Annotated in this window: 103 protein-coding genes (2 of these 103 only partly in view); 37 read left to right on the top strand and 66 right to left on the bottom strand. The window is 70.8% G+C overall.

Features of this window, described 5'->3' with window-relative positions:
• The 3 genes in view from ACYVIH_RS01390 to ilvD are tightly spaced (at most 48 nt apart) and all read right to left on the bottom strand, a layout consistent with a single transcriptional unit that may run on beyond the window.
• On the bottom strand, positions 1-655 hold the 5' portion of the coding sequence (locus tag ACYVIH_RS01390) for a hypothetical protein (protein WP_460865106.1). The gene continues 299 nt to the left of window position 1, outside the view; only the first 655 of its 954 coding nucleotides appear in the window; it begins with the start codon at positions 653-655; its stop codon lies off the left edge, out of view.
• 48 nt (positions 656-703) lie between these two features.
• On the bottom strand, positions 704-1,279 hold the full coding sequence (locus tag ACYVIH_RS01385; protein WP_460865104.1) for a pyridoxamine 5'-phosphate oxidase family protein: 576 nt from the start codon (positions 1,277-1,279) through the stop codon (positions 704-706).
• Complete coding sequence (gene ilvD / locus ACYVIH_RS01380) at positions 1,272-2,975, bottom strand: dihydroxy-acid dehydratase (RefSeq protein WP_460865101.1); 1,704 nt, start codon at positions 2,973-2,975, stop codon at positions 1,272-1,274. The genes ACYVIH_RS01385 and ilvD overlap by 8 nt, the downstream gene beginning before the upstream one ends.
• 73 nt (positions 2,976-3,048) lie before the next feature.
• Between ilvD and ACYVIH_RS01375 the strand changes: the two genes are divergently transcribed.
• Entirely contained in the window at positions 3,049-3,945 is an 897-nt protein-coding gene (locus ACYVIH_RS01375; protein WP_460865099.1) for an EamA family transporter, read from the top strand.
• A 19-nt stretch (positions 3,946-3,964) separates the two neighbouring features.
• Here the strand turns inward: ACYVIH_RS01375 and ACYVIH_RS01370 are convergent, their stop codons facing one another.
• Positions 3,965-5,056 carry a WD40/YVTN/BNR-like repeat-containing protein gene (locus ACYVIH_RS01370; RefSeq protein WP_460865096.1) on the bottom strand — a complete coding sequence of 364 codons (1,092 nt, stop codon included), beginning with the start codon at positions 5,054-5,056 and terminating at the stop codon, positions 3,965-3,967.
• Between the two features lie 102 nt (positions 5,057-5,158).
• Positions 5,159-6,085: a 2-hydroxyacid dehydrogenase gene (locus tag ACYVIH_RS01365; protein ID WP_460865093.1), complete on the bottom strand. Its 927-nt coding sequence runs from the start codon at positions 6,083-6,085 to the stop codon at positions 5,159-5,161.
• 143 nt (positions 6,086-6,228) lie between these two features.
• On the opposite strand from ACYVIH_RS01365, the gene ACYVIH_RS01360 reads away from it, so the two are divergent.
• The 4 genes from ACYVIH_RS01360 to ACYVIH_RS01345 all read left to right on the top strand — a co-directional run bounded on the left by ACYVIH_RS01360 (position 6,229) and on the right by ACYVIH_RS01345 (position 9,218).
• A complete protein-coding gene (locus ACYVIH_RS01360) occupies positions 6,229-6,471 on the top strand; it encodes a hypothetical protein (protein WP_460865089.1) in 243 nt (80 codons plus the stop codon).
• Positions 6,472-6,558: 87 nt separating this feature from the next.
• The gene (locus tag ACYVIH_RS01355) at positions 6,559-7,461 is read left to right on the top strand and encodes an alpha/beta fold hydrolase (protein WP_460865088.1); all 903 of its coding nucleotides are present in this window, start codon (positions 6,559-6,561) and stop codon (positions 7,459-7,461) included.
• A gap of 11 nt (positions 7,462-7,472) precedes the next feature.
• A complete protein-coding gene (locus ACYVIH_RS01350; protein WP_460865086.1) occupies positions 7,473-8,639 on the top strand; it encodes a PQQ-dependent sugar dehydrogenase in 1,167 nt (388 codons plus the stop codon).
• Between the two features lie 99 nt (positions 8,640-8,738).
• Positions 8,739-9,218 (top strand): flavodoxin family protein, encoded by a 480-nt coding sequence (locus ACYVIH_RS01345; RefSeq protein ID WP_460865084.1) that lies wholly within the window; start codon positions 8,739-8,741, stop codon positions 9,216-9,218.
• Between the two features lie 3 nt (positions 9,219-9,221).
• Here ACYVIH_RS01345 and gatB read toward each other — a convergent pair whose 3' ends face one another.
• Genes gatB through gatC form a run of 3 tightly spaced genes read right to left on the bottom strand, consistent with a single transcriptional unit; the run spans position 9,222 to position 12,570 of the window.
• Positions 9,222-10,718 carry an Asp-tRNA(Asn)/Glu-tRNA(Gln) amidotransferase subunit GatB gene (gene gatB, locus ACYVIH_RS01340; RefSeq protein ID WP_460865080.1) on the bottom strand — a complete coding sequence of 499 codons (1,497 nt, stop codon included), beginning with the start codon at positions 10,716-10,718 and terminating at the stop codon, positions 9,222-9,224.
• Positions 10,715-12,253, bottom strand: coding sequence for an Asp-tRNA(Asn)/Glu-tRNA(Gln) amidotransferase subunit GatA (gene gatA, locus ACYVIH_RS01335; RefSeq protein WP_460865078.1), 1,539 nt, complete (start codon positions 12,251-12,253; stop codon positions 10,715-10,717). Before gatA ends, gatB begins: the two co-directional genes overlap by 4 nt.
• A gap of 2 nt (positions 12,254-12,255) precedes the next feature.
• Complete coding sequence (gene gatC, locus ACYVIH_RS01330; RefSeq protein WP_460865076.1) at positions 12,256-12,570, bottom strand: Asp-tRNA(Asn)/Glu-tRNA(Gln) amidotransferase subunit GatC; 315 nt, start codon at positions 12,568-12,570, stop codon at positions 12,256-12,258.
• A 156-nt stretch (positions 12,571-12,726) separates the two neighbouring features.
• Between gatC and ACYVIH_RS01325 the strand changes: the two genes are divergently transcribed.
• Together ACYVIH_RS01325 and ACYVIH_RS01320 are read left to right on the top strand one after the other, a co-directional pair.
• Positions 12,727-14,061, top strand: coding sequence for a PP2C family protein-serine/threonine phosphatase (locus tag ACYVIH_RS01325; protein WP_460865074.1), 1,335 nt, complete (start codon positions 12,727-12,729; stop codon positions 14,059-14,061).
• Positions 14,058-15,059 (top strand): cobalamin B12-binding domain-containing protein, encoded by a 1,002-nt coding sequence (locus ACYVIH_RS01320; RefSeq protein WP_460865070.1) that lies wholly within the window; start codon positions 14,058-14,060, stop codon positions 15,057-15,059. Before ACYVIH_RS01325 ends, ACYVIH_RS01320 begins: the two co-directional genes overlap by 4 nt.
• 313 nt (positions 15,060-15,372) lie before the next feature.
• On the opposite strand, the gene ACYVIH_RS01315 is transcribed toward ACYVIH_RS01320, so the two are convergent.
• Positions 15,373-16,422 (bottom strand): hypothetical protein, encoded by a 1,050-nt coding sequence (locus ACYVIH_RS01315; protein ID WP_460865068.1) that lies wholly within the window; start codon positions 16,420-16,422, stop codon positions 15,373-15,375.
• A 47-nt stretch (positions 16,423-16,469) separates the two neighbouring features.
• Positions 16,470-18,626 carry an NAD-dependent DNA ligase LigA gene (gene ligA, locus ACYVIH_RS01310; RefSeq protein WP_460865065.1) on the bottom strand — a complete coding sequence of 719 codons (2,157 nt, stop codon included), beginning with the start codon at positions 18,624-18,626 and terminating at the stop codon, positions 16,470-16,472.
• A 104-nt stretch (positions 18,627-18,730) separates the two neighbouring features.
• On the opposite strand from ligA, the gene ACYVIH_RS01305 reads away from it, so the two are divergent.
• Positions 18,731-19,357, top strand: coding sequence for an alpha/beta hydrolase (locus ACYVIH_RS01305; protein WP_460865063.1), 627 nt, complete (start codon positions 18,731-18,733; stop codon positions 19,355-19,357).
• Between the two features lie 6 nt (positions 19,358-19,363).
• Here the strand turns inward: ACYVIH_RS01305 and ACYVIH_RS01300 are convergent, their stop codons facing one another.
• Positions 19,364-19,846, bottom strand: coding sequence for an Lrp/AsnC family transcriptional regulator (locus ACYVIH_RS01300; protein ID WP_460865059.1), 483 nt, complete (start codon positions 19,844-19,846; stop codon positions 19,364-19,366).
• Positions 19,847-19,955: 109 nt separating this feature from the next.
• Here ACYVIH_RS01300 and ACYVIH_RS01295 point away from each other — a divergent pair, with 109 nt between their 5' ends.
• Positions 19,956-21,167: a trans-sulfuration enzyme family protein gene (locus tag ACYVIH_RS01295; protein ID WP_460865056.1), complete on the top strand. Its 1,212-nt coding sequence runs from the start codon at positions 19,956-19,958 to the stop codon at positions 21,165-21,167.
• On the opposite strand, the gene ACYVIH_RS01290 is transcribed toward ACYVIH_RS01295, so the two are convergent.
• From ACYVIH_RS01290 to nagA, 4 genes are all read right to left on the bottom strand, one after another.
• On the bottom strand, positions 21,130-22,131 hold the full coding sequence (locus ACYVIH_RS01290; protein ID WP_460865053.1) for a methionine synthase: 1,002 nt from the start codon (positions 22,129-22,131) through the stop codon (positions 21,130-21,132). The genes ACYVIH_RS01295 and ACYVIH_RS01290 overlap by 38 nt on opposite strands.
• Positions 22,128-23,237, bottom strand: a complete 1,110-nt coding sequence (gene mnmA, locus ACYVIH_RS01285; RefSeq protein ID WP_460865050.1) for a tRNA 2-thiouridine(34) synthase MnmA — start codon at positions 23,235-23,237, stop codon at positions 22,128-22,130. The genes ACYVIH_RS01290 and mnmA overlap by 4 nt, the downstream gene beginning before the upstream one ends.
• Before the next feature lie 2 nt (positions 23,238-23,239).
• Complete coding sequence (locus ACYVIH_RS01280; RefSeq protein WP_460865046.1) at positions 23,240-24,484, bottom strand: cysteine desulfurase family protein; 1,245 nt, start codon at positions 24,482-24,484, stop codon at positions 23,240-23,242.
• Positions 24,485-24,743: 259 nt separating this feature from the next.
• On the bottom strand, positions 24,744-25,919 hold the full coding sequence (gene nagA / locus ACYVIH_RS01275) for an N-acetylglucosamine-6-phosphate deacetylase (RefSeq protein WP_460865043.1): 1,176 nt from the start codon (positions 25,917-25,919) through the stop codon (positions 24,744-24,746).
• Between the two features lie 177 nt (positions 25,920-26,096).
• Here nagA and ACYVIH_RS01270 point away from each other — a divergent pair, with 177 nt between their 5' ends.
• From ACYVIH_RS01270 to ACYVIH_RS01240, 7 genes are all read left to right on the top strand, one after another.
• Complete coding sequence (locus tag ACYVIH_RS01270; protein ID WP_460865040.1) at positions 26,097-27,698, top strand: ABC-F family ATP-binding cassette domain-containing protein; 1,602 nt, start codon at positions 26,097-26,099, stop codon at positions 27,696-27,698.
• Between the two features lie 107 nt (positions 27,699-27,805).
• Positions 27,806-28,462 (top strand): SipW-dependent-type signal peptide-containing protein, encoded by a 657-nt coding sequence (locus ACYVIH_RS01265; protein WP_460865039.1) that lies wholly within the window; start codon positions 27,806-27,808, stop codon positions 28,460-28,462.
• Positions 28,463-28,588: 126 nt separating this feature from the next.
• A complete protein-coding gene (locus ACYVIH_RS01260; RefSeq protein ID WP_460865037.1) occupies positions 28,589-29,071 on the top strand; it encodes a signal peptidase I in 483 nt (160 codons plus the stop codon).
• Positions 29,068-29,934 (top strand): calcium-binding protein, encoded by an 867-nt coding sequence (locus tag ACYVIH_RS01255; RefSeq protein WP_460865036.1) that lies wholly within the window; start codon positions 29,068-29,070, stop codon positions 29,932-29,934. Before ACYVIH_RS01260 ends, ACYVIH_RS01255 begins: the two co-directional genes overlap by 4 nt.
• Positions 29,935-30,003: 69 nt before the next feature.
• Entirely contained in the window at positions 30,004-30,876 is an 873-nt protein-coding gene (locus ACYVIH_RS01250) for a PT domain-containing protein (RefSeq protein ID WP_460865034.1), read from the top strand.
• Between the two features lie 200 nt (positions 30,877-31,076).
• Positions 31,077-32,510 carry a histidine kinase gene (locus tag ACYVIH_RS01245; protein ID WP_460865032.1) on the top strand — a complete coding sequence of 478 codons (1,434 nt, stop codon included), beginning with the start codon at positions 31,077-31,079 and terminating at the stop codon, positions 32,508-32,510.
• Positions 32,507-33,283, top strand: a complete 777-nt coding sequence (locus tag ACYVIH_RS01240) for a response regulator (RefSeq protein ID WP_460865030.1) — start codon at positions 32,507-32,509, stop codon at positions 33,281-33,283. The genes ACYVIH_RS01245 and ACYVIH_RS01240 overlap by 4 nt, the downstream gene beginning before the upstream one ends.
• Before the next feature lie 191 nt (positions 33,284-33,474).
• Here ACYVIH_RS01240 and ACYVIH_RS01235 read toward each other — a convergent pair whose 3' ends face one another.
• The 4 genes from ACYVIH_RS01235 to ACYVIH_RS01220 all read right to left on the bottom strand — a co-directional run bounded on the left by ACYVIH_RS01235 (position 33,475) and on the right by ACYVIH_RS01220 (position 36,645).
• Complete coding sequence (locus ACYVIH_RS01235) at positions 33,475-34,422, bottom strand: electron transfer flavoprotein subunit alpha/FixB family protein (protein WP_460865028.1); 948 nt, start codon at positions 34,420-34,422, stop codon at positions 33,475-33,477.
• Between the two features lie 19 nt (positions 34,423-34,441).
• The gene (locus tag ACYVIH_RS01230) at positions 34,442-35,206 is read right to left on the bottom strand and encodes an electron transfer flavoprotein subunit beta/FixA family protein (RefSeq protein ID WP_460865026.1); all 765 of its coding nucleotides are present in this window, start codon (positions 35,204-35,206) and stop codon (positions 34,442-34,444) included.
• A 179-nt stretch (positions 35,207-35,385) separates the two neighbouring features.
• On the bottom strand, positions 35,386-35,790 hold the full coding sequence (locus ACYVIH_RS01225) for a hypothetical protein (protein WP_460865024.1): 405 nt from the start codon (positions 35,788-35,790) through the stop codon (positions 35,386-35,388).
• A gap of 75 nt (positions 35,791-35,865) precedes the next feature.
• Positions 35,866-36,645, bottom strand: a complete 780-nt coding sequence (locus ACYVIH_RS01220; RefSeq protein ID WP_460865023.1) for an enoyl-CoA hydratase/isomerase family protein — start codon at positions 36,643-36,645, stop codon at positions 35,866-35,868.
• 151 nt (positions 36,646-36,796) lie between these two features.
• On the opposite strand from ACYVIH_RS01220, the gene glgX reads away from it, so the two are divergent.
• Positions 36,797-38,986 (top strand): glycogen debranching protein GlgX, encoded by a 2,190-nt coding sequence (gene glgX / locus ACYVIH_RS01215; RefSeq protein ID WP_460865022.1) that lies wholly within the window; start codon positions 36,797-36,799, stop codon positions 38,984-38,986.
• Between the two features lie 158 nt (positions 38,987-39,144).
• Here the strand turns inward: glgX and glgP are convergent, their stop codons facing one another.
• Positions 39,145-41,715, bottom strand: coding sequence for an alpha-glucan family phosphorylase (gene glgP, locus ACYVIH_RS01210; RefSeq protein WP_460865020.1), 2,571 nt, complete (start codon positions 41,713-41,715; stop codon positions 39,145-39,147).
• 149 nt (positions 41,716-41,864) lie between these two features.
• Between glgP and ACYVIH_RS01205 the strand changes: the two genes are divergently transcribed.
• The 6 genes from ACYVIH_RS01205 to ACYVIH_RS01180 all read left to right on the top strand — a co-directional run bounded on the left by ACYVIH_RS01205 (position 41,865) and on the right by ACYVIH_RS01180 (position 54,097).
• Positions 41,865-45,347: a M36 family metallopeptidase gene (locus ACYVIH_RS01205; RefSeq protein ID WP_460865018.1), complete on the top strand. Its 3,483-nt coding sequence runs from the start codon at positions 41,865-41,867 to the stop codon at positions 45,345-45,347.
• A 187-nt stretch (positions 45,348-45,534) separates the two neighbouring features.
• Entirely contained in the window at positions 45,535-47,547 is a 2,013-nt protein-coding gene (locus ACYVIH_RS01200; protein WP_460865016.1) for an alpha-1,4-glucan--maltose-1-phosphate maltosyltransferase, read from the top strand.
• Between the two features lie 50 nt (positions 47,548-47,597).
• Complete coding sequence (treS, locus tag ACYVIH_RS01195) at positions 47,598-49,307, top strand: maltose alpha-D-glucosyltransferase (protein WP_460865014.1); 1,710 nt, start codon at positions 47,598-47,600, stop codon at positions 49,305-49,307.
• Entirely contained in the window at positions 49,304-50,788 is a 1,485-nt protein-coding gene (locus tag ACYVIH_RS01190) for a maltokinase N-terminal cap-like domain-containing protein (protein WP_460865013.1), read from the top strand. The genes treS and ACYVIH_RS01190 overlap by 4 nt, the downstream gene beginning before the upstream one ends.
• Complete coding sequence (gene glgB / locus ACYVIH_RS01185; protein ID WP_460865011.1) at positions 50,785-53,097, top strand: 1,4-alpha-glucan branching protein GlgB; 2,313 nt, start codon at positions 50,785-50,787, stop codon at positions 53,095-53,097. Before ACYVIH_RS01190 ends, glgB begins: the two co-directional genes overlap by 4 nt.
• Positions 53,098-53,197: 100 nt before the next feature.
• A complete protein-coding gene (locus tag ACYVIH_RS01180; RefSeq protein WP_460865008.1) occupies positions 53,198-54,097 on the top strand; it encodes an NUDIX hydrolase in 900 nt (299 codons plus the stop codon).
• Positions 54,098-54,198: 101 nt separating this feature from the next.
• Here the strand turns inward: ACYVIH_RS01180 and ACYVIH_RS01175 are convergent, their stop codons facing one another.
• Positions 54,199-55,368: an ROK family transcriptional regulator gene (locus ACYVIH_RS01175; RefSeq protein ID WP_460865005.1), complete on the bottom strand. Its 1,170-nt coding sequence runs from the start codon at positions 55,366-55,368 to the stop codon at positions 54,199-54,201.
• Between the two features lie 194 nt (positions 55,369-55,562).
• On the opposite strand from ACYVIH_RS01175, the gene ACYVIH_RS01170 reads away from it, so the two are divergent.
• The 4 genes from ACYVIH_RS01170 to ACYVIH_RS01155 all read left to right on the top strand — a co-directional run bounded on the left by ACYVIH_RS01170 (position 55,563) and on the right by ACYVIH_RS01155 (position 59,777).
• Complete coding sequence (locus tag ACYVIH_RS01170; RefSeq protein WP_460865002.1) at positions 55,563-56,621, top strand: class I mannose-6-phosphate isomerase; 1,059 nt, start codon at positions 55,563-55,565, stop codon at positions 56,619-56,621.
• A complete protein-coding gene (locus ACYVIH_RS01165) occupies positions 56,618-57,901 on the top strand; it encodes an ABC transporter substrate-binding protein (protein WP_460865000.1) in 1,284 nt (427 codons plus the stop codon). Before ACYVIH_RS01170 ends, ACYVIH_RS01165 begins: the two co-directional genes overlap by 4 nt.
• Before the next feature lie 107 nt (positions 57,902-58,008).
• On the top strand, positions 58,009-58,893 hold the full coding sequence (locus ACYVIH_RS01160) for a carbohydrate ABC transporter permease (RefSeq protein ID WP_460864998.1): 885 nt from the start codon (positions 58,009-58,011) through the stop codon (positions 58,891-58,893).
• Positions 58,890-59,777 (top strand): carbohydrate ABC transporter permease, encoded by an 888-nt coding sequence (locus ACYVIH_RS01155; protein WP_460864996.1) that lies wholly within the window; start codon positions 58,890-58,892, stop codon positions 59,775-59,777. The genes ACYVIH_RS01160 and ACYVIH_RS01155 overlap by 4 nt, the downstream gene beginning before the upstream one ends.
• A 16-nt stretch (positions 59,778-59,793) precedes the next feature.
• Here the strand turns inward: ACYVIH_RS01155 and ACYVIH_RS01150 are convergent, their stop codons facing one another.
• The 13 genes from ACYVIH_RS01150 to ACYVIH_RS01090 form a co-directional block, all read right to left on the bottom strand.
• Positions 59,794-60,738, bottom strand: a complete 945-nt coding sequence (locus ACYVIH_RS01150) for a co-chaperone YbbN (RefSeq protein WP_460864993.1) — start codon at positions 60,736-60,738, stop codon at positions 59,794-59,796.
• Between the two features lie 45 nt (positions 60,739-60,783).
• On the bottom strand, positions 60,784-61,806 hold the full coding sequence (locus ACYVIH_RS01145; RefSeq protein WP_460864991.1) for an iron-siderophore ABC transporter substrate-binding protein: 1,023 nt from the start codon (positions 61,804-61,806) through the stop codon (positions 60,784-60,786).
• Between the two features lie 61 nt (positions 61,807-61,867).
• The gene (locus ACYVIH_RS01140; protein WP_460864989.1) at positions 61,868-62,683 is read right to left on the bottom strand and encodes an ABC transporter ATP-binding protein; all 816 of its coding nucleotides are present in this window, start codon (positions 62,681-62,683) and stop codon (positions 61,868-61,870) included.
• A complete protein-coding gene (locus tag ACYVIH_RS01135) occupies positions 62,683-63,747 on the bottom strand; it encodes a FecCD family ABC transporter permease (protein WP_460864987.1) in 1,065 nt (354 codons plus the stop codon). Before ACYVIH_RS01135 ends, ACYVIH_RS01140 begins: the two co-directional genes overlap by 1 nt.
• Positions 63,744-64,775 carry a FecCD family ABC transporter permease gene (locus ACYVIH_RS01130; protein WP_460864985.1) on the bottom strand — a complete coding sequence of 344 codons (1,032 nt, stop codon included), beginning with the start codon at positions 64,773-64,775 and terminating at the stop codon, positions 63,744-63,746. Before ACYVIH_RS01130 ends, ACYVIH_RS01135 begins: the two co-directional genes overlap by 4 nt.
• A gap of 46 nt (positions 64,776-64,821) precedes the next feature.
• A complete protein-coding gene (locus ACYVIH_RS01125; RefSeq protein ID WP_460864982.1) occupies positions 64,822-66,033 on the bottom strand; it encodes an acetyl-CoA hydrolase/transferase family protein in 1,212 nt (403 codons plus the stop codon).
• Positions 66,034-66,104: 71 nt separating this feature from the next.
• Positions 66,105-66,959 carry a hypothetical protein gene (locus ACYVIH_RS01120; RefSeq protein WP_460864980.1) on the bottom strand — a complete coding sequence of 285 codons (855 nt, stop codon included), beginning with the start codon at positions 66,957-66,959 and terminating at the stop codon, positions 66,105-66,107.
• Between the two features lie 7 nt (positions 66,960-66,966).
• Positions 66,967-68,718 carry an acyl-CoA mutase large subunit family protein gene (locus ACYVIH_RS01115; RefSeq protein ID WP_460864977.1) on the bottom strand — a complete coding sequence of 584 codons (1,752 nt, stop codon included), beginning with the start codon at positions 68,716-68,718 and terminating at the stop codon, positions 66,967-66,969.
• 60 nt (positions 68,719-68,778) lie between these two features.
• Positions 68,779-69,291: a MarR family winged helix-turn-helix transcriptional regulator gene (locus ACYVIH_RS01110; protein ID WP_460864973.1), complete on the bottom strand. Its 513-nt coding sequence runs from the start codon at positions 69,289-69,291 to the stop codon at positions 68,779-68,781.
• Between the two features lie 10 nt (positions 69,292-69,301).
• Positions 69,302-69,847, bottom strand: coding sequence for a PH domain-containing protein (locus tag ACYVIH_RS01105; RefSeq protein WP_460864971.1), 546 nt, complete (start codon positions 69,845-69,847; stop codon positions 69,302-69,304).
• Position 69,848: 1 nt separating this feature from the next.
• Positions 69,849-70,040, bottom strand: a complete 192-nt coding sequence (locus tag ACYVIH_RS01100) for a hypothetical protein (protein ID WP_460864970.1) — start codon at positions 70,038-70,040, stop codon at positions 69,849-69,851.
• Between the two features lie 97 nt (positions 70,041-70,137).
• Positions 70,138-71,130, bottom strand: a complete 993-nt coding sequence (gene meaB, locus ACYVIH_RS01095) for a methylmalonyl Co-A mutase-associated GTPase MeaB (protein WP_460864967.1) — start codon at positions 71,128-71,130, stop codon at positions 70,138-70,140.
• Positions 71,127-72,317 (bottom strand): acetyl-CoA C-acetyltransferase, encoded by a 1,191-nt coding sequence (locus ACYVIH_RS01090; RefSeq protein ID WP_460864965.1) that lies wholly within the window; start codon positions 72,315-72,317, stop codon positions 71,127-71,129. Before ACYVIH_RS01090 ends, meaB begins: the two co-directional genes overlap by 4 nt.
• Before the next feature lie 146 nt (positions 72,318-72,463).
• On the opposite strand from ACYVIH_RS01090, the gene mce reads away from it, so the two are divergent.
• From mce to ACYVIH_RS01070, 4 genes are all read left to right on the top strand, one after another.
• Positions 72,464-72,913, top strand: a complete 450-nt coding sequence (gene mce, locus ACYVIH_RS01085) for a methylmalonyl-CoA epimerase (protein ID WP_460864963.1) — start codon at positions 72,464-72,466, stop codon at positions 72,911-72,913.
• 153 nt (positions 72,914-73,066) lie between these two features.
• Positions 73,067-74,404: a crotonyl-CoA carboxylase/reductase gene (gene ccrA, locus ACYVIH_RS01080; protein ID WP_460864961.1), complete on the top strand. Its 1,338-nt coding sequence runs from the start codon at positions 73,067-73,069 to the stop codon at positions 74,402-74,404.
• A gap of 161 nt (positions 74,405-74,565) precedes the next feature.
• Complete coding sequence (locus ACYVIH_RS01075) at positions 74,566-75,741, top strand: hypothetical protein (RefSeq protein WP_460864959.1); 1,176 nt, start codon at positions 74,566-74,568, stop codon at positions 75,739-75,741.
• The gene (locus ACYVIH_RS01070) at positions 75,738-77,045 is read left to right on the top strand and encodes an AI-2E family transporter (RefSeq protein WP_460864957.1); all 1,308 of its coding nucleotides are present in this window, start codon (positions 75,738-75,740) and stop codon (positions 77,043-77,045) included. Before ACYVIH_RS01075 ends, ACYVIH_RS01070 begins: the two co-directional genes overlap by 4 nt.
• Positions 77,046-77,063: 18 nt before the next feature.
• On the opposite strand, the gene ACYVIH_RS01065 is transcribed toward ACYVIH_RS01070, so the two are convergent.
• The 4 genes from ACYVIH_RS01065 to ACYVIH_RS01050 all read right to left on the bottom strand — a co-directional run bounded on the left by ACYVIH_RS01065 (position 77,064) and on the right by ACYVIH_RS01050 (position 81,341).
• Positions 77,064-77,861: an alpha/beta hydrolase gene (locus ACYVIH_RS01065; protein ID WP_460864955.1), complete on the bottom strand. Its 798-nt coding sequence runs from the start codon at positions 77,859-77,861 to the stop codon at positions 77,064-77,066.
• Between the two features lie 81 nt (positions 77,862-77,942).
• Positions 77,943-79,001: a hypothetical protein gene (locus tag ACYVIH_RS01060; RefSeq protein WP_460864953.1), complete on the bottom strand. Its 1,059-nt coding sequence runs from the start codon at positions 78,999-79,001 to the stop codon at positions 77,943-77,945.
• Between the two features lie 245 nt (positions 79,002-79,246).
• Positions 79,247-79,474, bottom strand: a complete 228-nt coding sequence (locus ACYVIH_RS01055; protein ID WP_460864951.1) for a hypothetical protein — start codon at positions 79,472-79,474, stop codon at positions 79,247-79,249.
• Between the two features lie 79 nt (positions 79,475-79,553).
• Positions 79,554-81,341: a 3-hydroxyacyl-CoA dehydrogenase family protein gene (locus ACYVIH_RS01050; protein ID WP_460864949.1), complete on the bottom strand. Its 1,788-nt coding sequence runs from the start codon at positions 81,339-81,341 to the stop codon at positions 79,554-79,556.
• A 77-nt stretch (positions 81,342-81,418) separates the two neighbouring features.
• Between ACYVIH_RS01050 and nucS the strand changes: the two genes are divergently transcribed.
• Positions 81,419-82,093: an endonuclease NucS gene (gene nucS / locus ACYVIH_RS01045; protein WP_460864947.1), complete on the top strand. Its 675-nt coding sequence runs from the start codon at positions 81,419-81,421 to the stop codon at positions 82,091-82,093.
• Between the two features lie 85 nt (positions 82,094-82,178).
• Here nucS and ACYVIH_RS01040 read toward each other — a convergent pair whose 3' ends face one another.
• Together ACYVIH_RS01040 and ACYVIH_RS01035 are read right to left on the bottom strand one after the other, a co-directional pair.
• The gene (locus ACYVIH_RS01040) at positions 82,179-83,111 is read right to left on the bottom strand and encodes an FAD-dependent oxidoreductase (protein WP_460864944.1); all 933 of its coding nucleotides are present in this window, start codon (positions 83,109-83,111) and stop codon (positions 82,179-82,181) included.
• A 35-nt stretch (positions 83,112-83,146) separates the two neighbouring features.
• On the bottom strand, positions 83,147-83,713 hold the full coding sequence (locus ACYVIH_RS01035) for a hypothetical protein (protein WP_460864942.1): 567 nt from the start codon (positions 83,711-83,713) through the stop codon (positions 83,147-83,149).
• Between the two features lie 100 nt (positions 83,714-83,813).
• Here ACYVIH_RS01035 and ACYVIH_RS01030 point away from each other — a divergent pair, with 100 nt between their 5' ends.
• Positions 83,814-85,703: a right-handed parallel beta-helix repeat-containing protein gene (locus tag ACYVIH_RS01030; RefSeq protein WP_460864941.1), complete on the top strand. Its 1,890-nt coding sequence runs from the start codon at positions 83,814-83,816 to the stop codon at positions 85,701-85,703.
• A 2-nt stretch (positions 85,704-85,705) separates the two neighbouring features.
• Entirely contained in the window at positions 85,706-86,260 is a 555-nt protein-coding gene (locus ACYVIH_RS01025; protein ID WP_460864939.1) for a hypothetical protein, read from the top strand.
• Positions 86,261-86,273: 13 nt separating this feature from the next.
• On the opposite strand, the gene ACYVIH_RS01020 is transcribed toward ACYVIH_RS01025, so the two are convergent.
• The 5 genes from ACYVIH_RS01020 to ACYVIH_RS01000 all read right to left on the bottom strand — a co-directional run bounded on the left by ACYVIH_RS01020 (position 86,274) and on the right by ACYVIH_RS01000 (position 91,091).
• Entirely contained in the window at positions 86,274-86,624 is a 351-nt protein-coding gene (locus tag ACYVIH_RS01020) for a hypothetical protein (RefSeq protein WP_460864937.1), read from the bottom strand.
• A 9-nt stretch (positions 86,625-86,633) separates the two neighbouring features.
• On the bottom strand, positions 86,634-88,691 hold the full coding sequence (locus ACYVIH_RS01015) for a protein meaA (RefSeq protein WP_460864935.1): 2,058 nt from the start codon (positions 88,689-88,691) through the stop codon (positions 86,634-86,636).
• 77 nt (positions 88,692-88,768) lie between these two features.
• Positions 88,769-89,074 carry an STAS domain-containing protein gene (locus tag ACYVIH_RS01010; RefSeq protein ID WP_460864933.1) on the bottom strand — a complete coding sequence of 102 codons (306 nt, stop codon included), beginning with the start codon at positions 89,072-89,074 and terminating at the stop codon, positions 88,769-88,771.
• Positions 89,075-89,184: 110 nt separating this feature from the next.
• Positions 89,185-90,471, bottom strand: coding sequence for a UDP-N-acetylglucosamine 1-carboxyvinyltransferase (gene murA, locus ACYVIH_RS01005; protein WP_460864931.1), 1,287 nt, complete (start codon positions 90,469-90,471; stop codon positions 89,185-89,187).
• Positions 90,471-91,091 carry a P-loop NTPase family protein gene (locus tag ACYVIH_RS01000; protein ID WP_460864929.1) on the bottom strand — a complete coding sequence of 207 codons (621 nt, stop codon included), beginning with the start codon at positions 91,089-91,091 and terminating at the stop codon, positions 90,471-90,473. The genes murA and ACYVIH_RS01000 overlap by 1 nt, the downstream gene beginning before the upstream one ends.
• Before the next feature lie 75 nt (positions 91,092-91,166).
• Between ACYVIH_RS01000 and ACYVIH_RS00995 the strand changes: the two genes are divergently transcribed.
• The 3 genes from ACYVIH_RS00995 (at position 91,167) to ACYVIH_RS00985 (ending at position 94,576) form a co-directional block, all read left to right on the top strand.
• Positions 91,167-91,739, top strand: a complete 573-nt coding sequence (locus tag ACYVIH_RS00995; RefSeq protein ID WP_460864927.1) for a cob(I)yrinic acid a,c-diamide adenosyltransferase — start codon at positions 91,167-91,169, stop codon at positions 91,737-91,739.
• 459 nt (positions 91,740-92,198) lie between these two features.
• Positions 92,199-92,810 carry a TadE family protein gene (locus ACYVIH_RS00990; RefSeq protein ID WP_460864924.1) on the top strand — a complete coding sequence of 204 codons (612 nt, stop codon included), beginning with the start codon at positions 92,199-92,201 and terminating at the stop codon, positions 92,808-92,810.
• Positions 92,807-94,576, top strand: a complete 1,770-nt coding sequence (locus tag ACYVIH_RS00985; protein ID WP_460864922.1) for a pilus assembly protein TadG-related protein — start codon at positions 92,807-92,809, stop codon at positions 94,574-94,576. The genes ACYVIH_RS00990 and ACYVIH_RS00985 overlap by 4 nt, the downstream gene beginning before the upstream one ends.
• Before the next feature lies 1 nt (position 94,577).
• Here ACYVIH_RS00985 and ACYVIH_RS00980 read toward each other — a convergent pair whose 3' ends face one another.
• From ACYVIH_RS00980 to thrB, 21 genes are all read right to left on the bottom strand, one after another.
• Positions 94,578-95,021: a DUF2550 domain-containing protein gene (locus tag ACYVIH_RS00980; protein ID WP_460864919.1), complete on the bottom strand. Its 444-nt coding sequence runs from the start codon at positions 95,019-95,021 to the stop codon at positions 94,578-94,580.
• Positions 95,022-95,080: 59 nt separating this feature from the next.
• A complete protein-coding gene (locus ACYVIH_RS00975) occupies positions 95,081-95,482 on the bottom strand; it encodes a F0F1 ATP synthase subunit epsilon (RefSeq protein ID WP_460864917.1) in 402 nt (133 codons plus the stop codon).
• 117 nt (positions 95,483-95,599) lie between these two features.
• Entirely contained in the window at positions 95,600-97,057 is a 1,458-nt protein-coding gene (gene atpD / locus ACYVIH_RS00970) for a F0F1 ATP synthase subunit beta (RefSeq protein WP_460864915.1), read from the bottom strand.
• 5 nt (positions 97,058-97,062) lie between these two features.
• Positions 97,063-97,998 carry a F0F1 ATP synthase subunit gamma gene (locus ACYVIH_RS00965; RefSeq protein WP_460864913.1) on the bottom strand — a complete coding sequence of 312 codons (936 nt, stop codon included), beginning with the start codon at positions 97,996-97,998 and terminating at the stop codon, positions 97,063-97,065.
• A gap of 3 nt (positions 97,999-98,001) precedes the next feature.
• Positions 98,002-99,642, bottom strand: a complete 1,641-nt coding sequence (gene atpA / locus ACYVIH_RS00960; RefSeq protein WP_460864911.1) for a F0F1 ATP synthase subunit alpha — start codon at positions 99,640-99,642, stop codon at positions 98,002-98,004.
• A gap of 54 nt (positions 99,643-99,696) precedes the next feature.
• Positions 99,697-100,506: a F0F1 ATP synthase subunit delta gene (locus ACYVIH_RS00955; RefSeq protein ID WP_460864909.1), complete on the bottom strand. Its 810-nt coding sequence runs from the start codon at positions 100,504-100,506 to the stop codon at positions 99,697-99,699.
• The gene (locus ACYVIH_RS00950; protein ID WP_460864907.1) at positions 100,506-101,060 is read right to left on the bottom strand and encodes a F0F1 ATP synthase subunit B; all 555 of its coding nucleotides are present in this window, start codon (positions 101,058-101,060) and stop codon (positions 100,506-100,508) included. The genes ACYVIH_RS00955 and ACYVIH_RS00950 overlap by 1 nt, the downstream gene beginning before the upstream one ends.
• Positions 101,061-101,094: 34 nt before the next feature.
• The gene (locus ACYVIH_RS00945; protein WP_460865129.1) at positions 101,095-101,280 is read right to left on the bottom strand and encodes a F0F1 ATP synthase subunit C; all 186 of its coding nucleotides are present in this window, start codon (positions 101,278-101,280) and stop codon (positions 101,095-101,097) included.
• A gap of 61 nt (positions 101,281-101,341) precedes the next feature.
• Positions 101,342-102,160 (bottom strand): F0F1 ATP synthase subunit A, encoded by an 819-nt coding sequence (gene atpB / locus ACYVIH_RS00940; protein ID WP_460864905.1) that lies wholly within the window; start codon positions 102,158-102,160, stop codon positions 101,342-101,344.
• A complete protein-coding gene (locus tag ACYVIH_RS00935; RefSeq protein WP_460864903.1) occupies positions 102,157-102,408 on the bottom strand; it encodes an AtpZ/AtpI family protein in 252 nt (83 codons plus the stop codon). Before ACYVIH_RS00935 ends, atpB begins: the two co-directional genes overlap by 4 nt.
• Before the next feature lie 30 nt (positions 102,409-102,438).
• Positions 102,439-102,873, bottom strand: coding sequence for a hypothetical protein (locus ACYVIH_RS00930; RefSeq protein ID WP_460864901.1), 435 nt, complete (start codon positions 102,871-102,873; stop codon positions 102,439-102,441).
• A gap of 122 nt (positions 102,874-102,995) precedes the next feature.
• Positions 102,996-104,135: a glycosyltransferase family 4 protein gene (locus ACYVIH_RS00925; RefSeq protein WP_460864899.1), complete on the bottom strand. Its 1,140-nt coding sequence runs from the start codon at positions 104,133-104,135 to the stop codon at positions 102,996-102,998.
• Between the two features lie 9 nt (positions 104,136-104,144).
• A complete protein-coding gene (locus tag ACYVIH_RS00920; protein ID WP_460864897.1) occupies positions 104,145-104,816 on the bottom strand; it encodes an L-threonylcarbamoyladenylate synthase in 672 nt (223 codons plus the stop codon).
• A 4-nt stretch (positions 104,817-104,820) separates the two neighbouring features.
• Positions 104,821-105,675 carry a peptide chain release factor N(5)-glutamine methyltransferase gene (gene prmC / locus ACYVIH_RS00915; protein WP_460864895.1) on the bottom strand — a complete coding sequence of 285 codons (855 nt, stop codon included), beginning with the start codon at positions 105,673-105,675 and terminating at the stop codon, positions 104,821-104,823.
• Positions 105,672-106,745 (bottom strand): peptide chain release factor 1, encoded by a 1,074-nt coding sequence (gene prfA / locus ACYVIH_RS00910; protein WP_460864893.1) that lies wholly within the window; start codon positions 106,743-106,745, stop codon positions 105,672-105,674. Before prfA ends, prmC begins: the two co-directional genes overlap by 4 nt.
• A gap of 87 nt (positions 106,746-106,832) precedes the next feature.
• A complete protein-coding gene (rpmE, locus tag ACYVIH_RS00905; protein WP_460864891.1) occupies positions 106,833-107,054 on the bottom strand; it encodes a 50S ribosomal protein L31 in 222 nt (73 codons plus the stop codon).
• Between the two features lie 135 nt (positions 107,055-107,189).
• Positions 107,190-108,461, bottom strand: coding sequence for a multidrug effflux MFS transporter (locus ACYVIH_RS00900; RefSeq protein WP_460864889.1), 1,272 nt, complete (start codon positions 108,459-108,461; stop codon positions 107,190-107,192).
• Positions 108,458-109,999, bottom strand: a complete 1,542-nt coding sequence (locus ACYVIH_RS00895; protein ID WP_460864886.1) for an ATP-binding protein — start codon at positions 109,997-109,999, stop codon at positions 108,458-108,460. Before ACYVIH_RS00895 ends, ACYVIH_RS00900 begins: the two co-directional genes overlap by 4 nt.
• Positions 110,000-110,054: 55 nt before the next feature.
• Positions 110,055-110,429 (bottom strand): response regulator transcription factor, encoded by a 375-nt coding sequence (locus ACYVIH_RS00890; protein ID WP_460864884.1) that lies wholly within the window; start codon positions 110,427-110,429, stop codon positions 110,055-110,057.
• A 164-nt stretch (positions 110,430-110,593) separates the two neighbouring features.
• Positions 110,594-112,498 (bottom strand): transcription termination factor Rho, encoded by a 1,905-nt coding sequence (rho, locus tag ACYVIH_RS00885; RefSeq protein WP_460864882.1) that lies wholly within the window; start codon positions 112,496-112,498, stop codon positions 110,594-110,596.
• A 282-nt stretch (positions 112,499-112,780) separates the two neighbouring features.
• Positions 112,781-113,535: the 3' portion of a homoserine kinase gene (gene thrB / locus ACYVIH_RS00880; RefSeq protein ID WP_460864880.1), read on the bottom strand. It continues 157 nt past the right edge of the window; only the last 755 of its 912 coding nucleotides appear in the window; its start codon lies beyond the right edge, outside the window; it ends in the stop codon at positions 112,781-112,783.

Genomic DNA, 113,535 nt, shown 5'->3' with positions numbered 1-113,535 from the left:
ACTGCGAGACCCGGTTGACCTCGGCGGCCCGCACCTGGCCGATCGTCTCCCCCGGCACCTGGCCGCGGTCCATCCGCCACTCCGGGTCCAGCGCCAGGCCCACCCACGACTTCTCCAGCGCCCAGCGCCAGCGCTTGGCCACCTTCAGGAAGCCCGAGCGGCCCGGCTGGAGGTCCAGCACGAGCAGGGCACGGTTGCGCCGCGCCGCCCGGATGTAGCGCTGCACGTGCTCGCGTGCGATGTCGTGGCTGTAGTCACCGTCCGCCCCTGGCGTCCGGTCGGCGATGGTGACGATCAGCTCGTAGGCGATCTGCACCTTGTGGCCGCGGCGCTCGAACGGCTTCGCGGCCTCGCGCAGCCTGCGGGTGATCCGGTCCGGGGTGTCCTCACCCAGCACGCCCATCACCGGCGTGGTCGCCGTGCCGTAGTAGGCCACGACCACGTGCCCGGGGAACAGCCGGCGGCCGCCCTGCGGCAGCTGCGGTCGCCGGTCGGTCCCGGCTCGCGCGGTCCGGTCCGCCGCCGGCGCGACGAGGGCGGTGGACGTCGTACCGGTCCCTCCGGCTGCCGCTCCGGGCACGGCGCCGAGGCCGACCACGAGCGCAGCGGCCAGAGTGGAGGTGAGGAGGGCGCCGACCCGGCGCTGCGAGCTCATGGGACCCACGCTAGAGCCGTGGCGCGCGAGGCAGCGGCAGCGACATGGTCAGCCGCGGCTCAGGGTCTCCGGGGCCGGGTCGTCGTCGAACCCGGGCAGCCCGTCGATGCTCTGCAGGTTCTTCGTGCGGCGGTACTCGACCAGCCCGTCGGCGCCCTTGCGATCCATGTGCCCCGGCAGCAGGTCCCGCTCCCCGACGTACTCCAGCAGCGGCACGCCGAACCCGCACGTGTCGGAGACCCGCTCGACGTCGACGACGATCACCGCGCGGGCGCCACGCAGCTCGGAGAACCGCGGCGCCCACGCGGCGTACTCGTCGTCGTAGATCGTCACCACCCGGCCCCGCCCGTGCAGGCGTACGACGTTCGGCGGGCCGCTGAACGCGCAGAACATCAGCGTGATCCGGCCGTTCTCGCGCAGGTGCGCGATCGTCTCGACGCCGCTGGCGGTGATGTCGAGGTAGGCCACCTGGTGCTCGTCGACCACGGTGAACGTGCCGCCGACGCCCTTGGGCGAGACGTTGACGTGCCCGCCCTCGAGCGGGGCGGTGGCGACGAAGAAGACCGGCTGCTGCTCGATGAACGCGCGCAGCCGGCCGTCGATCCCGTCGTGGACCTTACCCACAGACGGCCCCGTGGGCGGCCGACTGCACCACCTTGGCGTACTTGCCGAGGACACCCTTGGTGTACTTCGGCGCGTGCGGTGCCCAACCGTCCTTGCGGGCCTCGAGCTCGGCGGGGTCGATGGTCACCTCGAGCAGCCGGTTGGACACGTCGAGCCGGATCGGGTCGCCGTCACGCACGAACGCGATCGGGCCGCCGTCCACGGCCTCCGGAGCGACGTGGCCGACGCAGAGCCCGGTCGTCCCGCCGGAGAACCGACCGTCGGTGAGCAGCAGCACGTCCTTGCCCAGGCCGGCGCCCTTGATCGCGCCGGTGATCGCGAGCATCTCGCGCATGCCCGGCCCGCCCTTGGGCCCCTCGTAGCGGATCACCACGACGTCGCCGGCCACGATCTGGCCCGCCTCGAGAGCGTCCATGGCGGCGCGCTCGCCGTCGAAGACCCGGGCGGTGCCCTCGAAGACCTCGTCGTCGAAGCCGGCGGTCTTCACGACCGCACCCTCGGGAGCCAGCGTGCCCTTGAGGATGGTCAGGCCGCCGGTCTTGTGGATCGGTTCGGACAGCTTGCGGATGATCTCGCCGTCGAGCTCGCGCGGGGCGAGTGCCTCGAGGTTCTCGGCCATCGTCTTGCCCGTGACGGTCAACGTGTCGCCGTGCAGCAGGCCGGCGTCGAGCAGCGCCTTCATCACGACCGGGATGCCGCCGACCTTGTCGACGTCGTTCATCACGAACCGGCCGAACGGCTTGAGGTCGCCGAGGTGCGGCACCTTGTCGCCGATCCGGTTGAAGTCGTCGAGGGTCAGGTCGACCTCGGCCTCGCGCGCGATCGCGAGCAGGTGGAGCACGGCGTTGGTGGAGCCGCCGAGCGCCATGGTGACCGCGATGGCGTTCTCGAACGCCTCCTTGGTCATGATCTGCCGGGCGGTGATCCCCTGGCGCAGCAGGTTGACCACGGCCTCGCCGGAGCGGTGCGCGAACCCGTCGCGGCGGCGGTCGACGGCCGGCGGCGCGGCCGAGCCGGGCAGCGACATGCCGAGCGCCTCGGCGATCGAGGCCATCGTGTTGGCGGTGTACATGCCGCCGCAGGCGCCCTCGCCGGGGCAGATCGCGCGCTCGATCCGGTCGACCTCCTCGCGGCTGATCTTGCCGGCGATGCAGGCTCCGACCGCCTCGAAGGCGTCGATGATCGTGACGTCCTTGCCGTCGACCTGGCCGGGCATCGTGGACCCGGCGTAGAGGAACACCGAGGCCAGGTCGAGCCGTGCGGCGGCCATCAGCATGCCGGGCAGGGACTTGTCGCAGCCGGCGAGCAGCACCGAGCCGTCGAGGCGCTCGGCCATCATCACGGTCTCGACGCTGTCGGCGATCACCTCGCGGGAGACCAGCGAGAAGTGCATCCCCTCGTGGCCCATCGAGATGCCGTCGGAGACGGAGATCGTGCCGAACTCGAGCGGGTAGCCGCCGCCGGCGTGCACACCGTTCTTCACTGCCTTCGCGAGCCGGTCCAGCGAAAGGTTGCACGGGGTGATCTCGTTCCACGACGAGGCCACGCCGATCTGCGGCTTGGCGAAGTCCTCGTCCCCCATGCCCACCGCGCGGAGCATGCCGCGCGCGGCGGCCCGCTCGAGGCCGTCGGTGACGTCGCGGCTGCGGGGCTTGATGTCCGGCTGGTTCTGGGGAGTGGAGGTGCTCTCGGGCATGCCCAGAGACTACGCCGGGTGTCCCCCGCGCCTGCGGGGTGTCTCAGCGCCTGCGCTGTCTAGGGTGTGCCGGGTGACCCTCGCACCGCGCCGCACCGGCGACCCGACCAGCCAGGCCCAGGCCGTGTGGCTCGTGGTCGGCGGCATCGTCTCGGTCCAGGTCGGCGCGGCGATCGCCAAGGACCTCTTCGACGAGATCCCGCCGACGGCCCTGGTGTGGCTTCGGCTGCTCACCTCCGCGGTGGTCCTGGTCGCGATCGCCCGACCGAGCCTGCGCGGCCGGTCCGGCGGTGACTGGCGGGTGGCGCTCGGCTTCGGGGTCAGCCTGGTCACGATGAACTGGGCGATCTACCAGTCCTTCGCCCGGATCCCGCTCGGCATCGCGGTGACCATCGAGTTCCTCGGGCCGCTGCTGGTCGCCGTGGCCGGGTCGCGCCGGCCCCGCGACGTGGCGTGGGTGGTGCTCGCCGGCGCCGGCGTCGCGCTGCTCGGCATCGCGCCCGGCGAGGTCACGCTCGCCGGCGTGCTGTTCGCGCTGCTCGCGGGCGCCGCGTGGGCGTCGTACATCCTGCTCAGCGCGCAGACCGGGCAGCGCTGGCCGGGAATCTCCGGGCTCGCGGTCGCGAGCGTGGTGGGCGCGGTGGTGCTCGCCCCGCCTGCGGTCGCCGCGGCCGGCTCGACGCTGCTCGACCCGAGGATCCTGCTGCTGGGGGCGGCGGTCGGCCTGCTGTCGTCGGTGGTCCCGTACAGCTTCGAGCTCAAGGCGCTGCGCCGGATCCCGCCACGGGTGTTCGGCGTGCTGATGAGCCTCGAGCCCGCCGCGGCCGCGCTCGCCGCGATGCTGCTGCTCGCGGAGTTCCTCTCCCCGCTGCAGTGGGCCGCCGTGGCCTGCGTGGTGGCAGCAAGCGTGGGGGCGACCAGGTTCAGCGGTACGGCGCAGCAGCCGCCCGTCGAGCCGACCCCCAACTGACCCGCCGCCGGGCCGCAGGTCAGATCGTCGCTGCCCGGACCACCACCACGTCGGGCAGGTGCTTGACCACCTCGGTCCAGGAGTCGCCGCCGTCGGTGCTGGCGAAGACGTTGCCCGCCCGGGTGCCGAGGTAGAGGCCACCGGCGTCGTCGGCGCTCATCGCGTCGCGCAGCACCGAGGAGTAGAACGCCTCGGGCAGCCCGTTGCCGAGCGCTTCCCAGGACGCGCCGGCGTCGCGAGAGCGCCACACGAGCGCTCGCCCGTCGGGTGCGAACCGCGACTCACCGGCGCCGTTGGGGAACACGTACACCGTCTCGGGCTCGCCCGGGTGGACCACGACCGGGAACCCGAAGTCCGAGGACAGGCTCTCCCCGATGCTGTTCCAGGAGTCGCCGCCGTCGTCGGACCGGTAGACCCCGCCGTGGTTCTGCGCGAACAGCCGGTCGGGGTGGTCCCGGTGCCGGGCCACCTTGTGGACGCACTGGCCGAACTCCGGGTACTGCTGCCCCTCGGGCATGAAGCCGGCCGCGATGCCGACGTTGGCCGGCGACCAGGACTCTCCGGCGTCGGTGGTGCGGTACACCCCGCCGGTCGACATGGCCACCGTGACCTGGGACGGCTCCGCGGGGTGGGCCAGGATCGTGTGGATCGCCTGGCCACCGAACCCGGCGCCCCACTGCGGGCGGTGCGGGTGGTCCCACAGCGACCGGACCAGCTCGAAGGTCTCGCCGCGGTCCTGCGACCGGAACAGCGCCGAGGGCTGGGTGCCGGCCCACACGACCTCGGGCTCGCTCTCCGCGCCGGGTGCCAGCTGCCAGACCTGCTGGACGCCGCTGCCTGCGTCCTCGGGGAGGACCATGACGTTCGGCGTCTCCTGCCAGGTCCGGCCGAGGTCGTCGGACCGGTAGAGGTGCGGCCCCCAGTGCGGCGAGCCGGCACCGGCCAGCAGCCGGGTCGATCCGCCCCGGGTGTCGACCATGCAGGAGTACACCTCCTCCATGGGGAAGAGCGGGTCGCTCCAGGTCCACGGCCCCGCCCCGTCGCGGGTCCCGATCCACAGACCCTTGCGGGTGCCCACCATCAACAGCGTGCGTCGTGAGGTCTCCACCATCGTGCGCTCCTTCTCCGGTCACGGGCACCATCGCGGCTGCCGCTCCTTGATGGACTCCGGGGCGCGCGGAAACTCATCGGTCCGGCCCGCAGGGGGCTCGGTTCAGTACTCCCCGCTCATCACGTTGGCCATCGGCTCGCCGGCGGCGAACCGCTCGAGCTGCTCGCGCACGAGCCGGTAGGCCCGTGGCCACATCGCGCTGCTCGCGCCGCCGACGTGCGGCGAGATCAGCAGGTTGGGTGCGCTCCACAGCGGGTGCCCCTCCGGCAGCGGCTCGGGGTCGGTGACGTCCAGCGCGGCGTGGATCCGCTCCGTGTGCAGCGCCGCGACGAGCGCGTCGGTGTCGACCACCGGACCGCGGGCGACGTTGACCAGCAGCGCGTCGTCCTTCATCCGGGCGAGGAAGTCCGCGTCGACCATGCCCCGGGTCTGGGCGGTGATCGGCACGATCAGGATCACCACGTCGGCGGTGGGAAGCAGCGTCGGGAGCTCGTCGAACCCGTGGACCCCTTCGCGCGCGGTCCTCGCCACCCGCACGATGTCGACCTCGAACCCGGTCAGCCGCTCCTCGATCGCGGCGCCGATCGAGCCGTAGCCGAGGATCAGCACGGTGCGGTCGGCCAGGGACCGGGCCCGGACCGGGCGCCACTCCCCCCGGTCCTGCGCGCGGACGAAGCCGGGGATGCCGCGCAGCGAGGCGATCGTCAGGCCCACCGCGAGCTCCGCGGTCGAGGCGTCGTGGATGCCGCGGCCGTTGCAGAGCAACACACCCTCAGGGACGTAGGGCCGGATGTGGTCGACGCCGGCGGTCACCGTCTGCACGACCTTCAGCTTCGGCATCTGCGCCATCAGCTCGCAGTCCGACGGGGAGAAGCGGTACGGCGGGACGTAGAACTCGACATCCGCGACCGAGGCCGGCGTCCCGTCGTGCTCCTCGGGGAGGAACCGCTCGTAGCGCAACGACGACGGCGTGGACCCGAGATCCTCGACGTCGAAGGGCATCCATACCAGCGGCCGCGCGTCACTCATGCACCCGACACTATCCAGCCCGGTCGCCGGGTGCCGTGGGTGCGCGGCCGTTCACGCACTCGTCACATGACGTTGACGGCGTCGAATCATCGGCCGCCTAGCGTCGAGGCATCTCCCTCTCCTCGTCGCCGCAGGAGGCCCCGATGCCCGTCGTACCCCGCGAGCTGCTGTCGTCGCTGGCCCGCCGCACCGTGAGCGGGCCGGCGAGCTGGGCGCAGTGGCCCGTGCTCAGCCAGCAGGTGGCCCGCCGCAACGCCCTGGTCGCCTCGACCGCGCTCGCCGAGCAGCGGCGTGAGCTGGCCGAGGTGGAGGAGTTCCTCGCCCGGCACACCGCCGCGCACGCCGCGGGCCCGGTCACCCTGCAGGTGTCGGTCCGGCCCGCCTGAGGCCCGCTGCCCAGCGGGCCGGACCAGGCCCGTGATCTGTGGCACCAAACGGCATCCCCGGATGTCCGATACGGCACACTCTGCGGCATGTCCGCAGCCACGTCCGAGAGCCTGGCGCTCCGGTTCTACGACGTCACCAGCGCCGACGGCACCCGGATCAAGGCCTGGACCAACGACGGCGACGGCCCGACGGTGCTGCTGTGCAACGGGCTCGGCACCAACCCCTACGTGTGGCCCGCCCTGCTCCGCCCCGACTGCGGGGTGCGCGTGATCTCGTGGAACCACCGCGGTGTCGGCGGCTCCGACCGCCCGGCGGACACCACGCGGGTCGGCATCGACGCCTTCCTGGAGGACGCCCTCGCGGTGATGGACCACGCCGGCGTCGAGGCGTGCGCCGTCGCGGGTTGGTCGATCGGGGTGAACACCGCCTTCGAGCTCGCGGTGCTGCACCCGTCCCGGGTCACCGGCCTCTTCGCGGTGGCAGGGGTTCCCGGAGGCACCTTCGCGTCCATGGGCGCGCCGCTGATGATCCCCCGCCCCGCCCGCCGCCCGATGGCGGTGGGCGTGACCAGGGTGCTGCGCCACACCGGCAAGGTGCTCAGCCCGGTCACCTCGCGGCTGCCGGTCGGTGACACCTTCGCCAGGGCGCTCACGCACAGCGGGTTCATGCTGCCGACCCCGGAGCTCCCCGCGGTGCGCCGCGCAGTGAAGGAGTTCCTGACCACGCCGGTCGACTGGTACATGCACCTGGCGCTGGCGGCCGCCGAGCACCCCCGGGTCTCCCTGCGCAGCATCAAGGTGCCCACCGCGTTCGTCGCCGGCAAGTACGACCTCCTGGCCAGCTCCATGGACATGGCCACCGCCGCGGAACGGATCGACGGCGCGACCTTCGTCGAGCTGCCCGGCAGCCACTTCCTCCAGCTCGAGCATCCCGAGCCGGTGCACGACGAGCTGCTCCGGCTGCTGGGCCGAGTCGATCGGGGCGCCTAGGCTCGACAGTCATGAAGGCCCTCGCGACCGTCCTGACCCTGCTCATCGGGCTCACCGCCTGCGCCGCCGAGGGTGATCCGGACGGTCTGGGCACCCCGTCGCCCTCGGAGCAGCCCACCACGGTCACCGCCGAGCCGAGCACCCCGTCCGCGTCGCCGACCGGCACGCCGTCGGAGGAGGCCGAGTCGGGCGATGCCGGGCCGGTCCGCCCCCGGGTCGCCGGCACGGTCGCGTCCGGGCTCGCTGCGCCGTGGGGCATCGCGTTCCTGCCCGACGGCTCGGCGCTGGTCAGCGAGCGTGACACGACCCGCGTGCTCGTCGTACCCGCCGGCGGTGGGCGGGTGCGCCCCGTCGGCAGGCTCGAGGCGGCGCAGCCGCAGGGCGAGGCTGGCCTGCTCGGGCTGGAGGTCTCCCCGGACTTCGAGCAGGACTCGCTGGTCTACGCCTACCTGTCCACCGCGAGCGACAACCGCGTGGTGCGGATGCGGTACGACGGGCGCCGGCTCGGCCCGACCGAGGTGGTGCTGCAGGGCATCCCCAACGGGTTCATCCACGACGGCGGACGGCTGGAGTTCGGGCCGGACGGCTACCTGTACGTCTCCACCGGTGAGACCGGCGAGGAGCAGCTCTCCCAGGACCGCGACTCTCTCGCGGGGAAGATCCTCCGGATCACCGCCGACGGCAAGCCGGCCCCCGGCAACCCGGTCAAGGGCTCGCCGGTGTGGACGATGGGGCACCGCAACGTGCAGGGCCTCGCCTTCGACGACCAGGACCGGCTCTGGGCCAGCGAGTTCGGCTCGGACGTGTGGGACGAGCTGAACCGGATCGAGAAGGGTCGCAACTACGGCTGGCCGCTGGTGGAGGGCAAGGGCGACCTGGAGGAGTACCGCAATCCGTTCGCCCAGTGGCGCACGTCCGAGGCGTCGCCGTCCGGACTGGCCTTCGCCGAGGGGTCGCTGTGGATGGCCTCGCTGCGCGGGCAGCGGCTGTGGCGGGTGCCGGTCAAGCCCGACGGCACCATCGGCAGACCGCAGGACTACTTCGTCGGCAACTACGGACGGCTGCGCACCGTCGTCGTGGCCCCCGACGGCAGCCTGTGGCTGACCACCAGCAACCGCGACGGCCGCGGCGACCCGGCACCCCAGGACGACCGGATCCTGCGGATCGCGCTGCGCTGAGGCGGACCTTCGCCCCTGCCCCGGTGGGACCCGCGGCGGTACGTTGCGAGAAACGGCCGAGGTAGAGGCTTCGACCCCTGTGCCCTCTGGGGAGTCACCATGAACGAACGGGCGTTGGTCATCTGCGTGTCGGTGTCGCACGGCAACACCGCGAAGGTGGCCCGGGCGATGGCCGAGGTGCTCGGCGCCGAGGTCCGCGCTCCCGAGGACGTCGACCCGGCGACGCTGGCCGACTACGACGTGGTCGGGTTCGGCTCCGGCATCTACTACATGTCGCACCACGCGCGGCTGCGCGAGCTCGTGGAGTCGCTGCCACCGGTCACCGGCGAGCACCGGGCGTTCGTGTTCTGCACCTCCGGCCAGGGCGCCGAGCAGCACCAGCCGTGGCAGCGGTCGCTGTCGGCGATCCTGCGCGAGAAGGGGTACGACGTCGTCGGGTCCTTCGCCTGCCCCGGCTACGACACGTGGCTGCCGTTGAAGCTGCTCGGCGGCATGGGCAAGGGCCGGCCGAGCTCGCTCGACCTGGCTCGCGCGCGGCGGTTCGCCCGCCGGGTCGCCGAGCACATCCCGGTCGGCTGAGCGTCAGCCGAGCTTCTCGAGGATCAGCTCGCGCACCCGGGCGGCGTCGGCCTGGCCGCGCATCTCCTTCATCACCGCACCGATCAGCGCACCGGCAGCCGCGACCTTGCCGTCGCGGATCTTGTCCGCCACGTCCGGGTTCGCCGCGATCGCCCGGTCCACCGCCTCCGACAGCGCACCCTCGTCGGAGACGACGGCGAGGCCACGCTTCTCGACGACCTCGTCGGGGGTCCCCTCGCCGGCGATCACGCCGTCGAAGACCTGCCGGGCGAGCTTGTCGTTGATCTTGCCCTCGTCGACGAGCGCCTGCACCCGCGCCACGTCGGCCGGGGTGACGCCGAGCTCGCCGATGTCGACGCCCTGCTCGTTGGCGCGGCGGGCCATGTCGGACAGCCACCACTTGCGGGCGGCCGCAGGGGTCGCACCCGCGGCGACGGTCTGCTCGACGAGGTGCAGCGCACCGGCGCCGACGGTGTCGCGCATCTCCAGGTCGCTGAAGCCCCACTCCTTCTGCAGCCGGGCGCGGTGCTCGCGCGGCGGCTCGGGCAGCTCGGCGCGCAGTTGCTCGACCCAGGCCGCGTCGGGCGCGATCGGCACCAGGTCGGGCTCGGGGAAGTACCGGTAGTCCTCGGCGTCGGACTTCTCCCGGCCCGAGGTCGTGACACCGGTGTCCTCGTGCCAGTGCCGGGTCTCCTGCACGATCGACTCGCCGTCGGCCAGCCGCGCGGCCTGCCGGCCGATCTCGTAGCGCACCGCGCGCTCCACCGAGCGCAGCGAGTTGACGTTCTTGGTCTCGGTGCGGGTGCCGAACTTCTCCTCGCCCTTCGGCTTCAGCGAGAGGTTCACGTCGCAGCGCAGCGAGCCCTGCTCCATGCGTACGTCGGACACCCCGAGGCCGAGCAGCAGCTCACGCAGGTGGGCGACGTACGCCTTGGCGACCAGCGGCGCCTTGTCACCGGTGCCGACGATCGGCTTGGTGACGATCTCGATCAGCGGGATGCCGGCGCGGTTGTAGTCGACGAGCGAGTAGTCGGCGCCGTGAATCCGGCCGGAGGTGCCGACGTGCAGCGACTTGCCGGTGTCCTCCTCCATGTGGGCACGCTCGATGTCGACGCGGTACGTCTCTCCGTCGACCTCGACCTCGGTCCAGCCGTCGAAGGCGATCGGCTCGTCGTACTGCGAGGTCTGGAAGTTCTTCGGCATGTCCGGGTAGAAGTAGTTCTTCCGGGCGAACCGGCACCACGAGGCGATCGAGCAGTTCAGCGCCAGGCCGATCCGGATCGCCGACTCCACGGCCTTGCCGTTGACCACCGGCATCGCGCCGGGCAGACCGAGGCAGGTCGGGCAGACCTGCGTGTTCGGGTCGGCGCCGAACTCGGTCGGGCAGCCGCAGAACATCTTGGTGACGGTGTTGAGCTCGACGTGCACCTCGAGGCCCATCACCGGGTCGAACCTCTCGAGGGCCTCCTCGAACGACATCAGCGCGGGTGCGGTGCTCATCGCACGGCCTCCTTCGTGGTCGCGCCCGCCAGGGCGGGAGCCTTGTCCAGCAGCGGGCCGCCCCACTTGTCCAGCAGCGCGGCCTCGAGCGCGGCGCCGACCCGGTAGAGCCGGTCGTCGGCCATCGCCGGGGCGAGCACCTGGAAGCCCGTGGGCAGGCCGTCCTCGTCGGCCAGGCCGCTGGGCAGGGACATCCCGGGGATGCCGGCCAGGTTGGCCGGGATCGTGGCGACGTCGTTGAGGTACATCGCGACGGGGTCGTCGAGCTTCTCACCGAGCTTGAACGCGGTGGTCGGCGCGGTCGGCGAGACCAGCACGTCGGCCGACTCGAACGCCGCGGCGAAGTCGCGGCTGATCAGCGTGCGCACCTTCTGCGCCTGGCCGTAGTAGGCGTCGTAGTAGCCGCTGGACAGCGCGTAGGTGCCCAGGATGATCCGACGCTTGACCTCGTCGCCGAAGCCGGCGTCGCGGGTGGCGCGCATGACCTCCTCGGCGTTGGGGTCCTCGACGCCCTCGGGGTAGACGCGCAGGCCGTAGCGCATCGCGTCGAACTTGGCGAGGTTCGAGGACGCCTCGCTGGGCAGGATCAGGTAGTACGCCGCGAGCGCGTGCACGAAGCTCGGGCAGGACACCTCGACGACCTCGGCACCGGCGTCGACGAGCAGGTGGACCGACTCGTCGAAGCGGGCCTGCACGCCGGGCTGGTAGCCCTCGCCGGTCAGCTCCTTGACGACCCCGATCCGCACGCCCGTCATGTCGCCGGCAGCGCCCTGGCGGGCGGCCTCGACCAGCGGCGGCACCGGCTGGTCGACGGAGGTGGAGTCGAGCGGGTCGTGGCCGCCGATCACCTCGTGCAGCAGCGCGGAGTCGAGCACCGTGCGGGTGACCGGTCCGGCCTGGTCGAGGGAGTTGGCCAGCGCGACGAGCCCGTAGCGGGACACCCCGCCGTACGTCGGCTTCACGCCCACGGTGCCGGTGACCGCGCCCGGCTGGCGGATCGAGCCGCCGGTGTCGGTGCCGATCGCCAGCGGCGCCTCGAAGGCGGCGACCGCGGCAGCCGACCCGCCACCGGAGCCACCGGGGATCCGGTCGAGGTCCCACGGGTTGCGGGTCGGACCGTAGGCGGAGTGCTCGGTGGAGGAGCCCATCGCGAACTCGTCCATGTTGGTCTTGCCGAGGATCGGCAGTCCGGCCTCGCGCAGCTTGGTGACCAGCGTGGCGTCGTACGGCGGGACCCAGCCCTCGAGGATCTTCGAGCCGCACGTGGTGGGCAGCCCCTTGGTGGTCAGCACGTCCTTGACGGCGATCGGCACGCCGTCGAGCGGGCCGGCGCTCCGGCCCGCGGCCCGCCGCTCGTCGGAGGCGCGCGCCTGCTCCAGCGCACCCTCCCGGTCGACGTGGAGGAACGCATGGACGTCGCCGTCAACCTCGGCGATCCGGTCCAGGTGCAGCTCGGTGAGCTCGACGGAGGTGGTCTCCCCGGCGGCGAGCGCGTCGGCGAGCTCCGCGGCGGTGCGGCGGGTCAGGTCGCTCATCGTCACTCCTCCCCCAGGATCCGGGGTACGGCGAACCGCTGCTGCTCGACCTCGGGTGCGCCCGAGAGCGCCTCCTCGGCGGTCAGCCCGGGCCGGACGACGTCCTCGCGGAAGACGTTGGTGATCGGCATCGGGTGCGAGGTCGGCGGGATGTCCTCGGCGGCGACCTCGCTGATCGACTTGATCGAGTCGAGGATGACCGCGAGCTGCGGCGCGAGGTGGTCGAGCTCGGCGTCACTCAGGTCGATCCGCGCGAGGTCGGCGAGGTGGGCCACCTCGTCTCGGGTGATCATGTCGTCGCTACGACGATCGGGCATGGAAGTGCTCGCTCCCCTGGTCACGTGCTGGGTGGATGCCGGCGTGCGGGCCGGCCGGGCCGAATCCCCATCCTAGGGTTCGGCGCCCGGGACTCGGCACCCGGCCGTTCAACCACGGGTGTGCGAGTATCGACAGGATTGTCCAGGAAGGGACTGGTGCCTGTGACCTCCGGTGTGGCGTCGACGACGGACCTGCTGGCGACCCCGACCGACGCCGGGGAGAGCGACGCTCTCCTGTTGGACTCGCTGCGGGCGTCGTTCCTGGCCCGCGTCTCGCGCACCGTGGCCGGCTCGATGCAGACCGAGCGGGCCGTGGAGCTCGCGCTCGGCATGCTGGTGCCCGAGGTCGTGGACTGGGCGCAGATCGTGCTGCGCGAGGCGGGCCTGCTGCACTGCACCGCCGTGAGCAGCGCCGACAGCGTCCAGCACGCCTCGGTCCCGGTACGACGGGCAGGCGCTTCGGCGCTCAACCGGGTGATCGGCCACGGGGTGACCGAGCTGGCCCTGGCCACGGGACCGGACGGCACGGACAACGGCGTCGTCGAGGCGGCCGTGCCCGCTGAGGAGCTGCGACCCCCGCTCGACGCGCTGCGGCCTGCCGACCTCCTCGCCCTCCCGCTCATCGCCCGTGGCCGCGGCTTCGGGGTGCTCACCCTGGCTCGCCGCGGCGAGCAGGGGTTCAGCCCCGACGCGGTGTCCTTCCTCGAGGAGCTGGCGCACAACCTCGCGGTGACGCTGGACGCCACCCGCAACCTCGCCGACTCGCGTCGGGTGGCCGGCGTGCTCAGCCGGGACCTCGCGCCGCCGAGCCTGCCGGACATGCCGGGCGCCCGGCTGGCGAAGTACTACCGCGTGGCCTTCGAGCACGAGGCGCTCGGCGGCGACTTCTACGACGTGCACGGCGAGCCGCACGACTGGACCGCGGTGCTCGGCGACGTGTGCGGTAAGGGCGTCGAGGCCGCGGTCCTGACCGGGCGGGTCCGTCAGGCGGTGCGCACCGCAGCGCTGGTGGACCGGAGCCCGGCGGCCGTGCTCGACCTGGTGAACCGGGTGCTGGTCAGCGAGGGCGAGGGCACCTTCGTCACCGCGGTGTGCGCCCGGGTCCGCCGCCGGGGTGAGGACATGGTGGTCTCCGTTGCGGCGGCCGGCCATCACCCGCCGTACGTCCTGCGTCGTGGCGGTGGTCTGGAGCAGGTCGCCGTCGAGGGCACCGTCCTCGGCCTGTTCGACACCCATGGCTACGCCGAGACCGAGGTGGTGCTCGGCCCCGGCGACAGCTGCCTGCTCTACACCGACGGTGTCCTCGAGGCGCCCGGGTTCGCCGAGCAGTTCGGTGAGGACCGGCTGCACGAGACCCTCGTTGCCGCGCCCCGCACCGACGTCAACGCCGTCGTCGAGTCGCTGGCGATGCGGCTGGCCGACCACGTCGGCGACCGGGCCCACGACGACATCGCGATCCTGGGACTGCAGAACGCCGTGGGCGTTCGGTGAACGACCCCGTCGCCGAGTACCTCGACGCGGTCGCCACCGGAGACCGAGGCCGCGCCCTGCACCTGGTGCGCACCCTGCGCGAGTCCGGCCGGACTCCGCTCGAGGTGATGAACGACGTGATCGCGCCAGCTCAGGCCCGGGTCGGCGAGCTGTGGGCCAGCGACGCCTGGAGCGTCGCCCAGGAGCACGCGGCCACCGCGGTCAGCGAGGTGGTGCTCGGCCTGCTCGGCGCCGAGATCCCACCCCCGGAGCGCGCCGCTCCGGTCGTGGTCACCTGCGTGGAGCAGGAGTGGCACGCACTGCCGGCGCTGCTCGTCGCCGAGCACCTGCGGTCCGCGGGCATCCCGGTCAGCTACCTGGGGGCCAACGTCTCGGCCGAGCACCTGGCGCGCCACGTCCACGAGGTCTCGCCGCGGGCGGTGGCGCTGAGCTGTTCGCTCGGCTCGTCGCTGCCCCGGGTCCGCAGACAGATCGACGCGGTCCGAGCCACCGGAACACCGGTGGTGGTCGGCGGGTCGGCCTTCGACCCGGCGGGACACCGCGCGGCGACGCTCGGGGCGACCGCGTTCGCCACCACCGGTCAGGCGGCCGTCGACGCGATCCTCACGTTGCCGACCGCGGTGCCCCCCGCCCCCGCGCCGACCCATGCGGCTGCGGACCAGGGCCAGGCACTCCACGCCGAACGCGAGGCGCTCACTGTCGAGCTGCTCGACCGGGTGCAGAGCTCCTGGGGACCCGAGGACCTGCAGGACGTGATCTCCGGGTGCCGCCGAGCGCTGCTGGACCACCTCCCGCACCTCGTCGGCGCCCTCGCCGGAGCGCTGGTCGCCGACGACCGCAGCGTCTTCGACGAGGCGATGTCGTGGCTCGTGGACGTGATGCGCCACCGGGACGCCCCCGACGGCGTGGTCGCTCAGGCTGCCGGCGAGCTGGCGCTCGTCGTACGGGAGTACCCGCACGCGAGCCGCCTGCTGCAGAGCGCGCTCCCCGGGGCCTGAGCCTCTCGTCCGCTCGTCACCATCGTTCAAATGAACGATGGCGACCGCCCGCGCGGCAGTTTCGACGTCACAACAGGTCAACTGACCGATTGTGACCACCGGTCGCGCTCTCCCTGCCACAACAGGTCACCTGAACGATGGTAACCGCCCGCGCGGCAGTTTCGACGTCACAACAGGTCAACTGACCGATCGTGACCACCGGTCGCGCTCTCCCTGCCACAACAGGTCACCTGAACGGTTATGACGGCCCGCGCGGCAGTTTCGACGTCACAACAGGTCAACTGACCGATCGTGACCACCGGCGCGGGGCGGCTCAGTGCGGACCGCGGTGTCCCTCCTGCGACCCGAGGGTCCAGGACCACGGCAGCGGTGATCGGGCACCGCGCATTCCGGTCTCTTCCGGCCCGCGGCTCCACCCGGCCCTCGAGCCCCCCGCCGGCTCATCGTCAGCGGCGATGCCGGCCGGGACCCCGGTCGGCACCCTGCGTGTCGGGGCGACCGTGGCGGACCGGGTCGGTCGGGGCGCGGGGGCGGTGCCGGTGCTCGTCGGAGCCACGGTCGCGGACGGCGACGTGGTCTGGCCGGACGCCGAGGATGTGGGGGCCGCTGTCGTGGGCGCCTGCGTCGTCGGGGTGGGTGTCTCCGAGGACACCGCCCGGTCCGTGCCCTCACTGGTGCCGATCGAGGCAGCCTCCGGCGGCGAGACCCAGCGGACCAGCCCGCTGCCGTCGGTGACGGCGGCGACCGCGACCACGCCCGCGACGACCAGGGCCACCGTCCCCGCCAGCGCGCCTGGCACCCCGGCACTGTGCTCGGGCCCGGACCGGGCCGTGGAGGGTCCCCCGGGTCCGCCCGGGCCGGCTGGACCGCCCGACCCCGCCGGGCCCGCGGCGATCCGCGCGCGAGCCCCGACGACTCCCCACAGCCAACGACGTACGCCGAGGAGCACGGCCACGAGCAGGCCCCAGCCGACCAGCGGCGGGAACATCTCGCCGCCGGAGAGCTCGGTGAGGATCTCGTACAACAGCCAGGCCAGCATCGCCACGGCAGCGATCACGGCCAGCGCCCAGGTCACCACACCGCGGACCTGCCAGCTGCGGGTCAGCGGCGTCCAGCACAGCAGCGCCGCGGCGACCACGACGGCCGTCACCACCGAGGAGACGGGGCCGGCGCGGGCGAGCGCGGAGATCAGCAGGGCGCCGAGCCCGGCACCGGTGGCCGCGACGACCATCCGGACCCGGCGGGTGGTGCCCTCGAGCGCGGCCAGGTGCCGGCGCCGTTCGACCGCGAGCAGGCTCAGCGCCGCGGGGACCAGGAGCACCGCCGCGGACAACGCCAGCAGGAGCAGCTGCGAGCCCGGCATGCGTCATTGTCCGCACGCCGGCGGACCGGTGGATAGGGTTCGGGCCGTTAATCCCCAACTTGGGCGACATCGCGGGCGGCGTCGGGGCCCTTCTCGAGCAGCACCCGGAAGCCGTCCTCGTCGAGGATCGGCACCCCGAGCGAGACGGCCTTGTCGTACTTCGACCCCGGCGCGTCCCCGACCACCACGAAGTCGGTCTTCTTCGACACCGAGGAGGCCGCCTTGCCGCCGCGGGAGATGATCGCCTCCTTGGCCTGGTCGCGGCTGAAGCCGGTCAGTGAGCCGGTGACCACGATGCTGAGCCCCTCGAGGTGGCGGGGCACGGACTCGTCGACCTGGTCCTCCATCGTCACGCCGGCCGCCGTCCACTTGTCGACGATCGCGTTGTGCCAGTCGGACTCGTCACCGTCGAACCAGCGGCGGATCGACTCCGCGATCGTCATCCCGACGCCCTCGACCCCCGCGAGGTCCTCGACCGAGGCCGAGCGGATCGCCTCCATGGAGCGGAACTCGGTGGCCAGCGCGCGGGCTGCGGTCGGTCCGACGTGACGGATCGACAGCGCGACCAGCACCCGCCACAGCGGCCGGTGCCTCGCGTCCTGGAGGTTCGCCAGCAGCCGCCGGCCGTTGGCGGAGAGGACCGGCGCGTCTCCCTCGCCCTTCTTCGGTGCCCTGGTGAACATCGGTGCGCGCAGCAGCTTCGCCTCGTCGAGATCGAAGATGTCGCCCTCGTCCTCGAGCACGCCCGCGGTCAGCAGCGCGTCGGCCGCCTCGTAGCCGAGCACCTCGATGTCGAAGGCGCCCCGGCCGGCGACGTGGAACACCCGCTCGCGCAGCTGCGCCGGGCACGAGCGGTGGTTGGGGCAGCGCAGGTCGGCGTCGCCCTCCTTCTCCTGCACCAGTGTGGTGCCGCACGAGGGGCACTCCGTGGGCATCACCCACTCCGCGAGCCCGTCGGGGCGCAGGTCGTGCACCGGCCCGAGGATCTCCGGGATCACGTCGCCGGCCTTGCGCAGGATCACGGTGTCGCCGGGTCGCACGTCCTTGCGCTTGACCTCCTGGGCGTTGTGCAGGGTGGCCATCTCCACGGTGGAGCCGGCGACCTTGACCGGCGCCATCACGCCGTAGGGAGTGACCCGTCCGGTGCGACCGACGTTGACCCGGATGTCGAGCAGCTTGGTGTTGACCTCCTCGGGCGGGTACTTGTAGGCGATCGCCCACCGCGGCGCCCTCGAGGTCGATCCGAGACGGCGCTGCAGCGACACCTGGTCGACCTTGACCACGACGCCGTCGATCTCGTGCTCGACGTCGTGCCGGTGCTCGCCGTAGTAGTCGATGAACTCCCCCACCGCCGCGAGGTCGGGCAGCACCTTGGCCAGGTCGCTGACCGGAAGGCCCCAGGCGCGCAGCGCGTCGTAGGACTCCGACTGCCGGACCGGCTCGAAGCCCTCGCGCACGCCGAGGCCGTGACAGACCAGGGCGAGCGGACGGGTCGCGGTGACCCGAGGGTCCTTCTGCCGCAACGAGCCGGCCGCCGCGTTGCGTGGGTTGGCGAACGGGCCCCGGCCGGTGTCGAGCATGGACTCGTTGAGCTTCTCGAACGCCTCGACCGGGAGGAACACCTCACCGCGGACCTCGACCCGGCTCGGCACCGGGAAGTCGTCGCTGGCCTTCAGCCGGTGCGGCACGTTGTCGATCGTGCGCACGTTGGGTGTGACGTCCTCACCGGTCCGTCCGTCGCCGCGCGTCGCGCCGCGGACCAGTCGCCCGTCCTCGTAGAGCAGGCTCACCGCGAGCCCGTCGACCTTCAGCTCGCAGAGGAACTCCGCGTCGTCGACGCCCTCGCGCCGCAGCCGCGCCGCCCACGCCTCGAGCTCCTCGGTGGAGAAGGCGTTGTCGAGGCTCATCATCGGCTCGATGTGCTCGACCGGGGTGAACTCGGTCGAGACCGCACCGCCGACCTTCTGCGTCGGCGAGTCGGGGGTGCGCAGGTCGGGGTAGAGCTCCTCGAGCTCCTCGAGCCGCCGCATCAACCGGTCGAACTCGGCGTCGGAGATCGTCGGGGAGTCCTTGACGTAGTAGCGCCAGCGAGCCTCCTCGACCTGCTCGGCGATCTCCTGGTGCTCCTCGCGCGCCTCCGGCGGCGTCTCGGCGACGGTGACGCCGCTGGCCTCGGGCAGCTCGGACTCAGGGCTCTGGCTCATGGCGCCTATCTTGCCCAATGCCACCGACAGGATGCGGTGCGCGGCGACCCGTCCGGAGCAGCGACGACGGCGAACCCTCACCACCCGTTTGGAAGGATCGCCGCATGTCCACTCCCTCCCTGCACCGGCTCGACCCACGCGGCCGGCCCCAGGGGCTGGTGCTGATGCTGCACGGCGGCCAGCAGGCCGGCCACGACCCGGTCGACGCCCGCAGCGCATCGTGGCAGCGGTCGCGGTGGATGCAGCGTCAGCTCGCGAGTCGGGCCCGCGCGGCGGGGGTGGGCCTCTGGCTGTTGCGGTACTCCCGCCGCGGCTGGAACGCCGGCCTCGGTCCCGTCCCCTCGCCGGTGCCGGATGCACGGTGGGCGCTGGAGGAGGTACGTCGCTCACACGGCCCGGTGCCCGTCGTACTGCTCGGGCACTCGATGGGCGCGCGGACCGCGGTGGCGGTGGCCGACGACCCGTCGGTGGCCGGCGTCGTCGCGCTCGCACCGTGGCTTCCGCCGGGCGAGCCGGTCCGCCCGCTTTCGGGCCGGCGGTTCGCCGCAGCGCACGGTCGCGCGGACCGGATCACGTCGTTCGCGGCCACCGAGCAGTTCGTACGACGGGCAGGGTCGGTCGCCCAGGATGCCGAGCTCGTCGACATGGGCGACGCCGGGCACTACATGCTGCGCCGGGTCGGGGACTGGAACGACTTCGCCATCAGCCGGTCGCTCAACTTCCTCGGCTGATCGGGTTCACTCCGCGTCGACGAGCGCCTGCCAGCCGCTGCCGTCGACGTGCTCGAAGATCAGGTTTGTCTCCGAGTGCGACACCGCGGGATGCGTGGCGAGATGGGTCAGCACGAAGTCGCGCAGGTCGCCGGCGTCCTTGGCGACCACGTGCAGCAGGTAGTCGTCGGCGCCGGCCATGTGGAACATCGACAGCACGCCCGGCCACCCCGGCGCCGCCTCGCGGAAGCTGTCGACCGCCGCCCGGTTGTGCTGGCCGAGCCGCACCGCGATCAGCGCCTGCAGCGACAGCCCCAGCACCGAGAGGTCTATGTCGGCGGCGTAGCCGCGGATCAGCCCGCTGGAGCGAAGGTTGCGCAGCCGGGTGGAGACCGTGGACTCGGCGACCCCGACCGCGGTAGCCAGCGCAGCTCCGGAGGCACGGGCGTCGGAGGCCAACGCGCGCAGCAGCGCCTGGTCGATCCGGTCGAGCACGGGTTTCTTCGCCATCGGACCTCTCCTCGATCGACAGCCGCAGCATCTTCTAGAGAAGACTAACTCGCCCGCAGGATCCTTCGGTGATCTTGCCCACACAGACGGATGGTGCTGCCCTGGGTGCATGAGCAGCCAGTTCCGCCACTTCGAGACCCTGGCCGTCCACGCCGGCATGGAGGGCCTCACCGAGTCGGGGTCGCACGTGCCCCCGATCGACCTCTCCACGACGAACCCGCTCCCCTCGGTCGAGGCCGGCGGCGACGCCTACGAGTCCCTCGCCGGCGGCCACGATCTCGCGCCGGGGCAGACCGCGGTGTACCAGCGGCTCTGGCAGCCCGGTGTCGCCCGGTTCGAGGACGCGCTCGCCACGCTCGAGCACACCAGCCACGCGGTGGCATTCGCCTCCGGTATGGCCGCGCTCAGCGCCTGCCTGGTCGCTTCCGTGTCGCACGGCAAGCCGCACGTCGTGGCGCTCCGGCCGTTGTACGGCGGCTCGGACCACGTGCTGGCCAGCGGGCTGCTCGGCACCCGGGTCACCTGGTGCCACACCGCCGACGAGGTTGCCGCAGCGATCGAGCCGGACACCGGCCTGGTGATCCTCGAGACCCCGGCCAACCCGACCTGCGAGCTGGTCGACATCGAGACCGTCGTGCGTGCGGCGGGCGACGTGCCCGTGCTGGTCGACAACACGTTCGCCACCCCGGTGCTGCAGCAGCCGGCACTGCACGGCGCCCGGCTGGTGCTGCACAGCGCCACGAAGTTCCTCGGCGGCCACGGCGACGTGGTCGGCGGCGTGGTCGCCTGCGACGAGGAGTGGGCGGCGATGCTGCGCCCGGTGCGCGCCCTGACCGGCGGGATCCTGCACCCCTTCGCCGCGTACCTGCTGCACCGCGGCCTGCGCACGCTGCCGATCCGGGTCCGCGCCCAGCAGGAGACCGCCGCCGCGCTGGCCGGCCGGCTCGCCGCGCACGACGCGGTCGCTGCCGTGCACTACCCCGGCGCCGACGCCGACCCGCACGGCGTGCTCGGGCGGCAGATGCACGGCACCGGCTCGATCCTGGCGCTGGAGCTGCACGGCGGCTACGACGCGGCGGCGACGTTCGTCGAGAGCGTCTCGCTGGCCACGCACGCGGTGTCCCTCGGCGGCGTGGACACGCTCGTCCAGCACCCGGCCTCGCTGACCCACCGCCCGGTCGCCCCGGAGGCGCGGCCGCATGCGGGCGTCGTGCGGATCTCGGTCGGTCTCGAGCACGTCGACGACCTGACCGTGGACCTGCTGCACGCCCTGGACGTCAGCCTCAGCCGGACGCGAGGTTCCGTGCGACTGTCTCGCTGAGCTGCATCGCGCGCCGGGCCCAGCCGGTCGACGCGCCGGCCAGTCCGCAGCTCGGCGTGATCACCAGCTCGCCGCTCCCCTCGTCCGGGTCGAGGCCGAGCATGTCGAGCATCCGGAGCACCCGCGTGGTGAGCGCACCGTCCTCGGGCCACCTGTCCGGGTCGGTGGCCGGCACGATTCCGAGCATCAGCATCCGGCCGCTCTCCAGCACCTCGGCGAGCGCGTCGTACGACTCGGCGGTCTGCACCGAGAGGTCGATCGAGATCCCCTCGGCGCCCGCCCCGGTGAGCAGCGCGAACGGCACGTCGGCCGCGCAGCAGTGCACGACCGGCACCGCGCCGGCGTCCTTGACCGCGGCCACCGTCCACTCCAGCGCGGGCGAGGCCTCGGGGTCGTCGACCGACCGGTGCCGGTGGAAGCCGGAGGCGGTGGGCACGTTGCCGGCGAGTACGGCGGGCAGCGCGGGCTCGTCGAGCTGTACGACGATCTCCGCGCCCGGAACGCGCCGCTGGACGTCCTTGACGTGCGTGCCGATCCCCTCGGCGAGCGCCTGGGCGAGCTCGCGCCGGGCGCCGTGGTCGGCGAGCAGCCGGTCGCCGGTGGGCCGTTCGACGGTGGCGGCCAGCGTCCAGGGGCCGGTGACCTGGAGTTTCAACCGCCCGCTGTAGCCCTGCGTCTGCTCCTCGAGCGCGTCGAGGTCCTGGGCCAGCAGGGACCGCGCCCGTCGCTGGTCGAGGCCCGGGGCTGCGCCGGTGAGCCGCCAGCCGGCAGGCTGGAGGTCCGCGCCGAGCTCGGCGACGATCGCCAGCGCGCGACCGACCATGTCGGAGTGTGCCCCGCGAGCGGGGAGCTCGGGGAGGTAGGGCAGGTCGGGGACGGTGTCGAGGACGATCTTCAGCGCCTCGTCGAAGTCGGTGGCGTCGGTGCCCGGGTAGGAGCCGATGCCGGTCGCACTGATCCTCATGCGTCCTGGCGCTCCCGGCGGTGTGCGCGGCTGATCGTGGCGGAGCCGACGACGCGGGTGCCGTCGTAGATCACGACTGCCTGTCCGGGCGCGATGCCCTGTGCCGGGTCGTGCAGCTCGACGACGACCTCGTCGCCGTACACACTGACTCGTGCGCGGTGCTCCTCGCCGTGGGCGCGCAGCTGCACGGTGCCTTCGAGCGGCCCGGTCGGCACGGTGCCGCACCAGCGGGGCCGGAAGCCCTCGATGTGGTCCACGGTCAGCTCCTCACGCGGCCCGACCGTGACCGTGCCGGAGACCGGCTCGATGTCGAGCACGTAGCGGGGCTTGCCGTCTGGCGCCGGCCGGCCGATCCGCAGGCCCTTGCGCTGACCGATCGTGTAGCGGTAGGTGCCCTCGTGGGTGCCGAGCACCTCGCCTGTCTCGTGGTCGCGGATCTCACCCGACGTCATCGGCACCCGCTCGCCGAGCTTCTCCTGCAGCCAGCCGCCGGTGTCACCGTCGGCGATGAAGCAGATGTCGTGGCTGTCGGGCTTCTGTGCCACCTGGAGGCCGCGGCGCTCGGCCTCGGCGCGGACGTCCTCCTTGCGGGAGTCGCCGAGCGGGAACAGCGAGTGCGCGAGCTGCTCCTGGGTGAGCACGCCGAGCACGTAGGACTGGTCCTTGCCCATGTCGACCGCGCGGTGCATCTCGATCAGCCCGTCCTCACCCGTGACGAGCTGCGCGTAGTGGCCGGTCGCTACGGCGTCGAAGCCGAGGGCCAGCGCACGCTCGAGCACGGCGGCGAACTTGATCTTCTCGTTGCAGCGCAGGCACGGGTTGGGCGTGCGGCCCTCGGCGTACTCGGTCATGAAGTCCTCGACCACGTCCTGGTGGAAGCGGTCGCTCATGTCCCAGACGTAGAAGGGGATCCCGATCACGTCGGCGGCGCGACGGGCGTCGTTGGCGTCCTCGATCGTGCAGCAGCCCCGGGCGCCGGTGCGGTAGGACTTCGGGTTGCGCGACAGCGCGAGGTGGATACCGGTGACGTCGTACCCCATCTCCGCGGCGCGCGCTGCGGCCACGGCGGAGTCGACGCCGCCGGACATGGCAGCAAGGACACGCATGCTCAGCCCGCCTTCGCCGCCGTGAGCGCGGTGAGGTTCCCCAGGCCGGAGGTGAGGCCGGCCGCGCGGGCACGCTCGACGACCGGGCCGATCGCCTCCACGAGCGCGTCGACGTCGGCCTGCGTGGTGGTGTGGCCCAACGAGAACCGCAGCGCGCTGCGCGCGGCGACGTCGTCGGCGCCCATCGCCAGGAGCACGTGCGAGGGCTGCGGCACCCCGGCCGAGCACGCCGATCCGGTCGAGCACTCGATGCCGCGCGCGTCGAGCAGCATCAGCAGCGAGTCGCCCTCGCAGCCGGGGAACTGGATGTGCGCGTTGCCCGGCAGCCGGTTGGTCAGCGAGCAGTCCTTGTCGCCGTTGAGGACCGCGTCGGGGACAACCTCCGAGACCCGGCGGAGCAGGTCGTCGCGGAGGGCGGCCACACGTACGGCGTGCTCGGGCTGCCGTTCGACGGAGATCTCGACCGCCGTGGCGAACCCGCGGATCGCGGGCGCGTCGATCGTGCCGGAACGGATGTCGCGCTCCTGGCCCCCGCCGTGCAGCAGCGGGACGAGGTCGAGCTCGCGGCGTACGACGAGCGCGCCGACGCCGATCGGGCCGCCGACCTTGTGCGCAGTCAGCGTCAACGCGTCCACCCCGCTCGCGGCGAAGTCGACCGGGATCTGCCCGACGGCCTGCACCGCGTCGGTGTGCACCGGGATGCCGTGCTCGTGGGCGATCGCGACGACCTCGTGGATCGGCTGGATGGTGCCGACCTCGTTGTTGGCCCACATCACGGTGACCAGCGCGACGGAGTCGGGGTCGCGCTCGATCGACTCACGCAGCGCGTCGAGCTGCAGCCGCCCGCACCGGTTGACCGGGAGCAGCTCGACCTCGGCGCCCTGGTCCTCCAGCCAGTGGAGCGTGTCGAGCACGGCGTGGTGCTCCACCGACGTGGACAGGATCCGGTTGCGACGCGGGTCGGCCTGCCTGCGCGCCCAGTACAGGCCCTTGACCGCGAGGTTGTCGGACTCGGTGCCGCCGGAGGTGAACACCACCTCGCCGGGACGCGCGTTGAGGCAACGGGCGATGGTCTCGCGCGACTCCTCCACCACCCGGCGAGCCGCACGGCCCGCGGCGTGCAGGGACGACGGGTTCCCCGGGCGGGTGAGCTGCTCGGTCATCGCAGCCACGGCCTCGGGGTACATCGGCGTCGTCGCGGCGTGGTCGAGGTAGACCGCGCGGCCGGCGGGTCGGGGGTGGGTCATCGCGTCTACCAGGGTACGGCGTGAACCGATCCGTGCCGAAAAGCCCGTCCCGCCGCCTCGCCTCAGCCGGTCAGCCTGCGCAGTCAGGTAGGCACCGCCACGCGTCGGCAGGGCCACAACGACGTGCACTTGCGAAGGGCGGACGGGCCCGCCCGGCGGTGAGTTTGAATGTCCGGCGGCCAAGTGCACGTTCATCTGGCCCTCAGGTCTGCCGCGGCACTCGACCCCGGCGGGCTGGCCGCTTCAGCTCGCCGCCGTCTCAGCCCAGCCACTCCCCGGCGCGCATCACGGCGGTCGGGCGCAGGTCGGCATCGGTGATGACGAGATCCGCCCGCCCTCCGGGGGCGAGCACCCCGGCCGTGCCACCGAGGCCGGCGGCCCTGGCCGGCGTGCGTGTCGCGGCGGTGACGGCGTCGACGATGTCGACCCCTGCGTGCACACAGCGGCGGACGACGTCGAGGAGGTGGGCGGTGCCGCCGGCGAGTGGCCCGTCGGAGCCTATCCGCGCGATGCCGTCGTCGACTGTCACCCGCTGCGAGCCGAGCTCGTAGTCGCCGTCGGGCATCCCGGCGGCGGCCATCGCGTCGGTGACGAGCACGACCCGGTCGGGGCCGAGCAGGCTGAAGACCATCCTGACCGTGTCGTCGTGCAGGTGGACGCCGTCGGCGATGAGCTCCACGAACGCGTCGCCGTCCGCCGCTGCGGTGAGCGCGCCCGCTACGGGCCCCGGGGCTCGATGGTGCAGCGGCGGCATCCCGTTGAAGAGGTGGGTGACCAGGCCGGGCCGACCCAGCGCGGAGTGGGTGCGGGCGAGGGTCTCGCGGACGCGCTCGGCATCCGCGTCCGTGTGCCCGACTGCGGGGACCACGCTGTGCTCGAGCAACAGCTCGATCACCGCGTCCGCGCCAGTCACCTCCGGGGCGATCGTCATCACCTTGATGCGGCCTTGTCCGGCGTCGAGCATGTCGCGGCTGAATGCGACGTCGGGACGGCTCAGGTAGCGAGGATCCTGTGCGCCACAACGGCTTTCGGCGAGGAAGGGCCCCTCAACGTGGATCCCCGCGAGCTCACCGCGCCCGACCGCCTCGGTCAGCGCGGCCACCGCCTGCAGCATGCGGTCGGGCGCGTCGGTGACCGTGCTCGCCAGCATCGTGGTCGTGCCGTGGCGGGCGTGCTCGCTGGTGGCAGTGGCGATCTGGTCTGCCTCGCCGGCCGTGAATGAGGCGCCTCCCCCGCCGTGGCCGTGTACGTCGACGAGGCCGGGAAGGACGAACCCGTCGTGCGGGGCCGTTACGATCCCTGCCCCGTCGGCTGGGGCAGTCCCCGCGGCAGCGGGACCGACGTACTCGATGGCGGAAGCGGTGACGACGACCAGTCCGTCCTCGACCACTCCTGTCGGCGTGACTAGCCGCCCTCGCACCTGTGTCGTGGTCACCTCGCCGACCCTAGCGATGCGGGACCGCGAAAAGGCGTTGCGGAGTGCCATCGCCTGCGGCCACACTCGTCCGCGACATGAAGAACTGACATCGGCCTCACTCGCGTCCGCGGCGCCCTCCTCCAGTGAGCGGCATCGGCCCGGCGAGTGCTCATCCCGTCACGAACGGTGTCGCTGATGTCTATCCAGATCCACTCCTCCCTGTCCGCACTCGTCGCCCGCGACGTCACGCGTGCCTACGGCGATCGCGTCGTCCTCGGCGGCGTCGACCTCGTCGCCGAACCCGGCCGGCCGCTCGGACTTGTCGGCGAGAACGGCGCCGGCAAGTCCACCCTGCTCCGCATCCTGTCGGGCACCGAGCCTGCCGACGGCGGCTCGGTCGCGCGACCGGCGGACCTGGCGTACCTGACACAGGAGCCGACATTCGCCGAAGGCGCGACCGTCGGCGACGTGCTCGACGAGGCGCTCGCTCCGTTGCTCGACGCAGTCGCAGGGCTCGAGCGGCTCGCAGCTCGTCTCGACGACCCGGCGGCCCAGGGCGACTACTCCGCGCTCCTGGACTGGGCGACGACCCACGACGCGTGGAACGCCGACCACCGGGCCGAGGCAGCCGCCGCGCGGCTGGGACTCGACGCTGTCGACCGTTCTCGGCCGGTCGGGTCCATGTCGGGCGGCCAACGGATGAGACTCGCGCTGGCTGCGCTGATCACGCGTCGTCCCGAGTGCGTGCTCCTCGACGAGCCGACCAACCACCTCGACGATGCCGCGGTGGCGTTCCTCGAGGACTTCCTGTGCGACCTGCCGGGCGTGGTGGTGGTCGCCTCGCACGACCGGACGTTCCTCGACAACGTCTGCTCGACGATCCTCGACCTCGACCCGATGCACCTCGGCCTCGACGGCTCGGGTGGCAACAGGTTCACCGGCGGTTACACCGCCTATCTCGCCGTCAAGCGTGACGCGCGCCGGCGATGGGAGGAGGCGTTCCTCGCCCAGCAGGACGAGCTCAACGACCTTCGACACGCGGCTCGGACGACTGCGCGCGCTGTGGCGCCACACAACCGTCCGCCGCGGGACGGCGACAAGTTCATCTACTTCGGCAAGGGACAGAAGGTTGCCAAGGCCATCAGTCGTCGCGTGCGCGACACCGAGCGGCGGATCGAGGTGCTCGAACGCGACCGGATCCCCCAGCCACCGCGACCGCTTGCGTTCAACGGCACCCTGACCGGCGACGGCGCTGCGAGTGTGCTCGCGCGCGACCTCGTCGTACCCGGTCGACTGCATGTGCCCAGGTTGGACCTCTCCCCCGGCGAGGAACTGCTGGTCACCGGAGCGAACGGCTCGGGCAAGTCGACCTTGCTGAAGGTGCTCGCCGGGGAGCTGTCAGCTTCCGGCCACCTCCAGGTCGCCGCGCGGCGCATCGGTCACCTGCCGCAGGAGGTGGTCTTCAGCCGTGCCGACCGCTTGGTGCTGGAGGCGTACGCCGCGGCGACCGGCGCGCCAACCGCCCTCGCGGAACTGGGACTCCTGCACCCGCGTGACCTGACCCGGCCGGTCGGCGTGCTGAGCATTGGTCAGCAGCGTCGGCTCGCGCTGGCGATCCTGATCGCCCGCTCCCCCGACCTGCTGCTCCTCGACGAGCCGACCAACCACATCTCGCTGACGCTGGCCGAGGAGCTCGAGGAAGCGCTGCAGACCTCGCTCGGCACCGTCGTCGTCGCCAGCCACGACCGCTGGCTGCGCGGACGTTGGGCAGGGCCGATCTTGCCCTTGCATGCCTGAGGATCCGGCGTTTCGTCAATATTGACGATGAGTCAGGGTGCTGCCGCCAAGCAAGGTGAGGTGGTGTCCCGGGGAGTTCCCGGGGGGGAATCAAAGAGGGGAATCCCATGAACAACCTGAAGAAGCTCGGCCTAAGCGGTCTCAGCATTGCCGCCGTCGCGGCCGGTGTCGCCGCCACCGGTGGCACCTCCGCGTTCTACTACGACGCGGAGACCTTCACGAACTCCATCGAGGCCTGTGGCTTCGACCTCAGCTACGAGACCGTGGTAGCCGAAGGAAAGACGAACGACCCCAACAACACAGACGCGGTCGTGGTGAACAATAGCGGGAACATCTCGATCACGGGCGTCCACCCCGGCGACTATTACGAGGTCGCTGTGAAGGTACAGAACCTCGGCGACTGCGGTGGCGAGCTCTGGCTTCAGGTTGACGACATCAGCAACCTCGAGAATGGGTTCACGGACGAGGAGAGTCAGGCAGGCGACACCGGGCCGGCCGGCGAACTCGGCGAATACGTCCAGATCGGAATCCCGGGGGTTGGCGGTACGAGCATCAAGAACGTCGGTTGGTTCTCCGCCCCGCAGAACGTCAGTGGCGTCCTTGGAGATCTCAGCCCCACCGATGTCTGGCAGGGCACCATCTACGTCGACGTGCCTCTCGGAAACCGGTCGGACGGCAACCAGATCATGACTGATTCGTTCAGCTTCGCGCTTGATCTGGCGCTCGTCCAGGACGGTCAGAACCCCGGCGCCCAACTCGACTAGCGCACACGCGAGACCTTCCATTTACCCGAGGGGTGCGGTCACCCGCACCCCTCGGGGTCCCACGATCTGAGGTGTCAAGGAATGCTGGCAAGATGGGTTCGTTGGATATCTGGGTCGCTGGTCGCGATGGTGACCGTGACGACGCTGGCCGTCCTCGTTGCGCCGCGCCTGTTCGGCTGGACGCCGTACGTTGTCACGTCCGGAAGCATGAGCCCCACATTCAATGCGGGCGCCGTCATTGTCGCAGCCCCCACTGACGGAATGACGCTGCGCGTGGGGGATGTGGTCTCCTTCAACACGGAATCCGGTATGACGACGCACCGCGTTGTCGAGCGGCGCACCGCCCGAAACGGTGACTCTGAGCGGGTGACGTATGTGACTAAGGGTGATGCGAACAAGAGTCGTGATCCTGCCCCGCTCGACCCCCGCAACGTTGTGGGTACCGCGAAGTTCGGGGTGCCACTGCTCGGGTATGCCGTCAACTTCGTGAAGACGCCGGCTGGCGCAGGAGCGCTCGCAGCCTTGGTGCTCCTCCTGCTCTTCACCGGCGGGGAGAGCAGGAAGGCGTCGCAGTCCACGAAGGTTCACGAACCCGCGGTGACGTCATGAAGCGCAGCACCGCCGCCACGGCCGCAGGAGCACTTGTCAGCGGCCTGTTGGTCGCTGTCGCGGCGTCGAGCACCCCATCCACTTCGAGCTACCTCTACGACCTGGAAACCATCAAGGGCGAATTGAGTGCCGGCACTTGGCAGACCACTCCCGCCATCTGCGACGAGATCCTCGACAAGCCGCACGCCACCGTGTTCACAGGTACAGCTGGCGTGGACGTGCTCTTGGCCTGGCAGCTCGAGAAGAAGAATGGCGTCTATCCCCAGGTGATTCTCGGTCTAGGCGGGAACGACGTTTTGAAGGGTGGAAACCAGAACGACTGCTTGGTGGGTGGCGAGGGGAACGACATCCTCGGCGCGCTCGGCCGCGAGCACGAGAACGGCAAGGACATTCTGCTCGGGGGCCCCGGTAACGACTTGTTGTTAAGCGGAAACGGCAAGGACTACCTCGACGGCGGACCTGGCGACTGCGACATCTGTATCGGTGACAACGGCAAAGACACCTTCCACGGATGTGAGCGGATCTTCGACACGAACTCCCTGCCGTTCGGGCTGAACCTGTCCAACCTCGAAGACCAGGCGAACCTGCTGCTCCTTCTCCAGAGCGGTGAGCCGGAGTCAGAGAAGAAGCCAAGCATCACAAAGAGTCAGTCGTTGCAGGAAGAGAAGCTAGCACCTGCCGATACCGGCGATGACTCGAAAGTGCTGGCGGAACCACCGGAAGAGCGAACCGAGGAAACGGCGTCCGCCGACGAGTTGGTCGAGGACCCCGAGTCGGCCGAGATCTCGACGCCTGAGGTTCAGGAGCTCGAGTCCTCCGAGGTGACGGACACAGAGCCGGCGCCCGACGAGCCCACGTCGTGACTCGATGGCATCACACAGAGCGAACCCATCAGAAGTGCGAGAAGACACAGCAGGAGAGAAGCAATGAGGATGTCGACACGGACACGGCTCAGCGTCTCCGCTGCTCTGGTCGCTGCACTCTTCTTCGCCCTTCCGGCAGCGGCCCGAACGTCGTTCGTGACTCCCGGCGGAGGGCAATCGGTCGGGCCGATGCAGCCCGGCGACACCGTGGCAACGACGTACGAGGTCCGGAACCAGTACAAGCTCGCGGGTCGACTCAAGCTCACCGCCCGCGCAGTGGTTGATGAAGAGCGCGGATGCCTCGAGCCAGAGATCAACGAAGGTCGCGACGCCACCTGCGGTGAGCACGAGGGCGAGCTCGGGGACTGGCTGCGACTCTCGGTCGAGAGCGCCGATGCCGGCCTCGGCACCATCTGGACAGGCAGCCTCAAGGATCTCAGCACGGGTGTCGTGGTCGACCGGATGATTCCCGCCTCGGCCGCGTGGCGAGTCAACTTCGTCTCGCACCTGCCGGTCGAGGCGCCGAACGCGGTCATGACGGACGCGATCCGCTACGACCTCGAGTGGGAGATCACGGCCGGGTCGACGCCCGACGTACCGACGATCGTGGTACCCACCGACGGTCCGAGCGAGGAGCCGACCAACCAGCCGACCACCGAGCCCACGGACAAGCCCACGGAGCAGCCGACAGACCAGCCGACCGTGGCCCCGACCGAGGCGACCGCGACACCCACCGCAGGCCCGACCGACGACGAGAAGGACGAGGACGAGGTTGCGGGCGTCGAAGGTGAGCGACCGCGACCCGGCACCGGTCCGAGCATCGTCGGCGGACTCCCGGCCACCGGGGCGCAGGTGAGCCTCCTGCTGCTCCTCCTTACCGCGGGACTGCTGACCGCCGGCTCAGTCCTCATGGCGGCGGGCCGGCGCCGGACACGAGGCTGACCGACCTCCTAGCCAAATGTCCGGAATCGCCGACGAAGACACGCAATGTCACACCCCGACTAGTCCTTCCGGGCGGCACTGATTCGACCCGTTCGGCCCCTGCCGACACGCCGAAGCGATGCCGGACACTCGGTGCCGTGGGGGTTTATTACTGGGTGGGGACCCAGGGGGGATGGCTACGGCATTTCTCCCCGACCAATGTGACAAGCGCACCGACGATCCTGACGACCAACGTCGTGGTCCTCGGCACCGCGCTGACCGTGGCCAGCAGCCAGGGTGCGAGCCTGACAGCCGGGGGGCTGGTCAACTCGCTCGAGATGACTGCGGCTCTGCTCTTCGTGGCCGCAGGCCTCGTCGGCCTGGCCCGGTGGCGGATCACGTCCGAGAGTCCCAGCGCGTTGATCGGGCTGGCACTCGCGGTCTACGGGGGACTCGCGGTCCCAGTGTCGAGCGCGTCCGGTCTCGTGTACGACGATGGCACGCGGCTCCATCCCGTTTCGGGGCTGCTCGCCACGATCGCCGCGGCCGTGCTGATCATCGCTGCGCTGCAGGCGCCTCATGCCGCGGACCGGCAGAAGCCGGTGACCTTCTCGACGGTCATGTCGCCGCTGGTCGGCATCGCGCTGCTGGTGCTGATCGGCCGGGTGTTCGCCGCCGATGCCGGGCTGTCCCCGGCCACGCACGTCGTGCTGGAGCTCGCTGCGCTGGCGACCTGGGCGACGTTGCTGACCATGTACACCATCAAGGCGCGCAAGCTCGACGAGCGCTGGGTGACCACTGCTGCAGCACTCATGGCAGGCATGGTGCTGGTCGGACTCTGCCGGACGGTCGCGATCGTCGAGCCTGGGCAGTGGAGCTTCCCGGCCGCCGCCCTGCTGTTCGCGACGGCCGCGATGACGCTGGCCGTCACACTGCTCGACCTGCGTGCCGGCAGCCGCGCGCGGGTGCTGAGCCATCGCGCGGTGACGCGAGCACTCGCTCGCGCCGAGGACGTGCTCGCCGAGCAGCACGAGTGGCGGCGGCACCTCGCGCACGACAGCCGCAACGCGATGGCAGCACTGCGGATGGCGATGACGGTGCTCACCTACCAGGGTGACCGGCTGTCGGCCGAGAAGGCCGACGAGCTCCGCGGCTCGGTGATGAACGAGATCGGCCACCTCGAGCACCTGCTGCGGCGCGCGGACTCCCCCGCGATGGAGGAGTTCCCGATCGGCACTGTGCTCGAACCGATCCTCGTCGCACAACGCGAGGGCGGACTGGAGATCCACAGCGAGATCGACGACGTCACGGTCCGCGGGTTCTCCGCGGACCTGGGAGTCGTGCTCGGCACGCTCTTCAGCAACCTGCAGCCCGTCCCCGCCGGACAGCACGTGTCGCTCACCGTCGAGGAAGACTTCCCCGTCGTGCGCGTCGAGCTGAGCCGGCACCCCGTGCTGCCATCGCGTGGCCGTCACGCGGCGGGCTGCAACGGGCAGAGCCGGAGTGGTCTCGGGCTGTACGTCGCGACGCGGCTGATGGCCAACCAGAACGGCACCATCGAGCATCGCGAGGGGCCCGACGGCGAGATGTGCTACTCGCTGACGCTGATGGCCGCGCCGCCGGCCACGCAAGAGTCGTCGGAGGCGATCCGATGACCGTGCAGATCCATCCGCAGGTGCGCCGCGTCATGCTCACCGAGCGGCCGGCCCCGCGCGTGCCCTTCCAGGCTCAGCCCCAGCGTGAGCGACTGGCCGGTCCCGCCTCGACGAAGGTCGCGATCATCGAGGACCACGCGCTCCTCGCGCAGAGCCTCGGGTTCACCCTGGAGGCGACGGGCCTGGACGTGCTCGTGCCCACCCTCTCGGACGGGGCCCAGGTGCTCGAGGACCTACGTCGCTTCCGGCCCGACCTGGTGCTGCTCGACCTCGAGCTCGGCGAGCCGATCGGCGACGGGACCCGGCTGATCACCCACCTCGTCGCGATGGGGGCACGGGTCCTGGTGATGACGTCGGTGACCGACCGGCTGCGTCTCGCGGCCACGATCGAGGCCGGCGCCGTTGGCTTCCTGAACAAGACCGCGCCGGTCGACGTACTCATCGACACGGTCACCCAGGCCGCCGCCGGCGAGGACGTCATGGACCCCTCGCTGCGCCACGACCTGCTGTTCGAGCTGCGCCGTCAGCGACGCGAGGAGCAGGTGCGCGACCGGGCGTTCGCCCGGCTCACGCCGCGGGAACGCGAGGTGCTCGTCGCGCTGGCCGAAGGCAAGACCGTCGCGTGCCTGGCGCAGGAGTGGACGGTCGCGCAGACCACGGTCCGCACGCAGGTGCGCGGGATCCTCACGAAGTTCGGGGTGAGCTCCCAGCTCGAGGCGGTCGCGATGGCGCGCAAGTGCGGGTGGCTGCAGGACCCGGAGGCGCACCGCTGAGACTGCGCGGGCGGTCCCGTGGTTTCGAGACGTCGCTTCGCTCCTCCTCAACCACCGGGGTCGCTTCGCTCGTCCCTTCGAGACGGGCGCGTTCCTCGCCCTCCTCAGGGCGACGCCTCAACCACCGGGATGCAGAACGCCCCTCCGGCCACCGGGCCGGAGGGGCGTTTCGCGTGAGACGGAGCAGGCGGTCAGCCCTTGCGCTGGTTGACGCCCTCGGTCGCGGCGGGAAGGACCGCGTGGAGGTCGCCCACCACACCGAAGTCGACGAGCTCGAAGAGCGGCGCCTCCTCGTCCTTGTTGATCGCCACGATGGTCTTCGAGGTCTGCATGCCGGCGCGGTGCTGGATCGCTCCGGAGATGCCGGCGGCGACGTACAGCTGCGGGGAGACCGTCTTGCCGGTCTGACCGACCTGGAACGAGTGCGGGTACCAGCCGGAGTCGACCGCGGCCCGGGACGCACCGACCGCAGCACCGAGCGAGTCGGCGAACTTCTCGACCGGCTCGAAGTTGCCGCCGGTGCCACGACCACCGGAGACCACGATCGCGGCCTCGGTGAGCTCGGGGCGGCCGGTGGCCTTGCGCGGCTCGGAGGCGACGATCTTCGCGGCCTTCGCGGCGTCGGAGATGGTCACCGCCACCTGCTCGACCGCACCGGCACCCTCGGCCTGCTCGGGCGTCGCGGCGTTCGGCTTGACCGTGATGATCGGGGTGCCCTTGGTGACCTTCGCCTGCACGGTGTAGTTGCCCGCGAACACCGACTGCGTGGTCACCGGACCCTCCTGCACGTCGACGGCGTCGGTGATCAGACCGGAGTCGATCTTGATCGCGAGCCGGCCCGCGATCTCCTTGCCCTCGGCGCTGGAGGAGATGAGTACGGCGGCCGGGCTGGTCTTCTCGACCAGCTGCTGCAGCGCCTCGGCCTTCGGGGCCACCAGGTAGCCCTTGATCTCCGCGTCGTCGACTGTGTAGATCTTCGCCGCGCCGTAGCCCTTCAGCGAGGCGACGGCGTCGTCGGACGGGGCGCCGATGAACACCGCCGACGGCTCGCCCAGGCGGCGCGCGATCGTCAGGAGCTCGTAGGTCGGCTTGCGTACTGCACCGTCGACGTGGTCGACCAGAACCAGGATCTCGCTCATGTCAGTTACCCGACCTTCCTCAGATGAACTTCTTCGACGCGAGGAACTCGACCAGCGCGGTGGCGCCCGAGCCGTCCTCGTCGGTGACGATCTCGCCCTGCGTGCGCGGCGGGCGAGCGGCGGTGTCCTCGACCTGCGACCAGGCGGCGGACAGGCCGACCTGGGAGGCGTCGACACCGAGGTCGGACAGCGACCAGGTCTCGACCGGCTTCTTCTTGGCGGCCATGATCCCCTTGAAGGACGGGTAACGGGCCTCGCCGGACTGGTCGGTCACGCTGAGCACGAGCGGCGCGGTGCCACCGATGATCTCGGTGGCGGTGTCACCGTCGCGCTTGATCCGGACCTCCTTGCCCTGCATCTCGATGACCGAGCCGAGGGTGACCTGCGGGAGGCCGAGCCGCTCGGCCAGCATCGCCGGGACGACGCCCATGGTGCCGTCGGTGGAGGCCATGCCACACACGACCAGGTCGTGGTCGAGCTTCTTGATCGCCTCGGCGAGCACCAGGGAGGTGGCGATCGCGTCGGAGCCGGCGACCGCGTCGTCGACGACGTGCACGCCCTTGTCGGCGCCCATCTGCAGACCCTTGCGGATCGCGTCGACGGCTTGCTCGGGGCCGACGGTCAGCACGGTGACCTCGGTGCCTTCGTTCTTCTCCTTGAGCTGCAGGGCCTGCTCGACGGCGTACTCGTCGAGCTCCGACAGCAGGCCGTCCACGCCGACGCGGTCGACGGTGTTGTCAGCCTCGAATTGCCGATCGGCGGTCGCATCGGGAACGTACTTCACACACACGACAATGTTCATGGCAGTCTCGGCCCTGAGGGCCCCTCCTGTGCACTCGTCTCTGACGGTCACCCGCCCACGTGTCCCCCGAGGTTACTAGCAGGTAGCTAGCAGAGGAACCGCGCGGTCAGGTGCGTTCGATCACACGCTCGCGAGCCTTCCGGGAGCGAGTTGCGCTGCTGTCACGGCCGGATGATCCGGTCCAGGATCTTGCCTATCACCAGGTACACCACGGCCGCGATTCCCCAGTTCGTCAGGGCGCTCTTGACCCGGCCGTCGGCGTCGTCGGGGAAGGTGAAGATCCCCGCGTCGAGGCTGAACGGCCCGTCCAGCGACTCCGCCCCGTTGATGACGAACTGCACGATGCTGTTGTCCTCGTTGGCCTTCAGCGCGATCAGCAGGGCGCCGACGGCGAGGAACAGCGCGCAGACCACGGCGACCAGCCACACGATCGTGGCGACCTGGCTGCGCACCAGGTCGGCGCCCCTTTTCACCTTCGCGGTGCTCCCCCCGGAAGCACGGCGCCCACGGCGGCCGGTCGCGGTGTCCGCGGCCTCGCCTTCGGTGCCGCTGCTTGCGTCAGTCACTGTCACTCCTTGTCCGAGGTATCCGCACGATAGCCGACCTCGGAGCGGCCGGAGAACCTGTCCGGACCGTGGTTGTCAGCGGCCGACGAACTCGGCCTTGCCGGGACCCTGCTCGACGAAGGACCTCATCCCGATCGTGCGGTCCTCGGTGGCGAACAGGGCGGCGAACTGCTGCCGCTCGATCTCCAGGCCGGTCTCGAGGTCGACCTCGAGGCCCCGGTCGACCGCCTCCTTGGCGGCGCGCAGTGCGTACGTCGCCGCACCGGTGAACTGCTTGGCCCAGGCCACCGCCTCGGTGTACACATCGGCCGCCGGCACGACCTTGTCGACCAGCCCGATCGCGAGCGCCTCGTCGGCCTTGACGAAGCGGCCGGTGAAGATCAGGTCCTTGGCCTTGGCCGGGCCGACGAGCCGGGTCAGCCGCTGCGTGCCGCCGGCCCCGGGGATGATCCCGAGCAGGATCTCCGGCTGGCCGAGCACGGCGTTGTCGGCGGCGACCCGGATGTCGGCACACATCGCGAGCTCGCACCCGCCGCCGAGTGCGTAGCCGGTGACCGCGGCGACGACCGGCTTGGGGATCCTGGCCACGGCGGTGAACGACGACTGCAGCGCACCGGAGCGCTTGACCATGTCCGTGTAGGACATGTCGGCCATCTCCTTGACGTCCGCGCCCGCCGCGAACACCTTCTCCCCGCCGTAGACCACCACGGCCTTGATGTCGTCACGCTCGGTGCACTCGGCCGCTGCCGCGCGGATCTCCTCCTGGACCTGGGCGTTGAGCGCGTTCATCTTGGGCCGGTCGACCCGGATCGTCCCCACGCCGTCCTCGACCTCGACCCGCACGAACTCGCCCACGATGCACTCCTCTGCTAGCCGGATAGGGTGCTTGGCAGCCTAGACCGCGGCGGGTGCGGGAGGTGGCCCGGGGGCGCCGTGGGTCACAGGTGGATGACGACCCCGCCCGTTGTCCGGTTTGTCCCCCCAAGGGTCGGAGAGAATGGTGCCCGTGAACCCGCGAGTGTGGTCCGAGGAGCAGGACGAGACGGCCGTGTGGCCCGGCCAGCACGAGCCGCTCGGTGCCACCTGGTCGCCCGACGCCACCAACTTCGCGGTCTACGCCCCCGAGGCGACCCGGGTCTGGGTGAGCCTGTTCGACGCCGACGAGTACGGCGAGGTCGAGCGCCGTCACGAGCTCACCGAGCGCACCCTCGGCATCTGGCACGGCGCGGTCCCCGGTGTCCCGGTCGGCCAGCGCTACGGGTTCCGCGCCGAGGGCCCGTGGGACCCCGCGAACGGACTGCGGTTCAACCCCCACAAGCTGCTGCTCGACCCCTACGCTCGCGCGATCAGCGGGACCGTCGTACCCGGGCCGGAGATCTTCAGCTACGTCCTCCCCGACCCCGAGGACGACAAGGCGGTCCGCGCCGCGAAGGAGCACACGCTCAACGACCACGACTCGGCGCCGTACATGGCCAAGAGCGTCGTCGTGCACGACGAGTTCGACTGGGGCGACGACCAGTGGGTGCGGCCGCACTACAAGCTGACCGACACCGTCATCTACGAGCTGCACGTCAAGGGGTTCACCCAGCTGCACGACCGGGTGCCCGAGCACCTGCGCGGCACCTACGCCGGCCTCGCGACCCCGGCGGTGGTCGACTACCTCAAGGACCTCGGGATCACCACCGTCGAGCTGCTCCCGATCCACCAGTTCGTCTCCGAGCCGGCGCTCGCCGAGCGCGGTCTGGTGAACTACTGGGGCTACAACTCGATCGGGTTCTTCGCCCCGCACAACGCCTACAGCTCCAGCGGCGACCTCGGCCAGCAGGTCTCGGAGTTCAAGGCGATGGTCAAGGCCTTCCACGCCGCCGGCCTCGAGGTGATCCTCGACGTGGTCTACAACCACACCGCCGAGGGCGGCCCGCTCGGCCCGACGCTCAGCTTCCGTGGGCTCGACGACCGCGGCTACTACAAGCGCGTCGACCCGGTGCACGACCCGGCGACGTACTGGGACGTCACCGGCTGCGGCAACACCGTGAACGCCTCACGCCCGCAGCCACTGCGGATGATCCTCGACTCGCTGCGCTACTGGGTCACCGAGATGCACGTCGACGGGTTCCGCTTCGACCTCACCCCGGCGCTGACCCGCACCCGGCTCACCGTCGACATGGGCGCGAACTTCCTGACCGCCGTCGGCCAGGACCCGGTGCTGCGCAACGTGAAGCTGATCGCCGAGCCGTGGGACGCCAGCATGGACGGCTACCAGGTCGGCAACTTCCCGCCGCCGTGGTGCGAGTGGAACGACAAGTACCGCGACACGATCCGCGACTTCTGGCGGCTGCAGTCCGGCGGCATCGCCGAGGTGGCCTCGCGGATCGCCGGCTCCAGCGACCTGTACGCCGACGACGGCCGGCTGCCCTACGCCTCGGTCAACTTCATCACCGCGCACGACGGGTTCACCCTGCGCGACCTGGTCTCCTACAACCACAAGCACAACGAGGCCAACGGCGAGGACAACCGCGACGGCACCGACAACAACCGGTCCTGGAACTGCGGGGTCGAGGGCGAGACCGACGACCCGGAGATCATCGCGCTGCGGCGGCGGCAGGCGGCGAACCTGATCGCGACGCTGTGTCTGAGCAACGGCGTGCCGATGATCACCGCCGGCGACGAGCGCGGCCGCACCCAGCGCGGCAACAACAACGCCTACACCCAGGACAACGAGATCTCCTGGATGGACTGGCGTCCCGACGACGCCTGGCTCGACATCTACGAGGTGACCAAGACCGTGCTCCGGCTGCGGCGCGAGCACCCCGCGCTGCGGCAACGGCACTACCTCGAGGGCCGGCCGACGGTCCCCGGCGGGCCCAAGGACCTGGCCTGGATCCACCCGGCCGGCCGGGAGATGACCGACGCCGACTGGTCCGACCCCCGGCTGCACCAGTTCGGGATGTTCCTCTCCGGCGACCCGCTGCGGGCCCCGGGGCCGTACGGCGAGCAGCTGCACGACGCGTCGTTCCTGATCTGGTTCAACGCCCACCCCGAGCCGGGCGTCGTCGCGCTGCCCGACCAGGACTGGGTCAAGGCCGGCGAGGTCGTGCTCAGCACCGACGAGGGCCACCACGTCGGCGAGCAAGTCGCGGCCGGCGACGTGATCGACATCGCGGCCCGGTCGATGCTGGTCATCCGCCAGATCTGACCGGGCACCCCGGCCCGGCCCCCCGCCTCCCCGCTGTAACGCGGGGTTACCGACGCTTCACACGCGGCGTGAGGCGTGCGAAGCGTCCACAGCACCGCGGAAGTAGACGGCCGGGGGCTCGTCCCGCTGGACGTGCCCCCGGCCGCGCCGTACGTCGATCAGGGGTCGACCACGAACCCGAGCTCGGCCGGAGAGGCCAGCGCCTCGTGCCGCGGCAGGATCCGGGTGGTGTAGCCGAACGGACCGGTCTGCTTCAGCGCCACCGACCCCTCGTAGCGGTGCCGCCCGCCCTCGTAGGTCTCGGCCAGCTGCAGCGGCTCGGCGTGGGTGTCGACCAGCTCGTCGTCGAACCGGATCCGGCCGTGCACCACCTGCACCTCGACGTCGTCGGGCGAGAGCTCCCCGAGCGAGACGTAGACCGACAGGGTCAGCGTCTGCCCGATCTCCGGGGTGTCCCCGACGCCGCTGGAGTCGACGTGGTCGATCGCGACGCCCTGCCACGCGCCGGCGACCCGGTGCTTCCACTCGGCCAGGTCGCGAGCACCGGCGTAGTCGTGGTTGAGCGCCCGCGAGGTGTTCGCCGACGGGGTGTAGAGCTGCTCGACGTAGTCGCGCAGCATCCGCGTCGAGATCACCTTGGGCCCGAGCGACTTCAGCGTGTGCCGGACCATCTCGATCCACCGGATCGGCACGCCCTGCTCGTCGTGGTCGTAGAACCGCGGGGCGACCTCGTTCTCGATCAGGTCGTACAGCGCGGTCGCCTCGAGGTCGTCGCGACGGTGCTCGTCCTCGACCCCGTCGGCCGAGGGGATCGCCCAGCCGTTGTGGCCGTCGTACCACTCGTCCCACCAGCCGTCGAGGATCGACAGGTTCAGCCCGCCGTTCAGCGCGGCCTTCATCCCCGAGGTGCCGCACGCCTCATAGGGACGCAGCGGGTTGTTCAGCCACACGTCGCAGCCGGGGTAGAGCGGCTGCGCCATCGAGATGTCGTAGTTGGGCAGGAACACGATCCGGTGGCGCACCTCCGGGTCGTCGGAGAACCGCACGATCTCCTGGATCAGCCGCTTGCCGCCCTCGTCGGCGGGGTGCGCCTTGCCCGCGATCACCAGCTGCACCGGCCGCTCGGGGTGCAGCAGGATCCGCTTGAGCCGCTCGGGGTCGCGCAGCATCAGCGTGAGCCGCTTGTACGACGGGACGCGGCGCGCGAACCCGATCGTGAGCACGTCGGGGTCGAGCGCGGAGTCGATCCACTTCAGCTCGGCCGGGGCCGCGCCGCGGTGCTGCCACGACTCCGACAGCCGGCGCCGTGCGTCGTCGACGAGCCGCTGGCGCAGCTGGCGCTTGGTCTCCCAGATCCGCTCCGGGGCGATCTTGTCGGCGGCCATGAAGATCTCGTCGGGCTGTGCCGTGGCGACGTCGACGCCGGCTTCGCGGGCCAGGCCGAACACCTCGCGCGCCACCCAGGTCGGGGCGTGCACGCCGTTGGTGATCGAGGCGATCGGGCGTTCGTCGGCGTCGAAGTCGGGCCACAGGCCACCGAACATCCGCCGGCTGACCTTGCCGTGCAGCTGGGAGACGCCGTTGGCCCGCTGGGCCAGGCGCAGCCCCATCACGGCCATGTTGAACACCGCCGGGTCGCCGCCCTCGTAGTCCTCGGTGCCCAGCGCCAGGATGTTCTCGATCGGCACGCCGTGGCAGGCGTTGTCTCCGCCGAAGTACTGCTCGACCAGCTCCCGGGGGAACCGGTCGATGCCCGCGGGCACCGGGGTGTGCGTGGTGAACACCGTGCCGGCGCGGGAGACCTCGAGGGCGGTGTCGAAGTCGAGCGCCGCGGGGCCCTCGGTGAGCTCGCGGATCCGCTCGAGGCCGAGGAAGCCGGCGTGGCCCTCGTTGGTGTGGAACACCTCGGGCGCGGGAGCACCGGTGATCCGGGAGTAGACCCGCAGCGCCCGGACGCCACCGATCCCGAGCAGCATCTCCTGGCGCAGCCGGTGCTCGGTGTTGCCGCCGTAGAGCCGGTCGGTCACGTCGCGGAGGATCTCGGTGTTCTCCTCGACGTCGGAGTCGAGCATCAGCAGCGGCACCCGGCCGACCTGGGCGACCCAGATCCGGGCGGTGAGCTGGTCGCCGCCGGGGAGTCCGACGGTCACCTGCGCCGGCGTACCGTCCTCCTCGCGGAGCACCGACAGCGGCAGCCCGTCGGGGTCGACGACCGGATAGGTCTCCTCCTGCCAGGCCTCCGGCGACAGCGACTGCTGGAAGTAGCCGTGCCGGTAGAGCAGGCCGACGCCGACGATCGGGATGCCGAGGTCGCTGGCGGTCTTGAGGTGGTCGCCGGCCAGGATGCCCAGGCCGCCGGAGTACTGCGGCAGCACCGCGGTGATGCCGAACTCCGGTGAGAAGTACGCGATCGAGGCCGGCGCCTCCGCCCCGAGGGACTGGTACCAGCGCTCGCCGGTCAGGTACTGCTGGAGGTCGGCGTGCGCCGCGTCGAGCCGGCCGAGGAACTCCTGGTCGTGGACCAGCTCCTCGAGCCGCTCCACCGAGACGCCGCCCAGCAGGCGCACCGGGTCGTGCCCGCACGAGGCCCAGGCGTCGGGGTCGATCGCGGCGAAGATGTCCTGCGTCTCCGGATGCCAGGACCAGCGGAGGTTCTGGACCAGGTCGCCGAGCGGGGCGAGGCGCTCGGGCAGGACGGGGCGGACGGTGAATCGACGAATGGCTTTCACAACGAAGGACCATACCGAGAATGGATCGTTCCAAACACCTTCGGGGCACCGGTCCGGACCAAGGTCATGCGTAACCCTGCCGTCCGGCCCGCGTTGGAAGGGGCATCCCGGGTCGCCACGACCACCGTCCCACCGCGAGAGGCACACCCATGCCCTTGAGCCCCCGAAGCGCCCGAGCCGGTTCGGCGCTGGCAGCTGCAGCCGTCATCCTCGGCCTCACCCAGCTGCCGGCCACCGGCTCGCCGACCACCGGCTCCCCCACCACCGCCGACCCGTCGCTGCCCGCCGCCCTGGCCGAGGCGGCCGCCGGCGGGGTGAAGAAGGTCACCGACGGCCTGCTCACCACGTGGGGCGACTCCCCGCTCGGCCTGCCCGACCTCGACCTGCGCGGCTCGGTCCTGCCGACCGCGGCCCAGCGCAAGGCGGCGGGCACGCTCGGCGCGGCCGTCCGGTGGAACCGCTTCGGCACCCCGTCCTCGATCCTGCCCGCCAAGGGCGACCTCGGGGCGGCGACGGGCACCGACGAGGTCGCCGCGGCCCGCGCCTGGCTGCAGCGCCACCGGGCGGCCTTCGGCCTCGACAGCGGTCAGGTCGCCGCGCTGGAGCTGGTCTCGAGCCAGAAGCTGGCCGACAGCGACGCCCGTGCAGTGCTGTTCCGGCAGCGGTTCGGCAAGCTGCCTGCGGCGATCGGCAGCATGGTGACCGTCGGTGTCGCGGACGGCCGGATCGTCTACGTCTCCTCCTCCCTGGTGCGCGCCAAGGCGACCCCGGAGGCGGCGCGGCTCACGCCGGTCCAGGCCTGGCAGATCGCCGCCACCAGCGTCGGCCGGGAAACCCCGCTGACCAAGATCACCGACACCCTCCGGTCCGGCTGGACCCGGCTGAAGGTGGCCGGCTTCGCCCAGGAGCAGCAGGTGCGGCTGCGGGCGCTGGCGCTCGCCGACGGCACCGTGCGGCCGGTGTTCGAGACCAACGTCGTCGACTCCCAGGGCGGCGCCGCTCTGGCCTACACGCTGATGGTCGACGCCGCCAGCGGCAAGATCCTGCACCGCGAGAACAAGGTCGAGCACCTCACTGCGACCGCGAGCGAGGGCGCCACTCCGATCCAGGGCGCGATCACCGCCGAGGCCTGCGGCCCGCGCCACGAGTTCGAGATCACCGACGACAAGACCAAGCAGATCGTCGTCGCCGCGACCGCGGTCAACCCCGCCAACGACATCGTGATCAAGATCTACGCCCCGGACGGCGAGCTGCTGACCAGCGGTGACCTGCTCACCAGCCCCGAGACCGCGACGTACACCGCCGAGCGGATCCCGGCCGGCACCTACAGCGCCGAGGTGTGCCCGTTCGACGCACCGACGGTCCCGTTCACCGCGCCCGGTGAGTACGTCGGCACGATCGCCACGTCCGACAGCGAGGCGCCGGCCGTGGGGGCGCCGTACCCCCCGCGGTGGAGCTACTTCACCGCCAATCCGGAGCTGAACTTCTCCACCGAGCACGTGCCGGGCAACCGGGTCACCGAGTGCTGGGACCAGGCCGAGGGCTGCAGCCCCGGCGAGCTGAAGAACCTCGCCTCCCGGGCGCCCTGGGACTTCGACTTCGTCACCGGCCTGCCGACCATGACGACCCTCGGCAACAACGCGGTCACCCGTGAGGCCTGGCTGTCGCCGCTGACGCCCGGTGGCGCGCAGGGCCCGGTCTCCCCGGAGCGCAGCTACACGCCGGAGTTCACCGACGCCTGGCAGAACAGCAAGTGCGACCCGGCCAACCTGGTCCCCGGCGGCAACGACATCGACGCCTCGGTGACCAACCTGTTCGTCGCGCACAACCGGATGCACGACTACTCGTACTTCCTCGGCTTCACCGAGGAGAACTACAACATGCAGGTGCGCAACCTCGGCGGCAACCCGAACCCGCTCGCCGAGAACGACCCGGAGGTCGGCGACGCCCAGGCCGGCGCGATCAGCGGCCACATGGCGCTGACCGGCCTCGGCCGCGACAACGCCAACCAGATCACGCTGCAGGACGGCATCCCCGGGATCACCAACCAGTACCTGTTCCAGCCGATCGCCGCGGCGTTCTACTCCCCCTGCACCGACGGTGGCCTCGACATGAGCATCATCGGCCACGAGTACACCCACGCGACCACCAACCGGATGATCGGCGGTCCCGACGAGGGCATCACCTCCGAGCAGGGTGGCGCGATGGGCGAGTCCTGGGGCGACCTGGTCGCCGCGGAGTACCTGATCTCGCACAGCTACCCCACCGGCTCCAACCCGTGGGCGGTCGGCCCGTACGCCACCGGCAACAAGCAGGCCGGCATCCGCGACTACCCGATCAACCGGAACCCGCTGCAGTACGGCGACTACGGCTTCGACAGCACCGGCCCGGAGGTGCACGCCGACGGTGAGATCTGGAACGCCGTGCAGTACGACGTGCGCCAGGCTCTGGTGCGCAAGTACAACAAGCGCTTCCCGGCGAGCAACAAGACGCTGCAGCGTCGTTGCGCGATCGGCACCTCGAACACCGGCCCGCTGCCGGCCGACCGGTGCCCCGGCAACCGGCGCTGGGTGCAGCTGATGTTCGACTCGTTCCTGCTCCAGCAGGGCGCGACCAGCATGCTCGACGCCCGCGACGCGATGCTCGCCGCTGACCGGATGCGCTTCGGCGGTGCCAACCAGCGGACGCTGTGGGCGGCGTACGCGAGCAACGGCATGGGCGTCGACGCTCGCACCCCCGACGCCGACTCCCACGAGCCGCGGCCCGGCTACCAGGCTCCCGGCCTGCGCTCGGGCAGCGTGCGGTTCGTCGCCAAGGACGGCCGCCGTCCGCTGGCCGGCAAGTTCTTCGTCGGCCACTACGAGGCCCGGGTCACCCCGGTCGCGGACACGCTGCGCAAGACCAAGCTCGGCGACACGGTGAGGTTCGCCCCCGGGCGCTACGACCTGCTGTTCCAGGGCAACGGCGCTGGTCTGCACCGGGCCCGGTTCACCGTCAAGCCCGGCAAGCGGCAGACCGTGGTCGTGCGGGCGGCCCGCAACCTGGCCTCCAAGCACGCCGGCGCCAAGGTGGTCGGCTCCAGCGCCGGCTCGATCAACGCCGACGCGCTGATCGACGACACCGAGGCCACCAACTGGGCCGGCGTCAACGAGACCGAGAGCGTCGACGCGAAGGGCGCGAGCCCCTACGTCGTGGTGGACCTCGCCGGCGGTCGGCAGGTGGTGCGCCGGGTGAATGTCAGCGCGATGCTGCGCCCGGCCGGCGACGACACCAGCGACCCGGACTCCGGCAGCCGGTTCACCGCGCTCCGGTCGTTCGCGATCGAGGTGTGCTCCAGCGGCTGCGGCACGGCGAAGGCGAAGTGGAAGCGGATCTTCACCAGCAAGGCCAACGCGTTCCCCGGTGCACGGCCTCGTCCGGTCGCCCCGAACCTGAACCTGCGTTCGTTCGACGTACCCGACACCCCGGCCACGCACGTGCGCCTGGTCGCGCTGGAGAACCAGTGCACGGGCTACGCGGGCTACGCCGGTGAGCAGGACAACGACCCGCTCAACGACACCGACTGCAAGGCGGCCTCCGACCGCGACCTCTCGGTCCGCGCCGCGGAGCTCCAGGTGTTCAACCGCAACTGACCCCGCTGGACAATTCCCACGTTAACTAGAGGAACCGGCGCTTTGCACGGGTTACAACCCATGCAGAGCGCCGGTTTCTCACGTTAACTTGAGAAATTGGGAGGCCCGGCGAACCGGGTCCCGTACCCACTCTGGAACGATCCAACCCTTACTTGCAGAGGTGGTCCCGATCGGACAGATTGGGCACATGGTCGGACGCATTCCCATCATGGACGTCGCCCCTGTCGTGGACCTCGGCCGCTACCCGGCCAAGGCCGTCGTGGGCGAGCCCTTCGAGGTCACCGCACTCGTCTTCCGCGAGGGTCACGACGCCCTCAACGCCGACGTGGTGCTCACCGACCCCGACGGCAAGCGCCGTCCCTGGGTCCGGATGACCAAGGACCCCGAGGAGCCCGACCTGTGGCGCGCGGAGGTCTCTGCCGACCGCGAGGGCGCCTGGACGTTCGCGGTCGAGGGCTGGTCCGACCCGATCGCCACCTGGCGGCACAACGCCGAGATCAAGATCCCCGCCGAGATCGACGTCGAGCTGATGTTCGCCGAGGGCGTGCTGCTGCTGAAGCGGGTGCGCGACAACCTCCCCGCGGACCCGAAGGCGCAGACCGCCGCCGACCAGCGGGTGATCGACGACGCGATCACCGCGATGCAGGACATCAGCCGGCCCAACGACGTGCGCTACGCGGCCGCGGTCTCGCACGCGATAGACGACATCCTCGATCGGCACCCGCTGCGCGACCTGGTCACCAGCGAGGGCCCCTACAAGCTGTACGTCGACCGCCCCCGCGCGCTCTACGGCAGCTGGTACGAGTTCTTCCCGCGCAGCGAGGGCGCCTACGTCGACGAGAAGACCGGCAAGGTCGTCTCGGGCAACTTCCGCACCGCGGCGAAGCGGCTCGACGCGGTCGCGGAGATGGGCTTCGACGTGGTCTACCTGCCGCCGATCCACCCGATCGGCAAGGTCAACCGCAAGGGCCCCAACAACACGCTGGTCACCGAGGAGGGCGACCCGGGCTCGCCGTGGGCGATCGGCTCCGACGAGGGCGGCCACGACGCGATCCACCCGGACCTGGGCACGTTCGAGGACTTCGACGACTTCGTCGCCCGGGCCCGCGAGCTCGACCTCGAGGTGGCGCTCGACCTCGCCCTGCAGGCGGCGCCCGACCACCCGTGGGTCAAGAGCCACCCGGAGTGGTTCACCACCCGCGCCGACGGCTCGATCGCCTACGCCGAGAACCCGCCGAAGAAGTACCAGGACATCTACCCGATCAACTTCGACAACGACCCCGAGGGGATCTACCACGAGGTGCTGCGCGTCGTACGCCTCTGGATGTCGCACGGGGTGCGGATCTTCCGGGTCGACAACCCGCATACCAAGCCGGTGCAGTTCTGGGACTGGCTGCTCACCGAGGTGCAGAAGACCGACCCGGACGTGCTGTTCCTGTCCGAGGCGTTCACCAAGCCGGCGATGATGCGGACCCTGGCGACGGTCGGCTTCCACCAGTCCTACACGTACTTCACCTGGCGCAACGCCAAGTGGGAGCTCGAGCAGTACCTCACCGAGCTGTCCCACGAGACCAGCCACGTGCTGCGGCCGAACCTGTTCGTGAACACCCCCGACATCCTGCACGCCTACCTGCAGTACGGCGGCCCGGCGGCCTTCAAGATCCGGGCGACGATCGCGGCGACCGCCTCGCCGACCTGGGGCGTGTACGCCGGCTTCGAGCTGTTCGAGCACGTCGCGGTGAAGCCGGGCAGCGAGGAGTACCTCGACTCGGAGAAGTACCAGATCCGGATCCGCGACTGGGAGGGCGCCGAGGCCTCCGGCCGCACGCTGGCGCCCTATATCACCCGGCTCAACGAGATCCGGCGCCAGCACCCCGCGCTCCAGCTGCTGCGCAACCTGACCATCCACCACGCCGACGACGAGTCGATCCTGGTGTTCAGCAAGTTCGCCAAGGGCCCCGCCGACGGCCGTCACGAGGACGACCTCATGCTGGTGGTGGTCAACGTCGATCCGCACGCCACCCGCGAGACCACCGTGCACCTGAACATGGCGGCGCTGGGTATGGACTGGCACGACCGCTTCGTCGTCCACGACGAGCTGACCGGCGACTCGTGGACGTGGGGAGAGCACAACTACGTGCGGCTCGACCCCCACCATCAGCCCGCCCACATCTTCACGGTTCGGAGGCCCTACCTGTGACCCAGCCCCAGACCCAGGCTCAGACAGAGTCGGCGACGCACTCCGGGCAGATGCCCGAGACCGCGGAGGGGCTGCCCGCCCACGAGCCCGACTGGTTCAAGAAGGCGGTGTTCTACGAGGTCCTGGTCCGCTCCTTCAAGGACTCCAACGGCGACGGGGTCGGTGACTTCAAGGGCCTGACCGAGAAGCTCGACTACCTCGAGTGGCTCGGCGTGGACTGCCTGTGGGTGCCGCCGTTCTACACCTCGCCGCTGCGCGACGGCGGCTACGACGTGGCCGACTACACCGGCATCCAGCCCGAGGTCGGCACGATCGACGACTTCCACGAGTTCCTCGACGCCGCCCACGCCCGCGGGATGCGCGTGATCATCGACTTCGTCATGAACCACACCTCCGACCAGCACCCGTGGTTCCAGGCCAGCCGCAACGACCCCGACGGGCCGTACGGCGACTTCTACGTGTGGTCCGACACCGACGAGCTCTACGAAGAGGCCCGGATCATCTTCGTCGACACCGAGCCGTCGAACTGGACCTGGGACCCGGTGCGGCAGCAGTACTTCTGGCACCGGTTCTTCTCCCACCAGCCGGACCTGAACTTCGACAACCCCAAGGTCCACGAGGCGATGCTGGACGCGTTGTCGTTCTGGCTCGACATGGGCATCGACGGCTTCCGGCTCGACGCCGTCCCCTACCTCTACGAACGGCCCGGCACCAACGGCGAGAACCTCAAGGAGACCCACGAGTTCCTCAAGAAGGTCCGGGCGTACGTCGACGAGCACTACCCCGACAAGGTGCTCCTCGCCGAGGCGAACCAGTGGCCGGCCGACGTCGTCGACTACTTCGGCGACTTCGACAAGGGCGGCGACGAGTGCCACATGTGCTTCCACTTCCCGGTCATGCCGCGCATCTTCATGGCGGTCCGCCGGGAGTCGCGGTTCCCGATCTCGGAGATCCTCGAGCAGACCCCGCCGATCCCGGCCAACGCCCAGTGGGGCATCTTCCTGCGCAACCACGACGAGCTGACCCTCGAGATGGTCACCGACGAGGACCGCGACTACATGTGGGGGGAGTACGCCAAGGACCCCCGGATGAAGGCGAACATCGGGATCCGGCGCCGGCTCGCCCCGCTGCTGGACAACGACGTCAACCAGATGGAGCTGTTCACCGCGCTCCTGCTGTCCCTGCCGGGAGCGCCGATGCTGTACTACGGCGACGAGATCGGGATGGGCGACAACATCTGGCTCGGTGACCGCGACGGCGTGCGCACCCCGATGCAGTGGACCCCCGACCGCAACGCCGGCTTCTCGGTGGCCACCCCCGGCAAGCTGCACCTGCCGGTGATCCAGGACCCGGTCTTCGGCTACCAGCGGGTCAACGTCGAGACCGAGCTGGAGAACGCCTCCTCGCTGCTGCACTGGACGCGGCGGATGATCCACGCCCGCAAGAAGCACGAGGCGTTCGGGCTGGGCGACTTCATCGACCTCGGCGGCTCGAACCCCAGCGTGCTCAGCTACGTCCGCGAGTACGTCGCCCCCGACGGCAGCGTCGACTCGGTGCTGTGCGTGAACAACCTCTCCCGGTTCCCGCAGCCGGTCGAGCTGGACCTGCGGCGCTGGGAGGGCGTGGAGCCGATCGAGCTCCTCGGCGGTGTGCGCTTCCCGCAGATCGGCGAGCTGCCCTACCTGCTCACCCTCGGCGCCTACGGCTTCTACTGGTTCCGGCTCCCGCAGCCGGCCAAGCAGCTGGAGGTGACGCCGTGAGCGACGTCGACGAGCGCGTCCTGACCGACCTCGCGGCCTACATCGGCGAGGCCCGCTGGTTCGGCGGGAAGGGCCGCGACATGGAGGTGACCGGCGTACGGCGGCTGGGCTGGATCGACCCGCAGCCGGGCCCCGACGCCCCGCACGCCCGCGTCGAGCTGGTCACGGTGTCCTTCCCCTCGGCCACGGGGTCGGCGGAGCAGGCGCAGACCGAGCTCTACCAGCTGCCGCTGGCCTACTACCCCACCGCGCAGGAACGGATCGCCCATGCGCTGATCGGCACCTGGGAGGACGCGGAGCTCGGCGAGGTCCACGTCTACGACGCCGTGCACGACCGCTACGCCCTGCAGCAGTGGCTCTCCGCGTTCGCCCGCCGGCAGCGCACCGACGACCTCGAGTTCCACCTGCTCGAGGGCCGGGAGCTCGACCTGGAGGCGCACTCCTCGCTGTTCTCCGGCGAGCAGAGCAACTCCTCGGTCCGCTTCGGCGAGGACGCCTTGATGAAGGTGTTCCGCAAGGTCACCCCGGGCCGCAACCCCGACATCGAGATCCATGAGGCCCTCACCCGCGCCGAGAGCGACCACGTCGCGGCCCTCTACGGCTGGCTCGAGGTCCCCGGCGAGGGACCCGGCTCCGAGCCGCTGCAGCTGGCCATGCTGCAGCAGCTGCTGCGCACCGCCAGTGACGGCTGGGACCTGGCCCTGGCCAGCGTCCGCGACCTGTTCGCCGAGGCCGACCTGCACGCCGACGAGGTCGGCGGGGACTTCGCCGGCGAGGCGGCCCGCCTGGGGATGGCCACCGCCGAGGTGCACGAGGCCCTCGCCCACGAGTTCCCCACCGAGACGTGGGGCGCCGAGCAGCTGCGCGCACTGTCGGCGGACATGCTGCGCCGGCTCGACGACGCCGTCGCCACGGTCGAGGCGCTGGAGTCCTGCCGTGAGCCGCTCGCGGAGATCTTCCGGGCGGTTGCCGAGATCGACGAGCCCGTGCAGGTCCAGCGGATCCACGCCGACTACCACCTCGGCCAGACGCTGCGCACGAGCCGGGGCTGGAAGATCGTCGACTTCGAGGGCGAGCCGGCCAAGCCGCTGCACGAGCGGGTCCGGCCGGACTCGCGGTGGCGCGACGTGGCGGGGATGCTCCGCTCCTTCGACTACGCCGCGCGGGTCGTCGAGGCCGACATCGAGGAGCCCAGCCCGCAGATCGCCTACCGCGCCCACGAGTGGTCCGAGCGCAACCGCAACGCCTTCCTCGCCGGTTACCTCGGCGACGGAGAGGGTACGACCGACGAGGCGGCCGCACGGCTCGAGCCGGTCGAGCGGACGCTGCTGCGGGCCTACGAGGCCGACAAGGCCGTCTACGAGGCCGTGTACGAGGCCCGCAACCGCCCGACCTGGCTCGGCATCCCGCTCGCGGGGATCGCCCGGCTGACGAGCGGCTCCGAGTCCGACGACCACTCCCAGGAGGACAGCGACCGATGAGCACTGCCACCGCCCTGCCCCTCGACCGCCACATCCTCGACCAGATCGTGGCCGGGGAGCACGGCGACCCGCACGCCGTGCTCGGTGCCCACCCGCACGACGGGGCGGTCACCGTGCGCGTGCTCCGCCCGCTCGCCGACTCGGTCAAGGTCGTGCACGACGGCGGGTCGATGCCGCTGCAGCACGAGCACGGCGGGATCTGGGTCGGCGTGCTCGACGTACCCGAGGTGCCCGACTACCGGCTCGAGGTCGCCTACGCCGGCAGCGAGCCGCGCCGCGTCGACGACGCCTACCGCTACCTGCCCACCCTCGGCGAGATGGACCTGCACCTGATCAACGAGGGCCGCCACGAGGAGCTGTGGAAGGTGCTCGGCTCCCACATCCGCACCTACGACAGCCCGACCGGGCCGATCAAGGGGACCTCGTTCGCGGTCTGGGCGCCGCACGCCCGCGGGGTCCGGCTCAAGGGCGACTTCAACGACTGGGACGGCCGCGAGCACCCGATGCGGCAGATGGGCACCTCCGGCATCTGGGAGCTGTTCGTCCCCGACGTCGGCGGGGGCACCCGCTACAAGTTCGCGATCCTCGGCGCCGACGGGCAGTGGCGCGAGAAGGCCGACCCGATGGCGTTCCACACCGAGGTCCCGCCGCACACGTCCTCGGTCGTCTTCGAGTCCGGCTACAGCTGGGGCGACGACACCTGGATGACCGAGCGCGCCCGTCGCACCGACCAGCACCAGCAGCCGATGTCGGTCTACGAGATGCACCTCGGCTCGTGGAAGAAGCACTACGACGGCCGCCCCTACACCTACGCCGAGATCGCCGACGAGCTCGTGCCCTACCTGCAGGAGCTCGGCTTCACGCACGTGGAGTTCCTGCCGGTGATGGAGCACCCGTTCGGCGGCTCGTGGGGCTACCAGGTCACGTCGTACTACGCACCCACGTCGCGTTTCGGCGACCCCGACGGCTTCCGCTACCTCGTCGACCGGCTGCACCAGGGCGGGATCGGCGTGATCGTCGACTGGGTCCCCGCGCACTTCCCCAAGGACGAGTTCGCCCTCGCCCGGTTCGACGGCACCCCGCTGTACGAGGACCCCAACCCGTCCCGCGGCGAGCACCCCGACTGGGGCACCTACGTGTTCAACTTCGGCCGCAAGGAGGTCCGCAACTTCCTGGTGGCCAACGCGCTGTACTGGCTGGAGGAGTTCCACATCGACGGCCTGCGCGTCGACGCCGTGGCCTCGATGCTCTACCTGGACTACTCCCGTGAGGACGGGCAGTGGACGCCGAACGTGTACGGCGGCCGGGAGAACCTCGAGGCGGTGCAGTTCCTCCAGGAGATGAACGCCACCTGCTACCGGCGGGTGCCCGGCGCGATCACGATCGCCGAGGAGTCCACGTCGTGGCCCGGAGTCACCCGGGCGACACATCTCGGCGGGCTCGGCTTCGGCTTCAAGTGGAACATGGGCTGGATGCACGACAGCCTCGGCTACATCCAGAACGACCCGGTCCACCGGCAGTACCACCACCACCAGATGACCTTCTCGATGGTCTACGCCTACTCCGAGAACTACATCCTGCCGATCAGCCACGACGAGGTCGTGCACGGCAAGGGCTCGCTGCTGCGCAAGATGCCCGGCGACCGCTGGCGCCAGCTGGCCAACCTGCGTGCCTACCTCGCGTTCATGTGGGCCCACCCGGGCAAGCAGCTGCTGTTCATGGGCTCGGAGTTCGGCCAGGAGTCCGAGTGGGCCGAGAGCCGCGAGCTCGACTGGTGGCTGCTCGAGAACGCCGACCACCGCGGCGTGCAGGGCCTGATCCGTGACATGAACCGGATCTACGCCGAGCACCCGGCCCTGTGGTCGCTGGACCAGGACGAGGCCGGCTTCGCGTGGATCGACGCCAACGACGCGAGCAACAACGTCTTCAGCTTCCTGCGCCGCGGCGCCGACCCGTCGACCGGATCGGCCGAGGGTGGTCCGCAGCTGGCGTGCATCGTGAACTTCTCGGCCGTCCCGCACCACGGCTACCGAGTGGGACTGCCCCAGGCAGGTCGGTGGACCGAGCTGCTCAACACCGACGCCGACGTCTACTCCGGCTCCGGCGTGGGCAACATGGGCTCGGTGCTCGCCGAGGAGACTCCGTGGCACGGCCAGCCGGCGTCGGCGACGATCAGCCTGCCTCCGCTCGGCGCCCTGTGGCTGACCCCGGCCGAGCCCGACCCGGTCGGGCAGGACCCGGTCGCGCAGACAGCTGCGGAGGACACCGGGGCCGCCGACCCTTTCGCCCCGTCGACCCCGCCGGCCTGACGCGGGGTCGGGAGCAGCTCGCCGGCAGCGCGCCGCGGTCGGCGTCTGCGGCCCCGGGCGGTACGACGGACCTGCGGGCTGCGCTGGCTAAGGTGAGAGCGTGGCTGACCAGGGAGAGCTGACCGACGGCACTGTCGTGCTCAGGCCACGGGGCGGCCAGCACGGGTCCGGGCAGGGCGTGCACCTGTTCGACGTCGTCCACGGCGAGGACGAGGTCGGCGCGGTCTGCGTCACCGTCGGCCCCGACCAGATCGGCCGGCTGACCTGGGAGCTCTCGCCCGCCCACACCGGACGAGGGCTGGCCACCCGCGGGGTGAACCTGCTGATCGACTACTCTTTCCGGGCGTTGCGCCTGGCCCGCGTCGAGGCCTACGTCGACGAGGCGAACGAGCGGGCGATGCGCGTCGCGACCCGGTCGGGCCTGCGCCGCGAGGGCGTGATCCGCGGGCACGGCGTGGTCGGCGACGGGCGAACCGACCGGGTGCTGTTCGCCCGGCTCGCCACCGATCCCCCGATCACCGAGCCGGCCGGGTTCCGCGAGCTGCTGAACTCGTTCCTGCCGCGCAAGCGGGCGATCGCACAGATGCTGGTGCGTGACCCCGAGGACCGGGTGCTGCTGTGCCGGCTGACCTACAAGGAGGACTGGGACCTGCCCGGCGGCGTCGTGGAGGTCCACGAGTCGCCGCAGGTCGCGGTCAGCCGGGAGGTGTGCGAGGAGCTCGCCCTCGAGGTCACTGCGGGCCCGCTGCTGCTCACCGACTGGCTGCCGTCGTGGAGCGGCTGGGACGACGCGATCTGCCTGGTCTTCGACGGCGGCGTCCACGATCCCTCGATCGTCAGCCAGGTCGTGCCGCAGCCGCGCGAGATCCGGACGGCGGAGTTCTGCACGCTGGAGCAGGTCTACGAGCGGTGCGCCGACTTCACGGCCCGGCGGATCGAGTCCGCCCTGGCCAGCACACGAGGCGGCGGCCCGTCGTACACCGAGTCCGGCCGCGGCTGAGCCCACACCCGTGTAACGCGGGGTTACGGACGCTCCACACGCGGCAGACCCCGTGGGAAGCGTCCACAGCACGGTGTAAGACGCGGTCCGTGGGGCAGCGATCAGAGGCGGACCTCCGCCCGCTCGAGCGCCAGCGCGATCGCGCCCATCAGCTCGGCGTCGTGGCCCAGCGAGGCACAGACGATCTCGACGTCGTGGGCGGCCGAGCGGACCGCGCCCCGGCGGAGCGAGCCGCGCATCGGCTCGAGCAGGATCTCGCCGGCCTCCCCGAGGGTGCCGCCGACGATGATCCGGGCCGGGTTGACCAGGTTGCACAGTGTGGCGAGGGCGCTGCCGATCGACCGGCCCGCGTCGGCGATCACCCGGCGGCAGCCGGCGTCCCCCTCCGTGGCACAGCGGACCGCTCCGGCCAGGTCCGTCACGTCGGGGTGGGTCGGCTGGAGGGCGGCCAGGATCGCCGCGGACCCGGCGTACATCTCCAGGCAACCCCGGTTGCCGCACCGGCAGACCGGGCCGCCCGGGTCGATCACCGTGTGCCCGATCTCCCCGGCGGTGTGGCCGGCGCCACGGAACAGCCGGCCGTCGATGACCAGCCCGGCGCCGATGCCCGTGGACACCTTCAGGTAGACCAGGTCCCGGACCGCAGCACCTGCTCCCCACTTGGACTCGCTGAGCGCGCCGAGGTTCGCGTCGTTGTCGACGCTCACCGGCATCCCGAGCGCCTCCTCGAGCGCCTCGGCTGCGCGCACGCCCACCCAGCCGGGCAGGATCGTCGAGTCGCCGAGCTCCCCGGAGGTGTGCACCGGTCCGGGCAGTCCCATCCCCAGCGCCAGGACCTCGTCGGCGGTGACCCCGGCGGCGACGAGCGCGGCCCGGAACTGCTCGCGGATCACCTCGATGTCCGCGGCGGCGTTCTGGTCGACGGACTTGGCGACCTCGGTGCGCGCGAGGATCGAGTGCGACAGGTCGGCGACGGCCACCTTCAGGTGCCGGCGGCCGAGGTCCACGCCGACCACGACACCGGCGCCCCGGCCCAGGGTCAGCCGCTGGCCGGGCCGTCCCACCCCCGCGGGGCCGGTGGACTCGATCTCGCGGACCACGCCCTCGCGGAGCAGCGCGGCGACCAGGCTGGTGACCGTCGACGGCGCCAGGCCGGTCGCCCGCGCCAGCTCGGCCCGGCTCGCCGACCCGCGCAGGGCGAGCTCGTCGAGCAGCCTGGTGCGGCCGTCACGACGCCGTGGCGCGGCCGGGGACGGCGGGAGAAGCGACATCTCGACTCCTTCGAGGAAGCCGACCTGACCACTCGGATCGAAGAAAATGAGTGGGAATGACCATGATCTCCGGGCCACTGTACCCCTTGACGACCCGGTTGGGACGGCCCTAGGGTCACTTAATAGTTCGGTATCGAAGATTTTGCCGTCGGCAGAAAGCCTCCGCAATGAGTCTGTCGCCCGTCCTGTTGGACGTGAACACACCCCAACGGTTCTACCGGGGCGGCCGCAAGATCCTGCACTTCCGAGGTCTGCCCGAGGGGGCCGACTTCGACGGCCGGCGGCCCGAGGACTGGCTCGCTTCCACGACGCACCTGTTCGCCGAGGGCGGCGACGGGCTGACGTTCCTGCCCGAGGGCGTGACGCTGACCGCCGAGCTCGACCAGCACCCCGACGCCTGGCTGGGTGCGCAGCACGTGGCCCGGCACGGTTCCGAGCCCGGCCTTCTGGTCAAGCTGCTCGACGCGGCCGAGCGGCTCCCGGTCCACGTCCACCCCGACCGGGCCTTCGCCACCAGACACCTGCACTGCCCCAACGGCAAGACCGAGGCCTGGCTCGTCCTGGACGCCGACCCGGGGTCGAGCGTCTGGCTCGGCTTCCGCGAGGACCTCGCCGAGGAACGGCTGACCGCCATGGTCGACACCCAGGACGAGCAGCTGCTGGAGGTGCTCAACGAGTTCCCGGTGCGGCGCGGCGACACCGTGCTCGTGCCCGCCGGCCAGCCGCACGCGATCGGCGCCGGCGTCTTCGCCGTCGAACTGCAGGAGCCCACCGACTTCTCCGTGATGCTCGAGCACGCCCGGTTCGGCCTCGACCCGAACCAGTCGTGGCTGGGCCTGGACCGCGCGCTCGCCCTCACCAGCGTCGACCGAAGCGCGCTGAGCCCCGACGGGCTCAGCGCGCTCCGCGGCCGCTGGGAGGACCTCGGCCGCCCTGTGGCATCGGTGCTGCCGGCGGCGGCCGACCCGTTCTTCCGGGCGGAGGTCCTCGACGGGCAGCTCGACGACGCGCGCAGCGACGCAGGCTTCTCGGTCGTCGTCGTGGTGGCCGGCACCGGCCGGCTGCTGACGGAGAACGGCCACGACATCCACCTCGAGGCAGGGCAGACCCTGCTCACGCCGTACTCCTGCGGCGAGCTCACCCTGACCGGTCAGGTGACCGCGATCCGCTGCCGCCCGGGTCAGGACAACCCACACACGTCCGGGGCAGCGGCTCCGGCGAGCACCACCCAACAACTGGAGGAACGACCATGAGGAAGATTTCGTTGGTCGCCGGTGCCGTGGTCGCGGGCCTGGTGCTCGCCTCGTGCGGCGGCGGAGACGACGGCGGGGGCAACGGCAACGGCGAGGGCGCAGAGGCCGGCGGCAAGGTCGAGGTCTTCACCTGGTGGACCGAGGGCGGCGAGAAGGCCGGCCTCGACGGCCTGGTGGCGACGTTCAACGACCAGTTCCCCGACTACGAGTTCGTCAACGGCGCGGTCGCCGGCGGCGCCGGGAGCAACGCCAAGGCCGTGCTCGCGTCCCGGCTGCAGTCCCAGGACCCGCCCGACACGTTCCAGGCACACGCCGGCGAGGAGCTGGCCGACTACATCGAGGCCGGGCAGATCCAGGACATCAGCTCGCTGTACGACGAGGAGGGCTGGCGTGACGTCTTCCCCGAGGGCGTGCTCGAGGCGCTGACCGTCGACGGCAAGATCTACTCGGTGCCGGCGAACATCCACCGGGCCAACGTCGTGTGGGCCAACCCGACCGTGCTCGAGGAGGCCGGCATCACCGAGGTGCCCGCTGACCTCGATGCCTGGATCGCCGACATGGAGAAGCTGCGCAAGAGCGGGGTCAAGGCGCCCCTCGGCGTGGCCACCGACTGGACCCAGGTGCACCTGTTCGAGACGATCCTGATCTCCTCGCTCGGACCCGACGGCTACATCGGCCTGTGGAACGGCGACACCGACTGGGACTCCAAGGAGGTCACGGCCGCGCTCGAGGCCTACGACGAGGTGCTGTCCTACGCCAACACCGACCGGTCCGGGCTGGACTGGCCGGACGCGTTGAAGTACGTCCTCGACGGCAAGGCCGCCTACACCGTGATGGGCGACTGGGCAGCCGGCTCGCTGATCGACCAGGGCCTGACCGAGGGTGAGGACTATAGCTGGTTCCCCGTGCCCGGCCAGGCCGACGTCTTCGACTTCCTCGCCGACTCGTTCACCCTCCCGGTGGGCGCACCGAACGAGGACGGCGCGAAGGCATGGCTGAGCGTGGTCGGCAGCGCCGAGGGCCAGGAGGCCTTCAACACCAAGAAGGGCTCGATCCCGGTCCGCACCGACGCCGACCCGGCCGCCTACAACGAGTACCAGCAGGCCGCGATGGAGGCGTTCGGCCAGGACACGATCGTCCCGTCCCTCGCGCACGGCGCGGCCGCCCCGGTGGCGTGGCTGACCGAGATCACCTCGGCGGTCGGCCAGTTCGGCGGCTCCGGTGACGTGGGCGAGTTCCAGGACGGTCTCGTCCGGGCCGCCGAGAACCACCTCGGCTGACGACCGACACGCGCGGTGGGGTGCGTCGCTCACGGCGCACCCCACCGCGCTGATCCGGGGCTCGGGCCCCGGTCGACCACCGCACACGAGCCGGAAGGAGAGGGTCCGTGAAGGGGATCCGCAACTGGGGACCCGGTCTGCTCCTGCTGTCGCCGACGATCGTGCTCATCGCGGTCTTCGTCTACGGCCTGATCGGGCAGAACATCAACATCTCGCTCTCCAACCGGCACAGCATCGGCCCGGCCACCGAGTACGTCGGTCTGGAGAACTTCACGAACCTGTTCACCGAGGACCGGTTCCAGCACGCGATGACCAACCTGCTCACCTACACCGTGGTGTTCATGGGCGGCACGATGTTCTTCGGGCTGCTGTGGGCGCTGCTGCTCGAGCGAGGTGTCCGCGGCGAGGGGTTTTTCCGCTCGACGTACCTGTTCCCGATGGCGGTCTCCTTCGTCGCCTCCGGTGTCGTGTGGCGGTGGCTGCTCAACAGCTCCCAGGGCGAGGGCGCCAGCGGCCTGAACCGGCTGCTCCAGACGATCGGCCTCGGCGCGCTGGAGAACGCCTGGTGGTCCGACCCGGACTGGGGCATGGCGGCCATGGCGCTGCCCGCGGTCTGGCAGCTCTCGGGCTACGTGATGGCGCTGTTCCTGGCCGGGCTCCGCGGGATCCCCGACGACCTGCGTGAGGCGGCCAAGATGGACGGCGCCTCGGAGTTCCAGCTCTACCGGCACGTGATCTTCCCGCAGCTCTCGCCGGTGGCGCTCTCGGCGCTGATCATCATCGGCCATATGTCGCTGAAGGTGTTCGACCTGATCATGTCGGTCTCCGGTGCGATCTACCAGACCGAGGTGCCCGCGACGTACATGTGGACCACGCTGCTGTCCTACGACTACGCCAAGGCCGCGGCGATCGCGACGATCCTGCTGTCGGTCGTGGCGCTCGTGGTCATCCCCTACCTCGTCTACACCGTGCGGACGGAGAGGCGGTCATGACCACCACGAGCACCCCGGCCCCGCTCCCGGTCGCCCGGAGCAGTGCCTCCCCGCGCCCCGGCCGTCGCCGGCGCACCCTCGCGCAGGTGGTCCGTTACCTGCTGCTGGTGCTGTTCCTCGCCGTGATCCTGCTGCCGGCCTACGTCCTGCTGGTGACCAGCTTCAAGCCGCCGGCGGAGACCTCGTCGTCGCAGGCGTGGCTGCCGCCGGAGGCGTGGACCCTCGACGGCTGGCGCACCGCCTGGGAGGCGCTGCACGAGCCGCTGATCCGCACGTTCTACCTGGCCATCCCGGTGTCGATCATGTCCTCGATGCTCGGTTCGATGAACGGCTTCGTGCTCTCCCGGTGGCGGTTCCCCTACGCCAACGTGGTGTTCGCGCTGCTGCTGTTCGGCATGTTCATCCCCTACCAGGCGGTGATGATCCCGCTGGTGCAGCTGATGCGCGACATCGGTGTCGCCAACGGAATCCCGGCGCTGATCATCGTGCACACGATCTTCGGCCTGCCGATCTGCACGCTGATCTTCCGCAACTACTACGAGTCGATCCCGATGGACCTGATCGAGGCCGCCCGGATGGACGGGGCGGGGATGCTCGGCACCTACGCCCGGGTGATCCTGCCGCTGTCGGCCCCCGGCTTCGTGGTGACCGTGATCTGGCAGTTCACCTCCGTGTGGAACGACTTCCTGTTCGCGATCTTCCTGTCCAACATCCGCAACGGACCGGTCACGATCGCCCTCAACGCGCTCGCCGGCGGCCAGCTGAGCAACTACGCCGCCAGCATGGCCGGTGCGATGATCGCCTCGGTGCCGACGCTGGTGGTCTACGTCGTGCTCGGCCGGTACTTCGTCGGCGGCCTGATGGCCGGCTCCGTCAAGGGCTGACCCGAGCGACGGCGGTTCAGAACAGCGCGGAGGCCAGCGCCTGCCGGGCCTTGAGCACGCGCGGGTCGTCGTTGCCGACGGCGGCGAACAGCCCGACGAGGTGGGTGCGGGCCCTCTCGCGCTCGTCGCCGGAGGTACGACGCACCAGGTCGACCAACCGGGCGAAGGCGTCGTCGACGTGACCGCCGAGCAGGTCGAGGTCGGCCACCAGGGTCTGGGCATCGACGTCGTCGGGGCGCTCGGCACCGGCCGCGCGAGCCGCCTGTGCCTGGGTGGCGTCGAGGTGCGCCGTACGCTGCAGCACCTTCGCCATCGCCAGGCCGCCGGCCGCCTCGGCGTCGGCCGGGTTGGCGTCGAGCAGCTTCTGGTACTCCGCGACGGCACGGTCCACGTCACCGGCCTCCAACGCCTCCTGGGCGGGCGCGTAGCGCGGGTCGACCTGCGGCCCGCCCTCCTCGACCGGCGCACCGCCGCGCGGGGCGACCCGGCCGGTCATCCCCTGGGCGGCAGCGGCCTGGAGCACCTGGGTCATCAGGGTGCGCAGCTCGGCCAGCGGCGGGGCGTCCTGGAGCAGCGGCGCGAGCTGACCGCCCATCGCCAGCGCCACCAGCGGCACCGACGGGATCTGCAGCGCCTGGGCGATCCCGGGCGCCGCGTCGACGTTGACCCGCCCGAGCAGGAACCGGCCCTCGAACTCCGAGGCGAGGGTGTCGAGGTCGTCGGCGAGGGTCTGGCTGGCCGGCATCTGCGCGGAGTAGAACACCAGCACCACCGGGGCGTTGGCCACGCCCTGCAGCTCGGCCTGGAAGTTCTGCTCGTCGAGCTCGACGGAGTAGCTGCCGCCGGCCGTCGTGCCGCGAGCGGCCGCCCCACCGGCCGCCCCACCGGGGGCCGCCTGGGCGGATCGCTTCAGGGCGGACAGGTCGACGGCGCCGGGGCGCGAGAACGATGGCGTGCTCATGCGGCCTATCTTTCCCGATCCCCGGCGCCGTTCACCAACACGGGGTCAGCCGGCGGCCGCCACGGCGTCGGACAGCAGCGCGACGTACTCGTCGAGGCCCCAGGTCAGCGAGAGCGCGGTCGGCGGCGAGACGGAGGCGACGAAGTCCGCACCGACCACCTGCGCGACGGCACCGGACCGGACCTGCTCCATCGCCTGCGCCGGCTTGGAGGCCAGGAACCGGTCGGCCTCCTCCTGGCTGGGCGCGTAGACGACCAGCACGTCGCTGGTCAGCTTGTCGAGCTGCTCGTAGGACAGCGTGTAGAAGAAGCTGGAGTCACCGTTGGCCAGCTCGTCGACGCTCGGTGCGCTCTCCAGGCCGAGGTCGAGGGTGAACTCCACCCGCGGGTCGCTGGCGCGGTAGACGTAGAAGGTGCCGGCGGAGTCGGCGACCGCGGCGACGGTCTTCCCGGACAGCTCAGGGTGCTCCTCGGCTGCGGCGGCGACCTCGGCGTCGATGTCGTCGAGCAGCTGCGCGGCCTCGTCGCTGCGGCCGAGCGCCTCGCCGGTGGTGGTGATCACCTCGCGCCACGGGGTGGACCACGGCTGGTCGGGGTAGGCCACGACCGGGGCGATCTCGGTGAGCAGGTCGTACTGCTCCTGGGTGATTCCGGAGTAGGTCGCGAGGATCAGGTCCGGCTCGGCGGCAGCGATCTCCTCGTACGGCGGCTCCTCGGTCTCCGACAGGATCGTCGGGATCTCCTCGCCCTCCGACTCGAGCTCCTCCCGGATCCACGGCAGCACGCCGTCGGCGTCGCCGCCGTAGCTCTGCTTGGGGATCGCCACCGGCGTCACGCCGAGCGCGATCGCGGCGTCGGCGCTGGCCCAGCCCCACGCGACGACCCGCTCGGGCGCCTCGTCGATCTCGGTCGTGCCGAGCGCGTGCTCGATGGTGACCGGCTCGAACTCGGCGGTGCCGGAAGCGGGCCCGGACTCGCCGGCCTCCGAGGAGCCGCACGCGGACAGGGTGAGGGCGAAGGCAGCGGCGAGCGCGAGGAGTCGGCTCGACCGCGAGGGGAACAGGGACACGGCAAGGCTCTTTCTGGTCATGCGCGACGCGAGTCGTCGCAGATATTGAGGTTAGCCTAACCTAACTTACTGTCGCCGTGTGCGCCGCCCCGACCGGCACGACCAGCGGCGATCCGGTCACCGGGTCGTCGACGACCACGGACTCCAGGCCGAACGCCTCCCGGACCGTGTCGGCGGTCAGGCACTCCCCCGGCGCTCCCTGGTGCAGCACGCGCCCGCCGGCCATGACGACCAGGTGGTCGGCGTAGCGGGCCGCCAGGTTGAGGTCGTGCAGCACCATCACCACCGTCGTGCCCCGGGCTCGGTTGAGCCGGCGCAGCAGGTCGAGCACCTCGATCTGGTGGGCGATGTCGAGGTAGGTGGTCGGCTCGTCGAGCAGCAGGATGTCGGGCCGCTGCGCGAGCGCCATCGCGATCCACACCCGCTGCCGCTGGCCACCGGAGAGCTCGTCGACCCGCCGGTCGGCGAGCTCCAGCGTCGAGGTCTCCAGCATCGCCCCGGCCACGATCGTGTCGTCCCCGGCGCTCCACCGTCCGAACCAGCCGTGGTGCGGGTGCCGCCCCCGGGCGACCAGGTCGCGCACGGTCAGGCCCTCGGGTGCCGTGGACTGTTGGGGCAGCAGCCCGAGCACCCGCGCCACCGACCGGGTCGGCAGCCGGTGGATGTCGGACCCGTCGAGGACGACGCTGCCCTCGCTGGGCCGCATCAGCCGGCCGAGCCCGCGCAGCAGGGTGGACTTGCCACAACCGTTCGGGCCGACGATCACGGTCACCGCCGAGTCGTCGACCGCGAGGTCGACGCGGTCGAGCACCAGCCCCCGGTCGTAGCCGAGACTGACGGCTTCGGCCCGGAGCCGGGACGTGGGAGACACGGACATCAGCGACCTCCTGAGCGGCCGAGTGCACGGCCGGACGTGGCGAGCAGCCAGAGCAGGAACGGTCCGCCGACCGCTCCGGTGACGATGCCGACCGGCACCTCGCGCTGCGGGAGCAGGTGCTGCGCAGCCAGGTCGGCACTCAGCACGATCACCACCGCGGTGAGCGCCGACATCAGCAGCGCCGGTCCGCCGTCACCGACCAGCCTGCGTGCGACCGGCGGAGCGGTGAACGCGACGAAGGCGACGGGACCCACGGCAGCGGTCGCGACGGCAGCCAGCGCGACCGCGAGCACGAGCACGCCGGCGCGGGCCGGCTCGCTGCGCACTCCGAGGGCCGTGGCGGTCTCGTCACCGAGCTGGAGCAGCCGCAGCCGGCTCACCGCGGCGGCCGTCAGCGGCACGAGTGCGACGAGGGCGATGGCGACGAGCGCGATCGCGTCCCAGTCAGGACTGCCCAGGCTGCCCACCATCCAGACCATCGCGGTCTGGGCGTCATGCACGTCACTGCGCGTCAGCAGGTAGCCGAGCACCGAGCTGGCCACGAACGCCAGCCCGACGCCGGTGAGCACGAACCGCTGGCCGGCCACGCCGCCGTTCCACGACAGCAGGTAGGTCGCCGCCGCCACCGCGAGCGCGGCACCGAACGCGGTCAGCGACACCCAGGGGCCGCTGAGCCCCAGCACGACCAGGGCGAGTACGGCGCCCACGCTGGCGCCGCCCGAGACGCCGATGATGTCGGGGCTGGCCAGCGGGTTGCGCAGCACCCCCTGGAACACCGCGCCGGACAGCCCGAAGGCCACGGCCACCAGGACGCCCATCGTCAGCCGCGGCAGGCGCAGGTCGAGCACCACGAAGTCGGCCAGGCCGCTGCCCTGCCCGGCGAGCACCTGAGCCAGCTCGCCGGGTGGCACGTCGTAGTCGCCGAGCATCAGCGCCGCCGCGGCGAGCGCCAGGGCGATCGCGGTGAGGGTCGTACCCACAGCGCGGGAGCGGCGACGCCCCCGCCGGGCTGAGGCGCGCACCGCGTCCACGGCGTGCTGGGGTACGGCGGTCACGGCACTCACAGCGCCACCGGACGGGTCCGGCGCACGAGCGCGATCATCACCGGGGCACCGAGCACCGCGGCGACCAGGCCGGCCTCGAGCTCAGCGGGCTGCACCAGCAGCCGGCCGGCCACGTCGGCGGCGAGCAGCAAGGCGGCGCCGAGCAGCGCGGAGTACGGCAGCAGCCAGCGGTAGTCGGGCCCGATCACCGCCCGGGCCAGGTGCGGGACGACCAGGCCGACGAACGCGATCGGCCCGACCAGCGCGGTGGCGCTGCCGCAGAGGAGCACGACGGCCAGCATCGCGACCACCCGCCCGCGGCCGACGTGGATGCCGAGGCCGCGCGCGACGTCGTCGCCGCTGGACAGGGCGTTGAGCAGCCGTCCCGATCCGAGTGCCAGGACCGCGCCGACAGCGAGGAACGGCGCGAGCAGCGTCGCCGTGCCGAGCGGGCGGCCGACCAGCGAGCCGACGGACCAGAACCGGTACTGGTCGAGCGTGGAGAGGTTGCCGAGCACGACCAGGGTGATCAGCGACGTCGCCACCGCGGTGAAGGCGGCGCCGACCAGGGCGAGCCGGACCGGCGTGGGGCCTTCCCACCCCGCCGACGCGATCCCGTAGACCACGACCGCGGCAACGGCGGCTCCGGCGAAGGCGAACCAGACGTAGCCGACCGGGTGGGAGACGCCGAGCCAGGTGATCGCGACCACCACGGCGAGCGAGGCGCCGGAGTTGACGCCGAGCAGACCGGGATCGGCGATCGGGTTGCGGGTCAGCCCCTGCATGACCGCCCCGGCGAGCCCGAGCGCGGCCCCGGCCACGACTCCGAGGACCGTCCGCGGCACCCGCAGGTCGCGGACCACCAGGTGGTCGTTGTCGCCGGCGACCGGCGAGACCAGCGCGTGCCAGACCGTCGGCGCCGACAGGTCGCGCACCCCCCAGGCCAGGCTGGCGAGCGCCACCAGGGCGACGGCTGCACCGAGGAGCAGCAGCCCACCGGCGTGACGCGCGGTGCGGGCGCGCGTCGGCACGTGGACGGCGTACGACATCGGAACGGACCTTTACTTAGGAAAGGGTTACCTAAGTATCCTAGCGTCACGCGAGGCTGAGCGCGTGCGCCTCCTCCCACAGCTCCTCGCGCACGTCCGGGTGCGCGGCCTCCTCGATCAGGTTCCGCGCCTGAGCCTTCTGGTCGTGGCCGAACACCCCGGCCGCGCCCTGCTCGGTGACCACTGCGGTCATCTGGAACGACGTCACCGGCTCGTCGACCAGCGGGACGATCGTGGACCGGTCCGCCTTGGGGTGCCAGGAGCGCAGTGCGATCAGCGCCTGGCCGCCCTTGCTGTGCAGGGCACCGACGATGAAGTCGGTCTGGCCGCCGAAGCCGGAGTAGATCTTCGCCCCGATCCGCGACGCGTTCGCCTGACCGAACAGGTCGACCTGGAGCGCGGTGTTGACACTGGTCATCGCCGTGTTGGCGGCGATCCGGGCCGGGTCGTTGGTGGTCTCGGTGCGCGCCATCTGCACCCGCGGGTTCCCGTCCACCCAGGCGTAGAGCTCCGGTGAGCCGAACAGGAACGACGTGGTGATCGGCCTGGTCTGGTCGAGCGCGCCGACCCGCTCGAGCTCGAGGACACTGTCGGAGAACATCTCGGTCCAGACCCGCAGGCCCCGCCGGGCCCGCAGCCCCGCCAGCGTGGCGTCGGGCACCGCCCCGATCCCGGCCTGCAGCGTCGCCCCGTCGTGCACCCGCGCGGCCACGAGCTCCCCGATCCGCGCGGAGGCCTCGTCGACCCGCATCGGCGGCGGCGAGGCCAGCGCCACGTCGGCCTCGAACAGCACGTCGACGTCCTCGAGGCTGACCTCGGCGTCGCCGAAGGTGTAGGGCATGAACCGGTTCGTCTGCGCGACCACGACGCCACCCCGGCGACGCACCGCCTCGATCGCTGCCGGCAGCACGTTGACCTCGGTGCCGAGCGACACCTTCCCGTCGCGGGGCAGCGACGTGTGCAGCAGCACGACGTCCGGCGGGTTCGCCACCTCGAACAGGGTGGGCACCAGCGAGAGACGAGAGGGGATGTAGTGCAGCCGCGGGCTGGACCGCATCCCCACGCCGACGAACGACGTCTCCAGCTCGACGCCCTCGCGGTCGGGCATGCCGGGCTGGGCGTTGAGGACCCAGAGCCGGTACGACGGCAGCAGGGCGTCGACCTCCGCGAGCAGCTGCCACGGCGTGGCGAAGTTGCCGGAGGCCACCACCCGCGGGCTCTCGGGGAGGCCGGACAGGGCGCGACGGAGATTCTCCATGACCGGATGCTCTCAGACCCGGCTCGGACACGTCGGGCGGCACACCCCGGACGGGCTGTCGTGCTCGCCACTCACGACATGGTCGGTTCGAGCCGGTAGTGCAGCCGCACCGCCCGAGCGCCGAACAGCCGCAGCTCGTGGTCGGTGCGCAGGACGCCGCGCTGGTCGACGTACACCCGGAAGGTCTCGTGGATCGGGACGCGCGCGGCGTGGGCGCGGGAGCCGTCGCGCGGGTCGCGGACGACGACGTAGGCGCCGTCCGCGCCGAACCGGCCCGGCGGCGAGCTCAGCTCCAGCGAGCCGTCGGGCAGCACACGCGGCCGGAGGAAGACCTGCACGTTGCCGTGCTCGAGAGGAAAGGCGACGTGGACGCTCGGCGTCGCGGACCCCGGGAGCCGGCCGACGTCATAACAGCCGGAGTAGACGTACTCACCGGTCGAGCACAGCGTCCGGATCCACGCGGCGGCCCGCTGCCGGGCCTCGTGGTCGAGGATGAGCGTCACGCTGCTGTCCATGCCGTGCGCGACGTCGAGGGGGCGGGTCGGCAGCGCGAGCTGCTGGACCCGCCGGCCGAAGATCCGGGAGACCAGCTCACCGCCGGGCTGGAAGAGCGTGGCCCACTGGGTCCAGACCTCCATCCGCCAGTCGGAGGTGTGCTCGTAGAACGCGCGCACCCGCGGGTCGAGGTCGGCCGCGCGGAACCCGGCCCCGTCCAGCACCGTCAGGTCGGCGAGCAGCCCGGCGCCGGGCCGGTCGCGTTCGACCGAGCCGCCCCAGGCGCCGGCGGTGTGGTCGACCCAGCCGTCGCCGACGACGGAGCCGGAGTGGACCGGCGCGTCGAGCCAGGCGTGCTCGCCCCGCAGGTCCACCGGGCGCCCGACCGCGCGCCAGTAGGCCCGCGTCAGCCGGTCCAGCCCGGACAGCACCCGCGGCTCAGAACCGCGCGGGCTCGCGGTACTCGCCCCACTCCTCGCGCAGTGCGTCGCAGATCTCGCCCAGCGTCGCCTCGACCCGGCAGGCGTCGAGCATCGCCGGGATCATGTTCTCGTCGCTGCGGGCGGCCTCGACCAGGCGGGCCAGCGCGGCTTCGACGGCAGCCCGGTCGCGGGCGTCGCGGCGCGCCGAGAGCTCGCGGACCTGCTCGACCTCGACCTCGTGGGAGACCCGCAGGATCTCCAGCTCGTGGGTGATTGACTCCTCGTGGCAGTTGACCCCGACGATCTTCTTGTCGCCCTTCTCCAAGGCCGTCTGGTACTGGAAGGCGGCCTCGGCGATCTCGGACATGAACCAGCCGTCCTCGATGCCGCGGAGGATGCCGCGGGTCACCGGCCAGACGCCGCCCTGGGCGTCGCCGGAGCTGCGCCGGACGGTCTCGGCGAGGGCCTCGGTGTCGGCGCTGGTCAGCGTGGAGCCGCCCATCGCGAGGATCTTGTCGAAGATCTCGTTGGCCTCGGCCTCGATCTTGTCGGTGAGCGCCTCGACGTACCACGAGCCACCGAGCGGGTCGGCGACGTTGACCACGCCGGTCTCCTCCATGATCACCTGCTGCGTGCGCAGGGCGATCTCGGCTGCCTGTTCGCTGGGCAGCGCGAGCGTCTCGTCGAGCGCGTTGGTGTGCAGGGAGTTGGTGCCGCCGAGGACCGCGGCGAGCGCCTCGATGCCGGTGCGGACCACGTTGTTGTAGGGCTGCTGCGCGGTGAGGCTCACCCCGGCGGTCTGGGTGTGGAAGCGCAGCCACTGCGCCTTCTCGGTCTTCGCGCCGTAGACGTCACGCAGCCACTTGGCCCAGATCCGGCGGGCGGCGCGGAACTTCGCGATCTCCTCGAAGAAGTCGACGTGACTGTCGAAGAAGAACGACAGACCGGGCGCGAAGACGTCGACGTCCAGCCCGCGCGAGAGGCCGAGCTCGACGTAGGCGAACCCGTCGGCGAGCGTGTAGGCGAGCTCCTGCGCGGCGGTCGAGCCCGCCTCGCGGATGTGGTAGCCGGAGACCGAGAGCGGCTTGTAGGCCGGGATGTTCTCCGCGCAGTACTCCATCAGGTCGCCGATCAGGCGCAGGTGCGGCTCGGGCGCGAACAGCCACTCCTTCTGCGCGATGTACTCCTTGAAGATGTCGGTCTGCAGGGTGCCGTTGAGCACGCCGAGGTCGACACCCTGCCGCTCGGCGGCGACGAGGTACATGCAGAAGATGGGTACGGCGGGGCCGCTGATGGTCATCGAGGTGGTGACGTCACCGAGCGGGATCTGGTCGAACAGGACGTCCATGTCCGCCGCCGTGTCGATCGCGACGCCGCAGTGGCCGACCTCGCCCAGGCTCTTCGGGTCGTCGGAGTCGCGACCCATCAGCGTCGGCATGTCGAATGCGACGCTCAGTCCCCCGCCGCCGCGGCCGAGAATCATCTTGTAGCGCTCGTTGGTCTGCTTGGCGTTGCCGAACCCGGCGAACTGCCGGATCGTCCAGGTGCGGCCGCGGTAGCCGGTCGGGTACAGCCCGCGGGTGTAGGGGAACTCTCCCGGCCAGCCGATGTTCTCGAAGTTGGGATAGCTGCTCTCGTCGGCCGGGCCGTACGCCGGCTCGACCTCCATCCCGGAGAGCGTGGTGAAGTCGGCGTCGCGCACCCGCGACTTGTCGTACCGCTCCTGCCAGCGGCGGCGGGCATCGGTCCTCGGCGTCTCCTGGGTCATGGAAAAATAGTAGGACGTCCAACTAATCCTGTCGACCCGTCGGAGACCCCGGTCGGAGGGTCAGAAGTCGCCGGCGGCGCGGCGCACGGGGCGCAGCACCTCGGAGACCAGCTTCAGCTCGTCCGTGCCGAGGGCACCGAGCGCGAAGTCGGCGGCGACGAGGTCGGCGGTGGCGGCGTCGACGACCGTCCTGCCGGCGTCGGTGATCTCGGCGAGGACCGCGCGGCCGTCCTCGGGGTGCGGCCGGCGTGCGACGAGCCCGGCGGCCTCGAGCCGGTCGATGATCGAGGTGATCGAGGTGGGGTGGACCTGCAGCCGCTCCCCCATCTTCCCCATCGGCAGCGACCCGGCGCGCGAGAACACCAGCAGCACGAGCGCCTCGTAGCGGGCGAAGGTCAGCCCGTGCGGCTTGAGGATCTCGTCGAGCTGGCCGAGCACCAGCTGCTGCACCCGCATCAGGGAGGTGACGGCATGCATCTGCTCGACGCCGTCCCATCGACGCGCCCACTGCCGGGCGGCCTCGTCGATCGGGTCGAAGTCGAGCTTCTTGTGCCCCCTGCCGTGCTTCGCCATCGCCCCGACCCTAGTGGAGCCGGGGGTCCTGGGTGACCGAGCGGCCGCGGAGGCCGGCACGGGCCACCACGCGCTGGATGGCCAGGTCGCGCTCGTCGGGGCGCCCGACGTACCGGATGTCGCGGAGTCCCTGCTCCTGCGCCGCGGACTCGAACACGAAGTGGCCGTAGCCGAGCAGGCGGCCGGTCAACGGCTTGTCGACGGTGATGTCGAGGATCCGGCCCAGCGGCATGGTCGCCATCCGCTGCGCGAGCACCCCGCGCACGCGGAACACCCGCATGTTGGTGATCACGAACCGGTCCATGTAGGCGCCCAGCGCCTTCCAGGTCGCGTGCAGGCCGAGACCGATCGCCGCGAACCACGGCAGCCAGGCGATGTCGACCCGCGAGTAGAGCCCGACCACGACCAGACCGAGTGCCACGGCGCCCTCGACCGCGGGCCGGATGTAGACCACCCAGTGCTTGTAGACCTCGTCGACGATGACCTCCCCCTCGTCGCGGAGGAGGTGCCTACCGATGTTCGGGTCGGCGAAGGTACGACGCAGCCAGCCGGCCACGTCAGCCCGCGGAGGCGGCCGCGTCGTCGCCGAGCAGCGCGTTGAGGAACTCGATGATCGCCTCGAACAGCGTGCTGATCATGTTCCACCCTGCGACGCCGGCGTTCTGCGCGAAGTCGGCGAGCTCGGCCGGGTCCCGGAGCAGGTAGAAGCCCAGGAAGAGCACGAGGATGATGATCGCCGGCTTCTTCATCGTCCCTCTTTCGTCCCGAGTCGTAGGCAGGCACAGCCCACCAGTCCATCCGGCATTGAAGCAGCCGCGCGCCACCAGATGTGGGAGGCGCGCGCGCTCACTCGCTCGATGGCTGCGTCGACGACTCCAGCTCGGTGAACGCCTCGAGCAGCACGTCTGCTGCCGTGTAGGGGTCGTTCTTGCCCTCCGCGACCTGGCGGGCGAGGTCGTCGAGCTCGGTGCGGCCGTGCACGTCGCCCCACCGGGCACGCAGCGCGGTGACCGCGATCGACTCGATCTCGTCGCGGGCACGCCGGACCCGCCGCCGCTCGAGCTCGCCGGAGGACTCCATCCACGCGCGGTGCTCGTCGATCGCCTCGACCAGCTCGTCCACACCCTGGCCGGCCTGCGCCACGGTGAGCACGATCGGCGGCTTCCAGCTGCCCTCGGGTCGGTCGGCCAGCGAGATCATCGTGCGCAGCTCCCGGCGCACCTGCTCGGCCCCGTCGCGGTCGGCCTTGTTGACGACGTACACGTCGCCGATCTCGAGGATGCCTGCCTTGGCAGCCTGCACCCCGTCGCCCATCCCGGGCGCGAGCAGCACCAGCGTCGTGTCGGCCATCCCGGCGATCTCGACCTCGCTCTGGCCGACGCCGACGGTCTCCACGAGGACCACGTCGCAGCCGGCCGCGTCGAGCACCCGCAGCGCCTGCGGGGTCGACCAGGACAGGCCGCCGAGGTGGCCGCGCGAGGCCATCGACCGGATGTAGACGTCCTTGTCGAGGGCGTGGTCCTGCATCCGGATCCGGTCGCCGAGCAGCGCGCCGCCGGAGAACGGCGAGGACGGGTCGACCGCCAGCACGCCGACCCGCTTCCCGCTCTTGCGCAGCGCGGTCACCAGGGCCGACGTCGACGTCGACTTCCCGACGCCGGGTGAGCCGGTGAGCCCGACGATCTGGGCGTTGCCGGTGTACGGCGCCAGCCCGGCCATCACCTCGCGCAGCAGCGGCGAGGCGTCCTCGACCAGCGAGATCAGGCGGGCCACGGCCCGGGCGTCACCGGACCGTGCCCGCTCGACGAGCTCGGGGACCGACGCGGTCGACCGCCTCATGCAGAGGGGACTCGGACGATCAGCGCGTCGCCCTGGCCGCCACCACCGCAGAGCGCGGCAGCACCGACGCCGCCACCGCGACGCTTGAGCTCGAGGGCCAGGTGCAGCGCGATCCGGGCACCGGACATGCCGACCGGGTGGCCCAGCGCGATCGCGCCGCCGTTGACGTTGACCTTGTCCTCGGACAGGCCGAGCTCACGGGCGGAGACGATCCCGACGGCCGCGAAGGCCTCGTTGATCTCGACCAGGTCGAGGTCGGAGGGCTTGATCCCCTCCTTCTCGCAGGCCTTGGCGATCGCGTTCGCCGGCTGCATCTGCAGCGTGGAGTCAGGCCCGGCGACCTGGCCGGAGGCACCGATCTCGGCGAGCCACTCGATGCCGAGCTCCTCGGCCTTCGCCTTGCTCATCACGACCACGGCGCAGGCGCCGTCGGAGATCTGCGAGGACGAGCCGGCGGTGATCGTGCCGTCCTTGCTGAACGCCGGGCGCAGCTTGCCCAGTGACTCCGCGGTGGTGTCCCCGCGGATCCCCTCGTCCTGGGAGACCACGACGGGCTCGCCGCGACGCTGCGGGATCTCGACCGGGACGACCTCCTCGTCGAAGACGCCGTTCTTCCACGCCTCGGCGGCGCGCTGGTGGGAGCGGGCGGAGAACTCGTCCTGCTCCTCACGGGACAGCTGGGCCGCCGCGGCGTTGCAGCTCTCGGTGAGGCCACCCATCGGCTGGTCGGTGAACTGGTCGTAGAGCGCGTCGTAGGCCATCGAGTCGACCAGCTTCACGTCGCCGTACTTGAAGCCCTCGCGGGACTTCGGCAGCAGGTGCGGGGCCTGGGTCATCGACTCCATGCCGCCGGCGACGATCACGTCGTGCTCGCCGGCGCGGATCAGCTGGTCGGCCAGCGCGATCGCGTTGATGCCCGACAGGCAGACCTTGTTGATGGTGATCGAGGGGACGCCGAGCGGGATGCCGCCCTTGTGCGCGGCCTGGCGGGCGGTGATCTGGCCGGCGCCGGCCTGGATGACCTGACCCATGATCACGTACTCGACCTGGTCGCCGGAGATCCCGGCCTTCTCCAGGGCACCCTTGATGGCGACGCCGCCGAGGTCGGCTGCGGACTGGTCCTTCAGGCCCCCCAAAAGGCGACCGATCGGGGTGCGGGCACCTGCGACGATGACGGATCCGGACATGGGGGCCTCCTGGAAAGAACAAGTCCTGTTTCGAGGGACCATACATACGACCTCCGGTCCGGCGGGAGGGGTGATCTGCCGGTGGACGTGTCGGTCTGGTCACAGTCCCTCGCCGGTCCGCGGCCCGTCGTACGACCATGTCGCGCATGACGAACAACCTGGACCTCCCCGAGCACCTGTTCATCTGCATCGACCACGTCGGCGTGGCGGTGCCCGATCTCGACGAGGCGATCGCGTTCTACCGCGACGCGTTCGGCATGCAGGTCACCCATGAGGAGACCAACGAGGAGCAGGGCGTGCGTGAGGCGATGGTCGCGGTCGGCGACTCGGGTTCCTCGATCCAGCTGCTCGCCCCGCTCAACGAGCAGTCCACGATCGCGAAGTTCCTCGACCGGTCCGGACCGGGTCTTCAGCAGCTGGCCTACCGCGTCAGCGACGTGGAGCAGGTCTCGGCGATCCTGCGCGAGCGCGGCCTGCGGCTGCTGTACGACGCCCCGCGGCGCGGCACGTCGAACTCCCGGATCAACTTCATCCACCCCAAGGACGCCGGCGGTGTCCTCGTCGAGCTCGTCGAGCCCGCGGACACCGCGCACTGAGCAGACCACCGCGCCCGGCCCGTCGCCCGACGGGCCGGGCGCGTGCCATCGTGGTCTAGAGAAGTAGGTCACAGGGTGCTGACACCCTTGGTTACCCGTCGGTAGATTCCCCTCCAAATTTCCCATGCTCGCCCGGAACCCCCAGGAGCTCCCGTGAAGCAGATCCTCGACGCCATCCTCGCCGGTGACACCTCTTCGGAGGACTTCGCCGCGATGGAGGTCCCCGACCACTTCAAGGCCGCGACCGTCCACAAGGACGAGGTCGACATGTTCGAGGGGCTCGAGACCCGCGACAAGGACCCCCGCAAGTCGCTGCACGTCGAGGACGTCGCCCTCCCCGAGCTCGGTCCCGGTGAGGCCCTCGTCGCCGTGATGGCGAGCGCGATCAACTACAACACCGTGTGGACCTCGATCTTCGAGCCGGTCTCGACGTTCGGCTTCCTGGAGCGCTACGGCCGCGTCTCGCCGCTGGCCAAGCGGCACGACCTGCCCTACCACATCGTCGGCTCCGACCTCGCCGGCGTCGTCCTCAAGACCGGCCTCGGCGTGCACAACTGGAAGCCGGGTGACCGGGTCGTCGCGCACTGCCTCTCAGTGGAGCTCGAGGGTCCCGACGGCCACAACGACACGATGCTCGACCCCGAGCAGCGGATCTGGGGCTTCGAGACGAACTTCGGCGGCCTCGCCGAGATCGCCCTGGTCAAGGCCAACCAGCTGATGCCGAAGCCCGAGCACCTCACCTGGGAGGAGGCCGCCTCCCCCGGCCTGGTGAACTCCACTGCCTACCGCCAGCTCGTCAGCGCCAACGGCGGCAACATGAAGCAGGGCGACAACGTCCTGATCTGGGGCGCCTCCGGCGGCCTCGGTGGCTTCGCGACGCAGTACGCCCTCAACGGCGGCGCCACCCCGATCTGCGTCGTCTCCTCCGACGAGAAGGCCGAGATCGCCCGCAGCATGGGTGCGGAGCTGATCATCAACCGGGCCGAGGAGGACTACAAGTTCTGGAAGGACGAGCGCACCCAGGACCCCAAGGAGTGGAAGCGCTTCGGCAAGCGCATCCGTGAGCTCACCGGCGGCGAGGACATCGACATCGTCTTCGAGCACCCCGGCCGCGAGACCTTCGGCGCCTCGGTCTACGTGACCCGCAAGGGCGGCACGATCACCACCTGTGCGTCGACGACCGGCTACATGCACGAGTACGACAACCGCTACCTGTGGATGAACCTCAAGCGGATCATCAGCTCGCACTTCGCGAACTACCGCGAGTCCTGGGAGGCCAACCGGCTCATCGCCAAGGGCATGATCCACCCGACGCTGTCGCAGAGCTACCCGCTCGCGGAGGTCGGTCAGGCCACGCTCGACGTGCACAAGAACCAGCACCAGGGCAAGGTCGGCGTGCTGTGCCTCGCACCCGAGGAGGGGCTCGGCGTCATCGACGAGGAGATGCGCGCCAAGCACATCGACGAGATCAACCGGTTCCGCGGCGTCTGACCTGCTGCGCCCGCAACGCCGCGCTGACCGCCGTACCCAGGTCTGCTGGGTGCGGCGGTCAGCCGCTTCCGGGCCGAGTGTCCCGGGGGTATCGGCGGACTAACCTGGGCACTCGGACAGACTTAGGCACCTGAACACGCAAACGAGGTAGGGGAAACGCCATGAATGACCGACCCGGGCTGTCAATCTTCGACGACGATCCCTCCAACAGCGGTGCTGACGACGCGACGCAGGTCATCGAGACCGTCGGCGCCGGCGCTGCGGGGCCGGTCACCCCTCAGCAGAGCTTCCCCGTGGTCCGCCGCGGGTACGACCAGGCAGCCGTCGACCGCGCGCTGCACACCCTCGCCGGCGAGAAGGCCGGCCTCGCGACCAGCCTCACCGAGGCCCGGTCTCGCCTCAAGCAGCTCGAGAAGCAGGTCGCCGAGCTGCAGCAGAAGCTGGCCGAGAACGAGCAGCCGACGTACGCCGGGCTGGGCGGCCGCGCCAGCGAGATGCTGCGGCTGGCCGAGGAGCAGGCCGACGAGGTGCTCGCGCAGGCCCGCGCGCAGGCCGAGGAGATCAAGAAGCAGGCGCACAAGGACGCCGAGGCGGTCCGCGCGGAGGCGAGCCGCGACGCCGAGGACATGCGGATCGTCCAGCTCAAGGAGCTCGACGAGACCCGGGCCCGGATGACCGCCGACGTCGAGCAGCAGCGCTCGATGGCCCGCGCCGAGGCCGAGGACCTGCTCGCCAGCGCCCGGCGCGAGGCCGAGCAGCTGCGCCTGGCCGCCGAGCAGGAGAGCAACACGCTGCGCACCAGCGCCCGCCGCGAGGCCGAGCAGGCCCGTGCCGCCGCCGACCGGGAGGTGCAGGAGGCCCGGCGCACGCTCGCGGTCGAGAAGGAGCGGCTCACCCGCGAGGCCGCCGAGCACCACGAGACCGCGACCGCGGAGACCGCCCGCCTGGTGCGCGAGGCCGAGGAGCGGGCCCAGGCCGCCGAGGAGCGCGCCCGTGAGGCCACGGCGCAGGCCGGGTCGGTGCGCGAGCAGGCGGCCCAGGAGGCCGAGCGGCTGGTGACCCGGGCCCGGCGCGAGGCCGAGCAGATCGTCACCGCCGCGCAGACGCAGGCCAAGAGCCTGGTTGCGGCCGGTCAGGCCGACACCGAGCGGGAGCTCGCCGCGCTGCGAGCCGAGGTCGACCGGGTGCAGCGGCGCCGTGACGCGATCGTCGCCCAGCTCGGGGCGCTGCGTGACGTGGTGGCCGGGTTCACCGACCCGTTCAACGAGCCGCAGGAGCAGAAGGCAGAGACCACGACCTCCGCCGAGGGCGCGGAAGCCGAGCGCGACCAGAAGTGAGCGACGCCGACGACGAGCTCCGCCGGACGCGCGAGGAGGCCGCCGAGGCCGCTCGGGCTGCGGAGGCCGCGGACGACGCCGCGGAGCAGGCCGAGGAGTCCGCGGAGGGCGCGGAGCAGGCGCGCGACCAGGCGACCGGTGCGGCCGGTGTCGCGCAGCGGTCCGCGACGAAGGCGCAGCGTCACGAGCTGACCGCCGAGGAGCAGTCGCTGGAGTTCCTGCGCGACCGGCTCCCCGAGGAGGGCGAGCTCGGCTACGGCGAACCGGGGCAGCCGCTGCCCCGGCACTCGCCGTTCTACATGGGGTTCACCGGGGCCGCCGGCGCGCTGCTGGCGATCTGGCTGGGTCAGCAGCTGCTCTCGATCAGCTCGGTGATCGTCCTGATCGTGGTCGCGATGTTCCTCGCCATCGGGCTGAACCCCGCGGTCGAGTTCTTCCTGCGCCGCGGGCTGAAGCGGTCCTGGGCGGTGCTCGTCGTGACGGTCGGCGTGGTCGTCGCGATCGCGCTGTTCGTGCTCGCGATCGTGCCCGTCATCACCGACCAGGTCACCACGATCACCGACCGCGCCCCGGACTGGTTCCGCCAGCTCCAGGAGAACCGCACCATCCAGGACCTCGACGACCGCTACGGCATCGTGGACCGGGTCCAGAAGACGCTCGAGGGCGGCAGCTGGGCCAACACCGTCTTCGGCGGCGTGATCGGGGTCGGCCTCGCGGTGGTCTCCGCGATCGCCAACACGTTCATCGTGATCGTGCTGATGCTGTACTTCCTCGCCTCGCTGCCGAGCATCAAGCGGTTCGCCTACCGGTTCGCCCCGGCCAGCCGCCGCGAGCGGGTGACCTACCTCGGCGACCAGATCCTGGCCAACGTCGGCGGCTACGTCTCTGGGGCGTTCCTGGTCGCGACCGCGGCCGGGATCAGCTCGTTGATCTTCCTGATGGTGGTCGGCCTCGGGGAGTACGCCGTGGCGCTCGCGGTCGTCGTGGCGCTGCTCGACGTGATCCCGATGATCGGCGCCACGCTCGGCGCGGTGGTGGTGACCGCGATCGGCTTCGCCACCGACCCGAAGATCGGGCTGGCCTGCCTGATCTTCTACCTGGTCTACCAGCAGTTCGAGAACTACGTGATCTACCCGCGGGTGATGGCGCGGTCGGTCGACATTCCCGGCTCGCTGATCGTGATCGCGGCCCTGGTCGGCGCCGGCCTGCTCGGCGTGGTCGGGGCGCTGTTGGCGATCCCCACCGCGGCAGCGGTCCAGCTGATCCTCAAGGAGGTCCTGCTCCGGAGGCAGGACGCCCGGTAGCCCCGGCTCGGCGCCCGGTCAGTCCCGCAGCGGCTTGGGCACCGGCACGTCCTTGAACGCACCACGGTTCTTGGCGTTGTAGAAGCTCGTGTCGGCGGTCTCCATCTCGCCGTCCCACTCCCGGGGCAGGGGTACGTCGACCTCGGGCGCCACCCTGCGGACGATCTCGTCGAGCACCATCTCGGCGTCACCCACCCACAGGTGCTTGGCGCCCTCGACACCGACGACCTCGGCCTGCGGCACGATCGCGAACCGCTCCTCGGCCTCCGGCGGCTGCAGGTAGTCGTCGTGCTCGGGCACCAGCGCCGTCAGCGGCTTGCCGGACTCCGCCCACGCCTCGAGGTGCTCCACGTCGGAGAAGCGCAGCGGCGGCGAGAGGAGGATCGCGCCCTTCACCGCCGGATCGTTGGCGTGCATGAGGGTCAGGTCGGTGCCGAACGACCAGCCGACGACCCAGATGTTCGGGCAGTCGTGGAACTCGGCGTACTCGATCGCCGCGGCGACGTCGTACCGCTCCCCCTGCGCGTGGTCGAACTCGCCCTCGCTGCGGCCCTGCTCGCTCTCCGTGCCGCGGGTGTTGAACCGCAGGACCGAGACCCCGGCGAGGGCCGGCAACCGGAACGCGGCCTTGCGGAAGATGTGGCTGTCCATCATGCCGCCGTGCGTGGGCAGCGGGTGCAGGCAGATGATCGTCGCGGCGGGGGCGCGGTCGGCGGGGCGGGCCAGCTCCCCGACGAGCTCGAGCCCGTCCGCGGTGTGGAGCGTGATCGGCTCACGGCGGGCGGGCAGGACTGAGTTCGCGCGGATGACGGCCATGGCCCCAGTATCCCAACCGGGCCTGAGCACACGCGTGGGGCAGGCCGTGCCGGCCTGCCCCACCCGGTGTCTCACGCGAGCTCAGTCGTCGTGCTCCTCGCTGTCCTCGACCTCGTGGTCGTCGTCGGCCTCGTGGTCGTCCTTCTCCTCGGACTCGTGCTCGTCGGCCTCGTCGGAGTCCTCCTCGGCAGGCTGCACGCCACCGCGGTGCTTCTCCTGGTGCTTGGCCTCGTCGTGGTTCTCGCTCACGCGGGCCTGGTGCTTCTCCTGGTGCTTGGCCTCGTCGTGGCCGCGCTCACGCTCGACGTCGTCGGCGGTCTCGTCGTCGGACTCGTACTTCGACTCATCCTCGGACTTGTACTCGTGCTCGCCGGTGCTGTCCTCGGTCCCGGCGTCCTCGGTCCCGGCGTCCTCGGTCCCGGCGTCCTCGCTCTTGGAGTCCTCGGTCTTGGGCTCCTCGACCGGGGCGGCCTCACCCTGGCTGCAGCTGATGCCGAACGACTCGACGGTCGTGCCTGCCTTCACCTGGACCGCATCGAACTCCTCGATGCCCTGGACGGTGCTGAGGTCGAAGGTCTCGGCGTCCACCGACTCGTCCTTGGTCACCATCGAGCCGTCGTCGAGGAACGCGACGTAGGAGATGTCCTTCGACGACTCGAGCAGGCAGCCGGCGAGCGTGATCGTCGCCGTCGACTTCTCGCTGGCCTTGCCGGTCCAGGGGTAGGTGGCCTCGCCCTCCTCGGGCGCCTCCTCCTCGGGCGCCTCGTCCTCGGGCTTGTCCTCGTCAGGTGCCTCTTCCACGGGCGCCTCGACCTGGTCCTGGTCGCAGCTGACGGCAAAGGACTCAACCGTGGTGCCGGCCTTCACGTTCACCGCGTCGACGTCCTCGATGCCCTCCACGGTCGACAGGTCCAGCGTCTCCGCGTCGACCGACTCGTCCTTGGTGATCGTCGAGCCGTCCGCGAGGTACTCGACGTAGGAGATGTCCTTCGAGGACTCGAGCATGCAGTCGGAGAGGTTGATCTCCGCTGCAGACTTGCCGGGCGACCCGCTCTCGGTCGCGATCGCCATGCCGGGACCGGCGATGGCGAACATCGTCGCCACCGCCGCGACGCTCAGGTGCTTGTTCCGGATCTTCATGGTTGGGGCTCCTTTCTGGCTACGGGAGGCTCGGCGGGGTCGCACGAGAGGTGCGAGCCAGGTCCGCCGGGCTGCCGTCCCCGAGACGGCTTAGGACCCATTCGCCCGATTCGTCACCGGGAGACCGCACCCCAAACGGGAAGTGGCGGCACATACCGGCATCGGTCTGGACAGCCTCGAGAAGGCTGTAACGCCTCGGCTCTCCGAAACGGTTACAGGGGGTTGGGCGGGTTATGCCCGCCCGCTCAGCGACGTCGGTCGCGCGCCCTCCAGCAGGCGGTGTGCCAGTGCCTGCGCTCGTCGACCCCGGAGCCGGAGAAGATCGACGGGACGACCGGCCAGGCCACGACGTGAGGCGTGGCAGGGCGGATCAGGTGGTCGCAGCCAGGGCAGCGGTAGCTCTTGGTGGCCGCGGACCCGGTGACGTTGCGGACCTCGTACTCGGTGCCCTGGTACGTCTCGATCCGCGTCATACCTCCCATTCTCCGCCACCACGCAAAGGTGGCCGGGGCCGGGGAGCACCCCCGGCACCGGCCACCCGGCCCGTCGGGCTCAGCGCGAGGTGTAGTCGCGGAAACCGCGCTTGGTCTTGCGGCCGAGGTACCCGGCCGTCACCAGGTGCTCCAGAAGCGGCGCGGGAGCGAAGCCCGGCTCGCGGAACTCGAGGTAGAGCTCGCGCTGGATCGCCAGCGAGACGTCGTTGCCGACCACGTCGAGCAGCTCGAACGGACCCATCGGCAGCGCACAGCCGTACTTCATGGCGGTGTCGATGTCGTCGGCGCTCGCGTAGTGCGCCTCGAGCATCTTGACCGCGTCGTTGAGGTAGGGGAACAGCAGCGCGTTCACGATGAAGCCCGCGCGGTCCCCGCACGAGACCGGCACCTTGCCGAGCTTCTCGCACAGCGCCCGCGTGGTCTCGGCGACCTCGTCGGAGGTGCTGACCGTGCTCACCACCTCGACCAGCTTCATGATCGGCGCGGGGTTGAAGAAGTGCATGCCGACCACGTCCTGCGGCCGGCTGGTGGCCTTGGCCAGGGAGATCACCGGCAGCGACGAGGTGGTGGTCGCCAGGATCGCGCCGGGCTTGCAGATCTCGTCGAGGTTCTCGAACAGGACGGTCTTGACCTTGAGGTCCTCCGCGATCGCCTCCACCACGATGTCGACGCCGGAGAGGTCGTCGAGCTTCGTGGTGCCGGTGAGACGACCGAGCACCTCGGCCTTGGCGGACTCCTCCAGCTTCCCGCGCTGGATGGCCTTGTCGAGCGACTTCTCGATGGAGGCGCGGACGCCGTCGACCTTGGCGTCGCTGCGACCGACGTACACCACGTCGTAGCCGGCCTTGGCGAACACCTCGACGATGCCGGTGGCCATGGTCCCGGTGCCGACCACGCCGACGGTGGAGATCTCGTGCTTGAGCTGCGCCTGGTCCTCCGCGGACGGGGTGAGCGCGTCGGGGACGACGACCGGGCTGTCCGGGGCCTCGTAGGTGTAGAAGCCGCGCCCGGTCTTGCGGCCGAGCAGGCCCGCGGTGACCATCTGCTTGAGGATCGGCCGGGGCGCGTGGAGGCGGTCGCGGCCCTGCTTGTACATCGTGTCGAGGATCTCGTACGCCGTGTCGAGGCCGATCAGGTCCAGCAGCGCCAGCGGACCCATCGGGTAGCCGGTGCCGAACCGCATCGCCGCGTCGATGTCCTCGCGGCTGGCGTAGTGGCCCTCGTACATCGCGACGGCGTGGTTGAGGTAGCCGAAGAGCAGCGTGTTGGCGATGAAGCCCGCCTTGTCGCCGCAGACCACCGGAGTCTTGTCGAGCTTCTCGGCCAGCGCCCGGACGTCCTCGAGCACGTCGGGCTCGGTCACCACCGTCTGCACGATCTCGACCAGCTTCTGCACCGGCGCCGGGTTGAAGAAGTGCAGGCCGATGACGCGTCCGGGGTGGGAGGTCGCGGTGGAGATCTCGGTGACCGACAACGACGAGGTGTTGGTCGCCAGGATCGCCTCGGGCCGCACGATCTCGTCGAGCCGGCGGAACAGGTCCTGCTTGACGTCGAGCTGCTCGACAACCGCCTCGAGGACCAGGTCGGCGTCCTTGACGTCGCTGATGTCGGTCGTGAACGTGATCCGCCCGACCAGCGCAGCCTGCTCCTCCTCGCTCAGCTTGCCGCGCTTCACCGCGCGCCCGGTGGAGTGGTCGATGTGCTGGCGGCCTCGGGCAAGGGAGTCGTCGTTGAGCTCGACGCCGACGACCTGGTAGCCGTTGCGCGCGAAGATCTCGGCGATGCCGGCGCCCATCGTGCCGAGGCCGATCACGCCGATGGTGCGGAAGTCACGTCCGGAAGTCATGGGCGGCATCATGGCACGGCTGCGTGAGAGCGTGCCGTGAGGTAGACCACCTGTCCGCGCGAGGTACCCTCGGCGCCGTGCGTCTCGTCATCGCGAACTGTCAGGTCGACTACGCCGGCCGGCTCACCGCCCACCTGCCCCTGGCGACCCGGTTGATCCTGGTCAAGAACGACGGCTCCGTGCTGATCCACTCCGACGGGGGCTCCTACAAGCCGCTGAACTGGATGTCGCCGCCTTGCAAGGTGGTCGAGGGCAGCAACGACGACGGGCACATCGAGTGGACCGTCACCGGCAAGGATGACGACACGCTGCGGATCCTGCTGACTGAGATCCACCACGACACCACCCACGACCTCGGGATCGACCCCGGCCTGCAGAAGGACGGCGTCGAGAAGCACCTCCAGGAGCTGCTCGCCGAGCACCCGGCCCACCTCGCCGAGGGCCTGACCCTGGTGCGCCGGGAGTACCCCACCGCGATCGGGCCGGTGGACCTCATGTGCCGCGACGCCGAGGGGGCCGCCGTGGCGGTGGAGATCAAGCGGCGCGGGGAGATCGACGGCGTCGAACAGCTGACCCGCTACCTGGAGCTGCTCAACCGCGACCCGAAGCTGCGCCCCGTGCGCGGGATCTTCGCCGCCCAGGAGATCAAGCCGCAGGCCCGGGTGCTGGCCCAGGACCGGGGCATCGCCTGCGCCGTCGTCGACTACGACGCCCTGCGCGGCATGGACGACCCCACCGCCCGCCTCTTCTGACCCGCCACCACCTCGCTGTAACGCGGGGTTATGGACGCTGACCACGCGTCATGCCGCGTGCGAACCGTCCACAGCGCGTGGGAAGTCAGGCGGGGCCGATGATCGCGGCGACCTCGTCGGCACAGCCCCACGACAGCGTGATGCCGGCGCCGCCGTGGCCGTAGCAGTGCACGAGCCGCTCGACCTTCGAGTCCGAGGACACCTTCTCCTCCTCCAGCCGCACCTGGGGCCGGCCCGGCCGCAGGCCGACCTTGTGCCGCAGCACCTTCGCGCGCGCCAGCTCGGGGACCAGCACGGCCGCCCGCTCGAGGATCCGCGCCGCGACCGCCGGGTCCGGGGTGCGGGTCCACTCCCCCTCGACGTCGGTGCCGCCGACCACGATGTCCTTCGACCGGGGCACGACGTACGTCGGAGCGTCGCCGTCGAGCCACCACTGGTTCAGGCCGAACTGCTCGACGTAGACCACCTGGCCCTGCACCGGCGCGACGCTCGGGTCCTCGGCCAGCAACCGAGCGCCGAGCCCGCTGGCGTTCACCACGACCTCGGCGTGCTCGGGCAGGCAGCTCAGTGCCATCCGGGTGATCGTCCCGCCGCCCGCGGTGAACGAACGAGCCAGCCAGCGCAGGTAGACCGGCATCTCCACGACGGGCGCGCGGAAGCTCCAGGCGTCGACGTACGGCGACGGCATCGCGGTGACCCGGGACAGGGAGGGGACGGCGTCGCGCCACCACGGGTCACCGGTGCGCCGGCGGTGCACCTCGATGCCCTCGAGCATCACGATCCCGGTGTCGGGGTCGCCGGAGAGGCGCTGGAGCTCGTGGTAGGTCGTCGCCGACCAGTCCGTGACGCGCTCGTAGGGGAAGGCCCGGTAGGGGTACCACAGCGCAGCGGCCACCGCGGAGGTGGTCTCCAGCGGGAGGTCCCGGGCGATCACGTCGACCTGGTGCCCGGCCTGCTGCAGGCGCAGCGCGCACGACAGCCCGACCACGCCAGCTCCGACCACGATCACCCGGCTCATGGCCCGAGTCTGCCTCAACACCGGCCCGCCGGGGGCTAGTAGTCCTCGATCTTGACCGCGCCGGACCGGTCGGTGACGGTGGCGACGAGGTAGACGGTCTCTCCCCCGTCGTGCACGCGGCAGACGATGCGCATGCCGAGCCGGGCGGGGTAGGCCGGGGTCGGCCCGCAGTCCACGTCGGCATAGCCCTCGGCCTCGAGGCGGCCCACCAGCCGGCCGGTGGCCACGACCCCTTCGCCGAGCTCGGCGTCGAAGTCGACCCGGTCGCCGGGGCCGTCGGTGAGCTCCACGTCGACCTCGGCGACGACCCCGTCGACGTACCCCTTGCACCCGAGGGTGGCCGGGACCCTGCCCGCCCATGGCGGACACGCAACGTGCTGCAGGGTCAGGCCCTCACGGGCCAGCCGCGGCGCGAGACGGTCGGCGACCGGCTGCTCGAGGTCGTCCATCGGCTCGTCCGGCGGCGTCGACGGCGTCGGGGCCGGTGCGCCGAGGCGGGGCTCGTCCCGATCCCCTTGCTCGGGGTCGGTCGGGTCGTCGGAGCCGCACCCGGCCAGCGCGACCGCGGCCAGCAGTCCTGCGGCGACTCGCCACCGGTGCATGCACTCCTCCTTCGTGACCCGGCCAGGGTATCCAGACCACGGTTATCGTCCCGTAACCCCCGAGACTAGAACTCGTTACACCCCTCATCGGAGGTGTGTGATGACGACGACACGAGCCCGCGTGGTGCTTGTCCTGACAGTCCTGCTCGGCGGCCTGTTCCTCGGTGGAGCCGGTATCGCCGCGCCCGCAAGCGCGCACGAGGAGAGGGAGGCGTCCTTCCCCGACGGTGCGGGCAAGCGACCGGCCTACCTCGGCCTGGACAACCCGCGGCACCGCGTGGTCTGCCGGCCCGACAGCGCCGAGCGGATCGCGAAGATGCCCGCGGGCCCGCTGAAGCGCCGCAACAAGGCGCTGCTGCGCGAGTGCGAGTTCGGCTCCATCCAGGACGCGATCAACAGCATCAAGCAGCGTCGCACCTCGGTCTACGTGCTGCCCGGCTACTACACCGAGCGCAAGTGGGCCCGGGCGAGGAAGTCGTCGTACTGCGCGAACCTCAAGACCGACTCCGACGACCCGCTGCCACTCTCGTCGTACATCGGCAGCCTCTCCTCCCCCGACAGCGGCGCCGACGAGACCGGCCCGATCGCGCTGTCGTACGCCGACCAGGTCCGCTGCCCGCACAACCTCAACCTGATCTCGATCTTCGGCGACCAGACCCCGGACGACGACTCGATCAAGTGCGACAGCCGGTTCTGCGGCACCCAGCTCGTCGGCACCGGACGGCGCCGCACCGACGTGCTGATCGACAACCGGTTCGCCAAGCTCAACGCGATCCGGGCCGACCGCGCGGGCGGGGTGTACTTCCGCAACTTCACCGTGCAGCAGGCGGAGTTCAACGCGCTCTACGTGCTCGAGACCGACGGCTTCGTGGTCGACCGGGTCGTCGCCCGCGGGAACGACGAGTACGGCATCCTCGCCTTCGCCAGCGACCACGGCCTGATCCAGCACACGAACACCTACTGGAACGGCGACTCGGGGATCTACCCCGGCTCGGCCTCGGACGTCAACGGCGACAACGACGAGTTCGAGCCGACCCGCTACTCCATCGAGATCCGGCACAACAAGAGCCACCACAACGCGCTCGGCTACTCCGGCACGGCCGGCAACTCGGTGTGGGCACACCACAACGACTTCTACAAGAACGCCACCGGGATCGCGACCGACTCCCTGTTCCCCGGGCACCCGGGCCTGCCGCAGGACCACGCGCGGTGGAGCCAGAACCGGATCTTCAGCAACAACGAGAACTACTACGAGCGGTACGTCGACACCGGCATCTGCGCCAAGCCGATGAAGGAGCGCGGCTACATGAAGGGCACGGTCTGCCCGGTCATCCCGACTCCGGTCGGCACCGGCGTGCTCATCGCCGGCGGCAACTTCAACTCGACTGACAACAACTGGATCTACGACAACTGGCGCAACGGCACCATGCAGTTCTGGGTGCCCTCCCCGCTGCGCGACGAGTACGACCCCAGCAAGCTCTACGACACCTCCAACGGCAACCGGACCTTCGACAACCAGATGGGCATCCGGCCCGACGGCACGGTCGCCCACAACGGGCTGGACCACTGGTGGGACGACCAGGGCACCGGCAACTGCTGGGAGGGCAACAAGTCCTCGCGCGAGGGCGGTGTCGCGACCACGAACTTCGTCGCGGACCCCGGACCGTGCGCCGACGGCGGCTCGCAGTTCCTGCCCGGCCTGCCGGTGAAGGACGCCGGGTTCCTCAGCTGCAGCCAGTACGACCGCAACGACCCGACCTGGCGGCACCCGCCGGGCTGCGAGTGGTTCGAGACGCCGGAGAAGCCCACCGACGAGGAGTCCGGGTCCCCGCTCGGACTGGCCGCGGCGAGCGGTCCGGGCGGACCCGCTGCACCGCTGGGTGAGCCGATGACCGCGGCGCTCGCGGCGTCGGTGGCCGGCGTCGGCGCACTGCTGCTTCTCGGCCTCGGTGCGGTCCGTCGCCGCAGCCTGACTGCGGTGAGGGGCTGACCGTGCTCCGCAGGATCGCGGCGCCGGCGCTGGCCGGAGTGCTGGTGCTCACCGGCGCCGGTGTCGCGGTGGCGAGCAGCGAGCCACAGCTCAGCGCGCACGGTCCGACCAGCGTGGCCGGCACCGAGCAGAGCGCGGTCTTCCGGATCGGCAGCCGGACCGTGCGCCAGGTGCCCTACGCCGACCGCGGCACGTTGGTGTACTCCTTCACGCTCGCCAACGACGGCCGGCCGCCCGTCACCGTCACCGGGCTGGCCCCACCGGTGCGGGCGCCACGGCTCTTCGAGTACGTCGACCTCGCCGATGCCGAGGGGCACGAGGAGTTCACGATCGGCGCCGGCGAACGCACCACGGTCGAGGTGAGCATGCTGATGCACGGCTGCGAGACCCTCTCCGCGCGAGCCGGCAGCTTCGCGACCCAGGTCGATCTGCTGGTCGAGCGGGCGGGCGTGCTGGAGGACACCGTGTCCGTCGAGTTCCCCGAGGAGGTCCACACCGGCTCTCCCCGGGAGGCGTTCTGCCCGAACGCGACCGCGACCTCGCGCCCGCCGGGCTGAGACGCGACCGGGCCTACCCGGCTTCGGTGATCGTCACGCCGTCGCCGTCGACCGCGACGTCGACCCGGCGGCCCGGCTCCCCCACCGCGGTCACCACGACGGTCTCCCCGCGGTGCAGGTCGGCGAGCTCGCCCAGTGCCGCGAGCGCCTCCGGCTCCCGCGACAGTACGGCGGTCAGCGGGATCGGCGTGGCCAGGGCACCGACCGGCAGGCCGAGTGTCTCGGCGACCTCGCCGACCCACGACGGCCCGCCGTCGGCGGCCGAACCGTCGTACACCGCCGCGACCCGCTCGTGCCGCAGCGCGTCGGCCCGACCGAGGTCGGTCAGGAGCACGAAGCGCGCGGCGCACTGCAGGTCGGACACACTCGCAACCTACCCGAGGTTGTGCGCCTTCCGGATCGCGTCGACGACGCCGTCCATGATCTCGGTGAGGCCGAAGTCCTTCGGGGTGAACACCTCGGCGACGCCCATCTCCTTCAGGCGGGCGGCGTCGGCCGACGGGATGATCCCGCCGACGATCACCGGCACGTCGGCGATGCCGTGCTCGCGCATCCCCTCGAGGACCGCCGGCACCAGCTCCATGTGCGAGCCGGACAGGATCGACAGGCCCACGCAGTGCACGTCCTCGGCGACCGCGGCGGCGACGATCTGCTCCGGGGTGAGCCGGATCCCCTGGTAGACGACCTCGAACCCGGCGTCACGCGCGCGCACCGCGACCTGCTCGGCGCCGTTGGAGTGCCCGTCGAGACCGGGCTTGCCGACGAGCAGGCGCAGCCGGCCGCCCAGCTCCTCGCCGGTGGCCTTCACCCGCTCGCGGACCGCGGTGAGCTCGGCGCCCGCCTCGGTGACCCCGACGGCGCCGGAGACCCCGGTGGGGGCGCGGAACTCGCCGAACACCTCGCGCAGCGTGCCGGCCCACTCACCGGTGGTGGCGCCCGCGCGGGCCGCGGCGAGGGTGGCCTCCATGAGGTTCGCTCCCGACTTGGCGTCCGCGGCGAGCCGCTCGAGGGCAGCCTGCACCTCGGACTCGTCCCGCTGGGCCTTCCACTCCTCCACGCTGCGCACCGCGGCGGCCTCGGCCTCCGGGTCGGCGGTCTGGATCGCCGTGTCGAGGTCGGCGGTGAGCGGGGAGGGCTCGGTGGTCTCGAAGCAGTTCACGCCGACGACCTTGTCCTCGCCGGACTCGATCCGGGCGCGGCGGGCGGCGTGCGAGGTGACCAGGGCCTGCTTCATGTAGCCGGACTCCACGGCGGCGATCGCCCCGCCGAGCGCCTGCACCCGGTCGATCTCCTCGCGGGCACCGGCGACCAGGTCGGCGACCTTGGCCTCGATCACCTTGGAGCCCTCGAAGATGTCGTCGTACTCCAGCAGGTCGGACTCGAAGGCCAGCACCTGCTGCAGCCGCAGCGACCACTGCTGGTCCCAGGGGCGCGGGAGGCCGAGGGCCTCGTTCCACGCGGGCAGCTGCACCGCGCGGGCCCGGGCGTCCTTGGACAGCGTCACGCCGAGCATCTCCAGCATGATCCGCTGGACGTTGTTCTCCGGCTGGGCCTCGGTCAGCCCGAGCGAGTTGACCTGGACGCCGTACCGGAACCGGCGCATCTTCGGGTCCTCGACGCCGTACCGCTCGCGGGTGATCTCGTCCCACAGCTGCACGAAGGCGCGCATCTTGCAGGTCTCCTCGACGAACCGCACACCGGCGTTGACGAAGAACGAGATCCGCCCCACCACCTTGTCGAAGGCCTCGGGCGCGACCTGGCCGGAGTCGCGGACCGTGTCGAGCACCGCCATCGCCGTGCAGAGCGCGTAGGCGAGCTCCTGCGTCGGGGTGGCTCCGGCCTCCTGCAGGTGGTAGCTGCAGATGTTGATCGGGTTCCACTTCGGGATGTTGTTGACCGTGTAGGCGATCAGGTCGCTGGTCAGCCGCAGCGAGTGCTCGGGCGGGAAGACGTAGGTGCCTCGGGAGAGGTACTCCTTGATGATGTCGTTCTGGGTGGTGCCCGCCAGCTTGGCGTGCACCTCGTCGAAGTCGACCTCGCCCCCGCCGGCGGCCTCGACGGCCTGCTCCTCGGCGACCACCTGGTAGAGCGCGAGCAGCCACATCGCGGTCGCGTTGATCGTCATCGAGGTGTTCATCTCGGTGAGCGGGATCTCGGTGAACAGCCGCCGCATCTCGCCGAGGTGGGGCACCGGGACACCGACCTTGCCGACCTCGCCGCGGGACAGCGGCGAGTCGGGGTCGTAGCCGGTCTGGGTGGGCAGGTCGAAGGCGACCGAGAGCCCGGTCTGGCCCTTGGCCAGGTTGCGCCGGTAGAGCGCGTTGGACTCCGTGGCGGAGCTGTGCCCGGCGTAGGTGCGCATCAGCCAGGGCTTGTCCTTGGGCTGCGGCCGGTCCGTCGGGGGGAGGGCGTCCTGCGGCTTCTCGCTCATAACGCAGGAGGGTACGACGAAGCGAACCGGCCGGTAACTACCTCGTGAACTGTCTCACAGACCGACTACGTCACAAGTCACGCGGAGGCGGCGCGCTCGACCGTGACGAGCCGCCGGAACCGGGTGAATGCGAGCACGCGACGCAGGGCCGGGCTGCAGCCGCGCAGGATCAGCGAGCGACCGTCGCGCTCCATGACCGCACTGGCCGCGGCGAGCACGCGCAGCGCGGGGGCGTCGACGGCCTCCACGTCGGCGAGGTCGACCACCACGTCGCCGTCGGTGGTCTCGATGTGCTCGTAGAGGGCTTCCCGCACCACTGCGGTGGAGCGGCCGTCGAATGATCCGTGCAGGACCAGGGTCCGGTCGTTCACGGTGAGTTCCATACCACTCCCAGTGCCCACGAGGCGGCCTCCCCGTGTCCATCTGGCCGCCCTTGTACTCACTATGACGCACGGCACACCGGATCGGTTGCACCCCGAAGGTCACAGGAGGATTACGGATCTGGCAGTTCCACTCGGCTGACGTCGGCGCCCAGCCCGCGCAGCGTCTCCACGAACTGCGGGTAGCCGCGGTCGATGTGGTGGGTCTCGGCGACCTCGGTGGCCCCCTCTGCCGCCAGGCCGGCGAGCACCAGCGCCGCTCCGGCCCGGATGTCGTGCGCGACCACCGGTGCGCCGGACAGCGTCTCCCGGCCGCGTACGACGGCGTGGTGCCCGTCGGTGCGCAGGTCGGCCCCGAGCCGGGCGAGCTCCTGGGCGAACATGAACCGTGCCTCGAAGACGTTCTCGGTGATCATCGCCGTACCGTCGCTGACCGAGGCCAGCGCCATCGCGAACGGCTGCAGGTCGGTGGGGAACCCCGGGTAGGGCAGCGTGACGACGTCGAAGGAGTCCAGCCGCCGGTCCACGCGGACCCGGAAGCCGCCCTCCCCCGCATCCACCTGCGCGCCCGCGGAGGCGAGCTTGTCCAGCGTGATGTCGAGATGGTCGGCGCGGCCGCCCTCGACCACGAGGTCCCCGCCGGCGATCGCCGCCGCGAACGCCCAGGTGCCGGCGACGATCCGGTCCGGCACGGTGGCGTGCTCGACCGGTCGCAACCGGTCCACGCCTTCCACGGTCAGCGTCGAGGTGGTCACCCCGTCGATCCGGGCGCCCATCTCGATCAGCATCTCGCACAGGTCGGCGATCTCCGGCTCCCGGGCGACGTTGTCGATCACGGTCCGCCCCGGGGTCAGTACGGCGGCCATCAGCAGGTTCTCGGTGGCGCCGACGCTGGGGAAGTCGAGCCACAGGTTCGCGCCCTTGAGCCCCTCGGGCGTCTCGGCCACGACGTCGCCGTGCTCGATGTGCACCCGGGCGCCGAGCTCCTCCAGCCCGGTGATGTGCATGTCGAGCCCGCGGGAGCCGATGTTGTCGCCTCCGGGCAGCGCCACCCGGGCGCGGCCGCATCGCGCGACCAGCGGCCCCAGCACGCTGATCGAGGCGCGCAGCCGGCGGACCAGGTCGTAGGGCGCCTCGTAGGACAGCTCCTCGGGTACGTCGATCGTGACCCGCCCGGCCAGGTCGTGACGCACCTCGACGGTGCAGCCGAGCCGCTCGAGCAGCCGGGCCATCACCTCGACGTCGAGGATGTCGGGCACGTTGCTGAGCACGGTCCGACCCGGAGCGAGCAGGGCGGCGGCCATCAGCTTCAACGCGCTGTTCTTGGCGCCGCCGACCCGCGCCGTGCCGTGCAGGGGGCGGGTCAGCGGGCCGTCCGAGATCACGCGGAACGCCTCCATCAGCCGGCCACCTCCTCGCCGGCCCCGAGATCCACGGGGCGAAGCCGCCGGATCCAGGCCTCCAGGTCCTTGGCGCGCGTGAAGCGAAGCACCCGCGGCTTGTCCGGGTCGGCCGCCCAGCCGCGGATCCGCTCGCGCTTGCGGTCGAAGGACCGGAAGTGCCAGCGGATGATCGAGTCGTCACCGAACAGCTGCCGCCAGGTCTCCACGTTCCCGTTGCAGACCGGTCGCTTGTCGACGACCCGGACGAGGGTCCGGCGCACCAGCCGCTGCAAGGAGAACCAGCGCGGGTAGTCGAGCGCGACCACCAGGTCGGCACGGGCCAGCGGAACTTCGGCCCAGTCCCCGTAGGCCGTGTCCAGCAGCCACACCTCGCGGCTGCAGATCTCGGCGATCCGGCGTCGCTGCTCGTCGGAGTCGACGCTGACCCAGCCCGGCTCCCAGGTCAGGTCGTCGACCGAGGTCCACGGGATTCCGGTCGCCTCGCTAATCCGTGCGGCCGCCGTGGTCTTCCCCGAGCCGGTGACGCCGTAGAGCAGCACCCTGCGGGCGCCGTCCAGCGGGTCGTCCGCGGTGCTCCCGGTGCCGCTCCGAGACTGCGGCTGGTCGAGATTGCGCATCCGTCGAAGATACTGCGACCTTTCCCACGCGACAGCACCTGCCGGTGACCGCCGTACCGGCTCTAGGGTGGCTGCATGGTCAACCTCACCCGCATCTACACCCGCACCGGCGACGAGGGGCAGACGCGCCTCGGCGACATGAGCACCACCACGAAGACGGATCTGCGGCTGCAGGCCTACGCCGACGTCGACGAGGCCAACGCCCACATCGGTGCCGCGATCGCGCTCGGTGAGCTCGACGACGACGTGGTGAAGGTGCTGACCACGATCCAGAACGACCTGTTCGACGTCGGCGCCGACTTCTGCACGCCCGTCGTCGAGAACCCCGAGTTCCCGCCGCTGCGGATCGAGCCGGAGTACGTCGACCGGCTCGAGGCGTGGTGCGACCAGTACAACGAGGACCTCGCCAACCTCCGCTCGTTCATCCTCAACGGCGGGACCAAGGGCGCCGCGCTGCTGCACGTCGCCCGCACGGTCACCCGCCGAGCGGAGCGGGCTGCCTGGGCGGCGTTCGGTGAGCACGGCGAGACGATGAACATCGTCGCGATCAAGTACCTCAACCGGCTCTCGGACCTGCTGTTCATCCTCGCCCGCTACGCCAACCGCGAGCAGGGCGACGTGCTCTGGAAGCCCGGCGGCGAGCGCTGAGATCGGGTGGTTGCGGGGGCGAGACGCGTCGGTGGTTGAGGAGGGCGAGGCGCCGCCCTGAGGAGGGTGAGGAACGAGCCCCGTCTCGAAGGGAACGAGCCCGTCTCGAAACCAGCGCGACCGCCCGCGGGCACTTGAACAGGCAGATCGGCCCGCTGGATCGCTCCAAGGCCGATCTTCCGCCGAGTATGCCTGTCGAAATGGCACAGCACCCTCCCGCGCGTTACCGCATACGACGCAAAACCGGACATCCCCGACAACTCCGGCTGCCCCGACTGGGTCATTGCGTACCACCGACCGGTCACGGCTAGCACACCGAGCGGACCAGATCGCACATTCCTTACCTTTTCGGCGTGTTCCCGTCGCTATGTTGCGTGGTGGGGGAAACCGGCAACGGGACCAACTGGGGAGGGAACCGTGCGAGGACGCCTGCGTGGGCAGAGACGGCAGAGGGGTGCCGTGGCGGTCGAGGCTGCCCTGATCACTCCCCTTCTGATCCTGCTCGTCTTCGGGATCATCGAGTTCGCCTTCGTCATGCGCGACCACGTTGCCGTGTCCTCAGCAGTCCGCACCGGCGCACGCACGGCGTCTGCCGCCGCTGACGCGGGCCAAGGGACCTGTGAAGGGATCCCCGACGCACCGACGTGCACCCCCGCTGGGTCGCCGGCGCTGGCTCAGGCGGCGGCCGACGCCATCCAGCGGGCGGGCAGCGCCATGCCTTCCGACTCGATCGACTACATCCTCATCTACAAGGCGAACGACAAGGGCTACCCCGGTGCCGACGGAAGCACGGCGATGCCCACGACGTGCGCAGGAGTGCCGAACTGCGTGCGCTTCACCTGGCGAGACGCCTTGGACAAGTTCCGCTACGCGGGCGGCAGCTGGGCGTCGGCGTCGATCAACGCCTGCATCAACGAGGCCGACAGCCTGGGGGTCTACATGCACGCGACGCACAAGAGCCTCACCGGTCTCTTCGGCGACACGTTCGGGATCAGCGACCACGTGGTCATGTCCTTCGAGCCGTTGCCGCACGACACCTGCAAGCCCGGCAGATTGATGGCCCACCCATGAACCGGCTCCGCGCGAAGAACGAAGGTGGATACGCCGCCCTCCTGGTGGCGATCCTGTTCCCGGCCGTGTTTCTGGGACTTGCGGCCGTCGCCGTCGACACCGCACGTTGGTACGTCGAGATCGAGCGGGCCCAGAAGGCCGCGGACGCGGCTGCGCTGGCAGGTGTGACGTGGATGCCTCAGGACCTACCGGCCGCCTCGGCCAAGGCGCGCGAGGTGGCGGCCCGCAACGGGTTCCCCGAGGGCGGGGGCCGCTCCGTCGCTGTCTCAGCCGGGGACCGCCCCAGCGAGCTGCGCGTGACGGTGACGAGCACCATCAGCAACACCTTCGGAAGACTGATCGGCGTTCCCAGCACCACGATCAGCCGCAGCGCCGTCTCGGACTACACAGGTCCTGCTCCGATGGGGAGCCCGTGCAACGTGTTCGGCAACGAGCCCCCGAGTCAGCCTGGCGCGGCCCAGCCGACCGGCAGCGTGCTTCCGGTCCCGGCCCTGCCGAACTGCACCTCCGAACCCTCCTTCTGGGCCGCCATCGAGGGGCCGGAGACCGACAAGGTCCAGGGTGACCGCTACAGCACCCGTGAGTGCGGCAGCACCGTCAGTGGGAGCCCGGTCTTTGGTTGCTCGTCGAACAAGAACGACGAGTACCGGCCTGAGGGCTACTTCTTCGTGGTGAAGGTGGCGAAGGAAGCCGTCGGCAACCCCATCAGTGTGCAGTTGTACGACCCAGCCTTCATCTACACCAGTGTCGACTGCGGGATCCTCTCGGACGGTCATTCCTGGGGGAACAAGGCCAACGAGTTCGTCACCAACGACGCCACCCAACGCTACGACGATGAGAGCGGCATCTACTGCAGTGGTGACTACTTTCCGGGTCGCAACGGCAACAGCGGGAAGTGGGAGCCGCCGACGACCACGTTCGTTCTTCGCGAGCAGACCGACACCCAGAACCCGCTCGCGGCGACGCCGATCAGCGGATGCACGAAGCAGTTCGCAGGCCGCAGCCAAAAGCCCCAGCTCAAGGAGCTCTGGGACGACCAGAAGGACTACGACCGGGGGCTGGCGAAGGTGTTCCACAGCTGGGTCGAGCTGTGCACCTTCACGCCGACACGCGAGGGCGACTACTACCTCCAGGCACGCACCAACGTGGAACTCGGCGGCACCGCGGAGGCCAACACCGGCGGAATGATCTACCGCGACAACCCTGCGGCAGCGGCTGCCACGGGTAACACCGACGACGGGGAGGGACTCAACGCGTTCGCCATCCGGGCGGCTGTCGGGTCGAACCTTGGGTCGTCGGTATCGGTGGCGGGTTGGTCCCGGATGCCGATCCTTCAGAACGTCCCTCGCAGCACCGCCCGGTTCAACCTCATCCGAGCGGTGCCCGGGGCAGCCGGTCAGTACATCTCGTTCAAATTTTACGACGCAGCCGACGGTGCGACCGGGAGCGGAGGAAGCGTTCGGGTGATCCGGCCCGCGGACGCGACCGGGTCGATAACAGAGTCCACGAACCTGAAGGGATGCAAGGGCGCCATCAACTCAGGCACCCAGTTCTCCTTGACGAACTGCACCGCGCCGGTCAAGAACCTGACCCACGACGGCCAGGTCCAGGAGATGACGATCCCGCTCCCGGCTGACTACGACTGCGACTACACCTCACCGGGCGGCTGCTGGTTCCAGGTCGAGGTCAAGTTCCCTGGGAACGTCACCGACTTCACCACCTGGGACGCCTCGATCGGTGGCGACCCCGTGCGCCTCGTCGAGTAGCTCAGCGGCGGCGGAGGCGCTGACCGGGCGGGGCGGCCTCGAGCCAGGCGAGGAACCCGGTCAGCGCGGCGGGGCTCATCGCGACCTCGAGCAGCCCGGTCGGGGTGTTGCACAGGACGATCGTGTGCCCGGAGTAGAGCGAGTACGACTCGGCACCCTCGGGATCGCGGCGCCCGGCGTACTCGAGCTCACCCCGGGAGAAGCGCAGCTTCGGGCCCGGCGCGAGCGAGAAGATCCGGAACCACTCGAGGTAGTCGCCGTTGTAGCGGCCGACCCCCAGAACCCAGCCGCGCCCGGCCCTGGCGGACCGGACGCGGACGCTGAACTCGAAGGTCCCGCCGTCGCGGGAGATCCAGCGACGACGGATGACCAGGGCGAGGCCGTAGAGGAGGGCAAGCAGCAGCAGGGCACCGGCTGCGTCCAGCAGCCACACCCACCACGCCATCTATCCCCTCCGCATCGTCGGCTCGTCCGGGCAGGTTCCGTGGGTACCCCGCGGGAACCTCAGGATGCCCGCTCGACGGCGCGGATGCGAGCCGTGGCGCGACGGATGGCCTCCTCGGCCTCGGCCTCGGTCTCGTACTCGCCGGCGGAGCGAGCCCGCTCGAGCTCGGCCCGAGCCTTCTCGAGGTCGATCTCGTGCGACATCTCGGCGTGCTCGGACAGGATCGAGATGCGGTTGTTGGCCACGGACAGGAAGCCGGCGTCGACCGCCGCCACCCAGGTCTCGCCCTCGGCAGTCTGTACGTCGACCACCCCGTCGACCATGAGCGAGAGCATCGGGGCGTGGTTCGGCAGGATGCCGACATCGCCCTCCGTGGTGCGGGCGATCACCATCTTGGCCTCGCCGGACCACACGAGCCGGTCGGCTGCGACCAGCTCAACCTGAAGCAGGTCGTCACTCACGCGGACTCCTCATGTGTAGAGATTCGGTTGGGATCGAGATCCTTGGTGATCCCGTCCCGCGAGGTCCGGCGGTTGTCCACCATGCCCCGCGGGACGGGGTCGCTCTGGGGAAGAACCTCAGAGGTTCTTCTGGATCTCGGCCCACTTGCGCTCGACGTCGTCGAGGCCACCGCACATGAAGAAGGCCTGCTCCGCGACGTGATCGTACTCCCCGTCGGCGATCTTCGTGAAGGCCTCGATCGTGTCCTCGATCGGCACGGTCGAGCCCTCGATGCCGGTGAACTGCTTAGCGACGTAGGTGTTCTGCGACAGGAACCGCTGGATACGACGGGCCCGGGACACGATGATCTTGTCCTCTTCGGAGAGCTCGTCGACACCGAGGATCGCGATGATGTCCTGCAGCTCCTTGTTGCGCTGCAGGATCTGCTTCACGCGGACCGCGGTGTTGTAGTGGTCCTGGCCGATGAACCGCGGGTCGAGGATCCGCGACGTCGAGGTCAGCGGGTCCACGGCCGGGTAGATACCCAGCGACGCGATCTCACGCGAGAGCTCGGTGGTGGCGTCCAGGTGCGCGAACGTGGTCGCCGGGGCCGGGTCGGTGTAGTCGTCGGCCGGCACGTAGATCGCCTGCATCGAGGTGATCGAGTGACCGCGCGTCGAGGTGATCCGCTCCTGGAGCTGACCCATCTCGTCGGCGAGGTTGGGCTGGTAGCCCACCGCGGACGGCATCCGGCCGAGCAGCGTGGACACCTCGGACCCGGCCTGGGTGAACCGGAAGATGTTGTCGATGAACAGCAGCACGTCCTGCTTCTGCACGTCGCGGAAGTACTCCGCCATCGTCAGCGCGGACAGGGCGACGCGCAGACGCGTGCCCGGCGGCTCGTCCATCTGGCCGAACACCAGGGCGGTCTGCCCGATGACGCCGGCCTCCTCCATCTCCACGATCAGGTCGTTGCCCTCACGGGTGCGCTCGCCGACACCGGCGAACACCGACACACCACCGTGGTCCTTGGCGACACGGGCGATCATCTCCTGGATGAGCACCGTCTTGCCGACGCCCGCACCACCGAACAGGCCGATCTTGCCGCCCTGGACGTAGGGGGTGAGCAGGTCGATGACCTTGATGCCGGTCTGGAACATCTGGGTCTTGGACTCGAGCTGGTCGAAGGCAGGTGCCTTGCGGTGGATGCCCCAGCGCTCGTTGACCTCGAAGCGCTCGCCCTCCTTGAGGTTGAGCACATCACCGGTCGCGTTGAACACGCGGCCGAGGGTCTCGTTGCCCACCGGGACACTGATCGGGCCGCCGGTGTCCTGCACGCGGGCGCCGCGGACCAGGCCGTCGGTGGGCTTCAGCGAGATGGCGCGGACCATGCCGTCACCGATGTGCTGGGCGACCTCGAGCGGCAGCGTGCGGGTCTCCCCGCCGAGCTCGTAGTCGACGGTCAGCATGTTGTAGATCTCGGGCATCGCGTCCACGGGGAACTCGATGTCGACCACGGGGCCGATCACGCGCGCGATGCGACCGACGCCCCCAGCACCCTGCTCGGTGCCGCGCTCTTCAATCGTGGCAGTCATTTCTTTCACTCACTCCCGGCAGTCGCATCGGCGAGCGCGTTCACGCCGCCGACAATCTCGCTGATTTCCTGGGTAATCCCCGCCTGGCGGGCCTGGTTGGCCAGCCGGGTGTACTTCTTGATGAGCTCTTCGGCGTTGTCGGTCGCGGCCTTCATCGCCCGCTGGCGAGCCGCGAGCTCCGAGGCCGCGGCCTGCAGCAGCGCGAAGTAGATCCGGCTCTGCACGTAGCGCGGCAGCAGCCCGTCGAGCACCTCGGCCGCGGACGGCTCGAACTCGTAGAGCGGCAGCAGCTCCTCCGGCTCGGGCTTGGTCTCGCCCTCGACGACCTCGAGCGGCAGCAGGCGTACGGCGGTCGGCTCCTGCACCAGCATCGACTTGAAGCGCGTGTAGACCACGTGCACCTCGTCGACGCCCTCGACGTCCTCGGTGGGCTCCTCGGCGTTCTCCGTGCCGACCAGGAACGCCTCGATCAGCCGGTCGCCGATCTCGCGGGCCACGTCGTAGGTGGGCTGGTCGGAGAACCCGCTCCACTGCGCGACGATCGGACGGCGACGGAAGTTGAAGTACGCCACGCCCTTGCGCCCGGAGATGTAGGTGTCGACCTCCTTGCCCTCCTCGCGCAGCTTCTCCGCGAGGCGCTCGGCCTCCTTGATCACGCTGGAGGAGTAGGCCCCTGCCAGACCCCGGTCGCTGGTGACGATCAGGATCGCCGCGCGACGCGGGTTCTCCGGCTCCGTGGTCAGCGGGTGGTCGACGTTGGAGTACGTCGCCACCGCTGACACGGCCCGGGTCAGCTCGCGGGCGTACGGCGCGGCCGCCTGGGCCCGCTGCTGCGCCTTGATGATGCGGGACGCAGCGATGAGCTCCATGGCGCGCGTGATCTTCTTCATCGACGAGACGGACTTGGTCCGCGCTCGCAGCTCACGCACAGAAACGGCCATGGGTCAGCCCCGCTTCTGCTTGACGATCTGCTCCTGCTCGACCTCTTCCTCGGGAAGAGCCTCGTGCTCCTCCTTGCCGGCCTTGATCGAGCCACCGTCGGAGGTCTCGAACTGGTCGAGGAAGGACTCGTAGGCGCCCTCGAGAGCGTGCTCGGTGTCGTCGGTGAAGTTGTTCGACTCACGGATCGCGTCGAGGATGCCCGCGTGCTCGCGACGCAGGTAGTCGAGGAACTCGCTCTCGAAGCGCAGCACGTCGTCGACCGGGACCTTGTCGAGGCGGCCGGTGGTGCCGGTCCACAGCGACACGGTCATCTCCTCGACCGGGTACGGCGAGTACTGCGGCTGCCGCAGCAGCGCCATCAGGCGCGAGCCACGGTCGAGCTGCTGGCGCGACGCGGCGTCGAGGTCGGAGGCGAACATCGCGAACGCCTCCATCGCGCGGTACTGCGCGAGGTCGACCTTGAGCGAACCGGTGACCTTCTTGATCGCCTTCGTCATCGCGGCGCCACCGACGCGGGACACCGAGATACCGACGTCGATCGCGGGCCGCTGGTTGGCCGCGAACAGGTCGGACTGGAGGAAGATCTGGCCGTCGGTGATCGAGATGACGTTGGTCGGGATGTAGGCCGAGACGTCGTTGGCCTTGGTCTCGATCAGCGGCAGACCGGTCATCGAGCCGGCGCCGAGCTCGTCGGACAGCTTCGCGCAACGCTCGAGCAGGCGGCTGTGCAGGTAGAAGACGTCACCGGGGTACGCCTCGCGGCCCGGCGGACGACGAAGCAGCAGGGACACTGCGCGGTAGGCCTCGGCCTGCTTGGTCAGGTCGTCGAAGACGATCAGGACGTGCTTGCCCTGGTACATCCAGTGCTGACCGATCGCGGAGCCGGTGTAGGGCGCCAGGTACTTGTAACCGGCGGAGTCGGAGGCGGGGGACGCCACGATCGTGGTGTACTCCAGCGCGCCGGCCTCCTCGAGCGCGCCGCGCACAGCAGCGATCGTGGAGCCCTTCTGGCCGATGGCGACGTAGATGCAGCGGACCTGCTTCGACGGGTCGCCGGTCTCCCAGTTCTGCTTCTGGTTGATGATCGTGTCGAGCGCGATCGCGCTCTTGCCGGTGGCCCGGTCACCGATGATCAGCTGACGCTGACCACGGCCGATCGGCGTCATCGCGTCGATCGCCTTGATGCCGGTGGCGAGCGGCTCGTGCACCGACTTGCGCATCATCACGCCCGGAGCCTGGAGCTCGAGCGCACGACGGCTGTCGGTCTCGATCTCGCCCATGCCGTCGATCGGGTTGCCCAGCGGGTCGACCACGCGGCCGAGGTAGCCCTCGCCGACGGGCACCGAGAGCACCTCGCCGGTGCGGCGGACCGTCTGGCCCTCCTCGATCCCCTCGAAGTCACCGAGGATGACGACACCGATCTCGCGGGTGTCGAGGTTCAGCGCGAGGCCGTAGGTGCCGTCCTCGAACTCCAGCAGCTCGTTGGCCATGGCCGAGGGCAGTCCGGTCACCCGGGCGATGCCGTCGCCGGCCTCGGCAACCGTGCCGACCTCCTCGCGGCTCGCCGTCTCGGGCTTGTACTCCGACACGAAGCGCTGCAGCGCGTCCCGGATCTCCTCCGGACGGATCGAAAGCTCCGTCATTTGATGTCCCTGCTCTTTCGTCTCTTCAGGTCTGGGGTCTGCGGTCCGGCTGGGTCAGCCGGCGAGGCGGCGGCGTGCTTCCTCGAGGCGGCTTGCGACGGTGCCGTCGATGACGTCGTCACCGATCTCGACCTTGACACCGCCGACCACGTCGGGGTCGACGACGACGTTGAGGTGCACGGGGCGGCCGTACTGCCGTGCCAGCACACCCTGCAGACGCTGGCGGTCCGCGTCGCCGAGCTCACGCGCGGCACGGACCGTGGCGACGAGCCGGTGCCGGTTGGCGGCGGCGACCTTCTCGTAGTGCTCCACCGCGAGGGCCACCGTGCGGTGGCTGCTCACGACGGCCTGCTTCGCCAAGCGTACGGTCGCCGCGGTGACGCGACCCTCGAGCAGGCTGTCGAGGAGGGCGTGCTTGTCCTCGACCGACCGCGCAGGGTCCGACAGCGCGTCGCGCAGCTCGGGGTTCTCGGTGATCAGGCGCTCGAGACCGAAGAGCTCCCTCTCCAGGGTGTCGGCCTGTCCGGCCCGGTCCGCGCCCTTGACCAGCGCGATCACACCGAGCTCCTCCAGCGCGTCCGCGAGGTCGCGGGTGGCCGCCCAGCGCTGGGCGACCGCGCTGCCGACCAGGTCCATCGACGTCGCGTCGAGCTGCTCACCGAGCAGGCTGCGGGCGAAGTCGGACTTGGCCGACGGCTGGAGCGACAGGTCCGTCGCCACCCGGCGCAGGCTCGGCTCACGGCGCAGGAGCGCCGAGACCGCGAACAGGTCCTCGGCGATCCTGGCTGCGTCGGAGCCGCTCTCGACGGCCGAGCCGAGCTGCTCGGTCAGCCGCTCGAGCGAACCGGCGGAAGCACCTCGCATCAGACGGCTCCGTTCCCGGAGGTCTGCTCGGACTCGAGGTCGGCCAGGAAGCGCTCGACCACCCGGCTCTGGCGAGCCTCGTCGTCGAGAGCCTCACCGACGATGCGGCCGGCGAGCGAGGTCGCGAGTGCCCCGACCTCCGCACGGAGCGAGGTGACCGCCTGCTGGCGCTCGGCCTCGACCTGGGTGTGCGCGTGCTCGACGATGCGCTCAGCCTGCTCCTGGGCCTGCTGCCGCATCTCGGCCACGATGGCCGCGCCCTGCTCGCGAGCTTCCTCGCGGATCCGGGCAGCCTCGTGACGGGCCTCGCTGAGCTGCTGCTCGAGCTGGGCGAGCTTGGCGTCCGCCTCGGCCTGCTTGGTCTCGGCGGCCGCGAGGCCGCCCTCGATCGCCTCGGTGCGCTCCGCGAACGTCTTCTCGAAGTTCGGAACGACGAACTTCTTGACGGCGAGGTAGAGCAGACCGAAGACGACCAGCGCGAGGACGATCTCCACCGGGTGCGGGATCAGGGGGTTGAGCTTCTCCCCCCCGGCCGCGAGGGTGATCGAGTTCATGGGCGTGGTCCTTCGTCAGTGCAGATGGGCGGACTTAGAGCACGAAGGCGAGCGCGATACCGATGATGGCCAGCGCCTCGGCGAGGGCGAAGCCGAGGATCGCGATCGGCTGCAGGCGGCTCTGTGCCTCGGGCTGACGGGCGACGCCGTTGATGTAGGCGGCGAAGATCAGACCGATTGCCAGGCCCGGACCCACAGTCGCGAGACCGTAGCCCAGCATGTTCAGGGAGCCTTCCACGTTCTTTCCTTTCGGTTGGTACTACTGGTTACAACTGCGGATCTCAGTGCTCTTCGGACAGAGCGCTCGAGATGTACATGGCGGTCAGGAGGACGAAGACGTAGGCCTGCAGGAACTGGATCAGCAGCTCCAGGAAGCTGATCAGGATGAACATCAGCCAGGCCACCGGGCCGGCGACCTTGACCAGGCCGGCGCCGTGCAGGAGGAGGTACTCACCACCGAGGGCGAACAGGATCAGCAGCAGGTGGCCGGCGAACATGTTCGCGAAGAGACGGAGGGCCAGCGTGACCGGCCGGACCAGGATGTTGGAGAAGAACTCCAGCGGGATCAGCAGGATCAGGATCGGGCCCTTGGTGCCGGCCGGGATCGTGGAGTTCCTCAGGTAGCCGCCGAGACCGAACCGCTTGACGCCGACGCCGTTGTAGACGACCCAGCTGAGCAGGGCGAGACCGTAGGCGATGCCGGCGCGGGAGAACGTCGGGAACTGGAAGAACGGCACCGACGCCATCAGGTTGTTCACGAGGATGAAGAAGAACAGCGCGAACAGGTACGGCACGAACCGCATGAAGTCGTGGCTGCCGATGATGTCGCGGCCCAGGCCGTTGCGGACGAAGCCGTAGCCGGCCTCACCGACGTACTGAAGCTTGCCGGGCACCATCGAACGCTGCTTGGCGGCGTAGTAGAAGAAGGTGAAGACGAGTACGGCGGCCAGCACGAGCTGGATCATCGGCTTGGTGACGCCGAGGTACATGGTCTGACCGAGGAACTCGAAGGTGTTGTCCGGACCGACCGGAGGCAGGTTGAAGTCGCCGGGGCCCGGAGCGATGAACCCTTCGCTCTCTTCGCGGGTTACGAAGCTCACTCAGTCTCCTCTTGATCCTTGGAGCGCGGGCCGGACCGAAGGCCGAACCGCTGGAACGTCATGTACAAACCCAGTCCTGCGCCGAGCACGATGCCGACCACGACCAGGAAGGAGGTCCCCAGCCAGCGGTCCGCGAGCCAACCCAGCAGCCCGTAGAAAGCCACACCGGTGACCAGGTAGCTGAACGCGTGCCAGGGGTCGCCCCCCGGAGACCGTCCGTCGGGAGCGGAGGAGGGTTGCGGAGTCATCGCGCACCGGACAATAGCAGCCGCATCGGGTCATCGGACACTCGCCTCCGCCCCCTGGGAAGGCAGGTCGTAGAGCAGCACCCGGGCCCGCATGTTGACCACGACCTGGGCCAGCGTCCACGCCAGCGTCGCGGCGATCACACCGGCCGCGAGCCAGGTCCGGTCCAGGCTCTCGTCGAGCGCCCCCGAGCGGGCCAGGCCCGCGAAGACGGCGGTCACCGCGGCCAGCTGCAGCGCGTAGGTCATCAGCGCGAACACCAGGGAGAGGGAGGGCATCAGCCGCGCGACGACACCGACGGTGAGGTTGCCGAAGGCGAACACGACGGTGACGGCGACCGACCCGACGGCCGCGGCGAGCGCGGCCGTGGACCCGGCGGCCAGAGCCCCGGCGATGACGAGCACCACGCCCACGACCGCTGCGGCCACGGCGGGGCCGAGCAGGAAGCGCGAGGTTGCGGTCGTCATGAGGCGGCCGATCTGTCGGGTCCGAAAGGGCTCGAGGTGCGACATTTTCGACGGGACCAAAGTCCCGTCGAGGACGCTTGTGAAAACTAGCACAAAGTCCTCGGGCGGAGAAAATCGGTGGTCTAGAGGCCGGACACCGGGGTGGTGCCGGGGCGGTGGAACCGAGGCAGGTAGAAGGTCAGCGCGACGGTCACCACGACCCACACGACGAGGACCACGGTGGTCAGCGTCCCCGAGTAGAGGCTGCCCAGGACCCCGCCGAAGGCGATCAGCGACGCCCACAGCCACATGATCAGCACGGCCCGGCGGTGCGAGTGCCCGATCTCCAGCAGCCGGTGGTGCAGGTGCTGCTTGTCGGGTGCGAACGGCGACCGGCCGGCCCGGGTGCGACGCACGACGGCCAGCACCAGGTCGACGAACGGGACGATCAGGATCGCGATGGGCAGGATGATCGGCAGCAGCGTGGGGAGCAGGTTGGCCTCCCCTCCCCCGCCGCCCTGCCGCAGGTCGACGGCGGCGAACTGGCCGGTCAGGGTCAGCGCCGAGCCGGCGAGGACCAGGCCGATCAGCATGGAGCCCGAGTCGCCCATGAAGATCCGGGCCGGGAAGAAGTTGTGCGGCAGGAACCCGGCCGTCGCTCCGGCGAGCGCCGCGGTCAGCAGGGCCGCGGTGATCGCCAGCGTCTCGCCGTTGGCGTCGGCGAGCTTGTAGCTGAAGGCGAAGAACGCCACCGCGCCGATCCCTATGACACCGGCCGCGAGCCCGTCGAGGCCGTCGACGAAGTTCACCGCGTTGACCGTGGCGACGACCACCACCACGCTCGCCAGCGCGGCCTGGTTGGGGTCGAGCGAGAACTGCTCGCCGCCGGGGAGCTGGAACGAGTAGTACTGCACGTCGAAGAACACCAGGAAGCCGGCCGCGACGAGCTGCCCGCCGAACTTCGTCAGCGCGTCGAGCTCGAGCAGGTCGTCGAGCACCCCGACCGCGCAGATCAGGCCGCCGGCGACCAGCACCACCCCGGCGTCCCGGAAGATCTGGTCGTCGCTCAAGGACAGGAACGGCAGGTGGCGCGCCACGGCGTACCCCGCACCGAGACCGCCCAGCATCGCCACCCCGCCGAAGTACGGGATCGGGATGGCGTGCACGTCGCGGTCGCGGACCTTGGCCACGGCCCCGGTGCGCAGCGCGATCTCCCGGGCCACCACCCCGAGCAGGTAGGTGACGACCGCGGAGACCAGGAAGACGGTGAGGTACTCGCGCACGGGTGGCGGCTACCCCCGGCTCTTCTCGGGACCCTCGATCTGCACGCCGACCGGGGCGACGACCTCGTTCAGCCGCTCCAGCGAGATCGCCCCCAGCCGGAGCACCACCCCGGTCTCACCGGTGCAGTCGACGATCGTCGAGGGAACCGCGCCGGGAGTGGGACCGCCGTCGAGCAGCACCTCCACGGAGTCGCCGAGCATCTCCTCGGCCGCGTCGGCGTCGGTGGCGGCGTCCTTGCCGGTGAGGTTGGCGCTGCTGACCGCCAGCGGACCGGTGCGCGCGAGCAGCTCGAGCGCGACCGGGTGGTCGGGCATCCGCACCGCGACGGTCCCGCGGGTGTCGCCGAGGTCCCACTGGAGGGAGGGCTGCTGCCGGCACACGATGGTCAGCGGGCCGGGCCACAGCTCGGCGATCAGGGCCCGGGCGTACGACGGAACGCCGACCGCGAGCGCGTCGAGCGTGGTGGGCGCGGACACCAGCACCGGCGGCGGCATGTCACGCCCGCGTCCCTTCGCGGCGAGGAGCCGGCGCACCGAGGCGGAGTCGAACGCATCGGCCCCGACGCCGTACACGGTGTCGGTGGGCAGGACCACGAGCTGGCCCCGCTGAACGGCGAGCGCGGCAGCCGCGATGCCTGCCTCGCGCTCGGTCTCGTCGTGGGTCTCGAACCGGTTGCTCACGCGATCATCGTGCCAGCCGCGCGGTCACGAACCGCGGCCGACCTGCCAGGTCCGGGTTGTCCCGTACGTCGATCCAGCGACCGGCCTGCGCGAACACCGCCGGCGCCGACTCGCGCTGCACCTCGGCGTGCTCGGCACCGACCACTGCCCCGGGCCGCAGCAGCCGGGCGGCGACCCGCTCCAGCACGCGCATCGCGTCGAGGCCGTCCTCCCCGGACCACAGCGCCAGGGCAGGGTCGAAGTCGCGGGCCTCCGCGGCGACCGACTCGTAGGCCTCCAGCGGGATGTAGGGCGGGTTGCAGACGATGACGTCCACGGTGCCGTCGAGGTCGCCGAAGGCATCGGCCATGTCCCCCTGACGCAGGTCCACGCCGGTGCCCTCCAGGTTGCGCGCCGCCCAGGCGTAGGCACCCTCGTCGAGCTCCACGGCGTGCACCTCGGCGCCGGGCACCTCCGTCGCGAGGGCCAGCGCCATCGCCCCGGACCCGGTGCACAGGTCCACCACCACCGGGCTGCGTCCCTCGGCGAGGACCTCCCGGGCGCGGTCCACGCCCCACCCGGCGAGCACCTCGGTCTCGGGTCGGGGCACGAAGACCCCCGGTCCGACGGCCAGCTCGACGTAGCGGAACGCCGCGCTGCCGAGCAGGTGCTGCAACGGTTCGCGGTTCGCCCGCCGCTCGACGAGCCGGGTGAACTCGGCCGCCCGGTCCGCGTCGACAGCGGCGACGAGGGAGAGCGCCGGGCGGGTGGTGCCCAGGATGTGGGCGAGCAGCTCGGCGGCGTCGTACTCCGGGGAGGCCACGCCGGCCGTATCCAGCCGTCGCGCCGCCTCGGACAGCAGCGCGCGGGTGCTCGTCACGACTCCAGCGCCTCGAGCCGGTCGGCGAGGTCGGCCTGGACACAGGAGTCGATCACCGGCTGGAGGTCACCGCCGAGCACCGCGTCGAGGTTGTAGGCCTTGTAGCCGGTGCGGTGGTCGGAGATCCGGTTCTCGGGGAAGTTGTAGGTCCTGATCCGCTCGGAGCGGTCGACGGTGCGCACCTGCGACTTGCGGGCATCCGACGCCTCGGCGTGCGCCGCCTCCTCGGCGGCGGCGAGCAGCCGGGCCCGCAGGATGCGCATCGCCTGCTCCTTGTTCTGCAGCTGGCTCTTCTCGTTCTGGCAGGAGGCGACGATGCCGGTCGGGAGATGGGTGATCCGCACCGCGGAGTCGGTCGTGTTCACGCTCTGCCCACCCGGCCCGGAGGAGCGGTAGACGTCGATGCGCAGGTCCTTGTCCTCGATCGTGACGTCGACCTGCTCGGCCTCCGGCATCACCAGCACGCCGGCCGCGGAGGTGTGCACCCGGCCCTGGCTCTCGGTCACCGGCACCCGCTGCACCCGGTGCACCCCGCCCTCGAACTTCAGCAGTGCGAAGGGGGCCTCGCCCGGCTCCGGGGTGCCCTTGGCCTTCACCGCGACGGTGACCGACTTGTAGCCGCCGAGGTCGGACTCGGCGGCGTCGATCTGCTCGACCTTCCAGCCCCGCCGCTCGGCGTAGCGGGTGTACATCCGCAACAGGTCGCCGGCGAACAGCGCCGACTCCTCGCCGCCCTCGCCGGACTTGATCTCGAGGATGGCGTCCTTGGAGTCGCTCGGGTCACGCGGCACGAGCAGGTGCCGCAGCCGCTCCTCGAGCGTCTCGCGGCGGCTCTCGAGGGCACCGGCCTCGTCGGCGAACGACGGGTCCTCGGCGGCGAGCTCGCGGGCGGCCTCGATGTCGTCCCCGAGCTGCTGCCACTCCCGGTAGGCGCGCACGATCGCGCTCAGCTCGGCGTACCGCTGGTTGAGCTGCTTGGCCAGGCCCGGGTCCGCGTGGATGCTGGGGTCGGCCAGACGCACCTCGAGGGCAGCGTGCTCCTCGACCAGGCCTTCGACTGCTTCGAACATGGGCGCACCCTCGACTCTCGGTGGGACGGGGAGACAGACGAAGCGCCGGCCCCCGCAGTGCAGCGTGGGACCGGCGCTCGTGTGAAGCTACTTCTTCGCAGCGTCCTTCTTGGCGTAGCGCGCCTCGAACCGGGCCACGCGGCCACCGGTGTCGAGGATCTTCTGCTTGCCGGTGTAGAACGGGTGGCACTGCGAGCAGACGTCGGCGTGGATGGTGCCGCTCGTGGCGGTGCTACGCGTGGTGAAGGTGTTGCCACACGTGCAGGTCACCTGGGTCTCGACGTAGTCGGGGTGGATGTCCTTCTGCATGATTTCCTCTCGGGTTCCATGGCCGCCGGGTCGTGCTCCGCGGATGGGGCACGTGAACCGGAACCAGCGTCCAAGTCTGCCAAACAACGGCGGCAATCGGTAATTCCGCGCCTGCCGCCGTGGCGCTGCCGGCTCTCAGTCCAGCCCGACGGTGGGGTCGCGGCGTACGACGGTGAACATCAACGTCGCGGCCAGCGCGGTCACCGTCACCATCACCGCACCCATCGGCACCGGCGTGGAGGACCCGAACAGCCCGACCAGCGGCGCGATCAGCGCGCCGATGCCGAACTGGACCGCACCCAGCATCGCCGCCGCGGTGCCTGCCGCCTCGCCGTGCCGGGTCAGCGCGAGCGCCGGGGTGTTGGGCAGCGACAGGCCGACCGAGGCGATCACCACGCCGAGGGGCACGAGCACCGCGGCCAGGCCGCCGACCCCGGTGAGACCGACCACCACCAGCACGCCGGCTGCGGCCAGGCCCACCAGCATCGCCCCGGTCAGCACGTTGAGGATCCCGAGCCGCCGGATCAGCATCGGGTTGAACTGGGAGGCCACGGTCAGCCCTGCGGCGTTCGCACCGAAGACGAGACCGAAGGACACCTCGCTGAGCCCGTAGCCGTCCTGGAGGACGAACGAGGCGCCTGCGACGTAGGCGAACATCGCCGACATCATCAGACCGCCCATCAGGACCAGCGCCACGAAGGACCGGTCCCGGAGCAGGCTCCGGTAGGTGGCGAGCGTCGCGGCGGGGCGAGCCGGCCGGCGACGCTCCGGCGGCAGCGTCTCGCGCAGCCCGAGCACCGCCACGCCGATCAGCACCACCGCGGCAGCGGCCAGGACCGCGAAGATCCCCCGCCAGGAGGTGAACTCGAGGAGGGCGCCGCCGATGGTCGGCGCGAGGATCGGCGCCAGGCCGATCACGAGCATCAGCCGCGACATCAGGCGGGCGACCGCGTAGCCGGAGAACAGGTCACGCACCGTGGCCATCGCGACCACGGAGATCGCCGCCCCGGCGAAGCCCTGCAGCACCCGCACCGACGCCAGGACCACGATCGTGGGGGCCAGCGCCGCCAGCACGGACGCGACCGCGTGGGTGGCGAGGCCGAGCAGCAACGGACGTCGGCGCCCGAAGGCGTCGGACAGCGGACCGATCACCAGCTGCCCGAACGCCAGGCCCGCGAGCATGCCGGTGAGGGTGAGCTGGGTGGCGGAGGCGGAGGCGTTCAGCTCCGCCGACAGCTCGGGGAACGCCGGCAGGTACATGTCGATGGTCAGCGGGCCGAGCGAGATGAGCGCGCCGAGGACCAGCACGAGCTGCAGGTAGCGGCGACCGGTGGGACCGGTCGCCGGCACCTGGGTGCGGGGGGCCTGGGTCTCCGGTGCGCTGGTCGCCTGGGGTGCGGTGGTCACCTGGAGCTAATGGCCGATTCGGCCGAGATATTCCTGTGTGCCTGGTCACCGGCCAGGGGTACGACGAGCCGCACGGTGGTGCCGAGGCCCTCGGTGGAGTCGATGTCGAGCCGGCCGCCGTGGTTGTCGACGATGGTCTGCACGATCCTCAGGCCCAGCCCGGTGCCGCCGATCTCGGCCTCGACGGCGTTGGACGCCCGGAAGAACCGGCTGCCCAGCGTGGCCAGCTCCGCGGCGGGGATGCCGATCCCGTGATCGACCACCGAGACCACGGCCTGGCCGTCGAACTCCGACAGCCGGATCAGCACCTGGCTGCCCGAGGGGCTGAACTTGATCGCGTTGGTGACCAGGTTGAGCATCGCGCGGGACAGCTGCCCGGCGTCGCCGTTGACCACGACCGGGTGGCCGGGGTTGGACTCGCGGACCTTCACCCCGGCGCGGGCCGCGATCGCCGCGACGTCGTGGGCGACGTCGGAGGTGAGGTGGCCCATGTCGACGAGGTCGAACGTGGTGCGGAACGCGTCGGACTCGACCCGGGACAGCGTCAGCAGGTCCTCGATCAGGTTGCGCAGGCGCCCGACGTTGCGCCGGACCACGGCCAGCATCTGCATCTGGCGCGGCTCGGCCACGTCGGCGAAGTCGTCCTCGAGCAGCTCCAGGTAGCCCGCGATGCTGGTCAGCGGTGTCCGCAGCTCGTGGGAGACGGTCGAGACGAACTCGTCCTTGGCCTTGTCGAGGGCCTTGAGCTGGCTCACCACGCGCTCCTCCAGCTCACGCGAGCGCTGGTTCTCCTCGGCGAGCGTGTTGAGTGCCGAGGCGACACCCCGGATCTCTCGCGGTCCGTCGACGGGCGCCCGGGCGGCGAGGTTGCCGGAGGCGAGCTGCTCGACGACGTCCTCCATCTCCCGCAGCGGCTCGTTGACCCGGCGTACCATCCGCACACCCAGCACGCCGGTGACCGCCAGGCCCAGCAGGGAGACCAGCGCGACGACCGCGATCACCGCACGGGCACGGGCGCTCGACTGGTCACCGCGCGCGTTGATCGCGGCGTTGATGCCCTCCGAGAGCGCGTCGTTGGCGTCGGTGAGGCGCTCGAAGGTGACGTCCCCGTCGAGGAGGTACGCCGTGGAGACCGCTCCGGGCTCGCTGCGCGCCAGGCCCTCGGTGTAGGACGCCCAGTCGGCGACCAGCCGGGTCTGCTCCTGGACCAGCCCGGCGAGCGCCGCGTCGTCCTCGAGCAGGATCTCGAGGTGTCGGAGCTCGACCTGGGACTCCTGAAGCGACTGCTGGTACTTCTCGAGGAACTGGTCGTCGCCGGACAGCAGCCAGCCGCGCACAGCCGACTGGGCGACGGCAACGTCGTTGCGCATCGCGATGTTGCTGTAGGCGGCGGGCCGGTAGTCGTCGACGAGCACCCCGACGTCGTCGCTGAGCGAGGTCACCCCGACGGCCCCTCCCCCGGCGACGACCGTGACGAGAAGGACCATGCCGAGCATCAGCATGATCACCTGGTCCCGGATCGAGTCGGCGCGCCTCATCACGGGCCGCAGTCCGGTGTGGGCGGCCTCAGCCGGGGGGCGTGACGCTTCCCATTCACGCACCACTCCGCTGCAGGACCGCAGCCACGCGCGAGGCGAGCTCGCGGGGGCTGAACGGCTTGACCACGTAGTCGTCGGCGCCGACGTTGAAGCCCTGCTCGATGTCGGTCTCCTGGGCTCGGGCGGTCAGGAGGATCACCGGGATGCCGGCCAGGGCCGGGTCGGCCCGCAGCTCACGGCAGGCGTCGAAACCGCTCATGCCGGGCATCATCACGTCGAGCACGGCGAGGTCGGGGACCTCCTTGCGGCAGGCCTCCACCGCGGCGGCACCGTCTCCGACGGGGACCACCTCGTGCCCCGACTGCTGGAGCTTGAAGACGACGAGGTCGCGGATGTCTGCATCGTCATCGGCGACGACGATCTTTGCCATGCCCACCCCGAGTGAGAGAAGTGTCGGGTTTGTCCCGCTAGTCGGTTCCGAGGATACCGACGAAAGGGTGGTCCGCGTGGCGAAACGGCTCTCTCCACAGGGATACGCCGAGGGCGGGACATCTCTGCCCCGCCCTCGGTCGCTCGTGCCGTTCCCGCGACGTCTCAGTCGCCGTCGCGCCCGTTGCCGGCGGTGGGCGTGGTCTTCTGCACCTGCATCAGGAACTCGACGTTGCTCTGGGTCTTCTTCAACCGCTCGAGCAGCAGCTCGAGGGCCTGCTGACCGTCGAGGCCGGAGAGCACCCGGCGGAGCTTCCAGACGATCGCGAGCTCCTCCTTGCTCATCAGGAGCTCCTCGCGGCGGGTGCCGGACTGGTCCACGTCGATGGCCGGGAAGATCCGCTTGTCCGCGAACTCCCGGCGCAGGCGCAGCTCCATGTTGCCGGTGCCCTTGAACTCCTCGAAGATCACCTCGTCCATCTTCGAGCCGGTCTCGATGAGCGCCGTGGCGAGGATGGTCAGCGAGCCGCCGTCCTCGATGTTGCGCGCGGCACCGAAGAACCGCTTCGGCGGGTACAGCGCCGAGGAGTCCACACCACCGGAGAGGATCCGCCCGCTCGCCGGGGCGGCGAGGTTGTAGGCACGGCCGAGCCGGGTGATCGAGTCGAGCAGGACCACCACGTCGTGGCCGAGCTCAACGAGTCGCTTGGCCCGCTCGATGGCGAGCTCGGCGACCGTGGTGTGGTCGGTCGCGGGCCGGTCGAAGGTCGAGGCGATGACCTCGCCCTTCACCGTGCGCTGCATGTCGGTGACCTCCTCGGGACGCTCGTCGACGAGGACGACCATGAGGTGGGTCTCGGGGTTGTTGGTCGTGATCGCGTTGGCGATCGCCTGCAGCACCATCGTCTTGCCGGCCTTGGGCGGGGAGACGATCAGTCCGCGCTGGCCCTTGCCGATCGGGGCGACGATGTCGATCACCCGGGTGATCAGCTGGTGCGAGTCGGTCTCGAGACGCAGCCGGTCCGAGGCGTAGAGCGGGGTCAGCTTCGAGAACTCGACCCGCTTCTTCGCCGCCTCCACGTCGCCACCGTTGATGGTGTCGAGCCGGACGAGCGGGTTGAACTTCTCCTTGCGGTCACCCTCCTGCGGCTGGCGCACGAGCCCGGTGATCGCGTCGCCCTTGCGGAGTCCGTACTTGCGGACCATCGACAGGGAGACGTAGACGTCGTTGGGCCCGGGCAGGTAGCCGCTGGTGCGCACGAAGGCGTAGTTGTCGAGCACGTCGAGGATGCCGGCGACCGGCACCAGGACGTCGTCCTCGGTGATCTGCGGCTCCGCCTCGTCGCGGCGCGGCGCTCGCCCGCCGCCGCCCTCGCGGTTGCGGTCACGCCCCCGGCGGCGCCGGCCGCGCCGACCCCCGTCGCGGTCGTCCCGGTCGCCGCGGTTGTCGTCCCGGTTGTCGCCGCGGTCCTGCTGGTCACCACGGTCGCGCTGGTTGCCGCGGTCCTGCTGGTCGCCACGCTCACGCTGGTTGCCGCGGTCCTGCTGGTCACCACGCTCACGCTGGTTGCCGCGATCCTGCTGGTCACCACGCTCACGCTGGTCTCCGCGGTCGCGCTGGTTGCCGCGGTCCTGCTGCTCACCACGGTCGCGCTGGTTCTGCTGGTCTCCGCGGTCAGACTGCTCACCGCCGTCGCGCCGGCTCTCCTGCTGGTCGCCGCGGTGCTGCTGGTCCTGCCGGCCCTGCTTCTGCTCGCCACCCTGCTCCCGACGCGGCCGCGAGGCCTGCTCACGGACGGGCTGCTCCTGCGCGGTGGGAAGCTCGGGCTGGCCGGCGTCGGCCGGCTTCGCGCTGCGCGCCACGCGCGTCTGCGGCTGTGCCTCGGGCTGGCCGCCGCCCTGGCCCCCGGACTGGGCCGCCTTGATCGCATCGATCAGCTGGCTCTTGCGCATGCCGCCGATGCCCTTGATGCCAAGACCGGCTGCCACCTGCTTGAGCTCGGGAAGCAGCATGCCGCTCAACCCGGTGCCGGAGCGGCGCTTGGGAGCAGCTTCGGTAGTTTCCGTCACGTGAGGTCCTTCCCACGTTCGCGGCCGGCCCAGGGAGACCCGGCGGCCGATGTTGTTGTGGATGTTCCTACGCCGAGTCCGACGGGCATGGGTCACAGGACCGGCATGCAACCGGGGAGATCGCGAGGAAGAGAATGCGCCACCCACGGGCCAGACAGAGTGATGAGGTCTGGAACATGTGGCGCTCTTGCAGCGTAGCACCAACGACGGTGCCCGGCGTCATATGGGTCACAACACAGCGAAACCGTTGGAGCATTCCGATGTCGCGGCCGCCGTACTCGCTCAGCAGCCGCCGCTGACCTTCACACCCGCGGACTCCACGGGCAGCGTGGCGACCTCCCAGCCGTCGGGGACGCTGCGGCGTACGTCGCTCTCGGTGGACGAGTCGACGAAGGCGAGCACGGTCGGTCCGGCACCGGAGATCACCGCCGCGATCCCCCGGGCACGGAGCCGCTGCACCAGCCCGAGGCTCTCGGGCATCGCCGCCTCCCGGTAGCGCTGGTGCAGGAAGTCCTCGGTGGCCGCGTGCAGCAGCTCGGGCCGGCCGCTGAGGGCGACGACGAGCAGGGCCGCACGGGCCGCGTCGGCAGCGGCGTCGGCGTGGGGCACCGTGTCGGGCAGCAGCCCGCGTGCGACGGTGGTGTTCAGCGGCTCCGGTGGGACGAACACCACCACGCGCACCCGAGGGTCGACCGACACGACGGTGGCCGAGTGCCCCTCGGGCCCCGACAGCGCGATCGTGAACCCGCCGTAGAAGGCAGGCGCGACGTTGTCGGGGTGTCCCTCCAGCCGCGCCGCCAGCGAGAAGACGGCGTCGTCGTCCATGAGCAGCGACCCGCCGGCGACCAGACCGCGGGCCAGGCAGATGCCGCCGACGATGGCGGCCGAGGAGGAGCCGAGGCCCCGGCTGTGCGGGATCACGTTCTGGCAGTGCAGGCTCAGGCCCGGTGTCTCGCAGCCCATCTCCGCGAACGCCTCGCCCATCGCGCGGTACACCAGGTGCGACTCGTCGAGCGGCACCTCGTCGGCGCCCATGC

The sequence above is a fragment of the Nocardioides pakistanensis genome (assembly GCF_054781215.1).
The sequence above is the reverse complement of the archived record's forward strand: the minus strand, read 5'-3'. Positions and strand labels throughout refer to the sequence as shown.

What these genes read in the sequence shown, in the direction of transcription:
- ilvD (WP_460865101.1), bottom strand. Translation starts at nt 2,975, where the DNA reads ATGCCCGAGAGCACCTCCACTCCCCAGAACCAGCCGGACATCAAGCCC.
- ACYVIH_RS01370 (WP_460865096.1), bottom strand. Translation starts at nt 5,056, where the DNA reads ATGGTGGAGACCTCACGACGCACGCTGTTGATGGTGGGCACCCGCAAG.
- ACYVIH_RS01365 (WP_460865093.1), bottom strand. Translation starts at nt 6,085, where the DNA reads ATGAGTGACGCGCGGCCGCTGGTATGGATGCCCTTCGACGTCGAGGAT.
- ACYVIH_RS01360 (WP_460865089.1), top strand. Translation starts at nt 6,229, where the DNA reads ATGCCCGTCGTACCCCGCGAGCTGCTGTCGTCGCTGGCCCGCCGCACC.
- ACYVIH_RS01355 (WP_460865088.1), top strand. Translation starts at nt 6,559, where the DNA reads ATGTCCGCAGCCACGTCCGAGAGCCTGGCGCTCCGGTTCTACGACGTC.
- ACYVIH_RS01350 (WP_460865086.1), top strand. Translation starts at nt 7,473, where the DNA reads ATGAAGGCCCTCGCGACCGTCCTGACCCTGCTCATCGGGCTCACCGCC.
- ACYVIH_RS01345 (WP_460865084.1), top strand. Translation starts at nt 8,739, where the DNA reads ATGAACGAACGGGCGTTGGTCATCTGCGTGTCGGTGTCGCACGGCAAC.
- gatB (WP_460865080.1), bottom strand. Translation starts at nt 10,718, where the DNA reads ATGAGCACCGCACCCGCGCTGATGTCGTTCGAGGAGGCCCTCGAGAGG.
- gatA (WP_460865078.1), bottom strand. Translation starts at nt 12,253, where the DNA reads ATGAGCGACCTGACCCGCCGCACCGCCGCGGAGCTCGCCGACGCGCTC.
- gatC (WP_460865076.1), bottom strand. Translation starts at nt 12,570, where the DNA reads ATGCCCGATCGTCGTAGCGACGACATGATCACCCGAGACGAGGTGGCC.
- ACYVIH_RS01315 (WP_460865068.1), bottom strand. Translation starts at nt 16,422, where the DNA reads ATGCCGGGCTCGCAGCTGCTCCTGCTGGCGTTGTCCGCGGCGGTGCTC.
- ligA (WP_460865065.1), bottom strand. Translation starts at nt 18,626, where the DNA reads ATGAGCCAGAGCCCTGAGTCCGAGCTGCCCGAGGCCAGCGGCGTCACC.
- ACYVIH_RS01305 (WP_460865063.1), top strand. Translation starts at nt 18,731, where the DNA reads ATGTCCACTCCCTCCCTGCACCGGCTCGACCCACGCGGCCGGCCCCAG.
- ACYVIH_RS01300 (WP_460865059.1), bottom strand. Translation starts at nt 19,846, where the DNA reads ATGGCGAAGAAACCCGTGCTCGACCGGATCGACCAGGCGCTGCTGCGC.
- ACYVIH_RS01295 (WP_460865056.1), top strand. Translation starts at nt 19,956, where the DNA reads ATGAGCAGCCAGTTCCGCCACTTCGAGACCCTGGCCGTCCACGCCGGC.
- ACYVIH_RS01290 (WP_460865053.1), bottom strand. Translation starts at nt 22,131, where the DNA reads ATGAGGATCAGTGCGACCGGCATCGGCTCCTACCCGGGCACCGACGCC.
- mnmA (WP_460865050.1), bottom strand. Translation starts at nt 23,237, where the DNA reads ATGCGTGTCCTTGCTGCCATGTCCGGCGGCGTCGACTCCGCCGTGGCC.
- ACYVIH_RS01280 (WP_460865046.1), bottom strand. Translation starts at nt 24,484, where the DNA reads ATGACCCACCCCCGACCCGCCGGCCGCGCGGTCTACCTCGACCACGCC.
- ACYVIH_RS01270 (WP_460865040.1), top strand. Translation starts at nt 26,097, where the DNA reads ATGTCTATCCAGATCCACTCCTCCCTGTCCGCACTCGTCGCCCGCGAC.
- ACYVIH_RS01265 (WP_460865039.1), top strand. Translation starts at nt 27,806, where the DNA reads ATGAACAACCTGAAGAAGCTCGGCCTAAGCGGTCTCAGCATTGCCGCC.
- ACYVIH_RS01260 (WP_460865037.1), top strand. Translation starts at nt 28,589, where the DNA reads ATGGTGACCGTGACGACGCTGGCCGTCCTCGTTGCGCCGCGCCTGTTC.
- ACYVIH_RS01255 (WP_460865036.1), top strand. Translation starts at nt 29,068, where the DNA reads ATGAAGCGCAGCACCGCCGCCACGGCCGCAGGAGCACTTGTCAGCGGC.
- ACYVIH_RS01250 (WP_460865034.1), top strand. Translation starts at nt 30,004, where the DNA reads ATGTCGACACGGACACGGCTCAGCGTCTCCGCTGCTCTGGTCGCTGCA.
- ACYVIH_RS01240 (WP_460865030.1), top strand. Translation starts at nt 32,507, where the DNA reads ATGACCGTGCAGATCCATCCGCAGGTGCGCCGCGTCATGCTCACCGAG.
- ACYVIH_RS01235 (WP_460865028.1), bottom strand. Translation starts at nt 34,422, where the DNA reads ATGAGCGAGATCCTGGTTCTGGTCGACCACGTCGACGGTGCAGTACGC.
- ACYVIH_RS01205 (WP_460865018.1), top strand. Translation starts at nt 41,865, where the DNA reads ATGCCCTTGAGCCCCCGAAGCGCCCGAGCCGGTTCGGCGCTGGCAGCT.
- ACYVIH_RS01200 (WP_460865016.1), top strand. Translation starts at nt 45,535, where the DNA reads ATGGTCGGACGCATTCCCATCATGGACGTCGCCCCTGTCGTGGACCTC.
- treS (WP_460865014.1), top strand. Translation starts at nt 47,598, where the DNA reads ATGCCCGAGACCGCGGAGGGGCTGCCCGCCCACGAGCCCGACTGGTTC.
- glgB (WP_460865011.1), top strand. Translation starts at nt 50,785, where the DNA reads ATGAGCACTGCCACCGCCCTGCCCCTCGACCGCCACATCCTCGACCAG.
- ACYVIH_RS01175 (WP_460865005.1), bottom strand. Translation starts at nt 55,368, where the DNA reads ATGTCGCTTCTCCCGCCGTCCCCGGCCGCGCCACGGCGTCGTGACGGC.
- ACYVIH_RS01165 (WP_460865000.1), top strand. Translation starts at nt 56,618, where the DNA reads ATGAGGAAGATTTCGTTGGTCGCCGGTGCCGTGGTCGCGGGCCTGGTG.
- ACYVIH_RS01155 (WP_460864996.1), top strand. Translation starts at nt 58,890, where the DNA reads ATGACCACCACGAGCACCCCGGCCCCGCTCCCGGTCGCCCGGAGCAGT.
- ACYVIH_RS01150 (WP_460864993.1), bottom strand. Translation starts at nt 60,738, where the DNA reads ATGAGCACGCCATCGTTCTCGCGCCCCGGCGCCGTCGACCTGTCCGCC.
- ACYVIH_RS01140 (WP_460864989.1), bottom strand. Translation starts at nt 62,683, where the DNA reads ATGTCCGTGTCTCCCACGTCCCGGCTCCGGGCCGAAGCCGTCAGTCTC.
- ACYVIH_RS01130 (WP_460864985.1), bottom strand. Translation starts at nt 64,775, where the DNA reads ATGTCGTACGCCGTCCACGTGCCGACGCGCGCCCGCACCGCGCGTCAC.
- ACYVIH_RS01125 (WP_460864982.1), bottom strand. Translation starts at nt 66,033, where the DNA reads ATGGAGAATCTCCGTCGCGCCCTGTCCGGCCTCCCCGAGAGCCCGCGG.
- ACYVIH_RS01115 (WP_460864977.1), bottom strand. Translation starts at nt 68,718, where the DNA reads ATGACCCAGGAGACGCCGAGGACCGATGCCCGCCGCCGCTGGCAGGAG.
- ACYVIH_RS01110 (WP_460864973.1), bottom strand. Translation starts at nt 69,291, where the DNA reads ATGGCGAAGCACGGCAGGGGGCACAAGAAGCTCGACTTCGACCCGATC.
- ACYVIH_RS01100 (WP_460864970.1), bottom strand. Translation starts at nt 70,040, where the DNA reads ATGAAGAAGCCGGCGATCATCATCCTCGTGCTCTTCCTGGGCTTCTAC.
- meaB (WP_460864967.1), bottom strand. Translation starts at nt 71,130, where the DNA reads ATGAGGCGGTCGACCGCGTCGGTCCCCGAGCTCGTCGAGCGGGCACGG.
- ACYVIH_RS01090 (WP_460864965.1), bottom strand. Translation starts at nt 72,317, where the DNA reads ATGTCCGGATCCGTCATCGTCGCAGGTGCCCGCACCCCGATCGGTCGC.
- mce (WP_460864963.1), top strand. Translation starts at nt 72,464, where the DNA reads ATGACGAACAACCTGGACCTCCCCGAGCACCTGTTCATCTGCATCGAC.
- ACYVIH_RS01075 (WP_460864959.1), top strand. Translation starts at nt 74,566, where the DNA reads ATGAATGACCGACCCGGGCTGTCAATCTTCGACGACGATCCCTCCAAC.
- ACYVIH_RS01065 (WP_460864955.1), bottom strand. Translation starts at nt 77,861, where the DNA reads ATGGCCGTCATCCGCGCGAACTCAGTCCTGCCCGCCCGCCGTGAGCCG.
- ACYVIH_RS01060 (WP_460864953.1), bottom strand. Translation starts at nt 79,001, where the DNA reads ATGAAGATCCGGAACAAGCACCTGAGCGTCGCGGCGGTGGCGACGATG.
- ACYVIH_RS01055 (WP_460864951.1), bottom strand. Translation starts at nt 79,474, where the DNA reads ATGACGCGGATCGAGACGTACCAGGGCACCGAGTACGAGGTCCGCAAC.
- ACYVIH_RS01050 (WP_460864949.1), bottom strand. Translation starts at nt 81,341, where the DNA reads ATGACTTCCGGACGTGACTTCCGCACCATCGGCGTGATCGGCCTCGGC.
- ACYVIH_RS01040 (WP_460864944.1), bottom strand. Translation starts at nt 83,111, where the DNA reads ATGAGCCGGGTGATCGTGGTCGGAGCTGGCGTGGTCGGGCTGTCGTGC.
- ACYVIH_RS01035 (WP_460864942.1), bottom strand. Translation starts at nt 83,713, where the DNA reads ATGCACCGGTGGCGAGTCGCCGCAGGACTGCTGGCCGCGGTCGCGCTG.
- ACYVIH_RS01030 (WP_460864941.1), top strand. Translation starts at nt 83,814, where the DNA reads ATGACGACGACACGAGCCCGCGTGGTGCTTGTCCTGACAGTCCTGCTC.
- ACYVIH_RS01015 (WP_460864935.1), bottom strand. Translation starts at nt 88,691, where the DNA reads ATGAGCGAGAAGCCGCAGGACGCCCTCCCCCCGACGGACCGGCCGCAG.
- ACYVIH_RS01010 (WP_460864933.1), bottom strand. Translation starts at nt 89,074, where the DNA reads ATGGAACTCACCGTGAACGACCGGACCCTGGTCCTGCACGGATCATTC.
- murA (WP_460864931.1), bottom strand. Translation starts at nt 90,471, where the DNA reads ATGGAGGCGTTCCGCGTGATCTCGGACGGCCCGCTGACCCGCCCCCTG.
- ACYVIH_RS01000 (WP_460864929.1), bottom strand. Translation starts at nt 91,091, where the DNA reads ATGCGCAATCTCGACCAGCCGCAGTCTCGGAGCGGCACCGGGAGCACC.
- ACYVIH_RS00995 (WP_460864927.1), top strand. Translation starts at nt 91,167, where the DNA reads ATGGTCAACCTCACCCGCATCTACACCCGCACCGGCGACGAGGGGCAG.
- ACYVIH_RS00985 (WP_460864922.1), top strand. Translation starts at nt 92,807, where the DNA reads ATGAACCGGCTCCGCGCGAAGAACGAAGGTGGATACGCCGCCCTCCTG.
- ACYVIH_RS00980 (WP_460864919.1), bottom strand. Translation starts at nt 95,021, where the DNA reads ATGGCGTGGTGGGTGTGGCTGCTGGACGCAGCCGGTGCCCTGCTGCTG.
- atpD (WP_460864915.1), bottom strand. Translation starts at nt 97,057, where the DNA reads ATGACTGCCACGATTGAAGAGCGCGGCACCGAGCAGGGTGCTGGGGGC.
- ACYVIH_RS00965 (WP_460864913.1), bottom strand. Translation starts at nt 97,998, where the DNA reads ATGGCCGTTTCTGTGCGTGAGCTGCGAGCGCGGACCAAGTCCGTCTCG.
- atpA (WP_460864911.1), bottom strand. Translation starts at nt 99,642, where the DNA reads ATGACGGAGCTTTCGATCCGTCCGGAGGAGATCCGGGACGCGCTGCAG.
- ACYVIH_RS00955 (WP_460864909.1), bottom strand. Translation starts at nt 100,506, where the DNA reads ATGCGAGGTGCTTCCGCCGGTTCGCTCGAGCGGCTGACCGAGCAGCTC.
- ACYVIH_RS00950 (WP_460864907.1), bottom strand. Translation starts at nt 101,060, where the DNA reads ATGAACTCGATCACCCTCGCGGCCGGGGGGGAGAAGCTCAACCCCCTG.
- ACYVIH_RS00945 (WP_460865129.1), bottom strand. Translation starts at nt 101,280, where the DNA reads ATGCTGGGCTACGGTCTCGCGACTGTGGGTCCGGGCCTGGCAATCGGT.
- ACYVIH_RS00935 (WP_460864903.1), bottom strand. Translation starts at nt 102,408, where the DNA reads ATGACTCCGCAACCCTCCTCCGCTCCCGACGGACGGTCTCCGGGGGGC.
- ACYVIH_RS00930 (WP_460864901.1), bottom strand. Translation starts at nt 102,873, where the DNA reads ATGACGACCGCAACCTCGCGCTTCCTGCTCGGCCCCGCCGTGGCCGCA.
- prfA (WP_460864893.1), bottom strand. Translation starts at nt 106,745, where the DNA reads ATGTTCGAAGCAGTCGAAGGCCTGGTCGAGGAGCACGCTGCCCTCGAG.
- rpmE (WP_460864891.1), bottom strand. Translation starts at nt 107,054, where the DNA reads ATGCAGAAGGACATCCACCCCGACTACGTCGAGACCCAGGTGACCTGC.
- ACYVIH_RS00895 (WP_460864886.1), bottom strand. Translation starts at nt 109,999, where the DNA reads ATGAGGCGCGCCGACTCGATCCGGGACCAGGTGATCATGCTGATGCTC.
- ACYVIH_RS00890 (WP_460864884.1), bottom strand. Translation starts at nt 110,429, where the DNA reads ATGGCAAAGATCGTCGTCGCCGATGACGATGCAGACATCCGCGACCTC.